97 protein-coding genes (2 of these 97 cut by a window edge) are annotated in these 115,343 nt (G+C 72.7%); 50 read left to right on the top strand and 47 right to left on the bottom strand.

All coding sequences use genetic code 11. The annotated features are described in order from the left end of the window. A protein-coding gene (locus tag HGA03_RS02280) for a LacI family DNA-binding transcriptional regulator (protein ID WP_168628569.1) crosses the window boundary here: on the bottom strand, positions 1-118 show its start. It extends 905 nt beyond the left edge of the window; only the first 118 of its 1,023 coding nucleotides appear in the window; it begins with the start codon at positions 116-118; its stop codon lies off the left edge, out of view. A gap of 187 nt (positions 119-305) precedes the next feature. Between HGA03_RS02280 and HGA03_RS02275 the strand changes: the two genes are divergently transcribed. From HGA03_RS02275 to HGA03_RS02250, 6 genes are all read left to right on the top strand, one after another. Continuing rightward, on the top strand, positions 306-1,610 hold the full coding sequence (locus tag HGA03_RS02275; protein ID WP_168628568.1) for an ABC transporter substrate-binding protein: 1,305 nt from the start codon (positions 306-308) through the stop codon (positions 1,608-1,610). Positions 1,611-1,645: 35 nt separating this feature from the next. Beyond that, on the top strand, positions 1,646-2,491 hold the full coding sequence (locus tag HGA03_RS02270) for a carbohydrate ABC transporter permease (RefSeq protein WP_168628894.1): 846 nt from the start codon (positions 1,646-1,648) through the stop codon (positions 2,489-2,491). Beyond that, positions 2,491-3,324, top strand: a complete 834-nt coding sequence (locus tag HGA03_RS02265; RefSeq protein WP_168628567.1) for a carbohydrate ABC transporter permease — start codon at positions 2,491-2,493, stop codon at positions 3,322-3,324. Before HGA03_RS02270 ends, HGA03_RS02265 begins: the two co-directional genes overlap by 1 nt. A gap of 29 nt (positions 3,325-3,353) precedes the next feature. Further along, complete coding sequence (locus HGA03_RS02260) at positions 3,354-5,315, top strand: right-handed parallel beta-helix repeat-containing protein (RefSeq protein WP_239073740.1); 1,962 nt, start codon at positions 3,354-3,356, stop codon at positions 5,313-5,315. A 4-nt stretch (positions 5,316-5,319) separates the two neighbouring features. Continuing rightward, positions 5,320-6,717, top strand: a complete 1,398-nt coding sequence (locus HGA03_RS02255) for a mannitol dehydrogenase family protein (RefSeq protein WP_168628565.1) — start codon at positions 5,320-5,322, stop codon at positions 6,715-6,717. A gap of 79 nt (positions 6,718-6,796) precedes the next feature. Continuing rightward, positions 6,797-7,600 carry an LLM class flavin-dependent oxidoreductase gene (locus HGA03_RS02250; protein WP_168628893.1) on the top strand — a complete coding sequence of 268 codons (804 nt, stop codon included), beginning with the start codon at positions 6,797-6,799 and terminating at the stop codon, positions 7,598-7,600. 12 nt (positions 7,601-7,612) lie between these two features. On the opposite strand, the gene HGA03_RS02245 is transcribed toward HGA03_RS02250, so the two are convergent. The 6 genes from HGA03_RS02245 to HGA03_RS02220 all read right to left on the bottom strand — a co-directional run bounded on the left by HGA03_RS02245 (position 7,613) and on the right by HGA03_RS02220 (position 13,616). Beyond that, positions 7,613-8,332 carry a head GIN domain-containing protein gene (locus tag HGA03_RS02245; RefSeq protein WP_168628564.1) on the bottom strand — a complete coding sequence of 240 codons (720 nt, stop codon included), beginning with the start codon at positions 8,330-8,332 and terminating at the stop codon, positions 7,613-7,615. Between the two features lie 187 nt (positions 8,333-8,519). Next, positions 8,520-9,158 carry a DUF6308 family protein gene (locus HGA03_RS02240; RefSeq protein ID WP_168628563.1) on the bottom strand — a complete coding sequence of 213 codons (639 nt, stop codon included), beginning with the start codon at positions 9,156-9,158 and terminating at the stop codon, positions 8,520-8,522. A gap of 76 nt (positions 9,159-9,234) precedes the next feature. Next, positions 9,235-10,476: a family 1 glycosylhydrolase gene (locus tag HGA03_RS02235; RefSeq protein WP_168628562.1), complete on the bottom strand. Its 1,242-nt coding sequence runs from the start codon at positions 10,474-10,476 to the stop codon at positions 9,235-9,237. A gap of 7 nt (positions 10,477-10,483) precedes the next feature. Then, positions 10,484-11,368, bottom strand: coding sequence for a carbohydrate ABC transporter permease (locus tag HGA03_RS02230; protein WP_168628561.1), 885 nt, complete (start codon positions 11,366-11,368; stop codon positions 10,484-10,486). Further along, positions 11,368-12,294, bottom strand: a complete 927-nt coding sequence (locus tag HGA03_RS02225; RefSeq protein WP_168628560.1) for a carbohydrate ABC transporter permease — start codon at positions 12,292-12,294, stop codon at positions 11,368-11,370. Before HGA03_RS02225 ends, HGA03_RS02230 begins: the two co-directional genes overlap by 1 nt. 2 nt (positions 12,295-12,296) lie before the next feature. Beyond that, complete coding sequence (locus tag HGA03_RS02220; protein WP_168628559.1) at positions 12,297-13,616, bottom strand: ABC transporter substrate-binding protein; 1,320 nt, start codon at positions 13,614-13,616, stop codon at positions 12,297-12,299. Positions 13,617-13,726: 110 nt separating this feature from the next. Here HGA03_RS02220 and HGA03_RS02215 point away from each other — a divergent pair, with 110 nt between their 5' ends. Together HGA03_RS02215 and HGA03_RS02210 are read left to right on the top strand one after the other, a co-directional pair. Beyond that, positions 13,727-14,749, top strand: coding sequence for a LacI family DNA-binding transcriptional regulator (locus tag HGA03_RS02215; protein ID WP_168628558.1), 1,023 nt, complete (start codon positions 13,727-13,729; stop codon positions 14,747-14,749). Between the two features lie 86 nt (positions 14,750-14,835). Beyond that, a complete protein-coding gene (locus HGA03_RS02210; protein ID WP_168628557.1) occupies positions 14,836-16,650 on the top strand; it encodes a glycoside hydrolase family 2 protein in 1,815 nt (604 codons plus the stop codon). 17 nt (positions 16,651-16,667) lie between these two features. On the opposite strand, the gene HGA03_RS02205 is transcribed toward HGA03_RS02210, so the two are convergent. The 6 genes from HGA03_RS02205 to HGA03_RS02180 form a co-directional block, all read right to left on the bottom strand. Beyond that, complete coding sequence (locus HGA03_RS02205; protein WP_168628556.1) at positions 16,668-17,714, bottom strand: DUF2776 family protein; 1,047 nt, start codon at positions 17,712-17,714, stop codon at positions 16,668-16,670. Between the two features lie 72 nt (positions 17,715-17,786). Then, positions 17,787-19,469 carry a glutamate/gamma-aminobutyrate antiporter GadC gene (gene gadC / locus HGA03_RS02200; RefSeq protein WP_168628555.1) on the bottom strand — a complete coding sequence of 561 codons (1,683 nt, stop codon included), beginning with the start codon at positions 19,467-19,469 and terminating at the stop codon, positions 17,787-17,789. Positions 19,470-19,478: 9 nt separating this feature from the next. Beyond that, on the bottom strand, positions 19,479-20,885 hold the full coding sequence (gene gad / locus HGA03_RS02195) for a glutamate decarboxylase (RefSeq protein ID WP_203767707.1): 1,407 nt from the start codon (positions 20,883-20,885) through the stop codon (positions 19,479-19,481). Positions 20,886-21,057: 172 nt separating this feature from the next. Beyond that, positions 21,058-22,062, bottom strand: a complete 1,005-nt coding sequence (locus HGA03_RS02190; RefSeq protein WP_168628554.1) for a WxL protein peptidoglycan domain-containing protein — start codon at positions 22,060-22,062, stop codon at positions 21,058-21,060. Between the two features lie 61 nt (positions 22,063-22,123). Beyond that, entirely contained in the window at positions 22,124-24,118 is a 1,995-nt protein-coding gene (locus HGA03_RS02185; protein WP_168628553.1) for a purple acid phosphatase family protein, read from the bottom strand. A 165-nt stretch (positions 24,119-24,283) separates the two neighbouring features. Next, a complete protein-coding gene (locus HGA03_RS02180; RefSeq protein WP_168628552.1) occupies positions 24,284-25,480 on the bottom strand; it encodes a HupE/UreJ family protein in 1,197 nt (398 codons plus the stop codon). A gap of 139 nt (positions 25,481-25,619) precedes the next feature. On the opposite strand from HGA03_RS02180, the gene HGA03_RS02175 reads away from it, so the two are divergent. Further along, a complete protein-coding gene (locus HGA03_RS02175; RefSeq protein WP_239073806.1) occupies positions 25,620-26,279 on the top strand; it encodes a type 1 periplasmic-binding domain-containing protein in 660 nt (219 codons plus the stop codon). A 13-nt stretch (positions 26,280-26,292) separates the two neighbouring features. On the opposite strand, the gene HGA03_RS02170 is transcribed toward HGA03_RS02175, so the two are convergent. After that, positions 26,293-26,724, bottom strand: a complete 432-nt coding sequence (locus HGA03_RS02170) for a phage holin family protein (protein WP_168628551.1) — start codon at positions 26,722-26,724, stop codon at positions 26,293-26,295. Positions 26,725-26,900: 176 nt separating this feature from the next. Next, positions 26,901-27,404: an FBP domain-containing protein gene (locus HGA03_RS02165; RefSeq protein WP_168628550.1), complete on the bottom strand. Its 504-nt coding sequence runs from the start codon at positions 27,402-27,404 to the stop codon at positions 26,901-26,903. Between the two features lie 439 nt (positions 27,405-27,843). Between HGA03_RS02165 and HGA03_RS02160 the strand changes: the two genes are divergently transcribed. Further along, a complete protein-coding gene (locus HGA03_RS02160) occupies positions 27,844-29,637 on the top strand; it encodes an HNH endonuclease signature motif containing protein (protein ID WP_168628549.1) in 1,794 nt (597 codons plus the stop codon). Positions 29,638-29,854: 217 nt separating this feature from the next. On the opposite strand, the gene HGA03_RS02155 is transcribed toward HGA03_RS02160, so the two are convergent. The 8 genes from HGA03_RS02155 to HGA03_RS02120 form a co-directional block, all read right to left on the bottom strand. Then, positions 29,855-30,616, bottom strand: a complete 762-nt coding sequence (locus tag HGA03_RS02155) for an iron ABC transporter ATP-binding protein (protein WP_168628548.1) — start codon at positions 30,614-30,616, stop codon at positions 29,855-29,857. Continuing rightward, complete coding sequence (locus HGA03_RS02150; RefSeq protein WP_168628547.1) at positions 30,613-31,581, bottom strand: iron chelate uptake ABC transporter family permease subunit; 969 nt, start codon at positions 31,579-31,581, stop codon at positions 30,613-30,615. Before HGA03_RS02150 ends, HGA03_RS02155 begins: the two co-directional genes overlap by 4 nt. Further along, complete coding sequence (locus HGA03_RS02145) at positions 31,574-32,569, bottom strand: ABC transporter permease (RefSeq protein ID WP_168628546.1); 996 nt, start codon at positions 32,567-32,569, stop codon at positions 31,574-31,576. The genes HGA03_RS02150 and HGA03_RS02145 overlap by 8 nt, the downstream gene beginning before the upstream one ends. Further along, positions 32,566-33,558, bottom strand: coding sequence for a siderophore ABC transporter substrate-binding protein (locus tag HGA03_RS02140; protein WP_168628545.1), 993 nt, complete (start codon positions 33,556-33,558; stop codon positions 32,566-32,568). Before HGA03_RS02140 ends, HGA03_RS02145 begins: the two co-directional genes overlap by 4 nt. A 119-nt stretch (positions 33,559-33,677) precedes the next feature. Further along, positions 33,678-33,872 (bottom strand): hypothetical protein, encoded by a 195-nt coding sequence (locus tag HGA03_RS02135; protein ID WP_168628544.1) that lies wholly within the window; start codon positions 33,870-33,872, stop codon positions 33,678-33,680. After that, positions 33,853-34,608 carry a S24/S26 family peptidase gene (locus tag HGA03_RS02130; protein WP_203767644.1) on the bottom strand — a complete coding sequence of 252 codons (756 nt, stop codon included), beginning with the start codon at positions 34,606-34,608 and terminating at the stop codon, positions 33,853-33,855. Before HGA03_RS02130 ends, HGA03_RS02135 begins: the two co-directional genes overlap by 20 nt. Positions 34,609-34,612: 4 nt before the next feature. After that, positions 34,613-35,230 (bottom strand): TasA family protein, encoded by a 618-nt coding sequence (locus HGA03_RS02125; protein WP_168628543.1) that lies wholly within the window; start codon positions 35,228-35,230, stop codon positions 34,613-34,615. A gap of 41 nt (positions 35,231-35,271) precedes the next feature. Next, positions 35,272-37,218, bottom strand: a complete 1,947-nt coding sequence (locus HGA03_RS02120) for a putative bifunctional diguanylate cyclase/phosphodiesterase (protein WP_239073707.1) — start codon at positions 37,216-37,218, stop codon at positions 35,272-35,274. Between the two features lie 287 nt (positions 37,219-37,505). On the opposite strand from HGA03_RS02120, the gene HGA03_RS02115 reads away from it, so the two are divergent. From HGA03_RS02115 to HGA03_RS02100, 4 genes are all read left to right on the top strand, one after another. Further along, the gene (locus HGA03_RS02115; RefSeq protein WP_168628542.1) at positions 37,506-38,156 is read left to right on the top strand and encodes a PilZ domain-containing protein; all 651 of its coding nucleotides are present in this window, start codon (positions 37,506-37,508) and stop codon (positions 38,154-38,156) included. Between the two features lie 58 nt (positions 38,157-38,214). Further along, positions 38,215-39,723 (top strand): DEAD/DEAH box helicase, encoded by a 1,509-nt coding sequence (locus HGA03_RS02110; RefSeq protein ID WP_168628541.1) that lies wholly within the window; start codon positions 38,215-38,217, stop codon positions 39,721-39,723. Positions 39,724-39,807: 84 nt separating this feature from the next. Next, positions 39,808-40,212 carry a peptide-methionine (R)-S-oxide reductase MsrB gene (gene msrB / locus HGA03_RS02105; RefSeq protein ID WP_168628540.1) on the top strand — a complete coding sequence of 135 codons (405 nt, stop codon included), beginning with the start codon at positions 39,808-39,810 and terminating at the stop codon, positions 40,210-40,212. Between the two features lie 42 nt (positions 40,213-40,254). Further along, complete coding sequence (locus HGA03_RS02100; RefSeq protein WP_168628539.1) at positions 40,255-41,112, top strand: NERD domain-containing protein; 858 nt, start codon at positions 40,255-40,257, stop codon at positions 41,110-41,112. A gap of 17 nt (positions 41,113-41,129) precedes the next feature. Here HGA03_RS02100 and HGA03_RS02095 read toward each other — a convergent pair whose 3' ends face one another. The 6 genes from HGA03_RS02095 to HGA03_RS02070 all read right to left on the bottom strand — a co-directional run bounded on the left by HGA03_RS02095 (position 41,130) and on the right by HGA03_RS02070 (position 48,116). Further along, entirely contained in the window at positions 41,130-41,588 is a 459-nt protein-coding gene (locus tag HGA03_RS02095) for a MarR family winged helix-turn-helix transcriptional regulator (protein ID WP_168628538.1), read from the bottom strand. Between the two features lie 83 nt (positions 41,589-41,671). Then, positions 41,672-43,249, bottom strand: coding sequence for an MFS transporter (locus HGA03_RS02090; RefSeq protein WP_168628537.1), 1,578 nt, complete (start codon positions 43,247-43,249; stop codon positions 41,672-41,674). Positions 43,250-43,337: 88 nt separating this feature from the next. After that, on the bottom strand, positions 43,338-43,832 hold the full coding sequence (locus tag HGA03_RS02085) for a MarR family winged helix-turn-helix transcriptional regulator (protein WP_168628536.1): 495 nt from the start codon (positions 43,830-43,832) through the stop codon (positions 43,338-43,340). A gap of 636 nt (positions 43,833-44,468) precedes the next feature. Further along, positions 44,469-46,259, bottom strand: a complete 1,791-nt coding sequence (locus HGA03_RS02080) for a gamma-glutamyltransferase family protein (protein WP_203767650.1) — start codon at positions 46,257-46,259, stop codon at positions 44,469-44,471. A 58-nt stretch (positions 46,260-46,317) separates the two neighbouring features. Beyond that, entirely contained in the window at positions 46,318-47,154 is an 837-nt protein-coding gene (locus HGA03_RS02075) for an ABC transporter permease (protein WP_168628534.1), read from the bottom strand. Next, positions 47,151-48,116, bottom strand: coding sequence for an ATP-binding cassette domain-containing protein (locus HGA03_RS02070; RefSeq protein WP_168628533.1), 966 nt, complete (start codon positions 48,114-48,116; stop codon positions 47,151-47,153). Before HGA03_RS02070 ends, HGA03_RS02075 begins: the two co-directional genes overlap by 4 nt. A 125-nt stretch (positions 48,117-48,241) precedes the next feature. Between HGA03_RS02070 and HGA03_RS02065 the strand changes: the two genes are divergently transcribed. Then, on the top strand, positions 48,242-48,817 hold the full coding sequence (locus HGA03_RS02065; RefSeq protein WP_168628532.1) for a PadR family transcriptional regulator: 576 nt from the start codon (positions 48,242-48,244) through the stop codon (positions 48,815-48,817). On the opposite strand, the gene HGA03_RS02060 is transcribed toward HGA03_RS02065, so the two are convergent. Continuing rightward, the gene (locus HGA03_RS02060; RefSeq protein ID WP_239073706.1) at positions 48,807-50,300 is read right to left on the bottom strand and encodes an APC family permease; all 1,494 of its coding nucleotides are present in this window, start codon (positions 50,298-50,300) and stop codon (positions 48,807-48,809) included. The genes HGA03_RS02065 and HGA03_RS02060 overlap by 11 nt on opposite strands. A gap of 120 nt (positions 50,301-50,420) precedes the next feature. Further along, positions 50,421-50,882, bottom strand: a complete 462-nt coding sequence (locus tag HGA03_RS02055; RefSeq protein ID WP_168628531.1) for a tRNA (cytidine(34)-2'-O)-methyltransferase — start codon at positions 50,880-50,882, stop codon at positions 50,421-50,423. Positions 50,883-50,973: 91 nt separating this feature from the next. Between HGA03_RS02055 and mgrA the strand changes: the two genes are divergently transcribed. Beyond that, positions 50,974-52,014 (top strand): L-glyceraldehyde 3-phosphate reductase, encoded by a 1,041-nt coding sequence (gene mgrA / locus HGA03_RS02050; protein WP_168628530.1) that lies wholly within the window; start codon positions 50,974-50,976, stop codon positions 52,012-52,014. Then, positions 52,011-52,769: an alpha/beta fold hydrolase gene (locus HGA03_RS02045; protein ID WP_168628529.1), complete on the top strand. Its 759-nt coding sequence runs from the start codon at positions 52,011-52,013 to the stop codon at positions 52,767-52,769. Before mgrA ends, HGA03_RS02045 begins: the two co-directional genes overlap by 4 nt. A gap of 3 nt (positions 52,770-52,772) precedes the next feature. Here HGA03_RS02045 and recQ read toward each other — a convergent pair whose 3' ends face one another. Next, positions 52,773-54,779 carry a DNA helicase RecQ gene (gene recQ / locus HGA03_RS02040; protein WP_239073705.1) on the bottom strand — a complete coding sequence of 669 codons (2,007 nt, stop codon included), beginning with the start codon at positions 54,777-54,779 and terminating at the stop codon, positions 52,773-52,775. A gap of 320 nt (positions 54,780-55,099) precedes the next feature. On the opposite strand from recQ, the gene HGA03_RS02035 reads away from it, so the two are divergent. The 5 genes from HGA03_RS02035 to HGA03_RS02015 all read left to right on the top strand — a co-directional run bounded on the left by HGA03_RS02035 (position 55,100) and on the right by HGA03_RS02015 (position 62,091). Continuing rightward, positions 55,100-57,157 carry an endo-1,4-beta-xylanase gene (locus HGA03_RS02035; protein ID WP_168628527.1) on the top strand — a complete coding sequence of 686 codons (2,058 nt, stop codon included), beginning with the start codon at positions 55,100-55,102 and terminating at the stop codon, positions 57,155-57,157. Between the two features lie 720 nt (positions 57,158-57,877). After that, positions 57,878-59,284, top strand: a complete 1,407-nt coding sequence (mgtE, locus tag HGA03_RS02030; protein WP_168628526.1) for a magnesium transporter — start codon at positions 57,878-57,880, stop codon at positions 59,282-59,284. A 35-nt stretch (positions 59,285-59,319) separates the two neighbouring features. Further along, entirely contained in the window at positions 59,320-60,129 is an 810-nt protein-coding gene (locus HGA03_RS02025; protein ID WP_239073704.1) for an IclR family transcriptional regulator, read from the top strand. Positions 60,130-60,242: 113 nt separating this feature from the next. Further along, the gene (gene eda / locus HGA03_RS02020) at positions 60,243-60,896 is read left to right on the top strand and encodes a bifunctional 4-hydroxy-2-oxoglutarate aldolase/2-dehydro-3-deoxy-phosphogluconate aldolase (RefSeq protein WP_239073703.1); all 654 of its coding nucleotides are present in this window, start codon (positions 60,243-60,245) and stop codon (positions 60,894-60,896) included. Positions 60,897-60,990: 94 nt separating this feature from the next. Beyond that, positions 60,991-62,091, top strand: a complete 1,101-nt coding sequence (locus HGA03_RS02015) for a sugar kinase (RefSeq protein ID WP_168628525.1) — start codon at positions 60,991-60,993, stop codon at positions 62,089-62,091. Positions 62,092-62,147: 56 nt separating this feature from the next. Here HGA03_RS02015 and glpK read toward each other — a convergent pair whose 3' ends face one another. The 3 genes from glpK to HGA03_RS02000 form a co-directional block, all read right to left on the bottom strand. Continuing rightward, positions 62,148-63,668, bottom strand: a complete 1,521-nt coding sequence (glpK, locus tag HGA03_RS02010; RefSeq protein ID WP_168628524.1) for a glycerol kinase GlpK — start codon at positions 63,666-63,668, stop codon at positions 62,148-62,150. A 120-nt stretch (positions 63,669-63,788) separates the two neighbouring features. Continuing rightward, positions 63,789-64,520 carry an MIP/aquaporin family protein gene (locus tag HGA03_RS02005; RefSeq protein ID WP_203767646.1) on the bottom strand — a complete coding sequence of 244 codons (732 nt, stop codon included), beginning with the start codon at positions 64,518-64,520 and terminating at the stop codon, positions 63,789-63,791. 118 nt (positions 64,521-64,638) lie between these two features. Continuing rightward, positions 64,639-66,459, bottom strand: coding sequence for a glycerol-3-phosphate dehydrogenase/oxidase (locus HGA03_RS02000; protein ID WP_168628523.1), 1,821 nt, complete (start codon positions 66,457-66,459; stop codon positions 64,639-64,641). A gap of 153 nt (positions 66,460-66,612) precedes the next feature. Between HGA03_RS02000 and HGA03_RS01995 the strand changes: the two genes are divergently transcribed. From HGA03_RS01995 to HGA03_RS01985, 3 genes are all read left to right on the top strand, one after another. Then, on the top strand, positions 66,613-67,563 hold the full coding sequence (locus HGA03_RS01995; protein ID WP_168628522.1) for a sugar-binding transcriptional regulator: 951 nt from the start codon (positions 66,613-66,615) through the stop codon (positions 67,561-67,563). 75 nt (positions 67,564-67,638) lie between these two features. Further along, positions 67,639-68,181, top strand: a complete 543-nt coding sequence (locus tag HGA03_RS01990) for an amino-acid N-acetyltransferase (protein WP_239073702.1) — start codon at positions 67,639-67,641, stop codon at positions 68,179-68,181. Positions 68,182-68,185: 4 nt separating this feature from the next. Then, a complete protein-coding gene (locus HGA03_RS01985; protein WP_168628521.1) occupies positions 68,186-68,695 on the top strand; it encodes a hypothetical protein in 510 nt (169 codons plus the stop codon). An 11-nt stretch (positions 68,696-68,706) separates the two neighbouring features. On the opposite strand, the gene HGA03_RS01980 is transcribed toward HGA03_RS01985, so the two are convergent. After that, on the bottom strand, positions 68,707-69,642 hold the full coding sequence (locus tag HGA03_RS01980) for an HhH-GPD family protein (RefSeq protein WP_203767642.1): 936 nt from the start codon (positions 69,640-69,642) through the stop codon (positions 68,707-68,709). Between the two features lie 87 nt (positions 69,643-69,729). Between HGA03_RS01980 and HGA03_RS01975 the strand changes: the two genes are divergently transcribed. After that, positions 69,730-70,314 carry a hypothetical protein gene (locus tag HGA03_RS01975; RefSeq protein WP_168628520.1) on the top strand — a complete coding sequence of 195 codons (585 nt, stop codon included), beginning with the start codon at positions 69,730-69,732 and terminating at the stop codon, positions 70,312-70,314. Positions 70,315-70,327: 13 nt separating this feature from the next. On the opposite strand, the gene HGA03_RS01970 is transcribed toward HGA03_RS01975, so the two are convergent. Then, positions 70,328-71,251, bottom strand: coding sequence for an NADP-dependent oxidoreductase (locus HGA03_RS01970; RefSeq protein WP_168628519.1), 924 nt, complete (start codon positions 71,249-71,251; stop codon positions 70,328-70,330). Positions 71,252-71,290: 39 nt separating this feature from the next. Continuing rightward, positions 71,291-72,394: a DNA integrity scanning diadenylate cyclase DisA gene (gene disA, locus HGA03_RS01965; RefSeq protein ID WP_168628518.1), complete on the bottom strand. Its 1,104-nt coding sequence runs from the start codon at positions 72,392-72,394 to the stop codon at positions 71,291-71,293. Between the two features lie 51 nt (positions 72,395-72,445). On the opposite strand from disA, the gene radA reads away from it, so the two are divergent. From radA to HGA03_RS01935, 6 genes are all read left to right on the top strand, one after another. Then, positions 72,446-73,858, top strand: coding sequence for a DNA repair protein RadA (radA, locus tag HGA03_RS01960; protein WP_168628517.1), 1,413 nt, complete (start codon positions 72,446-72,448; stop codon positions 73,856-73,858). 22 nt (positions 73,859-73,880) lie between these two features. Continuing rightward, positions 73,881-74,525 (top strand): TetR/AcrR family transcriptional regulator, encoded by a 645-nt coding sequence (locus tag HGA03_RS01955; RefSeq protein WP_168628516.1) that lies wholly within the window; start codon positions 73,881-73,883, stop codon positions 74,523-74,525. Further along, entirely contained in the window at positions 74,522-75,427 is a 906-nt protein-coding gene (locus HGA03_RS01950) for an ABC transporter ATP-binding protein (RefSeq protein WP_168628515.1), read from the top strand. Before HGA03_RS01955 ends, HGA03_RS01950 begins: the two co-directional genes overlap by 4 nt. Next, a complete protein-coding gene (locus tag HGA03_RS01945; protein ID WP_168628514.1) occupies positions 75,424-77,010 on the top strand; it encodes an ABC transporter permease in 1,587 nt (528 codons plus the stop codon). The genes HGA03_RS01950 and HGA03_RS01945 overlap by 4 nt, the downstream gene beginning before the upstream one ends. A gap of 1,547 nt (positions 77,011-78,557) precedes the next feature. Next, positions 78,558-79,262 carry a hypothetical protein gene (locus HGA03_RS01940; RefSeq protein ID WP_168628513.1) on the top strand — a complete coding sequence of 235 codons (705 nt, stop codon included), beginning with the start codon at positions 78,558-78,560 and terminating at the stop codon, positions 79,260-79,262. A gap of 92 nt (positions 79,263-79,354) precedes the next feature. Beyond that, a complete protein-coding gene (locus HGA03_RS01935; protein ID WP_168628512.1) occupies positions 79,355-80,281 on the top strand; it encodes an aldo/keto reductase in 927 nt (308 codons plus the stop codon). A 500-nt stretch (positions 80,282-80,781) separates the two neighbouring features. Here the strand turns inward: HGA03_RS01935 and HGA03_RS01930 are convergent, their stop codons facing one another. The 3 genes from HGA03_RS01930 to HGA03_RS01920 form a co-directional block, all read right to left on the bottom strand. Then, positions 80,782-82,305: a sensor histidine kinase gene (locus HGA03_RS01930; RefSeq protein ID WP_239073701.1), complete on the bottom strand. Its 1,524-nt coding sequence runs from the start codon at positions 82,303-82,305 to the stop codon at positions 80,782-80,784. Then, positions 82,302-83,036, bottom strand: coding sequence for a response regulator transcription factor (locus HGA03_RS01925; RefSeq protein WP_275407612.1), 735 nt, complete (start codon positions 83,034-83,036; stop codon positions 82,302-82,304). Before HGA03_RS01925 ends, HGA03_RS01930 begins: the two co-directional genes overlap by 4 nt. Before the next feature lie 62 nt (positions 83,037-83,098). Next, a complete protein-coding gene (locus HGA03_RS01920) occupies positions 83,099-83,479 on the bottom strand; it encodes a VOC family protein (protein ID WP_168628511.1) in 381 nt (126 codons plus the stop codon). A gap of 157 nt (positions 83,480-83,636) precedes the next feature. Here HGA03_RS01920 and HGA03_RS01915 point away from each other — a divergent pair, with 157 nt between their 5' ends. Genes HGA03_RS01915 through HGA03_RS01905 form a run of 3 tightly spaced genes read left to right on the top strand, consistent with a single transcriptional unit; the run spans position 83,637 to position 88,379 of the window. Then, positions 83,637-84,590, top strand: a complete 954-nt coding sequence (locus HGA03_RS01915; protein ID WP_239073700.1) for a phosphatase PAP2 family protein — start codon at positions 83,637-83,639, stop codon at positions 84,588-84,590. Between the two features lie 43 nt (positions 84,591-84,633). Further along, positions 84,634-87,354: a type I DNA topoisomerase gene (topA, locus tag HGA03_RS01910; RefSeq protein WP_168628510.1), complete on the top strand. Its 2,721-nt coding sequence runs from the start codon at positions 84,634-84,636 to the stop codon at positions 87,352-87,354. An 8-nt stretch (positions 87,355-87,362) separates the two neighbouring features. Next, a complete protein-coding gene (locus tag HGA03_RS01905; protein ID WP_168628509.1) occupies positions 87,363-88,379 on the top strand; it encodes a LacI family DNA-binding transcriptional regulator in 1,017 nt (338 codons plus the stop codon). A 36-nt stretch (positions 88,380-88,415) separates the two neighbouring features. Here the strand turns inward: HGA03_RS01905 and fucO are convergent, their stop codons facing one another. After that, positions 88,416-89,570, bottom strand: coding sequence for a lactaldehyde reductase (fucO, locus tag HGA03_RS01900; RefSeq protein ID WP_168628508.1), 1,155 nt, complete (start codon positions 89,568-89,570; stop codon positions 88,416-88,418). Positions 89,571-89,825: 255 nt separating this feature from the next. On the opposite strand from fucO, the gene HGA03_RS01895 reads away from it, so the two are divergent. The 10 genes from HGA03_RS01895 to HGA03_RS01850 all read left to right on the top strand — a co-directional run bounded on the left by HGA03_RS01895 (position 89,826) and on the right by HGA03_RS01850 (position 99,512). Then, entirely contained in the window at positions 89,826-91,202 is a 1,377-nt protein-coding gene (locus tag HGA03_RS01895; protein ID WP_239073699.1) for an MFS transporter, read from the top strand. Positions 91,203-91,265: 63 nt separating this feature from the next. After that, positions 91,266-91,619, top strand: coding sequence for an L-rhamnose mutarotase (locus HGA03_RS01890; protein ID WP_168628506.1), 354 nt, complete (start codon positions 91,266-91,268; stop codon positions 91,617-91,619). Between the two features lie 7 nt (positions 91,620-91,626). Beyond that, complete coding sequence (gene rhaI, locus HGA03_RS01885) at positions 91,627-92,820, top strand: L-rhamnose isomerase (RefSeq protein ID WP_168628880.1); 1,194 nt, start codon at positions 91,627-91,629, stop codon at positions 92,818-92,820. A gap of 4 nt (positions 92,821-92,824) precedes the next feature. After that, positions 92,825-94,312: a rhamnulokinase gene (locus HGA03_RS01880; protein WP_168628505.1), complete on the top strand. Its 1,488-nt coding sequence runs from the start codon at positions 92,825-92,827 to the stop codon at positions 94,310-94,312. 15 nt (positions 94,313-94,327) lie between these two features. Next, positions 94,328-95,149, top strand: a complete 822-nt coding sequence (locus tag HGA03_RS01875; protein WP_168628504.1) for a class II aldolase/adducin family protein — start codon at positions 94,328-94,330, stop codon at positions 95,147-95,149. A gap of 28 nt (positions 95,150-95,177) precedes the next feature. Then, positions 95,178-96,332: a beta-galactosidase BglB gene (gene bglB / locus HGA03_RS01870; protein WP_168628503.1), complete on the top strand. Its 1,155-nt coding sequence runs from the start codon at positions 95,178-95,180 to the stop codon at positions 96,330-96,332. A gap of 15 nt (positions 96,333-96,347) precedes the next feature. Continuing rightward, entirely contained in the window at positions 96,348-97,163 is an 816-nt protein-coding gene (locus HGA03_RS01865; protein WP_168628502.1) for a fumarylacetoacetate hydrolase family protein, read from the top strand. Continuing rightward, complete coding sequence (gene kduD, locus HGA03_RS01860; RefSeq protein ID WP_168628501.1) at positions 97,160-97,924, top strand: 2-dehydro-3-deoxy-D-gluconate 5-dehydrogenase KduD; 765 nt, start codon at positions 97,160-97,162, stop codon at positions 97,922-97,924. Before HGA03_RS01865 ends, kduD begins: the two co-directional genes overlap by 4 nt. Before the next feature lie 30 nt (positions 97,925-97,954). Continuing rightward, positions 97,955-98,776 (top strand): 5-dehydro-4-deoxy-D-glucuronate isomerase, encoded by an 822-nt coding sequence (kduI, locus tag HGA03_RS01855; protein WP_168628500.1) that lies wholly within the window; start codon positions 97,955-97,957, stop codon positions 98,774-98,776. 205 nt (positions 98,777-98,981) lie between these two features. Beyond that, a complete protein-coding gene (locus tag HGA03_RS01850) occupies positions 98,982-99,512 on the top strand; it encodes a DUF2798 domain-containing protein (RefSeq protein WP_203767716.1) in 531 nt (176 codons plus the stop codon). A 3-nt stretch (positions 99,513-99,515) separates the two neighbouring features. On the opposite strand, the gene HGA03_RS01845 is transcribed toward HGA03_RS01850, so the two are convergent. The 3 genes from HGA03_RS01845 to HGA03_RS01835 form a co-directional block, all read right to left on the bottom strand. Continuing rightward, positions 99,516-100,883: an alpha-amylase family glycosyl hydrolase gene (locus tag HGA03_RS01845; RefSeq protein ID WP_239073742.1), complete on the bottom strand. Its 1,368-nt coding sequence runs from the start codon at positions 100,881-100,883 to the stop codon at positions 99,516-99,518. A gap of 185 nt (positions 100,884-101,068) precedes the next feature. Continuing rightward, positions 101,069-105,964, bottom strand: a complete 4,896-nt coding sequence (locus tag HGA03_RS01840; protein WP_239073743.1) for an ExeM/NucH family extracellular endonuclease — start codon at positions 105,962-105,964, stop codon at positions 101,069-101,071. Between the two features lie 468 nt (positions 105,965-106,432). After that, positions 106,433-107,581 carry a glycerol dehydrogenase gene (locus HGA03_RS01835; RefSeq protein ID WP_168628499.1) on the bottom strand — a complete coding sequence of 383 codons (1,149 nt, stop codon included), beginning with the start codon at positions 107,579-107,581 and terminating at the stop codon, positions 106,433-106,435. 125 nt (positions 107,582-107,706) lie between these two features. On the opposite strand from HGA03_RS01835, the gene HGA03_RS01830 reads away from it, so the two are divergent. Beyond that, on the top strand, positions 107,707-108,711 hold the full coding sequence (locus tag HGA03_RS01830) for a Gfo/Idh/MocA family protein (RefSeq protein ID WP_168628498.1): 1,005 nt from the start codon (positions 107,707-107,709) through the stop codon (positions 108,709-108,711). Positions 108,712-108,776: 65 nt separating this feature from the next. After that, complete coding sequence (locus HGA03_RS01825; protein ID WP_168628497.1) at positions 108,777-109,955, top strand: alanine racemase; 1,179 nt, start codon at positions 108,777-108,779, stop codon at positions 109,953-109,955. A gap of 1 nt (position 109,956) precedes the next feature. On the opposite strand, the gene HGA03_RS01820 is transcribed toward HGA03_RS01825, so the two are convergent. Beyond that, complete coding sequence (locus tag HGA03_RS01820) at positions 109,957-111,591, bottom strand: beta-N-acetylhexosaminidase (RefSeq protein ID WP_168628496.1); 1,635 nt, start codon at positions 111,589-111,591, stop codon at positions 109,957-109,959. 1 nt (position 111,592) lies between these two features. Further along, positions 111,593-112,408 (bottom strand): IclR family transcriptional regulator, encoded by an 816-nt coding sequence (locus HGA03_RS01815; protein WP_168628495.1) that lies wholly within the window; start codon positions 112,406-112,408, stop codon positions 111,593-111,595. A 193-nt stretch (positions 112,409-112,601) separates the two neighbouring features. Between HGA03_RS01815 and tmk the strand changes: the two genes are divergently transcribed. The 3 genes in view from tmk to HGA03_RS01800 are tightly spaced (at most 43 nt apart) and all read left to right on the top strand, a layout consistent with a single transcriptional unit that may run on beyond the window. Continuing rightward, on the top strand, positions 112,602-113,261 hold the full coding sequence (gene tmk / locus HGA03_RS01810; protein ID WP_239073744.1) for a dTMP kinase: 660 nt from the start codon (positions 112,602-112,604) through the stop codon (positions 113,259-113,261). Then, complete coding sequence (locus tag HGA03_RS01805; RefSeq protein WP_168628493.1) at positions 113,258-114,397, top strand: DNA polymerase III subunit delta'; 1,140 nt, start codon at positions 113,258-113,260, stop codon at positions 114,395-114,397. Before tmk ends, HGA03_RS01805 begins: the two co-directional genes overlap by 4 nt. A 43-nt stretch (positions 114,398-114,440) precedes the next feature. Beyond that, positions 114,441-115,343 carry the 5' portion of an alpha/beta hydrolase gene (locus HGA03_RS01800; RefSeq protein ID WP_239073745.1) on the top strand. Its footprint extends 633 nt past the window's final position, so only the first 903 of its 1,536 coding nucleotides appear in the window; it begins with the start codon at positions 114,441-114,443; the stop codon falls past the right edge of the window.

Below are 115,343 nucleotides of genomic sequence, written 5' to 3'. Positions count from 1 at the left end.
CCCGGGCCCGGGTCGACTCGGCGATGTTGGGGCGGCGGTTGAGCACCTTGGAGGCGGTCGCCCGTGAGACGCCGGCGCGCTCGGCGACCTGCGCCAGGGTCGGGCGGGAATCGGGCACGTGAACCTCCTCGGATCGGCGCGAGCGTAGCACAGAAGGAAACAGTTTCAGCGTGACACGCCGGAAAACCGGCTATTCGAGCCTTGACACCACACAGCCAGTCTCAATAGCGTCCCACTGTTTCCGCTACGTACGGAAACAATTTCCGTCCGACATCGTGGTCGGTGACGAGAAGGAGTCAGGGGCAATGAGGCTGAAGAACGGACGACGGGTCGGTGCCGCCGCGGCGGTGTTGAGCGCTGCGGCACTGCTCGCCGCGTGCGGTGGGGGTGCGCAGCCCGGTGGTGGTGCCGGGGCCGGCGGGGCGAGCGCGTGGGGCATCTTCGGCGGCAGCGAGGACATGTTCCGCGCCACCTTCGAGCAGTGGAACACCGACAACCCGGACGAGCAGATCGCGGTCGAGTGGTTCGCCAACGACGCCTACAAGGAGAAGATCCGCACCTCGGTCGGGGCCGGCAATGCCCCGACGCTGATCTACTCCTGGGGTGGCGGCACCCTCGCGGACTATGTCGCGAATGACGCGGTGATCGACCTGACCGGCAAGACCGGGGATCTGACCGACCGGGTCATCCCGTCGGTGGCCGCCAGCGGCCAGGTGGACGGCACCACGTACGCGGTGCCCAACACCGAGACCCAGCCGCTGATCCTGTTCTACAACCAGCAGGTCCTGGACGATGCCGGCGTCGAGGTGCCGACCACCTACGACGAGCTGCTGGCCGCGGTCGCCCCGCTGGAGTCCGCGGGCGTGACGCCGATCGCGCTGGCCGGGCAGAGCGTGTGGCCCGAGCTGATGTGGATCGAGTACCTGACCGAGCGGATCGGCGGGCCCGAGGTGTTCCAGGCCGTGGTGGACGGTGAGCCCGGCGCCTGGTCGGACCCGGCGATCCTGGAGGCGACCACCAAGATCCGTGAGCTGGTCGATGCCGGGGCCTTCGGCGACTCCTTCGGTTCGGTGAACGCCGACCAGGCCGGGGACACCGCGCTGTTGCAGACCGGGCAGGCGGCATTCCTGCTCCAGGGCACCTGGGTGCAGCCGGGCTTCCTGAAGAGCGCGCCGGAGTTCGCCGCGTCCGGGGACCTCGGCTACACCACCTTCCCGGCGGTCGAGGGCGGCGTGGGCGACCCGGCGAACATCGTCGGCAACCCGTCCAACTTCTGGTCGATCTCCGCGGACGCCTCGGCCGAGGCGCAGGCGACGGCGAGCGACTTCCTGGCGAACCGGACGCTCGACGACGCGGCGGTGGACGAGCTGCTGGCGCTGAACCTGGTCCCGCCGGTGCTCGGCATCGAGGACACCATCGCCGAGCAGGACGACGCCGAGTACCTGTCCTTCGTGTACGAGATGGTCAGCGACGCCCCGAACTTCCAGCTGTCCTGGGACCAGGCGCTCCCGGCGGCCCAGGCGCAGGCACTGCTGGAGAACCTCAGCCAGCTGTTCCTCGGCCAGATCGACCCGGAGCAGTTCTCGGCCGCGATGGACGCCACGCTGTGACCGCCTCGACCCGCACGCCGGGACCGTCGCTGTGGATGGCGGCACCGGCGCTGGTGATCTTCGGCATCTTCGCCGCGATCCCGGTGGTCGGCGTCCTGGTGCTGTCATTCACGCACTGGGACGGGCTCGGCGCCGTGACGTGGGCGGGCCTGGACAACTGGGGCCGCACGCTGACCGACCCGGTCACCCTGAACGCACTGCGGCTGAGCCTGATCGTGACCGTGGTGTCCTGGGTGTTCCAGGCGCCGGTGTCGCTGCTGCTCGGTGTGTTCATGGCCGGTCGCCAGCGGTACCGGGCGGTGCTGTCGGTGCTGTACTTCCTGCCGCTGCTGTTCTCCTCCGCGGCGGTGGCGATCGTGTTCCGCTCCCTGCTCGACCCGAACTTCGGGCTGGGCAAGGCGCTCGGGATCGACTGGCTGTCGCAGGACTGGCTGGGCGACCCGCGACTGGCGCTGTGGGTGGTGCTGTTCGTGATCGGCTGGTGCTTCGTGCCGTTCCACTCCCTGCTCTACCAGGGCGGCGTGCGGCAGATCCCGGTGTCGATGTACGAGGCGGCGTTGCTGGACGGCGCGAACCGGCGGCAGCAGTTCTTCTCGATCACCCTGCCGCAGCTGAAGTACACGATCATCACCTCCTCGACGCTGATGATCGTGGGGTCGCTGACCTACTTCGACCTGATCTTCGTCCTGACCAACGGTGGCCCGGGCAACGCGACCCGGATCCTGCCGCTCGACATGTACCTGACCGGGTTCCGCAGCTACGACATGGGCAAGGCCAGCGTGATCGCCGTGATCCTGGTCGCCGTCGGGCTGGCGGTCTCCCTGGGACTCAACCGGCTGTCCGGGTCCAACCGGATGGACTCGCAGATGGAGGGCGTGTGATGGCGCGGCGCACCGCCGGGAGCCGGCCGAACATCCTCGGTGGCCTGGCCGGCTGGATCTGGCTGGCGATCGTGATCCTGCCGGTCTACGCGATCGTGGTCACCAGTCTGCGGCCGCAGTCCGACTACTACTCCGAGAACCCGCTGTCCTGGCCGTCGAACCCGAGCATCGACGCCTACACCCGGGTGCTGCAGAACGACTTCCTGCGCTACTTCGGCAACTCCGTGATCGTGACGGCGGCCTCGGTGGTGGTGATCCTCGCGGTGTCGCTGATGGCGTCCTACGTCGTGGTCCGCTCCCGGCGCCGGTCGACCGGGCGGCTGTTCCAGGTGTTCCTGCTCGGCATCGCGATCCCGATCCAGGCGACGATCATCCCGGTCTACTACCTGATCGTGAAGCTCGGGCTCTACGACACCCTGTGGGCCCTGATCCTGCCGTCGATCGCGTTCGCGATCCCGCTGTCGGTGCTGATCCTGACCAACTTCCTGCGGGACGTGCCCGGTGAGCTGTTCGAGTCGATGCGGATGGACGGCGCGGGGGAGTGGCGCACGCTGTGGGACCTGGCGATCCCGCTGACCCGGCCGGCGATCGTGACCGTCGGCGTCTACAACGCGCTCCAGGTCTGGAACGGCTTCCTGTTCCCGCTGGTGCTCACCCAGAGCTCCGAGACCCGGGTGCTCCCGCTGTCCCTGTGGTCCTTCCAGGGGGCGTTCTCGGTGGACATCCCCGCGGTGCTGGCCGCCGTGGTGCTGTCGGTGCTGCCGATCCTGGCGGCGTACATCCTCGGGCGCCGCCAGCTCGTGTCGGGCCTGACGGCCGGCTTCGGCAAGTGACCCACCCCTCGATGAAAGGCAGATCTCCCGTGAGCGTCATTCACGTCGCCGTGTCCGGATCCGACTCCGCGGACGGCACCGCACTCTCCCCCCTGCGCACGATCGGCCGGGCCGCCGCGCTCGCCCGGCCCGGCGACACCGTCCGGGTGCACGAGGGCGTCTACCGCGAGTGGGTCAAGCCCGCCCGCGGTGGCCTCAGCGACCAGCGCCGGATCACCTACGAGGCCGCCGAGGGCGAGCACGTGCTGATCACCGGTGCCGAGCCGGTCACCGACTGGACGCCCGAGGAGCCGGGGGTCTGGCGGGCCGAGGTGCCGAACGCGCTGTTCGGCGACTTCAACCCGTTCGCCGAGACCGTCGACGGCGACTGGATCGTCCCGCCGCCCACCGGCGAGCGCGCCCACCTCGGTGAGGTGTACCTGGACGGCCGGAGCTTCTACGAGGTGCACGACCGGGCGGCGGTGTCCGACCCGCCCGCGCGGACCTCGACCCGGGACGGCTGGACCGGCACCGCCGAGCCGCTGGACCCGGACGCCACCCGTCACGTGTGGTTCGCCGAGGTCGGGGACCGCACCACCACCATCTGGGCCAACTTCCAGGACGCCGACCCCCGGACCGCGCTGGTCGAGATCAACGTGCGGCGCAGCGTGTTCTACCCGGTCGAGCACCACCTGGACTGGATCACCGTGCGCGGCTTCGAACTCGCACAGGCGGCCACCCCGTGGACCCCGCCGACCGCCGACCAGCCCGGGTTGATCGGCCCGAACTGGGCGCGCGGCTGGATCATCGAGGACAACGTCATTCACGACGCCAAGTGCTCGGCGGTCTCGCTGGGCAAGGAGATCTCCACCGGCCACAACTTCGCCACGCTCCGCGGGGACAAGCCCGGTTACCAGTACCAGCTGGAATCGGTGTTCGCCGCCCGCCAGATCGGCTGGGATCGAGAGCACATCGGGTCGCACATCGTGCGCCGGAACACCATCTTCGACTGCGGGCAGAACGGCGTGGTCGGGCACCTCGGCGCGGTGTTCTCCACCATCGAGGACAACCACATCCACCACATCGCGACCAAGCGCGAGTTCTTCGGCCACGAGATCGCCGGGATCAAGCTGCACGCCGCGATCGACGTGCGGATCGAGCACAACCGGATCCACGACTCGACGCTCGGCATCTGGCTGGACTGGCAGACCCAGGGCACCCGGGTCACCCGGAACCTGATGTACGCCAACACCCGGGACCTGTTCGTCGAGGTCAGCCACGGCCCCTACGTGGTCGACCACAACGTGCTCGCCTCCCGGGTCTCGCTGGAGCTGTTCAGCCAGGGCGGGGCGTTCATCAACAACCTGGTCGGCGGGACCGTCGCGTTGCAGCAGGTGCTCGAACGCGCCACGCCGTACCACCGCCCGCACTCGACCCAGGTGGCCGGGTTCGCCGTGGTGCACGGCGGGGACGACCGCTACCTGGGCAACGTCTTCCTCGGCGGTGACGTGGAGCAGGCCTATGCGCCGGACAACCGCTGGCGGCCGGCGGCCCGGTACGGCACCCACGGGTACGACGGCTACCCGGCCTCGCTGGAGGAGTACGTGGCGGCGATCGACCAGGAGGACGGCGACCACGAGCGGTTCCACGGCCGGCTCCAGCCCGCCAGCGTGCACCTGAACGTGTATGCCGGTGGTGCCCGGCCGTACGCCCGTGAGGCCGACGCGCTGGTGCTCACCGAGGGCGCCACCGTGCGGGTGGTGGACCACGGGGACGCGGTGTACCTGGAGGCCGACCTGCCGGAGACCTTCGCGGTGGACCAGATCGCCCTGGTGACCGGCGCCGACCTGCCGCGGGTGCGGATCGTCGACGCCGACTTCGAGGAGCCCGACGGCACCCCGCTGGTGGCCGGGCTGGACCTGGTCGGCCGGGCGAAGGTGGCGGCGCGCGCCTACCCGGCCGGACCGCTGGCCGCCCTCGCACCGGGCAGTTCGCGGATCCGGGTCTGGTGAACCGGTGACCGCCACCGACATCACGGCACACCCGCCCCGCTACGACCGTGTCCGCCTCGGCGCCGGGTGGGTGCACCTGGGGCCGGGCAACTTCCACCGCGCGCACCAGGCCTGGTACCTGGACCGGCTCGCCGAGCTCGGCCAGGCGGACGGCTGGGGGGTCGTCGATGTCGGCCTGCGGCCGGCGGACGCGGAGGTGCGCGACCGGCTGGCCGCGCAGGACCTGCTGCACTCGGTGGTCGAGCGCCACCCCGACGGCCGGCTCACCCGCCGCACCGTCGGGGCGGTGACCGGCTTCCTGGTGCTGCCGGAGGACCTGGCCGCGGTGCGGTCCCGGCTCGCCGACCCGGCCACCCGGCTGGTGACTTTGACCGTGACCGAGGGCGGCTACCCGGTCGACCGGACCACCGGCGACTTCGTCCCCTCGCTCGCCGAGCCCGGCGGGACGTTCGACCTCCTGGTCGATGCGCTCGCGGACCGCCGGGCGGCGGGCCTGCTGCCGTTCACGCTGCTGTCCTGCGACAACATCCCGGCGAACGGCGTCGTGGCCCGCCGGTCCGTGCTCGGGGTGGCGGCCGGCCGGGATGCCGGGCTGGCCCGGTGGATCGAGCAGAACGTGGCCTTCCCGTCCTCGATGGTGGACCGGATCACCCCGGCGACCACCGACACCGAGCGGGAGCTGGTCCGCCGCGAGCTCGGGATCGAGGATCGCTGGCCGGTCACCTGCGAACCGTTCGCGCAGTGGATCGTCGAGGACCGGTTCCCCACCGGCCGGCCCGCGCTGGAGGCGGTCGGGGTCGAGTTCGTCGCAGACGTCGAACCCTACGAGGCGCACAAGCTGCGGCTGCTCAACGGCACCCACCAGGCGGTCGGCCACCTCGGGATGCTGCTCGGCCTGACCACGGTCGACGAGGCGGTGGCCCACCCCCGGGTGCGGGAGTTCCTGACCGGCTACGTCGCCGAGGCGGCCCCGACCCTGCCCGTCACCCCGGGGCTGGACACCCTCGGCTACGGCCGCTCCGCAATCGAGCGGTTCGCCAACCCGCAGGTCCGGGACACCGTGCGGCGCCTGGTGACCGACGCCTCCGACCGGGTGCCCCGGTTCGTGCTGGGCGCGGTCGCCGACAACCGCCGCGCCGGGCGACCGGTGCCCTTCGCCGCCGCGGTGCTCGCCTGCTGGGCGCAGCGCAGTCTCGGGGCGGACGTGGCGGACCCGTTCGCCGAGGTGCTGCGGGACGCCGCCCGCCGGGAGGACCAGCAGCCCGGGGCGTTCCTGCGGGTGCGGGAGGTCTTCGGCGACCTCGGGCAGGACGAGGGGGTGGTGGCCGAGTTCCGGCTGGCGCGGGAAGACCTGGTGGCGGGCGGCCCGGAGCGGCTGTTGGCGCGGCTCACGTCGGGCTGAGTGGCAACGGACCCGCCGTGGTCGGCGTCCCTGGTGTCCTCGGGCCCCGGTGTCGGAGGTCGCCGCTAGGTTCGTGACCATGGTCACACTCGGCATCGTCGCCAATCCGGAGATCGTCCCGCCCGCCCAGGTCCTCGCGCTGGCGCGCGCCGCGGACACGGCGGGCATCGAGGAGATGTGGCTCTGGGAGGACTGCTTCAAGGAGTCGGCGATCGCCTCGGCCGGGGCGATCCTCGGCGCGACCGAGCGGCTGCGGGTCGGGCTCGGCGTGCTGCCGGTGCCGCTGCGCAACGTGGCCCTCACTGCGATGGAGGTCGCGACCCTGGCCGGGATGTTCCCTGGACGTCTGGTGCCCGGGCTGGGGCACGGCGTCCAGGACTGGATGGGCCAGGTCGGTGCGCGGGTCGGCTCGCCGCTGACCCTGCTCCGGGAACAGGTCGAGGCGCTGCGGGCGCTGTTGCGCGGGGAACGGGTCACGGTCGACGGCCGGTACGTGCAGCTGGCGGACGTGGCGCTCGACTGGCCCCCGGCGTCCGCCCCGCCGGTGCTCGCGGCGGGGCAGGGGCCGAAGACGCTGCACCTGGTCGGGCAGGTCGCCGACGGTGTGGTGTTGGCGGGCACCCCGACCCCGGACGAGGTGCGCCGCGCGCTGGCGATCGTCGCGGAGGGCCGGGCGTCGGTGGGTCGCAGCGGGCCGGTCGCCGCGTGCGTCACCGTCGTCGTGCCCCCGCCGGTCCGCTCCCGTGGCGCCGAGGCGACCGCGGAGTACCTGCGCGCCTGGGTGGACGCGGGTGCGACGTCGATGCCGGTGCTCCAGATCGACGCCGACCCGTTGCCCGCGGTCGCCTGGCTCGGGACGGAGGTGCGGCCGCTGTTGGGATGACCCGGCGGCGGGTCAGCCCTGCCGCACGTCGCCCGACCCGGAGATGTCCTGGGTCAGGTCGGGGTTGCCGGAGTAGCGGACCGATCCCGACCCGCTGATCGAGACCGCCAACCGGTCCCGGGCGTCGACCTCGACCTCCCCGGAGCCCTCGATCGAGACATCCGCCTCGGCCACCGCCAGGTCGCCGAGGTCGACGCCGCCGGAGCCCTCGATGCTGACCCCGGCCCCGTCGGCCCGCCCGGACAGGTCGACCCCGCCCGATCCCTCGACGGACACCCACACATCAGCGGTGTCGATCTGGTCGATGTCGACGTCGCCCGAACCCTCGATCTGCACCTGCAACCCGTCGGCACCGACCACGTCGGACGCACTGACATCCCCGGAGCCCGCGACCACCAGGTCGCTGAGCTCGGTGACCACCAGCTCGTAGCTGATCGAACCGCCGATCCGGATGCCGAAGTCGCCGCGGGCGTCCAGGACCAGGACCCCGTTGCGCACCTCGCTGGTCAGCCGGTCCTGGGTGCGCTCGCCGGCGGTGATCGTGAGCGACGGGGTGTCGCCACGGCGGATGGTGAGGTCGCCGGAGGTGCGCAGGTCGATGGCGCTGACGTCCTCGATCTCGACGTTGCGGGTCTCGGTCGGCCCGGCGGACTCGACCACGCACCCGGTCAGGGCGAGGACGGCCAGGACCCCCGTCGCCGTCGCTGCTGCGGTGATCGTCCGGCGTGCCATCGTGTGTCTCCTCGGTCGTGGGGCATGTCCTGCGGCTGGCATCAGCCTGGCAGTGGCGCGGGTGCGGCCACATCGGGGAGGACCCCGATCGGACCCCGAACGGACCCCGGTCAGACCCAGATCGCGGCGGGCCACCCCTCGGGCGAATCGGGGAGCGCGGCATCGACCTCGCGGAAGTCTGCGGCCGTCACAGCGTGTCCGAGCCGGCCTGGCGGCCGACGGTCCAGGCCAGCACGTCGAACACCCGCAGCGCGGAGACCGACGGGGCAAGGCCCGCCTCGGCCCGGAGGTCCTCCAACCGCCGGTGCCCGGCTCGGTCGTCCGCGACCAGCCAGGCGTGCAGCGGCTGCCAATAGCGGCCCTTGACGATCCCGAGCTCGCGGCTGACCACGCTGTCCAGGATCGGCACCAGGTGGGGCCGTTTGCGGGCGAGGAGCTTGGTGGCCCTGGTCTCGCCGATGCCGGGGATGCCCAGCAGAGCGCGGTAGAGCGGCCGGACCGCCCACCCGTCGCCGACCTCGTCCTCGGTCAGGTCGGCGAGCGGGCGGTCCGGCCCGACCGCACGGAGCAGCGCGTTCAGTTCCGTGCGGCGGTTGTGCAGGAGCTCGATCGCGGCTCTGCCGGGGATCGACACCGAGAGCATCGAGACGGCGACCAGGTCGTCGGCGGTGAACTCGTCGGGGTCGCGCTCGATCCCGTGCTCGAAGTACGCACCGGTGAACCCACCCTCGGAGCGTGGCGCGAAGTACGTTCGCAGCAGTGCGGTCGCGTCCTCGGTGTGCTCGGGGGAGAGCAGCGTCGCCAGGCGTGGGCTGAGAGTGAGCATGTGCCCATCGTGGCGGGGACCGGCGCCGGATGGTGGCCGTTCGAGGAGCTTGTCTCCAGCACACCGGCGGCCCGGATCACGCCCGATGCGCGGAGGACCCTCCCGTGGTCGTCACCCGAGTGCGCCAGCGGTCATACGCCGCGTTCGGGACCCGTGCCAGCACGTTGTCCGGCCCCCGGACCAGATCGACCAGCCCGAACGGCATCAGGTACTCGTCGGCGGGCGCGGTGCCGTCCCGGTACGACCAGTCCACCAGGTCGAGCAGCGGGAACCAGAACACCGCGGTCACCGGGACGCCCTCGGCGCGGACCTGCGCGACGGTGTCCAGCAGGTCGTCCACCCACTGTGCCTTCGCGGCGACGTCCCGGGTGGCCCGCGACGTCTCGGTGATCGCCAGCGGCAGGTCGTACCGCCGGTGGTATACCCCGAGCAACTCGACCAGTCCCGCGGTGCCGGCCTCCACCGGGGACTCGGCGCCGTCGGCGGTCACCGCCTGGGTGGTGAACGCGGGGTAGTAGTTCACGCCGACCACGTCGGGCTGGACGGCGTCCCGGCGCAGAGCGGCCAGGTCCTCCTCCCGAGCACCGTGCTGCACCAAGTAGTCGTACAGCGGGTGATCGGGATCGACCCGGCCGGTGATCAGGTCGAGGGCGAGGAACCGCCACGACTCCCCGTCGGCGAGGCTCAGCCCGCCCGGACCGTTGCCCTCGAAGATGAACCCGGCGTCGACGTGCACGAACCGGAGGCCGGGCCGCACGGCGGCGACCGCCCGCTGGGTGGCGACCATGCCCCGGGCCAGCGGGATCAGCACGCTCACCAGGCCGTCGTCGCCGGTCAGGTACGGGGGCCATCTCCCGTCGCGGCCGCACCAGATCGCGTTCACCATCGGCTCGTTCAGCGGGGTGAGGTCGTCCACCACGCCGGGGTACCGCTCGGCGACCGCGGCGGCGTACCGGGCGACCAACTCGGGGTAGCGCGGATCGAGGAACGCGTTCGCGAGCCAGAGTGGGGTGCCGTAGTGCATGACGTCCAGGACGCAGTGCAGTCCCAGCGCTCGCATCTCGGCCATCACCTCGTCCAGCCACCGGAAGTCGAACCGGCCCTCCTCCGGCTCGACCAGATACCAGGGCGAGCCCCAGCGGATCAGGGTGGCTCCGGACTCCGCCGCCAACCGCAGATCCTCGCGCCAGTGGTGGTAGTGCTGGGTCAACTCGTACTCGTCGAGTTTGCGTTGCCCGACCCGCTCGGCCGGGATGAAGGTGTCCTCGATGCCGACGCCGTGATGCAGGCGTCCGTCGGTGTGCCAGGTGTCAGTCACGCAGACCTCACTTCATGCCGGTCGTCGCGATGCCCGCGACGAAGGAGCGTTGGATGAGCAGGAAGAAGACGACCACCGGCAGCAGCGCCAGGACCGATCCGGCCATCAGCAGGCCGTACTCCACGACGTGCTGGCCCATGAACATCGCCAGGCCGGCGGGCAGGGTCGCGGACTCCAGGTTGTCCGCCATGATCAGCGGCCACAGCAGATCGTTCCAGTTGTACTGGAAGTGGAACAGGCCGAGGGTGAGCAGGGCCGGCTTGGCCAGCGGTGCGATGACCTGGGCGAAGATCCGCAGCTCGGAGGCGCCATCGATCCGGGCGGCCTCCTCCAGGTCCCGGGGCAGCGACAGGAAGAACTGCCGCAGGAAGAAGATGCCGAAGGCGTTGGTCAGCCGTGGCACGATCATCCCGGGCAGGGTCCCGGCCAACCCGACGGCAGCGAGGGTGTCGTAGAGCGGGATGAGCGTGACCTGGTACGGCAGCATCAACAGCACCAGTACCAGCACGAACACCACGTTCTTGCCGCGGAACTCCAGCCGGGCCAGCGCGTAGGCGGCCATCGCGTCGAACAGCAGGGAGAACACCGTGACCGCCCCGGCGAACACGATGGTGTTGCCGTACAGCCTCGCGAACGGGATCTGGGACCAGATGTCCCCGAAGTGTTCGAGGGTGAGCTCCCGCGGCCAGAGGGTCGGCGGGTAGGCGACGATGTCGGACTCCGGCTTGAAGGCCGTGAGCACCATCCAGATGATCGGCAGCAGCATCGCCGCGGCGATGACCAGGCCGGAGATCCCGGTCAGCCAGCGCCACAACCGGTCCAGCCGGCGCACCTCGTGCTGCACCGGCGCGGCGTCCTCGGTCACCGGCCGCAGCAGCGTGTCCCCGGCCATCAGTAGGTCACCGCCCGCTTGCGGAAGTAGCCGAACTGGAGCATCGAGAGCACGAACACCCCGAGCAGCAGCACCCACGAGATCGCGGACCCGTAGCCCAGGCGCAGCTCCTCGAAGCCGACGCGGTACACGAGCATGACGAGCGTCTCCGTCTGGAAGTAGGGGCCGCCGTGCGTCATCACGTAGATCTGGTCGAAGGCCTGCAAAGTGGCGATCGCCGCCATGATCGAGATGAGCATGGTCTGGTTGGACAGCAGCGGCCAGGTCACGTTGCGGAACCGGGTCCACGGTCCGGCGCCGTCCAGCGAGGCCGCTTCGTAGAGCTCGGTCGGGATCGACTGCAGGCCGGCCAGGTACATGACCATGTAGAAGCCGACGGTCTTCCAGATGCCGACGATCATCACTGCGGGCATGGCGAGCTTCGGGTCCGACAGCCAGCCCTGCCGGGACACGATGCCGATGCCGTCGAGCCAGTGCGAAATCAGCCCGATGTTCGGGTCGAGCAGGAAGGCCCAGGCGATCGCGACGATGGCCAGCGAGACGATGAACGGCAGGAACACCGCGGTCCGGATCAGTCCCCTCGCGAAGATCGCCCGGTTGAGCATCAGCGCGAGGGCGAGCGCCAGTCCCACGGTCAGCGGGGTGACGACCACCGCGTAGACCAGTGTGTTGCCGAGGGCGTTGTGCACGGCCGGGTCGGTCAGCAGCTCGCGGTAGTTCGCCAGGCCGACCCACCGCGCGGGTTGGATGCGGTTGTAGTCCATGAAGGACAGGTAGGCCGACTGGATCATCGGCCAGAGCATGAACACCGCGATCGTCAGCAGGCTCGGCGCGAGGAAGAGCCAGGCAGTCCGCTCGCGGCGCCGGGCCCCCCGCCCGCGCCGGGTGACGGCGCGGGCGGGGGAGCGGGGTGCGGCAGTGGTCATGGTCAGCCCTGGTCGATCTGGGCCTGGATGTCCGTGTTCGCCTGCGTGAAGACCTCGGTGAGATCGCCGTCGCCGTTGAGGACGCGCTGGAGCGCCGGGTAGAAGATCGAGTCGGTGATCGTGCCCGAGTTCGGGACACCGGCGAGGTAGACCTGGGCGCTGCCCAGCAGCTCCGGGTCACCGAACACCGCGGAGTAGGGATTGGACAGGTCCGAGGCCGGGATGTCGGTGCGGGTGGGCGGGAAGCCGGAGCCGTCGGCCCAGGTGGTCTGGGACTCGACGGAGTTCCAGTAGGCGAAGAACGTCTTGGCGGCCTCCTGCTCGGCATCGGTGGCCTTGGCGTTCACCGTGAAGGTCACCACGTCGCCGAGCGTGACCTGGGCCTCCGGGCCGGCCGGCGGTGCGGCGAGCCCGTAGTTCAGCCCAGCGTCGTCGAAGCCGGTGGTCATCCAGGGCCCGACGATCTCCATCGCAGCCTTGCCGGTCTGGAACAGCTTGTCCGCGTCGGCGCCGGACAGGCCGATCGGGGAGACCTGCTTGTCCCGGACCTGCTCGACCCAGAACTCCAGCGCCTCCAGCGTCTCGGGGGAGTCCACGATCGCGGTCGTCGCGTCGTCTGAGACCACGCCGCCACCGGTGCCCCAGAGCAGCATCTGCCAGATCGGGACCGTGGTGTGGTCGGCCAGCGCCAGGGCGTACTGCTCGGGCTTGCCGTCGCCGTTGTCGTCGATGGTGAGCTTCTCCGCCATCGAGGCGAACTCGTCCCAGGTGGTCGGCGGCTGCTCGGGATCGAGGCCGGCGGCGCTGAACAGGTCCTTGTTCCAGTAGAGCATCATCGGCGCGATGTTCAGCGGCACGCCGTAATTCGTCCCGTCGAACACTGCGGCGTTCTTCGCGGCGTCCGGCAGCACCGACGTGTCCATGAAGGCGTCATCGGCGTAGAAGTCGTCCACCGGGGCGAGCGCGCCCTTGGAGGCGTACTGGGGCACGTTCGAGGCGCTCATCGCGACCACCTGGGGCCCGCTGTTGGACGACAGCGAGGTGAGCACCTTCTGGTACAGCACATCCCACGGCATCACGTTCGGTTCGACGACGATCTGGTCCTGCGAGGCATTGAAGTCGTCGATGATCTGCTGGACGGCCGGTCCGTCGGGACCGGTCATGCCGTGCCAGAGCGTGAGCGTGGTGGGACCGTCGTCCCCGGCGGCGCCGGTGTCGTTCCCACCCGAGCCCTGGCCGGCACAGGCTGCCAGGCCGAGCGCGAGACCTGCGGCCAGCGCGATCCCCCGCCTGGTGTTCCGTCGTCGGTGCATGTCCGGCATGTCCGCCTCCTTGCGGTTCCGAGCAGCCGTGGCTCCGTCACCACGGCATTGCAACGTGGCAAACGTAGCGTGTGAGATTGCCACGTGGCAAACAGGCTAGGGTCGCGGGCATGACGGGCAGGGGTGCGGTGACGCTGCAGGAGGTCGCTCGGGTCGCCGGGGTCTCACCGCGGACGGTGTCCAACGTGGTGAACGGGTACGAGCACGTCGCACCGCGGACGCGCGAGCAGGTGCAGGCGGTGATCGACGCTCTCGGCTACCGGGCCAACGCCGCAGCGCGGTCATTGCGGACCGGCCGGACCGGTCTGCTGGGCCTGGTGGTGCCCGCGCTCGATCAGCCCTACTTCGCCGAGCTCGCCCGGGCGGTGGTGCGCGAAGCCACCGGCGCGGGGTTCACCGTGGTGGTCGACCAGACCGACGGCGACCCGGCCCGGGAGCGCGAGTTGCTGTTGCGCGGCCCGCGCGGGGCGATGTTCGACGGGCTGGTGCTCAGTCCGCTGGCACTGTCCGCCGGTGATCTGCTCGCCGCGGACCCGGCGCGACCGGTAGTGCTGCTGGGCGAACGGACCGTGGACACGGCGTTCGACCATGTGCACATCGACAACGTCGCCGCGGCCCGGGCCGCCACGGATCACCTGATCGGCACGGGGCGGCGCCGGATCGCGGCGATCGGCCTGCAGACCGAGGCGAACACCGGCCGGCAACGGGCCGAAGGCTTCATGCTGGCACTGGCCGAGGCGGGACTGCCTGCCCATCCGCGCCTGTTGCGCTATGTCGAGAGCTTCGACCGCGCCTCGGGCTTCGCGGCCATGTCCGCGATGCTCGACGACGAGTTGCGGCCGGATGCGGTGTTCTGCTTCAACGACATGTTGGCCATCGGCGCGCTGCGGGCCTGTCTGACCCGAGGGCTCCAGGTGCCCGGCGATGTCGCGGTGATGGGCTTCGACGACGTCGAGGAGGTCCAGTACGCCACTCCCTCGCTGAGCACCGTCCGCCCGGATCGCGACGCCATTGCCCGGGTGGCGGTGGCACGGCTGCTGGCACGGGTGGAGCGTCGATCTGCCGCCGGCCCGGCTGAGGACATCACCGTGCCGCACCGGATCGTGCTGCGGGAGTCGACCGGTCCGGCGTGACGCGGACGTTTGCAACGTGGCAATATGGCGACCGGGCACCCCGCAACACCGTGCCCCGACCCAAGGACCGCGACCGAAGGACCGCCATGACGACGACGTCAGCCCTCCGCGGGGCACACCCCCGCCCCCAGCTCGTCCGCCCCGACCGCTGGTGGTCGCTCGACGGCACCTGGGCGTTCACCTTCGACGACGACCAGGCCGGACTGCGCGAGCGGTGGCACGCCCCGGCGGAGGCAGACCGGTTCGGCGCGGAGATCCGGGTGCCGTTCCCGCCGGAGTCGATTGCCTCCGGCATCGCCGACCACGGCGACCATGCCGCGCTCTGGTACCGGCGGACGCTGCCCGCCCTCGCTGACCTGACCGACCTGGGCTCCGACCGGCTGCTGCTGCACCTCGGCGCGGTGGACCACGAGTGTGACGTGTGGGTCGACGGTGCTCACGCGGTCCGGCACGAGGGTGGCCAGACGCCGTTCACCGCCGACATCACCGACCTGCTCGACCCCGCGCTGCCCGCCGGCGCACATGTCGTGGTGGTGCGTGCCACCGACGACCGGACCGACGTCGAGCAGCCGCGCGGCAAGCAGGACTGGCAGCCGGAGCAGCACGCGATCTGGTACGACCGCACCTCCGGGATCTGGCGCACGGTGTGGCTGGAGCGGGTGCCGGCGGTGGCGGTGGACTCCCTGGTCTGGCGGGCCGACGTGCCCGGGGCGCGGATGGCGGTCCAGGTCCGGCTGCGGGCCGTGGCGCCACAGGGTGTCCGGGTCCGGGTGCGGCTCAGCCACGACGGCATTGAGGTCGGCACGGCCGAGGTACCGGTCGCCGGGTCGGTGGCGGACGTCGTCGTCCCGCTGCCGCAGCAGCACAACGGGCAGGCCTACGAACGCTTGCTGTGGTCGCCGGACTCGCCGGTGCTCCTCGACGCGGAAGTCGTGCTGTCCGACGCCGCGGGGGCGGTGCTCGACCGGGTGGACTCGTACTGCGGCCTGCGCTCGGTGGCGGTGGCGGGGGACACCCTGCTGCTCAACGACCGGCCGTTCACGGTGCGGGCCGTGCTGGAGCAGGGCTACTGGCCTGACTCGCACCTGACCCCGCCCGGCCCGGACGCGCTGCGCGAGGAGGTGCAGCTCGCGCTCGACCTGGGCTTCAACACGGTGCGGGTGCACCAGAAGGTCGAGGACCCGCGGTACCTGTACTGGTGCGACGTCCTCGGGTTGGCGGTGTGGGCCGAGACCGCCGGGGCCTACCGGTTCTCCGACGAGGCGGTCGCCCAGCTCACCCGGGAGTGGCTGGACATCGTGCGGCGGGACGTGTCGCACCCCTGCATCATCGCCTGGGTGCCGTTCAACGAGTCTTGGGGGGTGCAGCACCTCGCGCACGACCCGGCGCAGCAGGCCTACAGCCGCGCCCTGACCGAGCTGACCCGGGCGCTGGACCCGACCCGGCCGGTGATCTCGAACGACGGCTGGGAGCACACCGCCTCCGACCTGTTAACCGTGCACGACTACGCCGACACCGGTGCGGTGCTGCGGGAGCGGTACGGCGACCGGGCGGCGGTCGCCCGGACGCTGGACGGCATCGGGCCGGCCGGGCGGCGGATGTGGGTCGGCGGGCCGGCGCCCGAGCCGGGGTCGATCCCGGTGCTGCTGTCCGAGTTCGGCGGGGTGTCGTTCGCGCCCGGGGCGCCGGAGGGTGCGTGGGGGTACTCCGAGGCCCGCACCCCCGAGGACCTGGAGGCGCGGCTGACCGACCTGCTCGGCGCGGTCCGTTCCTCGACGGCGCTGAGCGGGTTCTGCTACACCCAGCTCACCGACACCGGGCTGGAGACCAACGGCCTGTGCACGGCGGACCGCAAGCCCAAGCTGCCGGTGGAGGCGCTGCGCCGGATCATCGCCGGCTGACCCAGAGCGCCGGGGCGTCACCCCTGCGACGTCCCGGCCTCCAGGATCGACACGATCGAGAACAGCGTGAAGCACACCGCCCCCAGCCCGACCAGCACGTGCGCCCCGACGAAGTAGCCGGCCTGCCGGGTGGTCGCCTCGAACAGGAACGCGGCGAAGAACAGGCAGGCCAGCGCCGTGGTGACCGGGATGATCGGGATCCGGTTCGCCAGTGCGAACTCCCGCCGCCAGACCAGGGCGAGCAGCACGACCTTGGACAGGATGCTGAAGCAGATCAGCCCGAGCCCGATCAGCACCGTGCCGGGGGCGAGGAAGGCCGGGTCGTCGGAAGTGGCGAGCACGACCACACCGAGCACGACGTTGGCGCTGCCCATCAGCACCACCCACCAGCTCCAGCGGAACCGCTCCGCCTCGCCGAACTCGTTGCGCACCTGCCGCACGATGCTGGCGACCAGTGCGATCAGGGCGGAGCAGATCAGTGACAGCCCGAGCAGCACGTGCCCGGCGACCTGCTGCGGGGTGCCGTCCCGGGCGAGCAGGGTGCCGGCCAGCACCAGCCCGGTCACCGCGAGCACGGCGGGGATGGCGATCAACACCGCGCCGACGCCGCGCGAGTACGCCCCGGGAGGCGGTCCGCTGCCCGGCGCCCGGGCCGCACTGGCTCGGATCAGCACGAACCGGGTGGAGGCGGTGGCGACCGTGCTGACGCAGGCGGCGATGAAGCCGATGCCGAGCAGCACGTGCCCGGCCACCACGTCCGGTGGCTGGTCGCCGCGCCGGATCAGGCTCACGCCCCACCCGATCGCGGCGAGGGCGGCGGCGTAGCCCAGCGCGGGCAGGACGATCCGCCAGACCGGGCCGTACCGGTGCACCAGCTGGCGGATGATCGTGGCCGCGGTGGTGAACAGGGCCACGCAGATCGCGGTCAGCCCGACGTTGACGTGCCCGGCGACCTGGTGTGCCGCGTCGTCGCCGCCGGACAGCACGTACCAGCCGAACGCGAGGCACACCGCGCCCATGGCCAGCGGGATCGCGCGGAACAGGATGCTGATCGAACGGTTCATGCTGGCTCCCCCTGGATGACCGGGTCGCGGCGGTGGCGGGGTGCCGATCGGCCCCCGCCACCGCCACCGGTGTCAGGCCCGGTGTCCCGGCGGACGCTGCCCGCCCTCCAGCGGGCCGTCGCCGTCCGGGGTGGCCGGACCGGCGCCCGGCTGCGGTCCGGCCGCGGTGGCCGGCGGGTTCACCAGCACGTTCTCCGCGGTGCCGCGCTCGTCGGCGGTGCGCTGGTCCCAGGTCGGCTTGCGCATCGCGTAGAACAACAGCGGCGGCCCGCCGAGCACCACGACCACCAACAGCACCACCACCGGGTACAGCCCCTCGCTCAGCCCGGTGAAGCCGTCGGGCCGGACGAACGCCAGGATGAACGCGGCGGCGCAGGCGACGAAGCCCACCCCGGCGACGAACTTCAGCGCCGGGGTGCGGTAGGTCCGCACCACCTGCGGCTGGGTCCGCCGGAGCCGGATCGCGGCGGCGAACATCAGCATGTACATCAGCAGGTAGAGCGCGGCGGCCATGTCGACCAGGGCGACGAAGGCGGTGTTGCCGTTCGGGATCAGGACGAACAGCAGCGCCAGCAGGGTGACGATCGCCCCCTGGGCCATCAGGATGCCGACCTGGACCCCGGCCTTGTTCCGGCGCTGGAGTGCGGGCGGCAGCAGCCCGGTGCGGGCGGCGGCGAGCAGACCGCGGGACGGGCCGGCGATCCAGGTGACCACCGAGGCGAAGGCGCCCAGCGCGATCAGCAGCGAGATCACCGGGGTGGCCCAGCCCAGTCCCCAGTGGTCGAAGAAGTGCTGGAACGCCAGGTTGATCCCGTTGGTCAGCCCGAGCGACGCCCGGGGGACGGCGACCGCGATCGCGATGGTCGGCAGGATGAACACCGCCAGAATCAGGCCGGTGGCGATCGCGATCGACTTCGGGAAGCCACGACCGGGGTTGCGCAGGTCGTTGGCGTGCACCGCGTTCACCTCCATCCCCGCGAAGGCCAGCACGTTCGACACCACCAGCACGATCGAGGCGATGCCGGTCCACGGCGGGACGACGGCGGAGACGGCCAACTCGGTCTCGGAGCGCTGACCGGTGGCCAGCCATGCGATGCCGAGCACGATCAGCAGCGCGGCGGGGAACAGGGTGCCGACGATCCCGCTCCAGGATCCGACCTTGGCGAACAGGTTGCCGCCGGCCAGCGTGATCAGCGTCGATCCCCAGTACAGGACCAGGATCACCACGGCGGTGTACACCCCGTTGCTGGCGATCCCCTGGTCGTTGATCACGAAGGACAGGCTGGCGGCGATGAAGGCGATCTGGGTGGGGTACCAGACCACGTTCTGGATCCACTGCAACCAGATCGCGACGAAGCCGAGCCGGCCGCCGAACGCCTCACGCACCCAGGTGTAGACCCCGCCCTTCCACCCGGTGGCGAGTTCGGCGGCGACCAGCGCGGTCGGCACCAGGAACAGGATCGCCGGGATGATGAACAGCGTGATCGACCCGAGGCCGTAGAGCGACATCGCCGGCAGTGACCGCAGCGAGGCGACCACCACGACGGTGAGCATGGCCAGCTGGATCACCGACATGAACGCGGTGGGACCGGTGGCCGGTGCCCCGATCGCCGGGCCGGTGTGGTCCGGCGGGGTGCGCTTGTCCGGAGTGCCGAACGGATGCGGCTTGACGTGCTCCGGGGTGGGTGCGGCGGTGCCGTCGGCACGGGCCGGACCGGTGGGCGCGGTGGTACCCGGGATGTCCTGGGAATCCATGACGACCCCTCAGTGGTGGAACCCGGGTTGGGCGCCCTCGGCGGGCATCGGACCGGTCAGGGCGTCCAGGTAGGCCACCTGCTCACGCAGCTCGGCCAGGAAAGCCTCGGCCAGGTCATGGCTGAAGCCGTTGCGGACCACCACCCGCTGCACCGTGACGTCGGGCAGGTCGTCCGGCATCGGGTACGCCGGGACCAGCCAGCCCTTCATCCGCAGCCGGTCGGACAGGTCGTACAGGCTCCAGTTGCTGGTGTGGCCCTCGCGCAGCCGCCAGGCGAACACCGGGATGTCCGAGCCGTCGTTCCACAGCTCGAAGGCCGGGAGCTTGGCGATCTCCCCGGACAGGTACAGCGCCACGTCGTGCGAGGCCTGCTGGACCCGGGCGTACCCGTCGAAGCCCAGGCGCAGGAACATGTAGTACTGCAGCAGCACCTGGGCGCCCGGCCGGGAGAAGTTCAGCGCGAAGGTCGGCATCTCCCCGCCGAGGTAGCTGACCTTGAACACCAGGTCGTCGGGCAGTGCGTCCGCGGTCCGCCACACCACCCAGCCGACGCCGGGGTAGACCAGGCCGTACTTGTGCCCGGAGGTGCTGATCGACGCCACCCGGTCGATCTGGAAGTCCCAGCGCAGGTCCGGCTGGATGAACGGCGCGATCATCGCCCCGGAGGCGCCGTCCACGTGGATCGGGATGTCCAGCCCGGTGGACTGCTGGATCCGGTCCAGCGCCTCCGAGATCTGCTGCACCGGCTCGTACATCCCGGTGTAGGTGACGCCGAGGATGGCGACCACGCCGATGGTGTTCTCGTCGACGTAGTCCGCCAGCCCGGTGCCGTCCAGCACCTTGTGCTCCCAGGAGATCGGCACGTAGCGCGGCTCGACGTCGAAGTAGTTGCAGAACTTCTCCCAGCACACCTGGACCGCGCTGGACATCACCAGGTTCGGTCGCTCGGTGGACTTGCCGGCGGCCCGTCGGGCGTGCTGCCAGCGGCGCTTGAGCGCCAGGCCGCCGAGCATGCACGCCTCGGAGGAGCCGATGGTCGAGGTGCCGATGGTGTGCGCCGGGTCGGGCGCGTGCCACAGGTCGGCCAGCATCGTCCAGCACCGGGTCTCCACCGCGGCGGTCTGCGGGTACTCGTCCTTGTCGATCATGTTCTTGTCGGCCGCCTCCAGGTACAGGCGGTCGGCGTGCTCGTCCATCCAGGTGCCGACGAAGGTCGCCAGGTTCAGGCGGGCGTTGCCGTCGAGCATCGCCTCGTCGTGCACGATCTGGTAGGCCGTCTCCGGTAGTGACTCACCGTCCGGCAGCCGGAACTTCGGCAGTTCGGTCGCTTCTCCGGGTCGCGCGAACAACGGGTTCAGCGCGACGGAGTCGGGTTCTTGTGCGTGGCGCTCGACGCGCCGGGTGGTAGTGACCACGGCATTGCCCCCTGAAGCAGAGATCCAGCGGCGCGACGCAGCAGGAACGCTTCCTTCCGGGAAGTGCCACGCGGCGTGTGACCGGGTCTGCTCCCAGTCCGCGCCGGAGTGTGACTGATGTCACGTACTCGACGGTAACCCTGACCGGTGGGGCCGGCGACCGGGGCCGGGCTCAGTCCGCGACCCCGGCCAGCGCGGCCCGCACCCGATCCGCCACCCGTTCGTCCTCGCGCCGGGCCCGCAGCCGCCGGTGCCGGATCCGCCACCACACCAGCCCCGCCACCGCGACCAGCAGCACCAGGCTCGACCACGGCACCGCCCAGGTCCCGGCGCTCGCGGGCACGGCGGCCAGGGCGGAGGTCGATCCGGCGGCATCGGTGACCACCGGCACGACCCGGACCGCGGCGCCGATCCGGAACGACGGCACCACCCCGGACACCGGCACGCTGACGTCCCAGCTCTCCCCGGGCAGCAGCTCCGGCGCGGGCGGCAGGTCCGTGGCATCCACGGTGAACCACCCGAACGGGCCGGAGACCTCGACCTCCTGCTGGGCCGAGATCACGGTGTTGCCCGTGTTGTGCAGGGTGTAGCTGACCGTGCCGTCGCCGGTGCCGGCCGGATTGATCGTGTCGTGGTAGCCGAGTTGGACGTCGGTGACGGTCAGGGCGGGGGCGAGCTCGCCGCCGACCCGCAGGTCGATCCGGATGCCGAGTCGCCGGTCGACGGTGATCCCCGGCTCGTCGCCGGGCTGGGCGAGCGAGGTGACCAGCGCACCGACGTAGTCGCCGGGTGTGGCGTTCTCCGGCACGGTGAGGGTGAAGGGCACGTCGGCGGTGGCACCCGGTTCGACGGTGATCGACTCCCCGGTGGTCAGCCAGCTGCCCAGGTGGGCGGAGTCGGCGTCGCCGGTGAGGACGTCGAACTGCCCCGCATCGGTGGTGTACCCGTCGGCGGCGTAGACCCCGAGGGTGAGCGGCTCGTCGCCGCGGTTGGCGACCACCAGGGCGTCCTGGACGCTGCCGCCGGGGTCCAGGTGGTAGTCGAAGCCGGTGCGGTCGGACCCGAGGTCGTTGGCGGCGGTCCGCACGGTCCAGGTGACGTCGCTGTCGGCGGCCTGGGCGGCGGGGGTGGTCAGGGCGCCGAGCAGGAGCACGGCGGCGGCGATGCGGAGGAACATGGCGACCTCGGGAATGACGGGGCGGGGCGGGCGCTCGCACGCCCGCCCCGCCAGTCGGATGTCAGCTGCTCAGTGCGGTGATGGTGAGGGTGGCGCGGTAGGTGCCCTTGTCGACGCTGCCCGGGATCTTCAGCTCCAGGTCGGCGCCGAGGGTGGCCTCGCCGGTGTCGTGGCCCTGGTCGGCGGCACCGAGGGCCCGGGACACCGACAGGCCGGCCCCGCCGTCGTAGCCGGAGGCCACCGCGGTGCCTGCACGGGCTCCCGCACCGGCCCGGACGATCTTCGGCGTCCAGCCCAGGGCGGAACCGGCGAAGGTCTTCCCGGCGTCGTGGAACTCGCCGACCGAGGCGGAGATCGACCACGGCGAGGCGGCCCGGCGGGTGTCGGTGACCGTGATCGGGTTGATCTCACCGCTCGCCTGGTAGAACTGCCCGCCGTTGTCCACCGCGGTGCCCAGGTCGACCAGGCCGTTGTAGCCGTCGATGGTCCAGCCGAACTCGCCGGGGGCGGCATCCGGCACGGCGACCTGGATCTCCTGGCCCTCGCCCTGGTATGGGTGCACGGTCACCGAGTCGACCACCGAGCCGACCGGCTGATCGGCGCTCGCCCCGCTGTCCGGCCCGCACCAGGAGACTTTGCCGAGCTCGACCGCCGAGTTGGGCGCGTCGCAGGTGCCGGAGCGGATGTTCTCCACCACCAGCTTGTCGCTGCGCACCTGGACCTTGACGTAGGTGCGCACGTGCTCCTGATTCTGCACCGAGTTGAACCAGTAGCTGTCCGGGTTCAGCGGGTCGGCGCCGGTGCCCGCACCGGAGGTCGCGCCACCGGCGGTCGGGGTGGTGATGTCGTAGTACTTCGACCCGGAGGCGGAGTTCGCGGTCACGTAGAGCACCCCGCCCGGTCCGGCGAAGACGTCCGCCTGGCCGGGCTGCTCGTCCGGGTCGGCCTTCTGCCCGCTGTTGATCAGGTAGGAGCGGGTGTACACGTGGTCGTGGCCCTGCAGCACCAGGTCGACGCCCAGCTCGGAGAACGCGGCCGGGAAGTCGGTGCGGCGCACGGCGTTGTCGGCGTCCTGGGCGTGCGCGGCGGCCGAGTAGATCGAGTGGTGGTAGACGAGCACGGTGTACTTGGCGTCCGCCCCGTGCTTGTCGATCACGTCGGTGACGTAGGCCAGGTGCGCCTCGTCCCCGCCGCCGCCCTGCGAGGTCTGGTACGAGTTGCTGTTCAGGTCGATGAACAGCACGTCCTTGTACAGGTACCAGTAGTCGCCGCCGGAGGTGTTCGAGGCCGGCTGACCGTTCGAGTAGTAGGCGGCGGAGCGGTCGGTGTTCGGCGTGGCCAGGTGCTGCTCGTAGGCCTTGCCGCCGACGTCGTGGTTGCCGATGGTGGCGGCCCACGGGATCTCCTTGAGCTGCTGCGGGGCCAGGAAGGCGTCCCACTGCGACTCGGTGTTGGCGGTCTCCACCTGGTCGCCGCCGGAGACCAGGATCTCGGCATCCGGGTTCGCTGCGGTGGCGACGCCGACGGTGTCCACCCAGCCCGCCTGGTCCTTCGCCACGTTCCCGGAGGAGCCGATCTGCGGGTCGCCGAAGAACAGGAAGTCGTAGTCGCCCTCGAAGGACCGGGTCCGGAAGGTGTTCACCTCGGACCAGGCGTCGGCGGATCCGACCCGGTAGCTGTAGCTGGTGTCCTCGGCCAGGCCGGTCAGGGTGGCGTGCCGGTTGAAGCCGCCGGAGGTGGCGATGTTGGCCGAGCCGGTGGCGCCGAAGCTCACCGCCCCGGTGGCCGGGAACTGGCCGTCGACCAGGGCGGAGGTGGGGACCACCTGCACGACCTGATCGGTGTCGGCGGAGGTGTACCAGGTGACCATCCGCTGGGTCTCATCGGCGCCGACGCCGAGGATGATCCCGGTGTAGCTGGTGTCCGCGGCCTGGGCGATGCCCGGGGTGGCCACGGTGATGCTGCCGAAGGCGACGACGGCGCCCACGGTCAGGGCGGTCAGCCGGAGGGGAATCCGGTCCGTCCACCCGCGCAGTGCGGTCGGGCTGAGGGACATGAGTCGTCCGTTCTCTGCGATCGTGGAAAAGGGGAGGAATCGGTACAACCGGTCGAGCGGCACCACGGTTCACCCGGTGGGTGGCCGCCGGTTGAACGGTGCAGGGCGGCGCGATGGCCTCACCCGGAACTCCTGGTCAGTGCAGGTAACCGGCACAGTGCGGGCTCAGGCCCCGAGCAGTCGCTGGGCGAACCAGACCGTGCCCATCAGCCCGACCCCGGCGGCGACCGCTCCGGTCACCCAGGTCTCCACCACCGGCCAGCGCCGGCGCAGCAGTGCGAGCACCGGGAAGACCACCGCGATGATCCCGAGCTGCACCGCCTCGATCCCGACGTTGAACACCAGCAGCGACCACAGCAGGGTCCAGGACCACGGCTCGTCGATCCCCAGCGCACCGGCGAAGCCGAGGCCGTGCACCAGGCCGAAGACCAGCACCACGCCGATCCGCGCCCAGCCCGCCCGGTCCAGCCCGAACGGTCCGGTCGCCGGCCCCAGGTCGACCGCACCGGCGCCGCGCTCGCGGATCCGCCACAGGTGCCACCCGGCGACCACGGCGATCGACAACGCGATCACCGGCTCGACCACCGCGGCCGGCACGTGCACCAGACCGGTGGCGGCCAGGATGAACGTGATCGAGTGCGCCACGGTGAACGCGGTGGCGGTCAGCACGATCTCCCGCAGCCGGCGCGACCCGACGATCACGGCCAGCAGGAACAGGATGTGGTCCAGCCCGAACAGCAGGTGCTCCGCGCCGAGCCGGAAGAACTCGGCGAACCGCTCGGTCCAGGGCTGGGCGGTGGAGAACGACGGGCGATCGGCGTCCAGCGCGGCGCTGCCGGTGCCGGCGTCCAGCGTGTAGGTGACCACCGTGGTGGTGCCGGTGACGTAGTCCTCGTCATCCGGGAACAGGGTGCTGGTGATCCGGTGCGCGCCGGCCTGCTCCCCGCAGGTGTGGTCGACGTCGATCACCGCGTAGGGCACGCCCTCGCGCTGCTCGATCCGGGCGCTGCCGTCCCAGCTCGGGGTGCAGTCCTGCCCGCCGGCGGCCACGGTGAACCGGTCGGCGACATAGGCCAGCACCGACTCCCGGTGCTCGGCCAGCGCGGCCGCCATCGCGTCGTCGTCCCTGGCCTCCCACGCCGGGGTGCCGGCCCGGAACAGCGGGTCGTCCTGCTCGGCGTCCGCGACCGACACCACCAGCAGGTCGTACTCCAGACCGAGTTCGGCCCGCACCACACCGGGCCCGGGGGCGGTGAGATCGGCGAACACCACCGAACTGAATCCGTGCGCGGTGGCGGGCCCCGCGGTGGCGACCAGGGACGCGGCCAGCAGGATGAGCGCGGCGAGGTGACGGCGGGTCATGGGTCAGGGGCTCCTTGAGGGTGGGCGCAGGCAATCTGTCGCCCCCGGGTGAACCACCGGGACATTCCGGACGAACTCCCGCCGAACTTCGCCCTGCCGGTCGTGACGCGCTCCGGCCCGCCGGGTGAGGATCTGGCCCGTGCCCCGTCGACTGTTGCCCGCCGCCCTGACCGCCGTGCTGTTGCTGCTGACGGGCTGCTCCGGCGCCGACTGGTCCGTCCCGCACGACGGCCCGCTGGCCGAGGGGGCGCTCGCGGACGGCTTCCTGGAGCCGGGTCACACGCCGACCCCCGAGGCGACCGTGCTGCCCGAGCCGGGGAGCTGGGACGCGATCACCCCGGTGCCCGGCTACCGGGTGGTCCTGCTGACTCGCGGCGACGACCCGGCGACCAGCACCCTCGCCGAGGCGGTCCGGGACTGGGCCCGCGACGAGCAGGTCGACCTGCGCACCGTCGAGCCCGAGACGCCCGCCGACCTGGTGCCCGGAATCGCCGAGGCGGTGGGAATGGGCGCGGACCTGATCGTGTCGGTCGGTGACGACCTGGTCGATCCCCTGGCCGTGGTCAGCCCCAACCACCTGGACCAGCAGTTCCTGGTGGTCGGCGCCGAGATCGCCGAGCCCACCGCCAACGTCACCGCGGTCGACTGGACCGGCGCGGCCTACCGAGGCGAGGGCCTGGGGGCAGCCTCCGACCACGACCCGGCGACGTTCACCCCCGAGCGGTCCGCGCGGGCGATCCGGGCCGGGGTGGGCGCGGTGCTCGGCGGGCTGACCGGCATCGTGGTGTGGATCGACTAGGGCAGCCGGAGGCTCACTGCGCCGGACGCCGGCGCCGGTCGGCCTTGTGCAGCTCGTCGGCCTGGCGTTCCTGCAGCCGGCGGCGCAGGAAGACGAACGGCAGCAGCCAGGTGGCGATCGCCGTGACCAGCCACACCAGCACCACCGCCGCGATCCAGGTGCCCACGCCGCCGGTGATCTCCAGACCGCCGGTGAACGCGGTCGCCACCAGCAGCGCGATGAAGGTCGACACCAGCCCGACCCCACCGAGGAACGCGCTGGCGTACCGCTTGGCGATCGAGGCGATGAACGGCGCCAGCACCGACTGGACCACGGTGAACACGATGACGGCGGCGACGAACCCGGACACGCTCAGGTCGAAGCCGTCCAGCACCAGGGAGGTCACCCACAGCCCGAGGGCCGAGGAACCGAGGAAGATCGCGAGCCGGATCAAGAAGATGACCATGTCTTCACCTCGTGGCGGGCGTGATGATCGGGAAGTCAGGATCGGGCACATCCAGCACTGCCAGCAACCGGGAGAGCGTGCTCCCTGCTGGTGGGACCGCCCAGGCCCGGACGGTCCCACCAGCCTCCGGAGGTCGCCGCCGCGGGGGCATCACTCGGCGGGGATGAACCAGGGATTCAGCGCGTCCGCGCCACCTCGCGCAGGAACTTCTCCGACCGCTCCCGCAGCCCCGCGATCCGCAACTCGACGATCATCGCCCGCTCCTCCTCGGAGGCGTTCCCGGCCTCGGAGCGGGTGGGCGTGCGGCGCACGTTCTGCGAGCACCGGAAGTCGGAACAGATCAGGGTGCCGATGGTGTCGCCCTTGCGGCCGGCCGCCCCGCCGCGACGGGCGACGTACAGGCCGACGTCGTCGGTGGCCACCACGTCCTCGCACCAGGCGCAGACGGCCTTGCGGCGCTTGCCGGTGCGCTCGGCGGCGCGGAGCAGGACGGCGACCGGTTCGCCGTCGACCTCGGCGACGACATAGGAGGACAGGGGTGCCTTGCGGTCCTGCCAGCCGAGGTAGTCGAGGCGGTCCCAGTCCAGGCTCGCCAGGTCGGGGAGGGTGGCCTGGGCGGCTTCGCGGCGGGAGGCGTTGACGAAGGCGGAGCGGATCTGCTGCTCGGTGAGCGCGCGCATGAGGGGTCCTTGGGGGTGACGGGGTGTGCGGGGTCGCTGACGTCCCGCGCCGCCGTGGACCTGGTGGTCAGGCGACGCCGGGGCAGGTGCGCGCGAAGCAGGCCATGACGGCCACCCCGCATCCCGCGATGCCCAGCATCGGTGCTCCTCGTTCGTTCCGGCTCGGACCGACGTCGACGGTACGCCTGTGGCGGCGGTGGAGTCGAGCCGTTAGTCCTTCGGGGGCCGGAGACCAAGGCGCCTGCTGGGCCAACGGCTGCGGGGTGGACCGGCCGAGGAGGGAGGGCCGGACGTGCGCCCGACACCATCGCGGATCCCGTGTCCGCGAACCGTGCCGGGCTGGCGGTGCGTGGGTCGGGTACGAAAGGGCTGGGGCCTGTCAGGATCGTCGCGGGACTGCTCCGGTTGGGGTGTCGGTGGTGGCGGGTAGTGTCGTCTTATGGCACTTGACCTGCGCGAACACGACCTCCGGGAGCTCCCGGTGCGGTCGGGTGCGCGGGTGTTCACCGACCCGTGGGACGTCGGCGGTGACCTGTGGTGGCTCGAAGACGGCGGTCTGCCCGAGCCGGTGGAGGATGTGCCGCCGCGGTGGGTCGAGGACCCGGTGTTGGCCGCCCGGGTCGCGGCCGAACAGACGGCAGCCGACCCGACCCTGGACCCGCGCGCCCAGGTCGAGGAGATGCTCGCGGAGAACGGTCCGGTGTTGGCCCGGATGCTGGCCAACCTCGACCCGGTCGCTGTGGACTTGTTGGACCTGCCCGCGGTCGCTGAGGCCGCGGCGCGGTTGGAGTCCTGGGCGCACGCGGTTTCCGCCAGGGTGGCCGCGGAACTGGCGATGCGGCCGCAGACGAACCCGGTCTGGCCCGAGTACGCCGGGAACGTGCACCGCCCGAACACTGCGGCGGATGAGTTGGCGATCTACCTGAACATCGGCCGCCGCTCCGCCCAGACCCTGGTCGATGAAGGGTTGGCGTATGAGCGGTACTTAGCGGGTACCGGTCAGGCGTTGCGCACCGGGCGGATCGATACCGCGCGGGCCCGGGTGATGGTGCGCCGCCTTGCCGGGGTGGACCTGTTCACCGCCGAAGAGGTCGAAACCGCGGTGTTGCCGGGTGCGTCGGAGCGGACCGCGGCGCAGCTGTCCCGTGACATCGACCGGGCGCTACTACGCGTGGACCCCGATGGTGGGGCGTTGCGGCGCCGGCGCGGGCGCGCAGACCGGCACGTTGCCCGCCCCAAGCCGTTGGGGGACGGGATGGCCGGGGTGTGGGCGTTCCTGCCCGCCCAGGACGCCGCCCGGTTGGACCAGGCACTGGACGCCTCCGCCCACGCGCTACGCCAGGGCGGGGACGAGCGGACCCTGGCGCAGCTACGCGCGGACGCGCTGCTGGACGCGGCGCTGGTCGGACCCGCGTGGGCGCCACTGCTACCCGGACACGGCCAGGACAACGACCACGGCGCCGACGGGGACCATCACGAGGGATCAGCCCACCGTGCGCCGTCGGTGACCCGGCCCCGAGTCGAGGTCCGGGTCACCGTGCCCCTGTCCACCCTGATCGGCACCGACCAGGAACCCGCCGAGATGGATGGGCACGGGCCGATCGACGCGGCCACCGCCCGGGCCCTGGCCGCAGGAGGTGTCTGGCGGCGCCTGGTCACCGACCCGCTGTCCGGGGCGGTCCTGGACGTCGGGAGAACCCGATACCGGCCACCACAAGAACTCGCCGACCACGTCATCGCCCGCGACCGCACCTGCGCCAGACCCGGCTGCACCGTGCCCGCAGTCGCCTGCGACCTGGACCACACCATCCCGTTCGGGGACGGCGGCCCCACCGCCGCCACCAACCTCGCACCCCTGTGCCGCCGCGACCACCTGCTACGCACCCACGCCGGACACCGGATCGAACAGACCGCCGCGGGAGAAATCGTCTGGACCAGCCTCACCCGCCGCTACGTATCGATTCCCGGACGCGACGGCCACCACCACATGCTCCGCCAACGACCAGGCGACCCACCCGACACCAGAACCGGCCAACGAGCGCACCTGACAACGGTGACCGATCAACCCGCGCCCCCGACCACGGCGACCGATGAACGAGCGCACCTGACAACGGTGACCGATCAACCCGCGCGCCCGACGACGGCGACCGGTGCACGCATGCTCCTGACCGCGGGGATCCACCCGCCCGCACACCCGAGCGCAGACGCGGACGACGAGATCATCCCGTTCTGACCGGTGGCCCACCTCGCTGACTGACGGACCCGCTGCCCAGAACGGATGACGGTGCGCGCCCGGACGTCACGACCGCACCCCGCGCTCGCCCGGCGCATGGCATGACCCAAACCCGTTCTGACCGCGGACCGGCGCTCCACCTCGCGGCCGGACCCGCTGTCCCCGAGCACACCCGGCCGACCACCATCCCTGCCACCGCGGCACCGCCGCCCCGCGGTCAGCGGTAGTACACCGCCAGCGGATACCCGGCCTCGCCGTCGATCACCTGGACCGGCGTGCCGAAGACCTCCTCCAGCACGCCGGGCCGCATGACCTCGGCCGGCGTCCCGGTGTGCAGCACCTGCCCGTCGCGGAGCGCGACGATGTGGTCGGCGTAGGCGGAGGCGAAGTTGATGTCGTGCAGCACCATGACGATGGTGGAGCCGAGCAGGTCGCAGGCGCGGCGGAGCTGGTGCATCATCTCGACCGCGTGCCGCATGTCCAGGTTGTTCAGCGGTTCGTCCAGCAGCACGTAGCGGGTGTCCTGGGCGAGCACCATCGCCACGTAGGCGCGCTGGCGCTGGCCGCCGGAGAGCTGGTCGAGGTACCGGCCCGCCAGGTGGGTCAGGTCGAGCAGTTCCAGGGCGGTGTCCACTCGCTCGCGGTCGGTGGCGGTGAGCCGGCCCTGGGAGTGCGGGAACCGGCCGTACTCGACCAGCTGGCGCACGGTGAGCCGGGTGACGAAGTGGTTCTCCTGGCGCAGCACCGACAGCACGGTGGCCAGTTCGCGGCTGGGGGTGCGGGCCACGTCCCGGCCGTCGACGGTGGCCTGCCCGGCACTGGCGTCCAGCAGCCGGCCGATGATGGTCAGCATGGTGGACTTGCCGGCCCCGTTCGCGCCGACCAGGGCGGTGATGCCGCCGGCCGGGATCTCCAGGTCGACCGGCCCGAGCACCGTGGTGCCCTGGTAGTCCTTGGTGACGTCGGTCAGCCGGATCATCGCAGTCCCTTGCGCAGCAGGAGGATCAGGAAAGTCAGTCCGCCGGCGAACTCGATGATCACCGAGAGCATGCCGGCGGCGTAGAAGACGTGTTTGAGCACCGCGTACCCGGTGAGCAGCGTGCCGGTGCCGAGCAGGACGGCCATCGGCAGCACCCGGGCGTGCTGGGGGCCGGGGGTGAGCGAATAGGCGAGGGTGGCGACCAGGAAGCCGAGGAAGGTCATCGGCCCGACCAGGGTGGTGGAGATCGACACCAGCACGGCGACCACGATCAGGATGCCGGTGACCTCGCGCCGGTAGTGCAGGCCGAGGTTGGTGGCGGTCTCCCGGCCGAGGGCGAGCACGTCCAGCCGGTGCCGCCGCCGCCACACCAGTACCGCGACCCCGGCGCAGATCAGCGCGGCCCAGGGCAGGTACTGCGGGTTGGAGTTCGACAGGTTGCCGAACAGCCGGGCGGACAGGATGTCGAACTCGCTCGGCGTCAGCAGCCGCTGCATCACGGTGGACAGCGATCCGAAGCCGAGTCCGAGCACGACGCCGACCAGCAGCATCAGGTGCAGGTTCGACCGTTTGCCGGAGAACAGCCAGCCGTAGAGCACGGTGGCGAAGCCGACCATCAGCGCACTCTGGATCACCACCTTCGGCAACCCGTCGGTGGCGTTCAGCGACGCGGCGCCGAAGACGAAGACCAGTGCGGTCTGCATCACGGTGTACAGCGCGTCGAAGCCCATGATCGACGGGGTGAGGATGCGGTTGCCGGTGACGGTGTGGAACAGCACGGTGGCCACGCCCTGGCAGAACGCGACCACCAGGACGGTGCCGACGCTGGTCAGCCGCATCCGCACCACCAGGTCGAAGGCCCGGCTGCCGGGGTCGGCGCTGATTCCGTAGGTGAGCACCACGGCGGCGGCGACCAGGGTGAGCGCGCCGAGCAGGGCGTACCGGGGCCAGACCCGTTCAGCCACGGCGCCACTGCCGGGTGATCAGGGCCAGGAACACCGCCGCGCCGACCACGCCCAGCACCATGGACACCGGGACCTCGAACGGCATCCGGACCACCCGGCCGACGATGTCGCAGACGGTGATCAGGGCGACCCCGCCCAGGCAGACCCAGGGGATGGACGAGCGCAGGTCGTCGCCGCGCAGCATGGACACGATGTTCGGCACCACCAGGCCGAGGAAGGGCAGGAAGCCGACCACCACCGTGGTGACCCCGGTGGACACGGCGACCAGCACGGTGCCGAGCAGCACCAGCCGGTCGTAGTGCAGCCCGAGCCCGGTGGCGACGTCCTTGCCCAGCCCGGCGACGGTCAGCCGGTCGGCGAGCAGCCAGACCGCCACCGCCACCGCCGCGACCACCCACAGCACCTCGTACCGGCCGCGGACCACCTGGGTGAACGAGCCCATGAACCAGGTGCCGAGCATCTGCAGCCGGTCGGTGGAGACCGCGAGGTAGGTGGTGAAGGACGACACGACGGCGCCGAGCATGATGCCGACCAGGGGCACGACGAGCGAGGACCGGAAGGCGATCCGGCGCAGCACCGTCATGAAGATCAGCGTCCCGACCAGGGCGGCGGCGCTGGCGACCAGCATCTGCACGGTGAGCCCGGCCCGCGGGGCGAGCAGGGTGACGACCAGCAGGCCGAGGGCGGCCCACTCGGTGGAGCCGGTGGTGGTGGGTTCGACGAACTTGTTCTGGGTGAGCAGCTGCATCACCAGGCCGGAGGTGCTCATCGCGATCCCGGCCAGCACCAGCGCCAGGGTCCGGGGCACCCGGGAGGCCCAGAACATCTGCGCCCCACCCTCGGCGGACAGGTCGTAGACCCCGACGAACAGCGAGGTGACCACCAGGCCGGCGACCACCAGCACGGCGAGGGGCAGGGCGAGCCGCCGCAGCGGCCGGCGCGGGGTGGCGACGGCCGCTGCGGGTGCCCGGTCGAGCGTGCGCGTCACGCCGCGTCGGTGAAGGCGTCCCGGATCTGCTCGAACAGTGCCGTGTACGCCTGGATGTCCTCGGTCAGGTAGAAGTCCGGGTCCAGGTAGATGATCTGGCCCTCCTGCACCGCGGTGACGCCGGCCAGCAGCTCGGAGCCGCCGATCAGCTCGGTGGCGGCGACGTAGCCCTCGGTGTCCAGCGCGCCGTCCCGGTCGAGCACGATCAGCCAGTCCGGGTTGGCCTGGGCGACCGCCTCCAGGGAGATGTCGTCGCCGTGGGTGGAGTCCTCGGCCTCGGTCTCGATGGCGGGCACCAGGTCGAGGGCGGTGAACACCGGGCCGACCGCGCGACCGGTGCCGGGGGCGGCGTAGGAGATCTCGCCACCGGAGGTGATCAGGCCGAGCACGGTGCTCTGGCCGTCGTAGGCGTCGGCGGCCTCGGCGGTGGCGGTCTCCAGCGCGTCGGCGAGCTGCTGGGCCTCGTCCTGCTTGCCGAAGATCTCGCCGAGGGTGGTCACCTGCCGGATCAGGCCGTCGGTGATCAGCTCGTCGTCGCGCGGTTCGGTCTCGATGGTGGTGGCGATGCCGGACAGGTCGTCGTAGTAGTCGCCGAACCGCGAGCCGCCGATGATCAGGTCCGGCTCGGCGGCGATGACCTGCTCCAGGTCGGGCTCGCGGTGGGTGCCGACGTCCAGGATCGCGTCGTCGTCCTGGTACTCCGGCCAGATGCCGGTGCCCATCAGGCCCTTGGCGGCGGCGACCAGCTCGATGTCCCAGTCGCTGAGGGTCTGCAGGACGTGGTTGTCCAGGGCGACCACCCGCTCGGGCTGGTAGGGCACCTCGATCTCGCCGTGGTTGTCGGTGATGGTGACGGTGCCCGGGTCAGTGGACTCCGCAGCCGCGGAGCTGGAGCCGGCGCCCGGTTCGGCGCTGGAACAGCCGGTGAGGGCCAGGAGCCCGGCCGCGAGGGTGGCGGCGACGACGGTGGAACGGCGTGGTGCGGTCACGTGGAACTCTCCGTGGTTGGCGATGGCCGGACGGGAGCGGCTGAGATCCCGCCGGTCGGTCGCGGTCACCTTAGCCTTTCCTAACTAAGGATTAGCTAACTTGATCGGATCGTGACCTGTCAGGGGGTGGTGGAGGGGGTCGGCGCCGGGCTGGTGGGCGCGATCGAGATCGTGATCGTGACCTGGGCGTCGGCGCCGAAACCCGCCCGGGCCAGACCGGCGGCGGGCAGTCCGAGGGCGAGGGTCGCCAGGACGATGCCGAGCACCACGCGCTGGGTGCGGCTCAGGCCCCGGTCAGGTGAGGAGGAGGTCATCGTCCGCCTCCCGCCGCGGGGTCGGAGCGGCGGACCGGCGGGCCCGGCGCTCGCGGAGCAGGGCGAGCAGTTCCAGGGTCGCCAGCGCGGCCAGCGGCGGGCCGAGCAGCACCAGGCGGCCGATCGGCGACCCCGCCCAGGCCAGCACCCAGCCCCACTTGGGGTGCACGTCCAGCACGATGCCCCGGACCTGGGACAGCGGGGTGGCGTCCGGGTCGGGCGCGGCGTTGGCGTCGCCCTTGGTGAAGATGTACGGCCGCATCAGCGGTTCGCCGGTGTCCGGATCCAGGGTCGGCACCATCCGGCCGGTGTCGGTGTCCTGCTGCATCACCGGCAGTGACTGCAGGGCCACGATCCGGTGCGTGACCAGCTGGTCCGACCCGACCGGCCAGAACGAGGCGACCTGCCCGACCCGCAGCTCCGAGGGGTCGCTGATCTGCCGCAGCACCACGGCGTCCCCGGCGTCGAACGCCCCCTCCGCCGATCCGGACATCGACCCGGAGGTGACGATCATCAGCCGCTGGTCGTTGAGCGTGAACCACAGCGGCACCGCCACCGACGCCGCATACGCCAGCCCGAACACCACGACGATCGTCCACAGCGCCGCGGTCACCGCCCGCCGGCCCGGGGTGACGGGCATCGAGCGGTGCCGGGGGGTCGCGGGCGCACGACGGTCGTACACCGGCTGCGTGGCGTGCACGCTCGCCCGGCGTCCGAAGGCGGCGGGTGCGGTCATCGGCTCACTGGTGCGGGTTCTCGGGGTCCTGTTGCGCGACGAACGTCAGGGTGAGGTCGGTCCGGGAGTCCTGGTAGTCGTTGCCGATGTCCGGCACGTTGACCCGGACGCACAGCTCCTCCGACGCGCGGGCGATCAGGCCACGGTCGGCGGTGGTCAGTGCGGTCGCCGACCGGGCGAGTCCGGGACCGACCGTGCCGATCGGGGTCAGGCCGGCCACACCGTCGGCGGAGCAGGTGCCGGTGGCGAACAGCTCCATCGTGAGCACGTCGGCCAGGCCCTTGTTGTCGTCGTTGCTCGCCGCGTACTGCACGCCGTAGGTCAGCGCGAGTGAGCCCGCGTTGTTGACCGTGACCGGGCTGTAGATCGAGTCGCCGGGGGCCAGGTTGCCCGGCGGCAGGGTGAAGGCGACGTCCTCGCCCGCCTCGATGTCCACCGTGCCGGTGACGATGCCGGTCCGGCCGCTGTCGTCGTTGTCGGTGAAGATCGCGGAGGTGACCAGGGTGGTCAGCCCGAGCCCGGCCATGCCGAGGATCGCCGCGGTCCCGATCAGGCGCCGTCGCCGGGCCGGGTCCCGGCGCGGTGCCGGCGGGGTGATCATGTCCTGGAGCAGGTCGTCCATCAGTGGTCCTCACGAGTGAGCGGATGAGGGCTGTTCGGGTGTTATCGGTTGGTGTTACGGGTGACTTGAGGCGATGTGTCGGGTTTTTCTTCACCCAGTCGGGGCAGGTGGGCGGCGGCGAGCCGCTCCGCCGGGACGGCCGGGGAGTACAGGTAGCCCTGGGCCTGGTCGACGGTGAGGCGGCGCAGGGCATCGGCGGTGTTCTCGTCCTCGACGCCCTCGGCGACCACCTGCAGTCCGAAGGAGTGCGCCAGGTCGACCATCGCCTTGACCACCACCTCCGAACCGCGCTTGCCGGTGCTGGCCAGGTCGGCGACGAACAGCCGGTCGATCTTCAGCCCGTGCACCGGCAGGTCGCGCAGCTGGGAGATCGAGGTGTTGCCGATCCCGAAGTCGTCGATCGACACCCGGACCCCGATCTCGCCCAGCCGGTGCAGCACCGGCACCACCCGGGAAGGGTCGGAGACCAGGGCGGTCTCGGTGATCTCGACCTCCAGCAGCTCCGCGGGCACCTGGTGCAGGGTGAGCAGGTCCTCGATCACCTCCACCACGTCCTGGGCGGTGACGTCGTGGGCGGACAGGTTCACCGCCACCGGCACCGGCGCCCGGTCCACCGACCACTGCGCGAGCTGGGCCACGCAGGCACGCAGCGCGTACCGGGTCAGGTCGTGGATCAGGCCGGACTGCTCGGCCAGCGGAATGAACAGGTCGGGCGGCAGCATCCCGCGGGTGGGGTGCCGCCAGCGCATCAGCGCCTCCAGGCCGATCGACCGGCCGGTGCCCAGGTCGATCTTCGGCTGGTAGTGCATCTCGAGCTCGTCCTCGACGCTGAGCGCCCGGTGCAGGTCGCCGAGCAGCACCAGCCGGGCGGGGGAGGAGTCGTCCTCCTCCGGGGAGTACACCGAGACGCCGAGCCGGTGGGTCTTGGCGGTGTACATCGCGACATCGGCCATCCGCATCAGCGAGGAGGCGTCCAGCGCGTGGTCCGGCAGGCAGGCGACGCCGATCGAGGTGTCCACGTGCAGCGCCAGGTCGCCGAGCGGGAACGGCGGGGCGAACAGCTGGCGGACCCGGCGGGCGGCGGCCTCGGCGTCGGCGACCGAGCGGATGTCCGGCAGCAGGATCGCGAACTCGTCGCCACCGAGCCGGGCGACCACGTCGTCGGAGCGCATCGCGTCCCGCAGCCGGGTGGCGACCTGTTGCAGCAGTTCGTCCCCGCGGTCGTGGCCCAGGGAGTCGTTGATGTCCTTGAACCGGTCCACGTCCAGCAGGGCCAGCCCCACCGTGGTGCCAGACGCCCGGTGCCCGGCGATCGCCCGCTCCAGCCGGTCGCCGAGCATCCGGCGGTTCGGCAGGCCGGTCAGGGCGTCGATCAGCGCGAGCCGGGCGTTCTCCAGCGCGGAGGTGTGCAACCGGTGCGAGGCATTGCGCACGGTGCGGAACAGCAGCAGCCAGAGCAGCAGCAGCCCGCCGGCGACCACCGCGGTGACCGTGCGTACGGCGCGGGTCAGGGCGGTCTGGGTCTGCGAGTAGTCCAGCATCACCTCGGCGGCGCCGACCACCGTCCCGTCGTGCTCGATCGGCACGTAGACGTCGAGCTGGGTGGATTCGGTGCCGCCGAACTGCTGGCCGCGCACCTCGGTCACCACCTGAGCGTCCGGTTCCTGCTGCCGGGTCGCGGCGTCCAGCCGGTCGCCGTCCGGGAAGCCGGTGGAGTCCTGCTGGGAGTCGAAGAGCAGCACCCCGTCGACCGACCACAGCCGCAGCCGGGTCAGGTGCTCGAAGCCGGCGACCTGCTCGGCGATCCGGTCGGAGGTCTCCGGGTCCAGAACGCCGACGGTGTAGGCGTCCTCCGGGACCGCGGAGGTGGCGTAGGACTCGATGCTCTGCGCCATCGCGATCCCGTCCCGGCGGGCCTGCGCGCTCATCACGTTGGCGGTCACCCAGACCAGCGCGACGCCCAGCGCGAGCATGGCCAGCACGCTCACGACGGCGAAGTACCGGGTCAGGGACCAGCGGCGTCGGGCGGTAGCCAGCAGAACCTCGCGGAGGGACGCAGGAAGGCCGCCCGCGGGCACGGGCGACTCGGGGCGAGACTAGGGGTGTGTGGGGGAATAAGCGAGGGTGGCGGCTTTGGGCGTTTCGGATGAATCGGACGTCCGTGAGTGGCAATTCACCCGGCTATCAGGGTGAAACCCCCCGCCGTCGCCGCGCGGCCAGGGGTCGGCCTGAGTAGCGTGACCGCGCCCCGACCGCCGACCCGAGGATGGCCCCGATGCACGAGCTCGCCGTCTGCACCGTCGAGGTCGACGGGGTGATCCGGCTGGACGGCTACGTCCGGGCGTTCGAGGACGGTGTGATGTGGGTCGGATCGGAGAGCCTGGTCCGCGGCTTCACCGAGGGTGAACGGGTCGTGCTCCGGGTGCTGGACGACCAGCGCGGCGAGTGCGTCTACGGCGGGACCGTCGGTCGGTCCTCCGCCGATCTGCTCGGCTGCTCCGAGGTCGAACTGCTGTCCACCCTGCAGAAACGCGCGGTGGCCCGGGTGCAGGTCCGGGTCGAGTGCGAGGGCTGGGTCACCTTCCCCGAGGGCCTGGAACCCGGCGACGACGAGCCCGCCGACCGCGACCCCGCCACCGGCGAACGCCGCTGCCGGTTCGTCGCCCTCGATGTGTCCGCGCACGGGATGCGTATGATGTGTATGACCGACCTCCCGATCGGGAGCACGGTCCGGTTCGTCTTCCCCGAGCTCCCCGAGGCGTTCTGGCTGCACGCGGACATCGTGCGCGCCCAACCATCCAGGAGCGGCACCCACTACGGCTGCCGGTTCCGGGATGCCAGTCCCCGGGAGCTCGACGAACTGTTCAGCTATGTCCTGCGCACGCAGGGCGCCCTGCGCCGCCAGCAGATGCTCAGCCGAGACTGAGCCGGGCCGCGCAGCCGAGCGCCGGTGATCGCGCGGGCCCGACCGCCCGAAAGGCGACATGACCTTCATCGACCTCGGCGTTCCTGCCGTGCTGGCCCGCTCCCTCGCGGACCGCGGCATCGACGCGCCGTTCCCCATCCAGTCCGCCACTCTGCCGGACACCCTCGCGGGCACCGACGTGCTCGGCCGCGGCCGCACCGGCTCCGGCAAGACCCTGGCGTTCAGCCTGCCGGTGGTGACCCGGCTGGCCGCCTCCGGCAAGCCCCGCACCTCCGGCCGCCCGCGGTCGCTGATCCTGGCGCCCACCCGCGAGCTCGCCTCCCAGATCCACGCCACCGTCGCGCCGCTGGCCGACGCCCTCGGCCTGACCAGCACCACCGTCTTCGGCGGCGTCGGCCAGGGCCCGCAGGTCGCGGCGCTGAAGAAGGGCATCGACGTCCTGGTCGCCTGCCCCGGGCGCCTGGAGGACCTGATCAAGCAGGGGCTGTGCTCCCTGGACGCGATCGAGATCACCGTGCTGGACGAGGCCGACCACATGGCCGACCTCGGCTTCCTGCCGGTGGTCCGCCGCCTGCTCGACCGCACCCCGGCCAAGGGCCAGCGGATGCTGTTCTCCGCCACCCTGGACAACGGCGTGGACACCCTGGTCAAGCGCTACCTGCACCAGCCGGTCACCCACTCCGTCGACCCGGCCGTGGCCCCGGTGTCGACCATGACCCACCACGTCTTCGCGCTCGCCGACGCGGACGCCAAGAAGCAGGTGCTGCGCGAGCTCGCCTCCGGCACCGGCCGCCGGGTGCTGTTCACCCGCACCAAGCACCAGGCCAAGAAGCTCGCCAAGCAGCTGACCGCGGACGGCATCCCCGCCGTGGACCTGCAGGGCAACCTCGGCCAGGGCGCCCGCGAGCGGAACCTCGCCGCCTTCACCTCCGGCGAGGTCCGGGTGCTGGTCGCCACCGACATCGCCGCCCGTGGCATCCACGTCGACGACGTCGAGCTGGTCGTGCACGTCGACCCGCCGGCCGAGCACAAGGCGTACCTGCACCGCTCCGGCCGCACCGCCCGGGCCGGCTCCGGTGGCGTGGTCGTCACCCTGCAGCTGCCCGAGCAGGCCGGCGACGTCCGCGACCTGACCCGCAAGGCGAAGATCACCGTCACCCCGCAGCAGGTCGGTCCCGGCTCCGCCGCGGTCGCCGCCCTGGTCGGGGAGGTCGCCCCGCGGGTGCAGCCCGCCCCGGCCGCCGCGCCGGTGCAGGGCACCTCGACCGGGCGCAACGCGACCGCGAAGCGGGCCCGGCGGTCCGGCGGCGGGGCTGCGGTGCCGGCGACGGCCGAGCAGTCCTCCGGTGGCGGTCGCCGTCGCCGTGGGCGTGGCCGGGGTGCCGGGAACCCGGCGGCTCCGGCTGCGGGCGGGAACCGGGCCGGTGGCAGCACCAGCGGCCGTCAGGGCGCGGGATCTCCTGCCGCCCAGCCGGCCGGCGCCGGTGGGCAGCCGCGGCGCAACCGCAACCGCCGGGCCGGTCGCGCCCAGGGTCCGGCCCAGACGGGCGCTCGCGCGGCGGGCTGAGGCCGGCTGCGGAACACTCGGGTGTGATCCCGGGTTGCACCGCTGCGGCCCTTCAGCCGGAAGGGTGCGCGAGAGGAGGACACCGTGACGTACGAGGTCACCAAGAACGAGTCCGAGTGGCGGGCCGTGCTGAACCCCGCCGAGTTCCAGGTGCTCCGCCTGGCCGGCACCGAGCGCCCGTGGACCGGTGAGCTGCTGGACGAGAAGCGCGAGGGCGTCTACCGCTGTCGCGCCTGTGGCAACGAGCTGTTCCGCTCGGAGACCAAGTTCGACTCGCACTGCGGCTGGCCGAGCTTCTACTCGCCGCTGGCCGGCGACCGGGTGGAGCTGATCGAGGACCGCAGCCTGGGCATGGTGCGCACCGAGGTCCGCTGCGCCAAGTGCGGCTCGCACCTGGGGCACGTCTTCGACGACGCGCCGCAGACCCCCACCGGCGACCGGTTCTGCATGAACTCGGTCAGCCTGACCTTCGAGCCGGTCGGGGAGTAGCCGGGGGTTCAGGTCGGGCACCCGGCTGCCGATAGTCCTGACATGGAACCGGCCCTGATCGTGCACCGGTGGCGCCGCTACGGCGCCGACCGGTTGTACGTGCGGGCCGGGACCGGCGCGCCGCTGGGCAGCATCGACCTGGTCACCGGGGCGGTGGACCTGGCGCGGGGCGCGGAGTGGGCCGACGGTGCGGTGCGGACCGCCGCCCAGGCGTTCCTGCGCCGGGACCTGCCCGAGCTGGTGCTGCCGCTGTCCGAGGTGCTGGACGCGACCGGTCCGCGTGGCCGGCGTGCCGCACCCGGTCCGGCCGATCACCAGGCGGGCGAGATCGCGGTCACCCCGGCACCGTTGCCGGGCTTCGCAACCCTGACCGGTCCGGCGCTGCCCGCTGCGCGTGGGCGGCACCGGGCCGAGGACGCTGCTGGCGACGACTCGCTGCGGGAGCGGCTGGACCGGCTGGTGCTCTCCGGCTGGTCGGTGCTGCACGACGTCCCGGTGGGCCGCCAGGGGACCGTGCTGGACGATCTGCTGATCGGCCCGGGCGGGGCGTTCGCGGTGGCCGACGCCACCCGGATCACCGCCCAGGGCTTCGTGCTGGACGGCCGCCGGCTGTCCGCCGACGGCGAGGCGGTGGCCCAACTGCGGGACGTCCGGCTGGCGGCGGCCCGGGCCAGTGCGCTGCTGCGGGCCGCGGTCGGGACCCCGGTGGGGGTGCGCGGCGTGCTGGTGGTGGGTGCCCCGGTGCAGCGGGTGGCGGCCGCGGATGCCTGGGCAGTGGAGCTGGACGCGGTGCCGGAGTGCTTCGAGCGGCTGCCGCGGCGCTGGGACGCCGGGCGGGTGGCGGCGCTGACCCAGGTGGCCCGGCGGCCGAGCACCTGGTCGCTGACCTGGGCGCACTGAACTGCTGCCGGTGGGGGTCAGGCGTCGTCGGCGGGCCGGTGGATCGCCAGGTCCTGGTTCAGCCGGGCGAGCTGGTCGGCCAGCACCCCGCGGTCGTCGTCGCCCCACTCGGTGAGCGCCGCGGCCAGGTACTCGCGCCGGGCCTGTCGCGCCCGGGCCATCTGCTCCTCGCCGACGGCGGTCAACCGGAGCAGCTGGCCGCGGGAGTCGTGCGGGTCCGCCTCGCGCTCGATCAGGCCGAGTTGTTCGATCCGGGCCAGCTGGCGGGACATCGTGCCGCGGCCGACCCCGATCAGCCGGGCGAGCTCCCCGGCGCGGATGCCGGGCGACTGCGCGATCCGGACCAGCAGCAGGTAGGCGGACGGCTCCAACTCGGGGTGCACCTGCCGGGCCAGGCGCTCGGACTGGGACCGGGCCCGGCGCAGCAGCAGGCCGAGCTCGGCCTCGATCCGGGCCAGCGGGTCCAGGGCGTCCATGTCGTCATTCTTCCCCACCGGCGGACATGGCACTGCCCCCGCCCGGGTGTCCGGACGGGGGCAGTGACGGCGCCGGTGAGCGGTCAGGCCTCGACCGACTCCAGTTCGTCCATCACCGCGGCGCGCTGCTCCAGGCCGGAGCGGTTCCCCAGCGGGACCTCCTTGAGGAAGATCACCGCGATCAGGGCGACCACACCCAGCGGCGCGGCGACCAGGAACAGCTCGGCGATCGCGTCACCGTAGGAGGACTCCACGATCGTCTTGATCGGCTCCTGCATGGTGGACACGTCCGGGACGGAGCTGCTGCCGCCGCCCAGGGCGCTCGGGTCGATGCCGATGGCGCTCAGGCCGTCCATGATCAGCGTGGTGATCCGCGAGGACAGCACCGCACCCAGCGCGCTGACGCCGATCGCACCACCGAGGGTCCGGAAGAACGCCACGGTCGCGGTGCCGGAGCCGATCTCGTCCACTGCCAGGGTGTTCTGCACCGCCAGCACCAGGTTCTGCATCAGCATGCCGACGCCGGAGCCCAGGATGAACATGTACAGGCTGACCAGCACGAAGCTGGTGTCGTAGTGGATCGTGCCCATCAGCACCAGGCCGACGGTGAGCACCGCGGCACCGGCGATCATGAACTTCTTGTAGTGCCCGGTCTTGGTGATCCGGCGACCGCTCAGGGTCGAGGACAGGAACACACCCAGGATCATCGGGATGGTCAGCAGACCGGACTGGGTCGGGGTCTTGCCGCGGGCGACCTGCATGTACTGGCTCAGGAACACCGAGGTGCCGAACATCGCGACGCCGACCGCCACCGAGGCGACCACGGAGAGCACCAGCGTGCGGTTCTTGAACAGGTTCAGCGGGATGATCGGGTCGGCGGCCCGGGACTCCACCCACACCGCCAGGGCCAGCAGCACCAGGGAGCCACCGGTCATGGCCCAGGTCTGCCAGGACAGCCACTCGAAGCTGCTGCCGGCGAAGGTGACCCAGAGCAGCAGGCAGGCGATGCCGGCGCTGATCAGCACGGCGCCCAGGTAGTCGATCTTGACCACCTTGCGGACCATCGCGGGCAGCTTCAGCGTGATCTGCAGGACGATGATCGCGGCCACCGCGAACGGCAGCCCGACGAAGAAGTTGTACCGCCAGCCCAGGCTGTCGGTGATCACACCGCCGAGCAGCGGGCCACCGACCATGCCGATGCCCATGATGCCGCCCATCAGGCCCATGTACTTGCCGCGCTCGCGGGGGCTGAGGATGTCGGACATCAGGATGGTCGCCAGCGCGGTCAGACCACCGGCGCCGATGCCCTGGAACGCGCGGGCGCCGATCAGGAAGCCGACGGTGTGCGCGAACCCGGCGGCGGCGGAGGACACCACGGAGATGATCAGCGCGATCTGGATCAGCAGCTTGCGATCCATCAGGTCGGCGAGCTTGCCCCAGATCGGGGTGGTGATCGTGGTGGTCAGCAGGGTGGCGGTGACCACCCAGGTGTAGGAGTGCTGCGAGCCGTTCAGGTCGCTGACGATCTTGGGCAGCGAGCTGGAGACCACGCTCGTGGCCAGCACGGACACGAACATGCCGAGCAGGATGCCGGAGAGTGACTCCAGCACCTGCCGGTGCGTCATGGGGGCGGGCGAGGCCGCCATCGGGGTGTCGGTCATGCGTCTCGGCTTTCGGTTCGTGAGGGTGGAACCCGGCGCCGTCGTCGGGAAGGGGAGGGGGCGGTGCGGTCCGCCTGTTCAGTGACGGTCAGGCGGTGGCCAGCGCGGGGAGCGGGGTGTCCGGCTCCGGCGCGGCATGCTCGGTGATCGCGCCGACGGCGTCGGCGATCTGGTTGATCTGGGCGGCGGCGGCGCGGATCTGCTCGGCCGTCCAGCCGGCGAAGGTCTCGGCCAGCAGTGCGTCCAGCCGGACCCGGGTCTGGGCGGTGAACACCCGGCCCTGCTCGCTCAGCCGCACCGTGCGCACCCGGTGGTCGGTGCCCGGGGCGCTGGGCCGGGTGCGTTCGGCGTAGCCGGCCTCGACCAGCGCGGTGGTCTGGCGGCTGGCGACCGAGATGTCCACCCGCAGGTGGGTGGCCAGGTCGCCGATGGTCAGTTCGCCACGCTTCTCCAGCAGCCAGAGCACGCCGAGTCCGGCGCGGGGGCAGTCGAGTTCCCGTGCCAGCTTCTCCCCGACCTCGCGCTGGACGCGGGACAGGCGGCTGATCGAGTCGATCAGGACGCGGGCGGAATCGGTGGTCACGGGCTGCCTTCTCTCTTGGTTGCAGCAGGCAACTTACGTCGCATGGTTGCAGAAGGCAACTGTCGAGGGTGTGACGTGCGCCGCACCCCCGCCCCGCGCGGCCTGGCGACCCGCCCGATCCTCGCCCCCGCGCGGCACGGTCCCCGGCCCGGCGACCCGCCCGCGTTGCTCCACCCCGAGTGCGGTGCATCGGTCGCGAGTGCGGTGTCGAGGCGGGAGTGCCGAACTCGTGGCCTACGGGCAGCGTTGCACCCGAGTGCCGGTCGTCGGTCGTGGGCGCGGTGGCGTCACCGCCGGTGTCGGATCGGGAGTGCCGAGCTCGGGCGCCCGGGGTGGTGCTGCACCCGAGTGCGGGGCGTCGGTCGTGAGTGCGGTGGCGCGGCTGACGATGTCGAGGCGGGAGTGCCGAACTCGCGATCTCCGGGGTGGCGCTGCACCCGAGTGCGGTGCGTCGGTCGTGAGTGCGGTAGCGCGGCTGACGACGTCGGAGCGGGAGTGACGAACTCGCGACCCCCGGGCGGCGCTGCACCCGAGTGCGGTGCATCGGTCGCGAGTGCGGTGGCGCGGTTGACGATGTCGAGGCGGGAGTGACGAACTCGGGCCCCTGGGTCGCCGCGGGGCGGCCCGGTCCGCGGCTCAGCGGCCGGCGGCGTAGCCCTGCATCCCGCGCGGGTTCGCCGCGGCGTGCAGCAGGCCGTCGGCCCGCACGCCGGCGGCGCTGACTCGGCCGAGCGTCCAGTCCCCGGCGTCCCGCACCGCGTGTCCCCGCTCGCGCAGCCCGTCGAGCACCGCCGCGCCCAGCCGGCTCTCCGCCTCGACGCCCAGGCGCTCGCTGACTCGGGGGTGGAAGGACGACGGCACGTGGGTGGAGTGCCAGTTCGGTGCGTCGATCGCCGCCTGCAGGTCCGCACCCCAGAGCAGGTGGTGCAGCAGGAACGGGATCGTCCACTGGTCCTGCTGGTCGCCGCCGGGGGTGCCGAAGGCGAAGCCGCTGCCGTCCTCGCGGAGCACCATCGCCGGGCTGAGCGTGGTGCGCGGACGGCGACCGGGCGCCAGGGAGGCGGGCAGCCCGGGTTCCAGCCAGAACATCTGCGCCCGAGTCGGCAGGCCGAAGCCCAGTCCGGGCACGACGGGGGAGGACTGCAACCAGCCGCCGGAGGGGGTGGCGGAGACCCGGTTGCCCCAGCGGTCCACCACGTCCACGTGGCAGGTGTCGCCGCGGGTCTCGCCGGTGGTCTCGATCCGCATCGCCTCCGGGCCGCTGGGCCCCCGGGTCGGCTCGCCGCCGCCGGCCACTCCGGCCTCACCCTGGAACCGGCCGGGCCAGATCCCGTCCACCGGGCTGCCGAACACCCCGGCCAGTCGCGGGGTGCGGCCACCGGGGGAGCCGGGTCGCAGGCCGTCGGCGGCGGTGTGCCCGACCAGGGTCGCCCGGGCGGCGGCATAGGCCGGGTCGAGCAGGTCGTCCAGCGGGGTGCTGCCGTCGTCGCCGTACCAGGCCTCCCGGTCGGCGAAGGCGAGCTTGGCCACCTCGATCGCGGTGTGCACCAGCTCCACCGAGCCGGGTTCGGCATCGGCGACGTTCAGGGCGGCCAGCATCTGCAGCTGCTGCAACAGCACCGGGCCCTGGCCCCAGGCGGCGGTCTTGTGCACCCGCACCCCGGCGAAGTCGACCGCGGCGGTCGGCTCCTCGGTGGGCCGCCAGCCGGCCAGGTCGTCGGCGGTGAGCAGCCCGGTGTGGTCCGCTCCGGAGGAGTCCCGCACCGGGGTCCGCACGAAGTCCGCCATCGCCTCGGCGACGAACCCGGCGTAGAACGCCCGGTGGGCGGCCTCGATCTGCGCCAGCCGGTCCGGCCCGGCGGCGGTCGCCTCCGCCAGCAGCCGGCGGTAGGTCGCGGCCAGTGCCGGGTTGCGGAACCGGGCGCCGGGCTCGGGCAGCTCGCCGTGCGGCAGGTAGACCTCGGCGGAGGTCGGCCAGTGCTCGGTGAACAGCTGCCTGACCGTGCCGATGGTGCGCACGGCGGCGGGCACCAGCGGGTAGCCGTCCTCGGCGTAGCCGATCGCCGGGCTCAGCACGTCGGCCAGCGGCAGGGTGCCGTACCGGGCCAGCAGGTCCAGCCAGGCCCCGACCGCGCCGGGCACCACGGCGGCCAGGTGCCCGGTGCCGGGGATCTCGGTCAGCCCGAGGGCGGTGTAGGCCTCGATGGTGGCGGCGGCCGGTGCCGGTCCCTGGCCACACAGCACGAAGGTGTGATCGTCGGCGGCTCGGTGCCCGATCAGCGGGGCGTCGCCGCCGGGCCCGTTCAGGTGTGGTTCGACCACCTGCAACGTGAACCCGGCGGCCACCGCCGCGTCGAAGGCGTTGCCGCCCTGTTCCAGGATCCGCATGCCGGCCGCACTGGCCAGCCAGTGGGTCGAACCGACCATGCCGTGGGTGCCGACGAGTTCCGGGCGCGTGGTGAACACCCGGCCACCGTAGTCGTGGTCAGCGGGCGTACCGGCGCATGGTGAGTGGGCCGAACACCGCGATCAGCCCGGCGCTCCACGCCAGAACGGACAGCACCTCGTTGCCCACCGGCACATCGTTCATCAGCCCGCGCACCGCCGTGACCAGGTCGGACACCGGGTTGACGTTGACGAAGGCCTGCAACCAGCCGGGCATGGTCGAGGGGTCGACAAAGATGTTCGAGCCGAAGGTCACCGGCGTGATCACCATCATGCTCACCCCCATCACCGAGTTCGGCGTGCGCAGGATGAGTGCCAGGAAGGTCCAGATCCAGCCGAAGGCGAAGGCGAACAGCAGCAGCAGTCCGACCCCGGCGGGCACCCCGAGCCAGTTCTCCGGGCGGAAGCCGATCGCCAGCCCGAGCAGCAGGACCACGGTGCAGGAGATGGTGAACCGCACCGCGTCGCCGAGCAGCATCCCGACCAGGGCGGACGGCCGCCAGATCGGCAACGAGCGGAACCGGTCGAAGACGCCCTTCTGGATGTCGGTGTTCAGCGTGACGCCGGTGTACATCGTGATCATGATGACGCCCTGCACCAGGATCCCCGGCAGCAGGAACTGGATGTAGTCGTCCACGCTGCCGGCGATCGCACCGCCGAACAGGTAGGTGAACAGCAGCGTCATCATCACCGGGAACGCGGTGACGTCGAACAGCTGCTCCGGCACGTGCTTGATCTTGAGCAGCGCCCGCCAACCGAAGGTCAGCGAGGTGCGCAGCCCGGATGGCCGGGCCGGTCGCGATCCGGTGCCCAGCGCGGCACGGACCGCGGCGACGGTGGTGTCCCGGTCCGCGACGGTGGTCTCCTCGACGCTCATGCCACCGCCTCCTCGTCCGGGGTCTCCTCGGCCGGGCTGCCGGTCAGGGCGAGGAAGACCTCGTCCAGGGTCGGCTGGCCGAGCGAGAACTGCGCGATCGGCACATCGGTCTGCTCCAGCGCGGCGATCGCCCGCATCGCCGGGGCGGAGGAGTCGACCGCGGCCGACAGCGCGGCGGGGTCGGCCTCGTCGGTGATCGCCTCGCCCAGCAGCGGGCGCAGCACCTCGCGGGCCCGGGGGCGGTCGTCCGGATTGAGCAGCCGGATGTGCAGGGCGCTGGCACCGACCGAGGCCTTGAGCTGGCCCGGGGTGCCCTCGGCGATCACCCGGCCGGCGTCGATCACGCTGATCCGGTCGGCGAGCTGGTCCGCCTCGTCCAGGTACTGGGTGGTCAGCAGCACGGTGGTCCCGGCCTGCACCATCGCCCGGACGATGTCCCAGACCTGGTTGCGGCTGCGCGGGTCCAGACCGGTGGTCGGCTCGTCCAGGAAGATCAGCTCCGGGGTGAGCACGATGCTGGCGGCGATGTCGATCCGGCGCCGCATCCCGCCGGAGTACTTCTTCACCTGCCGGTCGGCGGCGTCGGTCAGGCCGAAGGCGGCCAGCAGTTCCTCCGCGCGGGCCCGGGCGCCCGGACGGCTGTAGCCGTACAGCCGGGAGATCAGGATCAGGTTCTCGATCCCGGTCAGGTCCTCGTCCACCGAGGCGAACTGCCCGGTCAGGGCGACCTTGCTCCGCACCTGGTCTGCCTCGGCCACCACGTCGTGGCCGAGCACCCGGGCGGAGCCGGCGTCCGGCCGCAGCAGGGTGGCCAGCATCCGGATGGTGGTGGTCTTCCCGGCGCCGTTCGGGCCGAGGAAGCCGTGCACGCCGCCGGCGGCGACCGTGAGGTCGATGCCGTCCACGGCGCGGGTGGTGCCGAAGAGCTTGACCAGCCCCTCGGTCTCGATCGCGATGGTCATGGGTCCTCCAGGGTGGTGCGACACGGCTGGAGCTCGGCGCCGGCGAGGGGCGCGAGGACTGGGGGACGCTCCCCCCGCGGCTGCTATTCCTAGTAGGAATACGACGATCAGCGTAGGTTGGCGCCGTGACGTCGGCAAGGGATTTCGCGGAACCGCTCAACCCGACCGCGTACGCCCTGCTCGGCCTGCTGATGTTCGCCGGCCGGACCGACACCGCGGTGACCGCCTACGAACTCAAACAGCGCGCCGATCGCACCCTGCGCTACTACTGGGTCGCCCCGGCGATGAGCCAGGTGTACTCCGAGGTGGAACGACTGGTCGGCGCCGGGTACGTCCGCGCCGTCGAGGAGGCCGGCAGCCGCGGCACCCGCTACGTGATCACCGACACCGGCGAGCAGGTGCTGCGCCGCTGGCTGGCCGAGACGCCCGCCGACTTCCCGGTGCTCAAACACCCGGTCGCGCTCCGGCTGCTGATGGGGCACCTCAGCGACCCGGCGACCGTGCGCGGGATGCTCGACGACTACGTCGCCGCGCTGGCCGACCGGCGCCGGGACCTGGAGCAGGTCCGGGCGATGCTCGGCGACCGGGAGGAGGTCCGCTACCCGGCGATGGTCGCCGACTGGGGGCTGGCCTACTACGACGCCGAGGAGCGGATCGTCGCCGACCTGCGCCGCCGGGTGGACGACGACCTCACTCCGTGACCGCCTCGGCCGGCGCCCGGTGCAGCCGGGAGTGCCGGTAGGAGTACAGCGCGTAGATCGCGATCCCGACCGCCAGCCAGGCCAGGAACCGCAGCCAGGTGGTCACGGTCAGGTTGCTCATCAGCCACAGGCAGGCCAGGCCGGAGATGATCGGCAGCACCGGCGACCACGGCACCCGGAAGCCGCGGGCCAGGTCCGGCCGGGTGCGGCGCAGGATCGGGATGCCGAAGCTGACCAGGACGAAGGCCGACAGCGTGCCGATGTTGATCATCTCCTCCAGCAGCTCGACCTTGGCCAGCCCGGCGATCAGCGCCACCGCGATGCCGCAGATGATCTGCAACCGGGCCGGGGTGCGGAACCGGGGCGAGGTACGCGAGACCGCGCGCGGCAGCAGGCCGTCCCGGCTCATCGAGAACACGATCCGGGTCAGGCCGAGCAGCAGCACCATGATCACCGAGGTCAGGCCGACCAGGATGCCGACCGAGATCACCTTGCCCGCCCAGTCCGCGCCGACCAGCGCGAAGGCCGTGGTCAGCGACGGGCTCTCCGACTCCGCCAGCGCGGTGTACGGCACCATCCCGGTCACCACGATCGTGACCAGCACGTACAACACGGTGACGATCGCCAGACCGCCGAGGATGCCGCGCGGCAGCGCCTTCTGCGGATTCTTGGTCTCCTCCGCGGTGGTGGCGACCACGTCGAAGCCGATGAAGGCGAAGAACACCAGCGCCGCACCGGACAGGATGCCGACGATGCCGTATGTCGACGGCTCCAGCCCGGACAGGAACGCGAACAGCGACTGGTGCAGGCTGGAGTCCGAGGCGGCCGGCTCCGACGGCGGGATGAACGGGCTGTAGTTCTCCGCCTTCACGTAGAAGAACCCGGCGACGATCACGAACAGCGTGATGCCGACCTTGAGGATGGTGAAGATGCTGTTCACCCGGGTGCTGAGCTTGGTGCCCACCGCCAGCAGGGTGGTGAACACCCCGACCACCAGCACCGGCCCCCACTCCAGGTCCACCGGCCCCAGGTGCAGCGTGGTCGGCACGTTCACGCCGAACAGCCCGAAGGCGTCCGACAGGTACACGCCCCAGAACTTCGCGATCACCGCCGCGGCCAGCAGCATCTCCAGGATCAGGTCCCAGCCGATGATCCAGGCCACGAACTCGCCCATCGTGGCGTAGCTGAAGGTGTAGGCCGACCCGGCGACCGGCAGCGTGGAGGCGAACTCGGCGTAACACATGATCGCCAGCGCACAGACGACCGAGGCGATGATGAACGAGAGGATCACGCCCGGTCCGGCGTAGTTCGCCGCCGCCGTCGCCCCCACCGAGAAGATGCCCGCGCCGACCGCCACCGCGACCCCGAGCACCGCCAGGTCCCAGGCGGTCAGGTCACGGCGCAGTGAGCGTTCCGGGTCCTCGGAGGTCGCGACGGTCTCCTCGACGGACTTACGGCGCAGGATGCTGCGGTTGATGGCCACGGTGGGACCCCTTTGGTCGGCAACGGCGACCGAGCATTCCGTCCCTGAGGGGTCGGCGCATCCCGATGTCCGCGATGTGAGCGGTCATGAGGTGGTGAACCGGCCGGTATTGAGTGGTGGTCAGACCCCATCCGGGAAGCCGAGCTGCCGCCAGGCCTCGTACAACGCGATCGAGGCGGAGTTCGTGAGGTTCAGTGAGCGGCGGCCGGGCAGCATCGGGATCCGCAGCAGACCGGTCACCCGCGGGTGCGCCAGGACCTCCGGCGGCAGGCCGGTCGGCTCCGGCCCGAACAGCAGCGCGTCCCCGTCCTGGTAGTCCACCCCGGTGTAGCCCTGGTCGGTGTGCGTGGTGAAGGCGAACACCCGGCCGGGCAGCGCGGCGAGGGCATGCTCCAGATCCGGGTGCACGACGGTGTTCGCCAGGTCGTGGTAGTCCAGCCCGGCCCGCTTCAGGCGCGGCTCGTCCATCACGAAGCCCAGCGGCTCCACCAGGTGCAGGGTCGCCCCGGTGGCCGCGGCCAGCCGGATCGCGTTGCCGGTGTTGCCGGGGATCCGGGGTTCGAAGAAGACGACGTGCAGCACGCGAGGAGTCTGCCACCCGGTGCCCGCGCTAGGTGCCGGGTGAAAGGTGGGATCATCGAGCTGCACCCACCCCGTCCGAGGAAGGCCGACGATGCCCGTTCTCCCCCCGTACCGTGCCGCCGACGACCGGTACGAGTCGATGCCCTACCGCCGCACCGGCCGCTCCGGCCTGGATCTGCCGGCCCTGTCGCTCGGCCTGTGGCACAACTTCGGCGACGTGAACCCGATGGAGACCCAGCGCGCCGTGCTGCGCCGGGCGTTCGACCTCGGGATCACGCACTTCGACCTGGCGAACAACTACGGCCCGCCCTACGGCTCGGCGGAGACCAACTTCGGCCGGCACCTGGCGCAGGACTTCCGGCCGTACCGCGACGAGCTGGTGATCTCCTCCAAGGCGGGCTACGACATGTGGCCCGGTCCCTACGGGGATGGTGGGTCGCGCAAGTACCTGCTGGCCAGCCTGGACCAGTCGCTGGCCCGCACTGGGCTGGACTACGTGGACATCTTCTACTCCCACCGCCCGGACCTCAGCGTGCCGCTGGCGGAGACGATGGGCGCGCTGCACACCGCCGTCACCAGCGGCAAGGCGCTGTACGCGGGCATCTCCAACTACAGCCCGTCCGCCACCCGCGAGGCGGCGCGCATCCTGGCCGACCTGGGCACCCCGCTGCTGATCCACCAGCCGTCGTACTCGATGTTCAACCGGCACGTGGAGCAGGTCGCCGAGGGCGAGACCGAGGCGCTGCTGGACACCGTCGGCGAGCTGGGCGTCGGGATGATCGTGTTCTCCCCGCTGTCCCAGGGGCTGCTGACCGGCCGTTACCTGTCCGGCGAGGTGCCGGCCGGGTCCCGCGCCGCCCAGGGCCGGTTCCTCACCGCGGACGCGATCAGCGACACCTACCTGGAGCGGGCCCGCGGGCTGAACGCGATCGCCGAGGGCCGGGGGCAGACGCTGGCCCAGCTCGCGCTGACCTGGGTGCTGCGTGACCAGCGGGTGACCTCCGCGATCATCGGGGCGTCCTCGGTGGAGCAGCTGGAGGACAACGTCCGGGCGCTGACCGCCGATCCGCTCACCGACGAGGAGCTCGCCGCCATCGAGCCGCTGGCCGTGGACGGGACCGGGCGCCGGTGACCGCCGGTGTCACCCCACTGCCCCTGGTGCTGTTGCACGGCCTGACCGACTCGGCTGCCTGCTGGCCGAGCGTGGTCGAGGCGGTCGGCGACAGCCGCCCGGTGATCGCCCTGAACGCCCGCGGCCACGGCGGGATGCCGCTGCCGGACGAGCCGTTCACCGTCACCGCGCTGGCCGCCGACGCCGCGCGGGAGCTGCGGGCCCGTGGCATCGGCCCGGCGATCGTGCTCGGGCACTCGATGGGCGGGGTGACCGCCGAGGTGCTGGCGCTGCACGCACCGGACCTGGTCGCCGCGCTGATCCTGGAGGACCCGGCCTGGCCCGGCGGCGGCGACGACGGTGGGGCGCCGGCCTGGCTCGGCGACACCGTCCGCCGCCTGGCCGGCCGCCCCCGCGACGAGCTGACCGCGATCGCGGCGACCGACTGCGCCGGCTGGCCCGCCGCGGAGACCGACGGCTGGATCACCGCCAAGCAGGGGCTCGACCGCCGGCTCGCCGACGTGCCGCACCAGTGGCAGGAGCGGGACTGGGTCGCGGCGACCGCCGAGCTGCGGGTCCCGGTCACCCTGATCACCGGCGAGACCGCCCGCGGCTCGATCGTGACCCCGGCACAGGTCGAGGTGGCCCGGGCGGCGCTGGGCGACCGGCTGACCCACGTGCCAGTGCCCGGGGTGGGGCACAACATCCGCCGCGAGGCGCCCGGAGCGTTCCTGGCCGCGGTCCGGGACGCCCTGCACCGGGCGGACCGGGGCTGACGGCTACTCGTCTGCCCCGGCCGGCTCGCGGCCGGCGACCACGGCCAGCACGTCCTCGCCGTAGCGTTCCAGCTTGCTCGCGCCCACCCCGCTGATCGTGCCCAGGGTGGCGGTGTCCTCCGGTCGGGCGGCGGCGATCGCCCGCAGCGTCGCGTCGTGGAAGACGACGTAGGCGGGCAGGCCGTTCGCCTTCGCGGTGCGGGCCCGCCAGGCGCGCAGCCGCTCGAACAGGTCGGCATCCGCGTCGTCCAACGGGGTCTGGTCCGCGGTCGAGCGCCGGGAGCGGGCCGCACCGGCGGTGGACCGGGCCACCCGGGTGTCCTGGCGCAGCGGCACCTCGCGCTCGCCGCGCAGCACGACCGCGCTCGCCTCGGTCAGCCGCAGGGTGCCGTAGCCGTCGGTGTCCACGCCGAGGATGCCCTGGGCGAGCAGCTGGCGGATCACGCCGCGCCATTCGCCGTCGGACAGGTCCGCACCCAGGCCGAAGGTGCTCAGCTGGTCGTGGCCGAGCTGGTCGATCCGGGGGGTGCGCTTGCCACGCAGGATGTCGATCAGGTGCCCGGCGCCGTAGTGCCGCCGGTGCTCACGCTCCAGCCGGACGATGGTGGACAGCAGCTTCTGCGCGGGCACGGTGCCGTCCCAGGTGCTCGGCGGCGCCAGGCAGGTGTCACAGTTGCCGCACGGTTCGGATTCCTGGCCGAAGTAGGCGAGCAGTTGCTGACGGCGGCAGCTGACCGTCTCGCACAGTGCCAGCATCGCGTCCAGGTGCTGGGAGAGCCGGCGGCGGTGCTGCTCGTCGCCCTCGGAGCTGTCGATCATCTTGCGCTGCTGCACCACATCCGCCAGGCCGTAGGCCAGCCAGGCGGTGGACGGCAGGCCGTCGCGCCCGGCCCGCCCGGTCTCCTGGTAGTAGCCCTCGACGGACTTGGGCAGGTCGAGGTGCGCGACGAACCGGACGTCCGGCTTGTCGATCCCCATCCCGAACGCGATCGTGGCGACCATCACCAGACCGTCCTCGCGCAGGAACCGGCTCTGGTTGCGGGCCCGCAGCTCCCGGTCGAGCCCGGCGTGGTACGGCAGCGCCGGGATGCCCTGGGCGCTGAGGAACTCGGCGGTCTGCTCCACCGAGGCCCGGGACAGGCAGTAGACGATGCCCGCGTCCCCGGCGTGCTCGGTGCGCAGCAGGTCGAGCAACTGCTGGCGCGGGTTGTCCTTGGGCACGATCCGGTACTGGATGTTCGGCCGGTCGAAGCTGGCGACGAAGTGCCGGGCCCCGGTCAGCTCCAACCGCTCGGCGATCTCGGCCCGGGTCGCCGCGGTGGCGGTGGCGGTCAGCGCGATCCGGGGGACCTCCGGCCAGCGCTCGTGCAGCACCGACAGGCCCAGGTAGTCCGGGCGGAAGTCGTGGCCCCACTGGGAGACGCAGTGCGCCTCGTCGATGGCGAAGACGCTGATCGCGGCGCGGCCGAGCAGCTCCAGGGTGTCCGGGACGCGCAGCCGCTCCGGCGCCAGGTAGAGCAGGTCGAGCTCACCGGACAGCAGGGCCTGTTCCACCGCGCGCCGCTGGCCGAAGTCCTGGGTCGAGTTGAGGAACCCGGCGCGCACGCCGAGCGCGGACAGGGCATCGACCTGGTCCTGCATCAGGGCGATCAGCGGGGAGATCACCACGCCAGTGCCCGGCCGGACCAGGGCCGGGACCTGGTAGCACAGCGACTTGCCGCCGCCGGTGGGCATCAGGACCAGGGCGTCGCCGCCGCCGACCACGGTGTCCACGATGGCGGCCTGCTCGCCGCGGAAGTCGTCGTAGCCCCAGACCTCACGCAGCACGTCGATCGGGGAGCGGCCGGTGGTGGCGTCGTGGGCGGGGTGCGGCACCGGCCGGGGCGCGGCCGGGTCGCCGTGTGCCGCGGCCGAGCGCTGGGCGGGGCCCGGATCGTAGGGCGGTTCCTCGGCCGGGTCGTACGGCGGCTCGTCCGGCAGCGGCCACTCGTCGTCCCATGCCTGCGTCACGTCGTCCACCCTAGCGGCGGGCACCGACCCCCTCGGCGGTTGTCCACAGGCTCCGTTCTGGCATGTGGGACGGGTCTAGTAGCCCATGACTCAGAGTCGATACCGTTATCGACAACGATCTCCACCGGACATCGCAGTCCGGGAGCCGCAGCCGGGTCCGCCCGGCCGGGGACGTGCCCAGCGGCGCGGCACGCGGCCGCGCTGCCTGATCGCAATGGAGCGACATGCACCCCTCTGCCCGACACCTGCCCCATCGCCGCACGGGCGGCGCAGCACCACCCGGCCCGTCCGGCCGCACACCAGCGCGGCGGATGATCGCCGTGGCGGCCGCCCTCGTGGTCGCACTGACCGGGATCGGCATCGCCCCCGCCTGGGCCGACGACACCTATCAGGTGCACGTCGAGGTGGTCGGCGACGGCACCGCCGGCGTGGTCGGCGCGAGCACCACGTTCAGCGCCGGGGACACCGTGCAGCTGACGGCCACCCCGGACTCCGACGCCACCGTCTGGGGCGGCTGGACCTCCGATGAGCTCGACTGGATCGGCGCCCGGGTGGACGAGTTCACGATGCCGGCCGGGGACGTGCACCTCACGTCCTCGTTCCGGGACCGCGCGCCCGCCCTCGCCGACACCTACCAGGACCGGTTCGACGTGGGCGCGATCTGGGGGACGCAGACGTACACCGACCCGCAGAGTTCCGCGATCGTCGACCGGGACTACAGCGTGATGACGGCCGAGAACGCGATGAAGCCGGAGGCACTGCTGCCCAACGCCAACATCGCCGACAACGGGGACTTCACCTTCGAGTGGTCGACGGCGGACGCCTTCGTCGACGAGACCAACGCCCGTGGGATGCGGGTGCACGGGCACGTCCTGGTCTGGCACTCGCAGTCGCCGGCGCGGATCAACTCCGGCGCCACCGGCGGGACCCGCGCCCAGGCCCGGGACAACATGGAGCGCTACATCCGCGAGGTGCTCACCCACTACTCCGGCCAGATCCCGACCTGGGACGTGGTGAACGAGGCCTTCGTCGACGGGATCGGTTCGTTCGACCCGGAGACCGAGGACTGGCAGGACTACCTGCGCGGCGGCCCGAACGGCGGCAACTCCAACTGGTACCAGGTGTACGCCGACGGCGCCGACACCGCCGCCGGTGAGACCGCGGGCGACTTCATCTACGACGCCTTCGTCTTCGCCCGGCAGTACGGGCCCGAGGTCCAGCTGCAGTACAACGACTTCAACCTGTTCCAGTCCAGCGGCAAGGCCCGGGCCGCGGTCGCAATGGCCACCGAGCTCAACGCGCGCTACGCGGCGGAGCACCCCGAGGACGACCGGCTGCTGATCGAGGTCATGGGCATGCAGTCGCACGACTACATCAACCAGACGCCCGCCTTCGCCTGCACCGGGTCGCTGGCGCCGGAGCTGGTCGACGCCGCCGCCGAGGAGTGGCAGGCCGGTGCGTGCTCGGACACCGAGTCGCTGGAGGCCTCGATCCGGCTGTTCCGCGAGGCCGGCCTGGAGGTGGCGATCAGCGAGCTCGACCTGCAGGTGTTCGAGTCCTGGGACGGGATGCCGCAGGGGCCGAACAACAACGACCTGTCGGTGTACGCCGACCTGACCGACCCCGCGGCCAAGGACCTGTTCTACCGCGACGGGGCGACCTACTGGGTCGGCAAGATCACCAACCGGGCCGAGCTGGAGGAGATCCAGGCGCAGCGGTACGCGGAGTTCTTCAGCGTGTTCACCGCCTACGCCGACGGCATCGAGCGGGTCACGTTCTGGGGGCTGACCGACGCGCAGAGCTGGCGGCGCAACCACAACCCGCTCACCCGCAACCAGGACTACTCCGAGAAGCTCGCGGCCTGGGCGGTCGCGGACCCGGCGGGCTGGTACGCGCGGAATGACGGTGGCGACCCGGGCCCGGAGCCGGAGCCGGAGCCGGTGCAGTTCGCCGGGACGGTGTCCGCGACCCGGCTGGCCCCCGGCGACGAGTTCCAGGTCACCGGTATCGGAGCCTCCGCGGCCGGGGTGGTGCGGGTGGAGCTGCACTCGGTGGTGACGGTGCTCGCCAGCGTGGCCGCCGGGGCCGACGGCAGCTACGCGCTCACGGCGCGGGTCCCGGAGGCGACACCGGCCGGTGCGCACACCGTGGTGGTCGTGGACGAGGTGACCGGGGCGACCTGGACGATCCCGGTCACCGTGACCGCGGCGGTCGGGGACCCGGGAGTCGGCGGCGCAGTCGTGGGCGACACCACGACCGGTGGCGGACCGTCGCAGCTGGCGGTGACCGGTGCCTCGGTCGCGGCGGCGGCCGGGTTGGCGGCCGCGCTGCTCGCGGCCGGTGCGACCGTGCTGGTCCTCCGGCGGCGGCTGGTCTGACACTGGCGCGGTCAGGCGGTCCCGGGGCGCGCGGAGGGTGCGCCCCGGGATCGCCGGCTGTCCGGGGGACGGGCGTGCGATGGTGCGCCCCGGGGTCGCCGGTGGGTCCGGGGTGTGCCGGGGGTCACGGTCCCGGCGCCGGTCGGAGGGCTACACTCGGCGCGGGGCCGACCGGCCCGACCAGCACGACGGCGAGGAGGTGGACGCGATGGACGACACCGCGAGTAGTCGGCATCCGTCGACGCCCGTCGTGCTGCGCGTGCAGGCCTGAGCCGCCCCGAAGGGCCGCCCGGCCGGTGCGCAGAGCCCGGCCCGGCGTCGGCGGAGCACGGCGCCGCCCACCTGCGGCGCACCCGCGCCGCCCGCTGCGGCGCATCCCGATCCGTCACCGCCCCGCGCCGTGACGTCCCGCCCGTCCGGCGCCCCGACCGTCCGGCCCGCACTCCCGCGTGCCGCCCCCGGTCGCCGCGTCGCCGAGCATCCCGAGCCCACCGCGCCCGTCGTGGTCGCGATGGCCGGTCGTGCCGTGCCGCCCCGGCGTGTGCCGCCTCCGTGTGAGGTGTCCCGCGCCGCCGACGGTGCCGCGCCCCGGCCCCGTGACCGCCCGGTCCCGCCGGGTCGTGCGCCCTCCGGCGTGCGCCCCGGGACCTGAGCGCGCGGACCGTGCCCGGGGTGCGCCCGCGGGACGCCCGGCCGCGGCCGCCCCCGAAGGAGCGCGTCATGACCCGCCACACCCCCGCCCTCGCCCGCCGCCCGGCCGCGCAGCCGCCGACGCCGCTGGACCTGCACGACGTCGTCGCTATCGGCACCCGCCGCGCCGTCGAGGTCTGGCTGGAGCAGACCCCCGACCCCCGGCGCCGCGCCGACGATCTCGCCGACCTGTCCGACGCCCAGGTCCGCTCCCTGGTCGGCCTGCTCGACCCCGCGACCGCCGACGAGCTGCTCGGCACGCTGGACCCGCACGCCGCCGCCGAGGTGCTGCACGTGGTGTCCGTGCCGGTCGCGGCAGGGCTGGTTGACAGCCTGGACCCGGACGAGGCCGCCGAGCTGCTGCGCGCCCTGCCCGACGCCGAGCGCGCCGACGTGCTCGGTGCGATGCGGGTGGTGCGTTCCGCCGTGGTGCGCGGGCTGTTGGCCTGGCCGGACGACTCCGCCGCGGCCCGGATGAACCCCGAGGTCGCGACCGTCCGCCCGACCATGACGGTCCGCGAGGCCGTGGACGAGCTGCGCGCCCAGCCCGACCGGACCGCCGACGCCGGTGAGGTCTGGGTGACCAGCGACCCCGCGGCCGAGGGTGGCCCGGCACTGCTCGGCCTCGTCACGTTCCGCGACCTGGTGCTGGCGGCGCCCGAGCTGCTGGTCGCCGACCTGATGCGGGAGGACGTGGTCACCGTCGAGCCCACCGCCGACCAGGAGCGCGCCGCCCGGCTGCTGCAGGACCACCGCCTGGCCGCGCTCCCCGTGGTGGCCGACGGGCAGCTGCTCGGCGTGCTCACCGGCGACGACGTCGCGGACATCGTCGAGGAGGAGGCCACCGAGGACGCGGTGCGCCAGGGTGGTGCCGCGCCGATGGACGTGCCGTACCTGCGGGCCTCGCCGCTGCTGCTGTGGCGCAAGCGGATCGTCTGGCTGCTGGTGCTGTTCGTGACCGCGACCATCACCAGCAGCGTCCTGCAGTACTACGAGGACGAGCTGGAGACCGTGATCGCCCTGACCCTGTTCGTCCCGCTGCTGATCGGCGCGGGCGGCAACGCGGGCACCCAGATCACCGCCACCGTGATCCGGGCGATGGCCACCGGCAGCGTCCGGCTGCGCGATGCGGGCCGGGTGGTGCGCAAGGAGGTCACCACCGGGTTCCTGGTGTGCGTGACGATCGCGGCGGTCGGCTGGCTGCGTGCCTGGACGATGGGCGTCGGGGGAGAGGTCGCGCTGACCGTCGCCGTGGCGGCCGGGGCGATCATCCTGTGGGCGTCGATGATCGCGTCGCTGCTGCCGCTGCTGCTGCGCAAGGTGGGGCTGGACCCGGCGGTCGGGTCGGGGCCGCTGATCACGACGCTGGTCGACGGCACCGGGTTGATCATCTACTTCACCGTGGCCCGGTGGTTCATCACGGCGCTCGGGGGCTGAGCGCCGTCCGCCACGGCGCCCGTAGGGTGGGCGCCGTGGTGGAGCAGACGAGCGGCGGGGGTGCAGCGGGCACGGCGAGCGGACCGGTGGCGTCGCCGGTGGAGAGCGTCGACCGTGCGCTGCGCACCCTGGAGGCCGTCGCCGCCGCGGGGCCGGCCGGTGTGAGCCTGGCCGACCTGTCCGCCGCGCTCGGCGTGCACAAGACCACCGTGCACCGCTCGCTCGCCGCGCTCCGGCACCGCGACTACGTGGCGCAGGACCCGGCCACCGGGCGCTACGGCCTCGGCCCGGCCGCCGTGGGGCTCGCCGACCGGTACTTCGCCGAGGACGACCTGCCCGCGCGGCTGCACGGCGCCCTGGTCGCGCTGTGTGCCGCGACCGACGAGCTGGTGCACCTCGGTGTCCTGAGCGGCGCCCAGGTGGTGTACCTGGACAAGGTCGAACCCGAGCGGCCGGTGCGGGTGTGGTCCGCGGTCGGCCGGCGGAACTGGGCCGCCACTACCGCGCTCGGCCGGGCGATGCTCGCGTTCGGCGACACCCCGGCGGCGGCGCTGGACGGGTACGTCGGGGCGGTGCAGCCCGCCGGCCGGATCGACGTCGCGCACGTGGCGGAGGAGCTGGCCGCCGCCCGCCGTCGTGGCTACGCCGTCGAGGTCGAGGAGAACGAGCCCGGCATCGCCTGCCTCGGGGTGCCGCTGCTCCGCGGATCGCGCCCGGTCGCGGCGCTCAGCGTCACGGCCCCGGCCGACCGGATGACGGCGGAGCGCCGGGCCGAGGTGCACGCCCGGGTCTGCGCGGTCGTGCCCCCGCTGCTGCCGCCGGGCCTGGCGCTGCCCACGGCCTGATCTGGCGTACGCGCGCCACCAGCCCCGCCACCACCACCGTTGCCGCCGCACACCCTCCTGTGTCACCATCGGTGCGCAGAGCGCAGCGCGCGTTGCGCACAGCGAAACGTGAGATGAGGGAGTTCGACATGGCGGACGTGCTCGACCGGCTCGCGGCGCACCGGCTGGTGCCCGTGGTGGTCCTCGACGAGGCGCGCGACGCGGGTCCGCTCGCCGACGCGCTGGTCGCGGGCGGTCTGCCGGTCGCCGAGGTCACGTTCCGCACCGCGGCGGCGGCCGATGCCATCCGCGCGATCGCGGACCGCGGCGGCGACGTGCTGGTCGGCGCGGGCACCGTGATCACCCCCGCGCAGGTCGACGCCGCCGTGGCCGCGGGTGCGCAGTACCTCGTGTCGCCGGGGACCTCGCGCGCCGTGGTGGAGCGGGCGCAGGAGCACGGCGTGCCGGTGCTGCCCGGTGCGGTCACCGCGACCGAGGTCCAGGCCGCGCTCGAACTCGGCCTGGACACGGTGAAGTTCTTCCCGGCCGGCACGTCCGGCGGCAGCGCGGCGATCGCGGCGCTGGCGGCACCGTTCGGCGGGGTCCGGTTCGTGCCGACCGGCGGCGTGGGCCCGGGCAACCTCGACCAGTACCTCGCGCTGCCGTGCGTCGCCGCGGTCGGCGGCTCGTGGATGGTGCCCCGCGACCGGGTGCGGGCGGGCGACCTCGCCGGGGTGCGCACCCTGATCGCCGACGCGGTCGCGCTCGCCACCCGCCTGCGCCCTTGACCTGCCGCGCCACCCCGTCGCCCCTGCCTCGGACCTCCAGCCGCCCCCCGGCCTCACGCCACCCCGCCACCCCCGCCCCGAAGGAGCGCACCCCATGCCCCTGTCGATCCGTCCCGCAGCCGAGTGCCGGTACGACGCCGTCTCGCTCGGCGAGGTGATGCTCCGCCTCGACCCCGGTGAGGGCCGCATCCGCACCGCCCGGCAGTTCCGCGCCTGGGAGGGTGGCGGCGAGTACAACGTGGCCCGTGGCCTGCGCCGGGCATTCGGCCTGCGCACCGGCATCGTCACCGCACTGGCGGACAACGAGGTCGGCCGGCTGGTCGAGGACCTGATCCTGACCGGCGGCGTGGACACGTCCTTCCTGCGCTGGCTGCCCTATGACGGGATCGGTCGTCAGGTCCGCAACGGCCTGAACTTCACCGAGCGCGGCTTCGGGGTGCGCGGGGCGGTGGGGGTGAGCGATCGCGGGCACACCGCCGCCTCGCAGCTCGCGCCGGACGACGTCGACTGGGACCACCTGTTCGGCGACCTGGGCGTGCGGTGGCTGCACACCGGCGGCATCTACGCCGCGCTGTCCGCGACCGCCGCCGACACCGTGATCGCCGCGGTCACCGCCGCCAAGCGGCACGGCACGATCGTGTCCTACGACCTGAACTACCGGCCCAGTCTCTGGCGGGCGACCGGCGGCACCGCCCGGGCGCAGCAGGTCAACCGGGAGATCGCCCGGCACGTGGACGTGATGATCGGCAACGAGGAGGACTTCACCGCCGCGCTCGGCTTCGAGGTCGAGGGGGTGGATGCCGACCTGGCCGAGCTGGATGTGGCCGGCTTCGCCCGGATGATCGACCGGGTGGCGGCGGAGTACCCGAACTTCGGCGTGATCGCGACCACCCTGCGCACGGTCCGGACCGCCACCGTGAACGACTGGGGGGCGATCGCCTGGTCCGCGGACTCCGGGCTGGTGCGAGCCACCCACCGGGACGGGCTGGAGATCCTGGACCGGGTCGGCGGTGGCGACTCCTTCGCTTCCGGGCTGATCGCCGGGCTGCTGGACGGCGAGCCGCTGGCCACCGCGGTCGAGTGGGGGGCCGCGCACGGTGCGCTGGCGATGACCACGCCCGGCGACACCTCGATGGCGACCCGTGCAGAGGTGCTCAAGCTCGCCGGCGGTGGTGGCGCGCGCGTCGACCGCTGACCGGCACGCAGAAAGGCCCGGCGATCATCGCCGGGCCCTTCCGCGTCAGCGGTGGATCACTTCACGTCGTCGTCGACCCAGTCGAAGGTCTTGGTGACGGCCTTCTTCCACAGCCGGTACTGCCGGTCGCGCTCGGAGGCGTCGATCTTGGACTCCCAGCGCTTGTCCTCGGCCCAGTTGTCGATCACGTCCTGCTCGCCGTTCCAGTAGCCGACCGCGATGCCCGCGGCGTAGGCGGCACCCAGGGCGGTGGTCTCGGCGACCTTCGGCTTGATCACCGGCACGTCGAGGATGTCCGCCTGGAACTGCATCAGCAGGTCGTTGGCGGTCATGCCGCCGTCCACCTTGAGCTCGGTGAGCGCGACCCCGGAGTCGGCGTTCATCGCGTCCATCACCTCGCGGGTCTGGAACGCGGTGGCCTCCAGCGCCGCCCGGGCGATGTGGTTGCGGTTGACGAACCGGGTCAGGCCGACCAGCGCGCCGCGGGCGTCCGAGCGCCAGTACGGGGCGAACAGGCCGGAGAACGCCGGGACGAAGTACGCGCCACCGTTGTCGTCGACCTTGCTGGCCAGGTACTCGATGTCCGGGGCGTCCATGAACATGCCCAGGTTGTCGCGCAGCCACTGCACCAGGGAGCCGGTGACCGCGATCGAGCCCTCCAGCGCGTACACCTGCGGGGCGTCGCCGATCTTGTAGGCGACCGTGGTGAGCAGGCCGTTCTTGGAGGCGACCGGCTCGGTGCCGGTGTTCAGCAGCATGAAGTTGCCGGTGCCGTAGGTGTTCTTGGCGTTGCCGACCTCGAAGCAGGCCTGGCCGAAGGTGGCCGCCTGCTGGTCGCCCAGGATGCCGGCGATCGGGACGCCCGGCACCAGACCGCCCTTGCGGCCCTCGCCGTAGACCTCGGAGGAGGAGCGGATCTCCGGGAGCATCGACAGCGGGATGCCCATCTCGGCGGCGATCTCCTCGTTCCAGGTGAGCGAGTCGACGTTCATCAGCAGGGTGCGCGAGGCGTTGGTGACGTCGGTGACGTGGATGCCGCCCTCGACACCGCCGGTCATGTTCCACAGCACCCAGGAGTCGGTGTTGCCGAAGGCCAGCTCGCCGCGCTCGGCCTTCTCCCGGGCGCCCTCGACGTTGTCCAGGATCCAGCGGATCTTCGGGCCGGAGAAGTAGGTCGCCAGCGGCAGGCCGGTGCGCTCCTTGTACCGCTCGGCGCCGCCACCCAGCGCGGCCAGGTCGTCGCAGATCTTCTGGGTCCGGGTGTCCTGCCAGACGATCGCGTTGTAGACCGGCTGACCGGTGGTGCGGTCCCAGACCACCGCGGTCTCGCGCTGGTTGGTGATGCCGATCGCGGCCAGGTCGGTGTAGGTCTTGTTCGCGCGGGACAGCGCCAGGCCGACGACCTCGCGCACGTTGGTCCAGATCTCGTTCGGGTCGTGCTCGACCCACCCGGCACGGGGGAAGATCTGCTGGTGCTCGGTCTGGCCGACCGACACGATCTGGCCGGAGTGATCGAAGATGATCGCCCGGGACGAGGTGGTGCCCTGGTCGATGGCCATGACGAACTTGTCGGACATGTCACTTCCTTCGTTGAGGGTGCGGGGCAGCGCAGGGGGGCGCCGCCCGCTCAGGTGCGGGTCGGCACGTGGGCCGGGCGACCGGATCGGCGGCCCGGCCCACGCGCGAGGGAGAACGGGTCAGAACACCCAGCCGAGGGCCTGGGCGAGCAGACCGCCGAGCAGACCACCGACGGCGGGGCCGGCCACCGGCACCCAGGCGTAGGACCAGTCGGAGGAACCCTTGCCCTTGATCGGGAGCAGGGCGTGCGCGATGCGGGGACCGAGGTCACGGGCCGGGTTGATCGCGTAGCCGGTGGGACCACCGAGGCTGGCACCGATCGCGACCACGACCAGGGCCACACCGAGCGGGCCGATCTGCGCCGGGGTGTTGCCGCTGATCACGACCCAGAACACCAGCACGAAGGTCGCCAGGACCTCAGTGACGAAGTTCCAGCCGTAGGAGCGGACCGCCGGACCGGTGGAGAACACGGCCAGCTTGTCCGCCGGGTCCGCCTCCTCGTCGAAGTGCTTCTTGTAGGCCAGGTAGGCGAGGGCGGCACCGACCGCGGCACCGGCCATCTGGGCGGCGATATAGATGAAGCCGTTGGCGGCGCTCACCTCGACACCCGGGGCGAACTCGTCCTTGCCGGCCGCCCAGATACCCAGCGTGACCGCGGGGTTGAGGTGGGCGCCGGTCTTGAAGGCCACGTACACACCGGCGAAGACCGCGAGGCCCCAGCCGAAGTTGATCAGCAGCCAACCGCCGGCGTTGCCCTTGGTCTTGGGCAGCACCACGTTCGCCACCACACCGGCACCGAGGAGCAGCAGCACCGCGGTACCGAGGAACTCGGAGAGGAACACCTCTCCCATCGAGATGGACTCCACAGTCGACCTCTTTCTGGACGTCGTTGTCTCACAGGGGTTTCCGGGTCACGGGACCGGGTCCCGCGCTCCGGCACGGCCGGGCGACCGTGGTGGAACAGTCAGATCATGTCCCCGCCGGACCCGCTGCGGCAGGGGTGTCGGGGGTGGAACCGGGCTTGGTCCCGGCCTCCACCCGGTCGCCCCCGGGCAGCGGGAGCATCGGGGACAGGTCCTCCGCCTGGAGCCGGGCGACCTCCGCGGCCACGTCGTCCGGTGCCTCGGCGGCGGCGAACTCCGCCTCGGCCCGCGACCGGTAGGCCGCGATCTCCTTCTCCCGGGTGGCGGCGTCCCAGCCGAGTCGCGGACCGATCAGGTCGGCGATCTCCTCCAGGGCGCCCACACCCTTGTCCGCCTGCTCGTAGTTCAGGCGGGTGCGGTGCATCATCACGTCGTCCAGGTGCAGCACGCCCTCGTGGGTGGCGGCGTAGACGACCTCGGCCCCGATGTAGGCGGGGGCGTTCTTCAGCGGCTCGGCCAGCGCCGGCTCGGCCTCGATCAGGTCGATCAGCTCGTGGATCAGCGAACCGTAGCGGTGCAGCAGGTGGTCCATCCGGCCGCGGTCCCAGCCGTAGCGCTGCGCGGTGTCCCGGGACTGGCGCTGCACGACCTCCAGGCCCTCGGCGCCGATCAGCGGCACCCGGTCGGTGATCGACGGCAGGCTGGTCGCCCGGGACCCGATCGCGAAGTCGACCGCGTCCTTGGCCATCACCCGGTAGGTGGTGAGCTTGCCGCCGGCGATCACGGTCAGGCCCGGGGTCGGCGAGGCGACGGTGTGCTCGCGGGAGACCTTGGCCGAGGAGGTGCCCTCCTTGGTGCCCGGCTGCAGCAGCGGTCGCAGGCCGGCCCAGGTGCCGATCACGTCCTCGCGGGTCAGCGGCCGGGCGAGCACCGCATTCGCGTGGTCGATCACGTAGTCGATGTCGGCCGAGGTGGCCACCGGGTGGGTCAGCTCCTGCTCCCACGGGGTGTCGGTGGTGCCGATCACCCAGTACCGGGACCACGGGATCACGAACAGCACCGACTTCTCGGTCTGCAGGATCAGGCCGGTGTTCCCGGCGATCCGGTCCCGGGGGACGACGATGTGGATGCCCTTGGACGCCAGCACCCGCAGGCCGCCCTCGGTGCCGGCCAGCGACTCGGTCTGCTCGGTCCACACGCCGGTCGCGTTGATGACGTGCCGGGCCCGGACGGTGAACTGCTCGCCGGTCTCCAGGTCGACCAGCTCGGCGCCGGTGACCGCACCGCCGGAGGTGGTGGTCATCCCGAGCACCTGGGTCCGGGATGCCGCGTGGGCGCCGTAGCTGACCGCGGTGCGGATCAGGGTGGACACCAGGCGGGCGTCGTCGACGGCGGCGTCCCAGTACCGGACCGCGCCGACCGCCGCGTCGTGCCGCAGGTCGGGGAACAGCTTCTCCATGCCCTTGCGGGACAGGTGCCGGTGGATCGGCATCGCGCGCTCGCGGCCGGAGACGCTGGCCAGCGTGTCGTACAGCGCCACACCGGCACCGACGTAGGCCCGCTCCCAGACCCGGTGCTCCAGCGGGTAGAGGAAGGACACCGGCTTGACCAGGTGCGGGGCCAGGGTGTTGATCAGCAGGTCGCGCTCGGTCAGCGCCTCCCGGACCAGGTGGAAGTCCAGCATCTGCAGGTAGCGCAGGCCGCCGTGCACCAGCTTGCTGGATCGGCTGGAGGTGCCCGAGGCCCAGTCCTGGGCGTCGATCACCGCGGTGGACAGGCCACGGGTGACCGCGTCCAGCGCGATGCCGGCACCGGTGACGCCACCGCCGATGACCAGGACGTCGAGCTCGGGACCTCCCTCCGTGGTGGAGCGCAGGGTCGCCAGGGCGTCCTGCCGGAGCTGGGGGGTCAGTGCTGCCGTCCTCATGGGTGTCTCTCCGATGCGTCGCCGTCGGCCGCTCGTCCCGCCCGGTCGCGGCCGGTGCCGGGTGGGACTTCGGTCCTGCCTGCAGCTATCGTCGGGGCCAGCGAACAGACGCGCAACCGCTGTGCACGAACGTGCAGACACCAAGGAGGGTGAATGGCCGACCGCGACCAGGACGTACTGCGGGCAGCGTCGATGTACTACCTCCAGGACGTGAAGATGGAGGTCATCGCCCGGCACCTCGGCACCTCCCGCTCCACGGTGTCCCGATTGCTGAAGCAGGCGCGCGAGAGCGGGCTGGTCGAGATCACGCTGCGACCGTCCAGTACCCGCGCCCCCGGACTCGGGCGCACCATCTCCGCCGCCTTCGGCATCGAGACCTATGTGGTGCCGGTGCCGGACTCCGCCGAGGAGATCGACCGGCTCGACCAGGTCGCCCGCACCGCCGCCCGGCTGCTCGCCAGCTGGTTCGACTCGGACATGATCCTCGGCGTCGCCTGGGGCACCACGCTGGCCGCGATCTCCCGCCGCCTGCAGCCCAAACCCACCCGTGGGTCGGTGGTGGTGCAGCTCAACGGGGCAGCGAACACCCGGACCTCCGGCATCGAGTACGCCAGCGACCTGATCGCCTCCTTCGGCGCCGCCTACGGGGCCGCGGTGCACCACTTCCCGGTGCCGGCCTTCTTCGACTACCCGGAGAGCAAGCAGGCGATGTGGCGGGAACGTTCGGTGCGCCGGGTGCTGGACGAGCAGGCCCGGGCCGACATCGCGCTGTTCTCGGTCGGCTCGGTCTCCGGCACCCTGCCCTCACACGTGTACTCCGCCGGGTACCTGGACGCCGACGACGTCGACCTGCTGCACGACCAGGGCGTGGTCGGCGACGTGTGCACGGTGTTCCTGCGCGCCGACGGCACCTGGCAGGACGTGCCGCTCAACGCCCGCGCCACCGGCCCGACCCCCGAACAGCTGCGCCGGATCCCGCGCCGGCTGTGCGCGGTGGCCGGCGACACCAAGGCGGTCCCGCTGCTCGCCGCGCTGCGGGCCGGCACGGTGACGGACCTGGTGGTGGACGAACGGACCGCGGCCCGGCTGCTGGAGCTGGTGTAGCGGGTCGGGGGCGGAGCAGTCTCGGTGGGCGGTCCGGGCGGGGCGGGGTGCGGGGTGGAGTCGTAGGTTGACCGGGTGACCTCTCGCGATGAGCTGCCGATCCGGATCCGGCCCGCCCTGCCCGCCGACGTCCGGGCGATCGGCGGCTTGGTCCAGCCCTATGCCGACGAGCGGATCCTGCTCGCCAAGGAGTGGGTGGGCTACTACGAGGCGGTGCAGGAGTTCCTGGTCGCCGAGGCCCCGGACGGCAGCCTGATCGGGTGCGGGGCGCTGCACGTGATGTGGGAGGACCTGGCCGAGATCCGCACGCTGGCGGTGGCCCGGGACTGGCGCAAGCGCGGAGTGGGGCACCTGCTGCTGGACGCGCTGACCGAGCGGGCGCGCGGGCTGGGACTGCGGCGGCTGTTCTGCCTGACGTTCGAGGTGGACTTCTTCGCCGGGCACGGCTGGTCGGAGATCGACGGCACCCCGGTCGACCAACAGGTCTACGCCGAACTGCTCCGCTCACCGGACGACGGGGTGGCCGAGTTCCTGGACCTGGCGCGGGTGAAGCCGAACACGCTGGGCAACACCCGGATGCTGATCGAGTTGTCCGGCGGGGAACCGTTCGTACGCTGACCAGATGACGACCGCGCCCGCACCGGATCCGGAGGAACTCGATCGCCGGGCCGAGCGCCTGAAGGAACGGGTCTACGTCACCTTCGCGGCGCTCGCGGTGGTGCTGGCCATGCGCGGGCACGTCGACTCCGCGGGGGTGGCGGCCCGGACGCTGGCGATCACGGTGGGCGGCACGCTGCTGGCGGTGCTGGTCGCCGACCTGGTCTCGCACATCGTGGTGCACCAGGAGCTGCCGGACCGGTCGGAGTTGCGGCACTTCCTCCGGGTCACCCGCAGTGGGCTGGGGCCGGCGATCGTGCCGCTGATCCTGCTCGGGGTCTCCGCCGCCGGGCGGTGGTCGGTGGACTCGGCGCTCCGGGCGTCCTCGGCGGCGCTGCTGGCCAACCTGGTCGTGATCGGCTGGTGGGCGGCGCGGCGGCTGAAGCTGACCGTGGTGCAGCGGGTGGTGGTGCTCGGCGCCGAGCTCGCCCTGGGCGCCGCGGTGGTCGGGCTGGAGCTGGCCGCGCACCACTGAACGCCGGGGTGTCAGCCGGGCAACCGGTAGCGCGGGTCCTCGGCGGGGCCGATCTGTTCCACCAGGTGGTCGGCGAGCAGGGAGGCCAGGCACCGGTCGCGCTGACCGGCGTCCGGCCAGACCGCGGCGACCGCGTGGGCGGGCACCGGTTCCAGGGCCTCGCGCAGCAACGCCATGATCCGGCCGCGCACCTGGCGGTCGGTGCCGGCCCAGGCCTGGGTCCGTCGGCGTCCGGCATGCGCGTCGGCCGGGAAACCGGCCGCCCGCCAGGCGCACAGGGCGCGCACCGGGCAGTCGTCGCAGCGCGGGGCACGGGCGGTGCAGACCAGGGCGCCCAGTTCCATCGACCCGGCGGCCCAGCGTGCGGCGGACCGGTCGTCGTCGGGGACGAATGCCTGGGCCAGCCGGCGCTCGGCGACGGTCAGCGCGGGGGCGGGCAGCGCGATCCCCTCCGCGACCCGGGCGATCACCCGGCGGACGTTGGTGTCCAGCACGGTGGAGCGCAGCCCGAAGGCGAACGCCCGGATCGCGGCGGCGGTGTACTCGCCGATCCCGGGCAGTGCGCGCAGGGCAGCCTCGTCGGTGGGCAACTCACCGTCGTGCCGCTCGACCACCGCTCGGGCGCACTCACGCAGCCGCAGCGCCCGGCGCGGGTAGCCGAGCCGGTCCCAGGCGCGCAGCACGTCGGCGGGTGCCGCGGTGGCCAGGTCGGCGGGGGTGGGCCAGCGGGTCATCCAGGCGCGCCAGGCCGGTTCGACCCGGACCACCGGGGTCTGCTGCAGCATCACCTCGCTGACCAGCACGCCGTAGGGGGTGCGGTCGGGTGAACGCCAGGGCAGATCGCGTGCGTGGCTGGCGAACCAGTCGTCGACCAGCTGCCGGACCTCCGCGGTCTCCTCGGCGGGCACCGGAGTGGTGGGGGTGGGGACGGCGGGCACGGGGGACATACTCACACGCAGGTCGAGTGGCTTGCCGCAGCGGCCTGAGGGTGCGGCACACTACCGTGATCGCGAGTCGAACAGAGAGGATCGGCCATGAGCGTGCTGCGTCCGGTCGGGCCCGAACCGGCCGCCGTCTACTGGCGGCGGCGCCTGGTCGTGCTGGTGGGGCTGCTGGTCGTGGTCGTGCTGGTGGTCGTGCTGATCCGGCTGTTCACCGGCGGCGGCGACGACGGGCCGGTGTCGGCCCCGTCACCGAGTACCTCCACCCAGACGGAGGAACAGAGCTCGGGCGCGGTCGCCTGCGAGCCGGCCGACCTGAGCCTGCAGCTCGCCGCGGACGCGACCGACTACCCGGAGGGCGCGCAGCCGCTGTTCACCGTCACCATGACCAACGCCGGCACCGCCCCGTGCCTGCTGGACGCCGGCGACGCGCAGCGCGAGATCGTGGTGACCTCGGGCAGCGACCGGATCTGGGCCAGCACCGACTGCGGCGAGGGTGAGCCCTTGCAACTGCTGCTGGCGCCGGAGCAGTCCGACCAGCGGCAGACCCAGTGGGACCGCAGCCGGTCGGACGAGGCGTGCTCCACCGGCCTGCCGGCGCCGCAGCCGGGGACCTACCAGGCGGTGCTCACCCTGAACGGCGTGAGCACCGACCCGGTGGTCTTCACCCTGGGCTGAACCCGGGCTGACCTCAGGGCTTGACGACGATCTTGCCGCGGGTGTGCCCGGCAGCCAGCTCCTCGTAGGCCTCGGCGGCACGGTCCAGCGGGTAAGCGGCCGACACCTCGATCCGCAGCTCGCCGTCCGCGGCCAGGTGCGCCAGGCCGGCCAGATCGGCGGAGTCCGGGCGGACCCAGACGTAGTGCCCGCCGAATTCGGTCCGGGCCCGCGGGTCCGCGATCGACACCACGGTGCCCCCGTCCCGCCGGAGCTGGTCCGTGACATCCATCGCCGCACCCCCGACGTAGTCGAGGATCACGTCCACCCCCTCCGGCGCCAGGGCCCGCACCGCCTCGACCAGACCGTCGCCGTAGCTGACCGGTTCGGCGCCCAGCTCGCGCAGGTAGTCGTGGTTGCGCTCGGACGCGGTCCCGATCACCCGGGCGCCCTCGCGGACCGCGAGCTGCACCGCGATCGACCCGACCCCACCGGCGGCGGCGTGCACCAGCACGGTGTCGCCCTGGCGCAGCCCGGACCGGCGCACGCTCTGCAACGCGGTCAGCCCGGCGAGCGGGAGGGCGGCGGCCCGGTCGAAGTCCAGCCCGGCCGGCTTGCGGGCGGCGGTGCGGACCGGCACCTGCACGTACTCGGCCAGGGTGCCGTCCTGCACGGTGTCCTTGCGGGCGTACGCCAGGATCTCGTCGCCCTCGGCGAACTCGGGGGTGTCCAGCCCGGCCTTCACCACCACGCCGGCGACGTCCCAGGCCGGGATCGCGGGGAAGCGGGTGTCGATCAGGCCCTGCAGGTACCCCTCGCGGACCTTGTAGTCGACCGGGTTGATCCCGGCGGCCACCACCTTCACCAGCACGGAGTCCGGGCCGATGTGCGGCTCGGGCTGGTCGGTGACCTGCATGACCTCGGCGCCGCCGAAGCGGTCGTACGTGACTGCCTTCATGCCTCGGCCAACGACCTGCCGCCCGTGGTCATTCCGCGATCAGACGTACCGCTCCAGGATGCTGGACTCGGCCAGCCGGGACAGGCCCTCGCGCACGGCCCGGGCCCGCTGCTCGCCGACGCCGTCCACCGCCATCAGATCGTCGATGCTGGCCGCGAGCAGCTTCTGCAGCCCGCTGAAGTGGCCGACCAGCCGGTCGACGATCGCGGCGGGCAGCCGGGGGACCTTGGACAGCAGGCGGTAACCGCGCGGGGCGACCGCGGAGTCCAGCACCTCGACCGCACTGGGCAGGCCGAGCACCCGGGCCATCGCGGACAGGTCCAGCAGCTCGGTGGAGTCCAGGGCGGCCAGCGCGGTCTGCACCTGCTCCTGGGTGCGGCGGGCGGTGTCCACGTAGTCGCGCACCACCAGGTCGGAGTCGGCGCCGATCCCGCCGGTCAGCTCGTCCAGCTGTAGGGACAGCAGGCGCCCGTCGGTGCCGAGCTCGACCACGTAGCCGGCGATCTCGTCGAAGATCCGCCGGACCATCTCCAGCCGCTGCACCACGACGCAGACGTCCCGGACCGTGACCAGGTCCTCGATCTCCAGTGCGGACAGGGTGCCGGAGACCTCGTCCAGCCGGGCCTTGTACCGCTCCAGGGTGGCCAGCGCCTGATTCGCCCGGCCGAGGATCGCGTCCGGGTCTTCCAGCACGTGCCGCTGCCCGGCGACGTAGAGCGCGATGATCCGCATCGAGGCGGACACCGAGATCACCGGCAGGCCGGTCTGCTTGGCGGCGCGCTCGGCGGTGCGGTGCCGGGTGCCGGACTCCGAGGTGCTGATCGAGGCGTCCGGCAGCAACTGGACCGCGGCGCGCAGGATCCGGCCCCGGTCGGGGTCCATCACGATCGCGCCGTCCATCTTGGCCAGCTCGCGCAGCCGGGTGGCGGAGAACTCGACGTCCAGCTCGAACCCGCCGGAGCAGATGCCCTCCACCGTCTCGTCGTAGCCGAGGACGATCAGCGCGCCGGTGCGCCCACGCAGGATGCGCTCGAGTCCGTCGCGCAGTTCGGTGCCGGGCGCGACGGCGGCCAGGGTGGAGCGGAGCGTCTCGTCCGCCTGGGAGGTGGGCACGGTCGTGATCCTACGGGTCGGCACCGTCATCGCGCGGGGTGTGACACGGGGTGTGGGTGGGCGCGGCTAGCGTGACCGCCCGTGAGCACCAGTCCCTCCCGCACCGCCCGTGCCGCCCGCAGCACCCGGGCCGGCTTCCGCTGCTCGGAGTGCGGCTGGACCACCAGCAAGTGGGTCGGCCGGTGCGGAGAGTGCCAGACCTGGGGCAGCGTCGGCGAGGAGGGCGGTGCCGGCGGTGCGGCGCCCCGGACGGTCGCAAGCACCCCGCCGCGCGGTGCCGCCCGGCCGATCGCCCAGATCGACGTGGAGACCAGCCGGTCGCGGCCGACCGGGGTGGACGAGCTGGACCGGGTGCTCGGCGGCGGACTCGTGCCCGGCGCGGTGGTGCTGCTGGCCGGTGAGCCGGGGGTGGGCAAGTCGACCCTGCTGCTGGACGTCGCCAGCCGGGTGGCCGAGACCGCGGATCGCACCGTGCTGTACGTGACCGGCGAGGAGTCGGCGGGGCAGGTCCGGCTGCGCGCGGAACGGATCGGGGCGCTGGCCGACCGGTTGCTGCTGACCGCCGAGACCGACCTGGCGACCATCCTGGGCCACATCGAGCAGTCCGCGCCCGACCTGCTGGTGCTGGACTCGGTGCAGACCGTGGCCTCCGCGGAGGTCGAGGGGTCGCCGGGTGGGGTGGCGCAGGTGCGTGAGGTCGCCGGTGCGCTGATCGCCGCGGCCAAGCAGCGCAACCTGCCGGTGGTGCTGGTCGGGCACGTGACCAAGGACGGCTCGGTGGCCGGCCCGCGCACGCTGGAACACCTGGTCGACGTGGTCTGCCAGTTCGAGGGCGACCGGCACTCCCGGCTGCGGCTGCTGCGGGCGACCAAGAACCGGTTCGGGCCCACCGACGAGGTCGGCTGCTTCGACCTGAACGAGACCGGCATCGTGGGGCTCGCCGACCCGTCCGGGCTGTTCGTGTCCACCGAGCGGAACCAGGTCCCGGGCACCTGCGTCACGGTCACGCTGGAGGGCCGGCGGCCGCTGGCCACCGAGGTGCAGTCGCTGGTGGCGCCGAGCATGCTGTCCAACCCGCGGCGCACCACCAGTGGCATCGACGGTTCCCGGCTGGCGATGGTGCTGGCCGTGCTGCAGCGCCGGGCCGGGCTCAAGGTCGCCGATCAGGACGTGTACGTCTCCAGCGTGGGCGGTGCCCGGGTGGTGGAGCCGGCGGCGGATCTGGCGCTGGCGCTGGCGACGGTGAGCTCGCGGGAGAACGTGGCGCTGCCGCCGCGGCTGGTCGCGATCGGCGAGGTCGGGCTGGCGGGGGAGATCCGGCCGGTGACCGGGACGCTGCGCCGGCTGTCCGAGGCGGCGCGGCTCGGGTTCACGCACGCGGTGGTGCCGGCCGGGTCGATCGAGCCGGGTCAGGCACCGGCCGGGATGGCGGTCGCCCAGGCCGCCGACCTGATGGAGGCGGTCCGGGCGACCAAGGGGCTGGCGCCGGGCTGAACAACTGTTTAGTCTGCTGTACATGCGTTCAGCCGACGACCTCACCGCCCGGGCCCGGATCCGCGATGCCGCGATGCTCCGGTTCGCCCGGGACGGGTTCGGCGTCGGCCTGCGCGCGATCGCCGAGGACGCCGGGGTCAGCCCCGCGCTGGTGATCCACCACTTCGGGTCCAAGGACGGACTGCGCGCCGCCTGCGACGACGAGGTGCTGGCCAGGATCCGGCACCGCAAGGAGCAGTCGCTGACCGTGGACAGCCCGCGGGAGGTGATGGCCGAGCTCGGCGACCTGACCCAGTACGGCCCGGTGTTCGGCTACGTGGTGCGCAGCCTGGCCACCGGCGGGCCGGTCGCGGCCGGGTTCGTCGACCACATGACCGAGGCCACCCGCGAGTACCTGGCTGCCGGGGAACGGGCCGGCACCGTGCGGCCCTCCCGCGACCCCGAGCTGCGCGCCCGGTATGCCGTCGCCCAGTCGGTCGGGCTGCTGCAGCTGACCCTGATCGAGGCGGAGGCGGGCCGGGCGCCGTCACCCACGCTGGAACCGGCCGCCGCCTTCGCGCACCTGGCGCAATGGGCGGTGCTGCCGGCCCTGGAGCTCTACACCGAGGCGATGCTCACCGATCCCGGCATGTTGCACGCCTACCTCGCCCAGCAGGAGGAGTCATGAGCCACAGCATCGAGCTGTCCGGCGTGGTCAAGCGGTTCGGCCGCCGCACCGCGCTGGACGGACTGGACCTGGCGGTCGCCACCGGTGAGGTGCACGGCTTCCTGGGCCCGAACGGCGCGGGCAAGTCCACCACCATCCGGATCCTGCTCGGCCAGATCCGGGCGGACGAGGGCCGGTCCATGCTGCTCGGTGGCGACCCGTGGCGCGACGCCGTCGACCTGCACCGGCGACTGGCCTACGTCCCCGGTGAGGTCGCGCTCTGGCCCAACCTCACCGGCGGGGAGGCGATCGACCTGCTCGGCCGGCTGCGCGGCGGCATCGACCCGGGCCGCCGCCAGGAGCTGATCGAGCGCTTCGAACTGGACCCGACCGTGCGGATGCGCGCCTACTCCAAGGGCAACCGGCAGAAGGTCGCACTCGTGGCGGCACTGGCCGCGGACACCGAGCTGCTGCTGCTGGACGAGCCGACCAGTGGGCTGGACCCGCTGATGGAGGCGGTGTTCCAGGAGACGATCCGCCAGGTCGCCGCCCAGGGCCGCACCGTGCTGCTGTCCAGCCACATCCTGGCCGAGGTGGAGGCGCTGTGTGACCGGGTGACGATCATCCGGTCCGGCCGGCGGGTGCGCACCGGCACCCTGGACGAGCTGCGCGGCCGCACCCGGACCACCGTGCAGCTCCAGCTCGCCGACGACCAGGCAGCGACCGGGCTGATCACCGCCCTGACCGGCGACGACGGGGTGCACGACCTCGACCGGGACGGCGCGCGGCTGCGGTTCCAGGTGGACGGCGAGCGGCTGCCCGCCCTACTCGACACCCTGGGCCGGCACCAGGTGCACGCGCTCACCGCCCACCCGCCGACCCTGGAGGACCTGTTCCTGCGCGAATACGGCGGCGTGCGATGACCGGCGCCGGGCAGCTGATCCGGATCGGCCTGCGCGCCGACCGGATCCGGCTGCTGATCTGGGCGGTCGCGATCTGGCTGATCACGGCCGGGTCGGTGCGCTCCGAGGCGCAGGTCTTCGACAACCCCGGGGCCCAGGCCGCGCGCGCCGAGTTGATCGCCTCACCCGCCGCCACCGCCCTCGCCGGACCCGGGTATGGGCTCGACGACTACACCCTCGGCGCGATGGTCGCCAACGAGCTGCTCGGTTGGGTCGCCCTGCCGGTCGCGCTGATGTCCGCGTTCCTGGCAGTCCGGCAACTGCGCGCCGCCGAGGAGTCCGGGTCGATGGAGCTGGTCCGGGCCGCCCCGGTCGGCCGCACCGCCGCGGTCCCGGCCGCGATGACCGTGGTGCTGATCGCCGACCTGGTGATCGGCGCCGGGCTGGTCGTCGTCCTGGTCGCCGCCGGCCTGGCCCTGCCCGGCGCGATCGCCTTCGGTGCCGGGGTCGCCGGGCTGGGGCTGGTCTTCGGGGCGGCCGGTGCCTGCGCCGCCCAGCTCGCCGCGCGGGCCCGCACCGCCTCCGCCGTGGCCGCCACCCTGGTCGGGGTGGGCTACCTGCTGCGGGCGGTCGGCGACGTGCAGGCCCGCGAGTCCGGCAGCGTGTGGAGCTGGCTCAGCCCGTTCGGCTGGGCGCAGGCCACCCGGGCGTGGGTGGACGAACGGTGGTGGCCGCTGCTGCTGCTCCCGGTCGCCGCCGTCCTGCTCACCGCGGGCGCGGGCCTGGTCGCCGCCCGGCGCGACCTCGGTTCGGCGCTGCTGCCCGACCGGTCCGGGCGCGCCACCGCCTCGCCCCGGCTGCGCGGGCTGGCCGCCGTCACGCTCCGCCGCCAGGGCAGCACCCTGCTCGCCTGGGCACTCGGCTCGGCCGCCCTGTGCGCGCTGGTCGGTGTGCTGGCCCGGCAGGTGCTCGACTTCATCGCCGAGGAACCCGAGCTCGCCCAGTTGTTGTCCGGTGGAGCGTCCGGATCGGCCACCGACCCGGTGTTCGCCCGCTACCTGGTGCTGGCCACCTGCCTGGCCGCCGCTGCCGGGGTGTCCGGCGTCGCCGCCCTGCACACCGAGGAGACCAGTGGCCGCGCCGGGCACGTCCTGGCCGGACCGGTCGGCCGCACCCGGTGGATGCTCGCCCAGGTCGTCGTCCCGTTCGCCGGCTCCGCACTGGTCCTGGTGATCGGCGGTCTCGCGATGGGGCTGGCCGCCGCCGGCACCCTGGACGACCCCGGCCAGATCCCGCACCTGACCGCCGCCTCCCTGGTCACCCTGCCCGTGGTGTGGTCGCTGACCGGGCTCACAGCGTTGCTGATCGGCTGGCTACCCCGGCTGTTGATCGTCGGGTGGGCGTACCTCGGTTACGTCGCGCTCGCCGGAATGCTCGCCGGTCTGCTGCCGGAGGGCACCGACCGGTTGTCCGTCCTGCGCCTGGTGCCCGCGCTGCCCGGCGACGCCATGGACTGGGCGCCCACCCTCGGACTCGGCGCCGCCGCCCTCGTGCTGTTCGCCGCCGGGGTGGCCGGATTCCGGCGGCGCGACCTGCTCGCCTGAGCCGCCGCGCCGGCCGACACGACGGCCGCGATGTGCCCCGTGACCGCGCGACACGCCCATTAGGCTGCCCGGGACCATGCGGGGAGACATCCATGACTGAGCACCAGACCCGGCCCGGCGCGACCGGCGCCACCGGCGGACCGCCCACCGGCCCGGACGCCGCGGACCCCGCGCCCGGCGTGCCCGCGGTGCCGTCCGCCTTCGGCAGCGCGCCCGGCGGGGGGCCCTCCGCCGGCGCGGAGGCCAACCCGGGGACGGGCGCCGAGCCCGGGACGCCGACCGGGGCGTTGGCGGTGCCGGTGGTGCCGAGCCGCCGGTCCCTGCGGGGCAAGCCCCCGGTGAGCACCGCGGCGATCCCCGTGGTGCCGCGGCTCGGGGCGGTGCCGGACGAGCGCTCGCTCGGCCCGGGTGTCTCTGGACTGGCGTCGTCTGGCCCCGCTGCTTCCGGACTGGGTTCGTCCGGCGCGGCTGCTTCCGGACCGGGCTTGTCCGGCGCGGCCTCTGGACCGACTGCTTCCGGACTGGGTTCGTCTGGCCCGGTCTCGTCTGGCCCGGTCTCGTCCGGCTCGGCTGAGCCTTCGGGCGCCGGATCGGCCGGGGCCTCCGCTGTGGCTTCGGCGGCGACGCCTGGGTTCGCCCCCGCGGTCGCGAACGGAGGCGACCCCGCGCCGAGTGCGGCGAACGGGACTGCCCCGGTGTCGGCTTCCGACCTGGGCGCTGGCGGCTCGGCTTCCGACCTGGGCGCTGGCGGCTCGGCTTCCGGCCCGGGTGCTGCCGGCTCGGCTTCCGGCGCTGCTGCGTTCGCTGCCTCGTCGCTGCCGGCGGGTGCGGCGGCCGCGCCCGGCGCGGGTGCCCAGCCGGTTCCTCACGCCTGGCACCCGGTCACCGATCCGACCCCAGTGGTCGGCGCAGGTACGCGCCCCCGGTGGCAGCCGGTGACCGGTGAGCTGCCGGTCGTTCCGGGCGGTGCGCCCGCGAACGGTGCTGGTGTCCCTGCGGGTGGTCCCGTGGCGGGTGCGCCGGCTGCTGCCGCGTCCTCCGCGGCGGGGTCGTTCTCGGCCGCGGCCGGGTCTGGTGCGGTCGCTGCCGCCGGTGCGGGCGTGCAGCCTGTGGCGGGGGCTGCTGCGCTCCCGGTGGCCGGGGCCGGGGCGGGTGCGCTCTCCGCGACCGGGGTACCTGGGGCCGGAACCGGCGCGTCCCCTCCGACCGGGGTACCTGGGGCCGGGACCGGCGCGTCCCATCCGACCGGGGCGCCTGGGAACGGGGCGGCCACCGCCGCTACCTGGCCGGGTACTGCTGCCGCGGTCGGCTCCGGCGCCTCTCCGGCGGCCTCCACGACCGGGACCGGGCACGCCGGGTCTCCGGTGAGCGGGACCGCTGCTGCCCTCGGGCACGCCGGGTTCCCGGTAGCCGGGACGACGGGTGCCGCTGGGTCCGCGGGGTTCCCGGTGGGCGGGAACGCTGGCACCGCTGGGTTTCCGGTGGGTGGGACGACGGGTGCCGCTGGGTTCCCGGCGACCGGCGCGACTCCCTCCGCGCCTGCACGCTTGTCGGCGACCCTGTCTGCCGGGGCCGCCCACCCGGCGACCGGCGACGACGGGGCGTCCACCGGTGCGCTGGCGGCCAGTGCCGACCCCTCCGAGACCGGGGATCCGGCGGGTGAGCCGGTCGACTCGTCGGCGCCCGGTCGCAGCCGCCGTGCGCTGTGGATCACCCTGATCGTGGTGGGTGTGCTGGTGCTGGTCGGTGGCGGGTTCGGGGCCTGGTACCTGATGAACCGCGACCAGCCGGCCGCCCAGCCGGAGGTGGTGGTCGCGCCGTCGCCGACCGCCGATCTTCCCGCCGTCGACCGCACCGCGAGCTCGGCCTTCGCCGCGAATCTGCCGGCCACCGTGCTGCAGTACGCCCTGGCGTCGTCGGAGGACGACCCGGAGTGGGTCGCGGCCGGGGCGCTGGAGGCGTACCTCGACGTGTACGCCGACAGTGCGGGCGAGCAGGTGACGGTGCGCTCGGGGCAGTGGGCCACCGCGGAGGAGGCGACCGCACAGCAGGCGGCGCTCGCGGAGGGCCTGACCGGTGAGGTGCTGGAGTCCGGGCCGGTGTCGGTGGCAGGGGAGCAGACCGGGGCGGTGACGATCGTCGACCGCGGTGACGGCACCGGCACGGCGGTGTGGAGCAATGGCACCGGTGTCTTCCAGCTGACCGCGCTGATCGCGGACGTGCGGAACGCGTACGCGGCCTTCCCGGTCTGAGCCGGCCGGGAGAGGATCGCAGGGACGGTCCGGTCACTCGGGGCGGACCGCGACCGCAGTCCGCCGGCTCCTCGCCGGCGGGGAGGAGGACCATGACCCGCATCGGCTCGACCGACCTGGACGTGCTGCCGCTCAACCTCGGTGGCAACGTCTTCGGCTGGACCGCGGACCGGGAGCAGTCGTTCGCCGTGCTCGACGGCTTCGCGGCCGCCGGGGGCAGCTTCATCGACACCGCCGACGTCTACTCCCAGTGGGTGCCGGGCAACTCCGGCGGGGAGTCGGAGACGATCATCGGGGAGTGGATGACCGCCCGGCGCAACCGCGACGACGTGGTGATCGCGACCAAGGTCGGTCAGGCGGCCGCACAGCCCGGGACGTCCCGCGCCGCGGTCCGGGCGGCCATCGACGGGTCGCTGCGGCGGCTGGGCACCGACCACGTCGACCTGTACTACGCCCACATCGACGACCAGGACACCCCGCTGGAGGAGACGGTCGCCGCGCTCGGCGAGGTGGTCGCCCAGGGCAAGGCCCGCTACGTCGCCGCGTCCAACTTCACTGCCGACCGGCTGGCCAAGGCGTTGGCGATCGCGGACGAACTCGGGGTGGCGCGGTTCGTGGCGCTGCAGCCGCACTACAACCTGGTGCACCGGGACGAGTACGAGGGCGAACTGCAGGACCTGGCCGTGGCGGAGGACCTGGCGGTGCTGCCGTACTGGTCGCTGGCCAGCGGGTTCCTCACCGGCAAGTACCGGGACGGCACGACCGTGGACTCCCAGCGTGCGGGTGGGGCCGCGCGCTACCTGGACGACCGCGGCCGCGCGGTGCTGTCGGCCCTGGACGCGGTCGCCGCGGAGACCGGCGCCTCGGTCACCTCGGTGGCGCTCGCCTGGCTGCGCGCCCAGCCCGGGATCGCCGCCCCGATCGCCAGCGCCCGCACCCCGGAGCAGCTCCCCGACCTGATCGCCGGCGCGACCCTGGAGCTGACCCCCGACCAGGTCCGCACCCTCAGCGAGGCCTGACCACTCGCCCGGCCGGGCCCTCCGAACCGGCCGGGCCCGCAAGAACTGGCCAGGCCCGACCTCGCCGTGCCCGAACCGCCTGCCGCGCCCGAACCGGCCGGGCCTGACCTTGCCGCGCCCGAACCGACCAGGCCTGACCTCGCCGCGCCCGCTCCTGCCACGCCCAACTCGCCCGAATCCTCCACACCGGCCCCGCCGCCCGTCCCCGTCTCGCCGAGAGTGCACGAATGCACGCCTCTCGGCCCCGGAGGCGTGCATTCGTGCACTCTCGAGGGGGAAGAAGGCCCGGGGAAGGCTCGCGGGCGGTGGAGCAGAGAGCAGGGGCTCGGCAGGTGGGTCGCGCTCGGCAGGTGGATCGGGCGGGTCGGGCTCGGCAGGCGGGTCGGGCGGGTCCGGCTCGGCGGGCGGGTCGGGCGGGTCCGGCTCGGCGGGCGGGTCGGGGGCTCGGCAGGCGGGTCCGGCTCGGCGGGAGGTCGGGCTCGGCGGGCGGGTCGGCAGCGTCAGGCGGCGCGGGGGAGGCGGACCGTGAACGTCGTCGCCCCCGGCGTGCCGTCGACCTCGATCGTCCCGTCGTGGGCGGTGACCACCGCGTGCACGATCGCGAGGCCGAGCCCGGTGGACCCGGCGGCACGGTTGCGGGACTCGTCGCCGCGGGCGAACCGCTCGAACAGCCGGGAGCGCAGCGGCTCCGGGATGCCGGGCCCGTCGTCGCGGACCCGGAGCACCACCTGGTCGCCCTCCTCGCGAACCGAGACGGTGACCCGGGTGCCGGGCGGGGTGTGCACCCGGGCGTTGGACAGCAGGTTGAGCAGGACCTGGCGCAGCCGGTGTTCGTCGCCGATCACGGGTGCGGGGGGTTCGTCGCCCTCGGTGCCGAGGTCCAGGTGCCAGTCGTGGTCCGGTCCGGCGACGTGGGCGTCGGCGACCGCGTCCACGGCGAGGGCGGTCAGGTCGACCTCGGTCAGGTCGAGGTCCCGGCCGGCGTCCAGGCGGGCGAGCAGCAGCATGTCCTCGACCAGTCCGGTCATCCGCTTGGCCTCGGACTCGACCCGGCCCATGGCGCGCACCGCGTCCTCGGGCAGGTCGCCGGGCCGGCGCTGGACGAGTTCGGCATACCCCCGGATCGAGGCGAGCGGGGTGCGCAGCTCGTGCGAGGCGTCGGCGACGAACCGGCGGACCTGGGTCTCGGACTCGTGCCGGGCGGTGAGCGCGGACTCCACGTGGCCGAGCATCTGGTTCAGGGCGGCACCGACCTGGCCGACCTCGGTCGCGGGGTCGGTGTCCTGCTCCGGCACCCGCTCGGCGATCTCCACCTCGCCGCGGGCCAGCGGCATCCGGGCGACCCGGCCGGCGGTGGCCGCCACCCGGTCCAGCGGGCGCAGTTCACGCCGGACCAGGACGGTGGCGAGGGTGGCGCCGGCGAGCAGGCCGATCACCGCGACCGCGAGTTCCACGGCCAGGAACCGGTCCACGGTGCTGGTGGTGCCGGCCAGGGGCAGGGCGGTCACCGACAGGTCGCCGTCGTCGTTGGTGACCGCGACCACCCGGTAGCTGCCGAGGTCGGGCAGGTCGACGGTGACCGGGGTGCCGTCGGGGGTCAGGCCGAGCAGCACGTCGAGCTGGGCGTCGGTGAGCTGCTGGCTCTCGCCGTCGTCGTCGAGGTACCCGGACTGGGTGATGCCGTCTCGCTGGTAGACGTTCACGGTGCCGACGTCCTGGCCGGGCAGCCCGAGCGCCGGCGGCACGTCGCTGGCCGGCGGGTCGGGCACGGCGTCCTCGTCCTCCAGCGGCGGGAAGTCGTCCCGGTACCGCTCGGGCGCGGTCTGCGCGCGCTCGCTGGCCGCCGCGAGCCGGGCGTCGATCTGCCCGATCAGCGAGCTGCGCAGCGCCAGGGTGGACACCACGCCCATCGCCGCCGCGACCGTGGCCAGCAGGACCACGACCACCGCGACCAGGCGGCGGCGCAGGGTCCAGCGGGGATGTCGGATCGAGGGACGGCGGGTGCGCGGTGCCGGGGCGCTCACGCCGCGGGCTTGAGCACGTAGCCCACGCCGCGCAGGGTGTGCAGCATCGGCTCGCGGCCCTTGTCGATCTTGCGCCGCAGGTAGGACACGTAGAGCTCGACGATGTTCGCCTGCCCGCCGAAGTCGTACTGCCAGACCCGGTCCAGGATCTGCGCCTTGGACAGCACCCGCTTGGGGTTGCGCATGAAGTAGCGCAGCAGCTCGAACTCGGTGGCGGTCAGCCGGATGTCCTCGCCGCCGCGGGTGACCTCGTGCGAGTCCTCGTCCATCACCAGGTCGCCGACGGTGAGCACCGCCTCCTCGCGCTGGTTGACCGCACCGGTGCGGCGGAGCAGGGCGCGCAGCCGGGCCACGACCTCCTCCAGGCTGAACGGCTTGGTGACGTAGTCGTCGCCACCGGCGGTCAGCCCGGCGATCCGGTCCTCGACCGCGTCCTTGGCGGTGAGGAACAGCACCGGCACGGTCGGGTGGGTGGACCGGATCCGGCGCAGCACCTCCAACCCGGACAGGTCGGGCAGCATGACGTCGAGCAGGATCACGTCCGGGTCGAGGCTCTTGGCCTGCTTGATGGCGGATTGGCCGGTCAGTGCGTGCTCGACCTGCCAACCCTCGTAGCGCAGGGCGGTGGACAGCAGCTCGGCCAGGGTGGCCTCGTCGTCGACGACGAGGGCTCGGACGGGCTGGCCGTCCGGACGGGTCAGTGCTTCACGGGTCAGGGTGGAGGCGCTCATGCGCCCACTGTGCGCGAGCTGGCTGAGGCGGCCCTGACGTGAGCCTGTGAGAACCCTGAGTGTCAGTCGTCGGCGACGATGGACAGCACGTTGCCGGCCGGGTCGGTGAACCAGGCGATCAGCGGGCCACCGCCGCGGAACACACCGTCGTCGTCGGTCTGCACCGGGGTACCCCGGTAGTGCTCGAACTCGACGCCACGGTCGCGCAGCTCGGCCACCGTGCCGGGCACATCGGCCACCCGGAAGTTCAGCACGGTGAACTCCGCGGGCCGGTGCGCGTCGCCCTTCGGGTAGAGCAGGACCTCGGCGCCGGTGCCCAGGTGCAGCCAGAGCATCCCGTTCACCTGGCGGGTCTCCAGCCCGAGCACCTCGCCGTAGAACCGGGCCGCCGCATCGACGTCGTCCACCGAGTACCCACTGAACGGGTTGCTGAGATCGGCCATGATCGGGACCCTCCGAGAGGTGGCCACCACGATGTGACCGGACCGGTCCAGGATGCCGCGCGCCCGTGCTGTGCGCACCCCACGGGTTCCGTGCACGTTCGGTGTGCACGCCCTGGGCGAATCGGCTCCGGGTGGCCGGTTCGCCTACCGTGACGCCATGGCTTCCCTGCACTCCCCGCTGCCGTCCGCCGCTGCGCGGGACACCGGCGCGCGCCGGGCCGGTGCGGTCGCCTGGACCCTGCTGGTCACGCTGGTCTCCGCACTCGGGACGATGGCGTGCTGGCGGTTGTTCGTGGACACCGAGCACGGGCAGTCGGTGGACCAGGCCGCGCTGGAGGGCGCCCACATCGGGCAGACCCGGCTGTGGCAGGTGGCCGAGCCGGTGCTGGACGTGGTGTCGGTCGGCTTCATCGTGACCGCGGTGCTGGCCTGCGGGGTGATCGCGCTGCTCCGGCGCCGGTGGTCGCTGGCAGTCGCGGCGACCGTGGTGCTGGGCGGGGCGAATATCACCACCCAGGTGCTGAAGAAGCTGGTCTGGGACCGGCCGGAGTGGGGGCACGGCCCGGACTTCAACACCCTGCCCAGCGGGCACACCACTGCCGCCGCCTCGGTGGCCGCGGCCGTGCTGCTGGTGGTGCCGCCGCGCGGCCGGGCCTGGGCCGCGGTGCTCGGTGCCGGGTACGCCGCGGCGACCGGGATCTCCACCCTGGTCGGGCAGTGGCACCGGCCGTCCGACGTGATCGCCGCGCTGCTGGTGGTGCTGGCCTGGGGGGCGCTGGCCTGCCTGGTGCCGGCGGTCGGCATCCGGGAGTCCCGGGTGGCGCCCACCGCCGCGGTCCCGCTGGCCACCACCCGGTCGGCCGGGCGCACCGGTGACCGGGTCGCGGTGCTGCTGTTGCTGCTGGTCGCCTTGGCCGCCGGGGTGACCGGCGGGCTGGGGCTGATCAGCACCTGGCGCTCGGCGGATCCGCTCGCGGACCGGGCCTCGTTGCTGACCGCCTACGGTGGTGGCGCGCTGGGCATCGTCGCGGTGGCGGCGCTGTGCTTCGCGGTACTCACGCTGTTGCGGCGGTCCGCGGTCGCGTCCGGGTTGCGGGACGGTCCGTCGTAGAGTGCCCCCAGTCGTGTCGTTGTCCCGAGGAAGCAGGAAGTCCATGTCCGCAGGTCGCAAGCTGGTCATCGTGGAGTCGCCCGCCAAGGCGCGCACGATCGCCGGGTACCTCGGCGACGACTACGACGTCGAGGCCAGCGTCGGTCACATCCGTGACCTGCCGCAGCCCTCCGAGCTGCCCGCGGAGATGAAGAAGGGCCCGTTCGGCAAGTTCGCCGTCGATGTCGACAACGGCTTCGAGCCGTACTACGTCGTGGACGCGGACAAGAAGAAGAAGGTCGCCGAGCTCAAGCGCAAGCTCAAGGACTCCGACGAGCTCTACCTCGCCACCGATGAGGACCGCGAGGGCGAGGCGATCGCCTGGCACCTGCTGCAGGAGCTCAAGCCCAAGGTGCCGGTCAAGCGGATGGTCTTCCACGAGATCACCCGGGAGGCGATCACCCGGGCGCTGCAGAACACCCGCGAGCTGGACGAGCGGCTGGTGGACGCTCAGGAGACCCGGCGCATCCTGGACCGGCTGTACGGCTACGAGGTCAGCCCGGTGCTGTGGCGCAAGGTCCGCCAGGGTCTGTCCGCCGGGCGCGTGCAGTCGGTCGCCACCCGGTTGGTGGTGGAGCGCGAGCGGGAGCGGATGGCCTTCGTGCCCGCCGACTACTGGGACCTGACCGGCACGTTCGCGGTGAAGTCGGCGGACGAGCCCGCCTTCGAGGCGCGGCTGACCCGGATCGGCGACCAGCGGGTGGCCACCGGGCGGGACTTCGGCGACGACGGGACGCTGAAGGCGTCCGCGGGCACAGTAATCCACCTGGACGAGGCCGCTGCGACCGGGTGGGTGTCCGCGCTGGACGGCGCCGACTTCGCGGTCCGGTCGCTGGAGTCCAAGCCGAGCACCCGCCGCCCGGCCGCGCCGTTCACCACCTCGACCCTGCAGCAGGAGGCGTCCCGCAAGCTGCGGATGGCGTCCCGGCAGACCATGCGCACCGCGCAGAGCCTGTACGAGAACGGCTACATCACCTACATGCGGACCGACTCGCCGGTGCTGAGCACGCAGGCGATCGACGCCGCCCGCCGCCAGGCCGCCGAGCTGTACGGCGCGGATCATGTGGCGGACAAGCCGCGGGTGTACGCCGCCAAGTCCAAGGGCGCCCAGGAGGCGCACGAGGCGATCCGGCCCGCCGGTGACAACTTCCGCACCCCGGCGCAGGTGGCGCGCGAGCTGTCCGGCGACCAGTTCCGGCTGTACGAGCTGATCTGGAAGCGCACGGTCGCCTCGCAGATGGCCGACGCCAAGGTGCAGACCACCACGGTCCGGCTGGGCGCCACCGTCCCGGCCCCCGGCACCGGCACGCCCACCGAGGCCCAGTTCTCCGCCTCCGGCACCGTGATCACCTTCCGGGGCTTCCTGGCCGCCTACGAGGAGGGCCGGGACGTCGAGCGCTACGAGGGCAAGGACGAGGCCCGGCTGCCGCGGATGTCCGAGGGCGACCCGCTGTCGGCCAGCGACCTGACCGCCGACGGCCACCGGACCTCCCCGCCGCCGCGTTACACCGAGGCCAGCCTGGTCAAGGCCCTGGAGGAGCGGGGGATCGGCCGCCCGTCGACCTATGCCGCGACCATCTCGGTGATCCAGGACCGCGGGTACGTGACCAACCGGGGCCAGGCGCTGGTGCCGACCTGGCTGGCGTTCGCGGTGACCCGGCTGCTGGAGGAGAACTTCGACCGGCTGGTGGACTACGACTTCACCGCCGGGATGGAGCAGGACCTGGACGCCATCGCCGCGGGCACCGAGGACCGGGTGGACTGGCTGACGCGGTTCTACTTCGGCAACCAGGCCGCGGACGGGCCGGATGGTGACGGCTTGCGCGAGCTGGTCGCGAACCTGGGCGAGATCGACGCCCGCGAGGTGAACTCGATCGACCTGGGCGACGGCCTGACCCTGCGGGTCGGTCGCTACGGCCCGTACATCGAGGACGCCCAGGGCGAGCCCGGCCCGGACGGCAACCCCAAGCGCGCTTCGGTGCCCGAGGACATGGCGCCGGACGAGCTGACCGCCGCCAAGGCCCGCGAGCTGCTGGAGGCCGAGCCGGAGGGCGACCTGGTGCTGGGCACCGACCCGGCCACCGGCACCACCATCGTGGCGAAGAACGGCCGGTTCGGCCCGTACGTGACCGAGCTGCTGCCCGAGCCGGAGCTGGACCCGGGGCTGTCCGCCGCCGCCCGGAAGAAGGCCTTGGCCGCTCAGCCGAAGCCGCGCACCGCCTCGCTGCTGAAGTCGATGTCGCTGACCACGGTCACGCTGGACGACGCGCTCAAGCTGCTCAGCCTGCCCCGGGTGGTCGGCACCGACCCGGAGACCGGCACCGAGATCACCGCCCAGAACGGTCGCTACGGGCCGTACCTGAAGAAGGGCACCGACTCGCGCACCCTGCCGTCGGAGGAGGCGATCTTCACCACGACGCTGGAGGAGGCGCTGGCGATCTACGCCCAGCCGAAGCGTGGCCGGGGCGCCACCGCCACGCCGCCGCTGCGTGAGCTGGGCGACGACCCGACCTCGGAGAAGCCGATCGTGGTCAAGGACGGCCGGTTCGGGGCGTATGTCACCGACGGCACCACCAACCGCACCCTGCCCCGGGACGTCACCCCGGAGACGATCACCCGGGAGCAGGCGATCGAGCTGCTGGCGGAGAAGCGCGCGCAGGGGCCGAAGAAGAAGGCGCCGGCGCGCAAGACGACCACGCGCAAGGCACCGGCCAAGAAGAAGTAGGCCCCACCGTGCCCACCCGACGCAGCTCGATCGGGGATGTCGCACGCCTGGCCGGGGTCTCGGTCGGCACGGTGTCCAATGTGCTGAACCGCCCGGACCGGGTGGCCCCGGCGACCCGGGAGCGGGTGCAGGACGCGATCCGGCAGCTGTCCTTCGTGCCCAATGCGTCGGCTCGGCAGCTGCGGGCCGGGACGATCACCACGGTGGGCGCGATCGTGCTGGACATCCGCAACCCGTTCTTCACCGACGTGGCCCGGGGGATCGAGGACCGGCTCGGGATGTCCGACCACACCCTGATGCTGGCCAGCTCGGACGACGACCCGGAGCGGGAGGCCCGCTACCTGCGGCTGTTCGTGGAGCACGGGGTGTCCGGGTTGCTGGTGGTGCCCACCGGCGACGACCTGGGGCCGCTGCTCACGCTGGCCGCCCGCGGGATGAACACCGTGCTGCTGGACATGACCTCGCCGACGGCGGCGCTGTCCTCGGTGGCGGTGGACGACGTGGAGGGTGGCCGGCTGGCGGGGGAGCACCTGCTGGACCTGGGGCACCGGGAGATCCTGATGATGAACGGGCCGCACTCGATCCGGCCGTGCCGGGACCGGTTGACCGGCCTGCAGCGGGCGGTGGAGCGGCGCGGCCTGGACCCGGCGGCGGTGATCCGTGAGGTGCCGATCGAGACCCTGGACGCCGGGGGCGCGGCGGTGGCGATCGCCCCGCTGCTGGAGTCGGGACGGTTGCCCCGGGCGGTGTTCTGCATGAACGACCTGGTGGCGATCGGGGTGCAGCGGGAGATCCGCCGCCGGCGCCCGGAGCTGATCGGCAGCGTGGCGATCGTGGGCTACGACGACATCGAGCTGGCCGCCGAGCTGGCCACCCCGTTGACCTCGGTCCGCCAGCCCGCGCACCGGCTCGGCTACCGGGCGGCCGACATCCTGCTGGCCCGGACCGAGAGCGGTGAGCCGGTGCGCGAGCGCGAGGTCTTCCGGCCGGAGCTGATCGTCCGGGACACCAGCGTCCCGGCCTGACAGCGGGGCTGCGCCGCCGGGCCGGGACCGCCGGGGTCAGAGCAGGGAGCGGTAGAGCTCCTCGATCTCGGCGACGGTGGCGGGGCGCGGATTGCCGCCGGCGCACACGTCGTCGAAGGCGGCCTGGGCCAGTGCCGGGAGGTCGGCCTCGGTGGCGCCGACCGCGGTGATCGTGGTCGGGTTGCCCAGGTCCCGGGTGAGGGTGGCGACCGCGTCCACCGCGGCGGCGCGGGCCTCGTCCAGCGGCATGGTGGCGGCGCCCTGCACCCCGAAGGCCGCGGCGATGTCGCGCAGCTTCTCCCCGGTGGCGGCGGCGTTGAAGGCCATCACCGGCGCGAGCAGGATGCCGTTCGCCACCCCGTGCGGCGCGGAGTAGAACGCGCCGAGCGGGTGGGCCATCGCGTGCACCAGGCCGAGCCCGACATTGGAGTAGCCCATCCCGGCCACGTACTGGGCCAGCGCCATCCGCTCCATCGCGGCCGGGTCGCCGTCCGCCGCCGCCCGCAGCGAGTCGGCGATGGTCTGGATCGCCTTCAGGTGGAACAGGTCGGACAGCTCCCAGGCACCCGCGGTGGTGTAGCCCTCGATGGCGTGGGTGAGCGCGTCCAGACCGGTGGCGACCTTGAGTGCCCGCGGGGCGGTGGCCATCATCTCCGGGTCGACCACGGCCAGCACCGGGATGTCGTGCGGGTCCACGCAGACGAACTTGCGCTGCCGCTCGGTGTCGGTGATGACGTAGTTGATCGTGGTCTCCGAGGCGGTGCCCGCCGTGGTCGGCACCGCGATGATCGGCACGCTCGGCCGGGTGGTGGGTGCCACGCCCTCCAGGGAGCGGACGTCCTCGAACTCGGGGTTGGCGACGATGATGCCGATCGCCTTGCAGGTGTCCTGCGGGGAGCCGCCACCGACCGCGATCAGCACGTCGGCGCCGGAGGCCCGGAACGCGGCGACGCCGGCCTGGACGTTCTCGATCGGCGGGTTGGGCTGGACGTCGCTGTACACGTCGTAGCCGATCCCGGCGGCGTCGAGCAGGCCGGTGACCCGGCCGGTGACCCCGGAGTCGACCAGCACGGCGTCGGAGACCACGAACGCGCGGGTGAAGCCGCGCCGGGTGAGCTCGCCGGGGATCACCTCCACTGCTCCGGCACCGAAGTACGCGGTCTGGTTCCAGATCATCCGCTGGACGGGCATGGCGGTTCCTTCGCTGGTCGGGGCGTGATGAAACGTTCTATCGAGTCCAGCACCGGCGCCCCGGCCGCGGTAGGGGCGAAGGTCCCTCCGCCACCGGTCTCAGCCGGGTCCGACCAAGGTCCTAGTGACGTCGTTGAATCGTTCCATTACTGTTCCTCCCGTGGTGGGGTGATCAGCCGCCCCGGCGTGCACCACGCAGCACATTTCGGAGGGGCCACCGTCGGCCCCTCGTCACCGTTGACGAAAGAGATGAGCATGAGCAGCACGGCAAACCCCGGGGTCTCCGGTGCCCCGGCGAGCGGCAAGCAGGATCCCAAGCGCGCCGCACTGAGCGGCTGGATCGGCAGTGCCCTGGAGTACTACGACTTCGCCCTCTACTCCCAGGCGGCGGCCCTGGTCTTCCCGACCATCTTCTTCGCCAAGGACAACCCGGCGGTGGCGATCATCGCCTCGCTCGCCACCTACGCGGTCGGCTACGTCGCCCGGCCGGTCGGCGCGGTCGTGCTGGGCGCCTGGGGCGACCGCCGCGGCCGCAAGGACGTCCTGGTCTTCGCGATGCTGCTGATGGGCGTGTCCACCTTCGCGGTCGGCCTGCTGCCGACCTACGCCCAGGTCGGCGTGCTGTCCCCGGCGCTGCTGGTGCTGCTGCGCCTGGTGCAGGGCTTCGCGGTGGCCGGTGAGCTGGGCGGCGCGAGCGCGATGATCGTCGAGCACGCCCCCGACGCCAAGCGCGGATTCTTCGCCTCGTTCAGCCTGCAGGGCACCCAGGTCGGCTCCATCCTGGCCACCGGCGTGATGCTGCCGCTGTCGATCATCCTGGACGACCAGCACTTCGAGAGCTGGGGCTGGCGGGTGCCGTTCCTGCTCAGCGCGGTGGTCATCCTGGCCGGCTGGATCATCCGGCGCCGGGTCGAGGAGCCGCCGGTGTTCCAGGCCCAGGCCACGTCGGCCAAGCGCCGGTTCCCGCTGGCCGAGCTGCTGGGCTCCTACCCGGGCGTGACCCTCCGGTGCATCCTGATGACCTTCACCAACGTGATCGGCATGGCCACCCTGGTCTTCGGTGTCTCGTACGCCACCCAGGAGGGCTACGGCATCGGCTTCACCACCAGTGAGTTCCTCTGGGTCACCCTGGTGGCCAACCTGACCGCGGTGGGCACGATCCCGGTGTTCGGGGCACTGTCCGACCGGTTCGGCCGCCGGATGTTCATGGTGGTCGGCGGGCTGGCCGGCGGTGCGCTGTCCGGGGTCTACCTGCTGATGATCGAGCGCGGGAACCTGGTGATGGTCTTCGTGCTGGTGGTCATCGTCCAGGGCATCTTCTTCCAGATGTGGAACGCCACCTTCGCCACCTTCTTCCAGGAGCAGTTCCCGATGCGGATCCGGGTCACCGGCTTCGCGGTGTCGCAGAACATCGGCCTGATGCTGGCGGCGTTCTTCCCGACCATCTTCACCGCGATCGCCCCGCCCGGGGCGGACAACGTGCCGCTGGTGATCGGTGCGGCGACCTTCGGGATCACCCTGGTCGCCTCGATCGCGGCGCTGCTGACCCGGGAGACCAGGGGCACCTCGCTCGCGGACCTGGAATCGCCGGCCGGCGCTGCGGCCCCCGCGGCCGAGCCCGCCCGGGTGTGAGACCCCCTGCCCGGCGGCCGGACCAACTCCGGCCGCCGGGCCCGTTCGGAACGAGAGAGCCCGATGCCCCGCTACTGCTTCACCTCCCAGGTCGACCCCCGGCACCTGGACCGCTACCGCGAGCGGCACGCCGCGGTGTGGCCGGGACTGCTGATCGCCCTGCGGGACGCGGGCTGGCGGCACTACTCGCTGTTCCTACGCCCCGACGGCCTGCTGGTCGGGTTCTTCGAGGCCGACGACCGCGACCTGGCGCAGGCCCGGATCGCCGCCACCGAGGTGAATGCGCGCTGGCAGCGGGAGATGGCCGGGCTGTTCGCCAGGGACGGCGACCCGGACCGGGGCTTTGAGTACCTGCCCGAGGTGTTCTGCCTGGCGGACCAGCTCCGGGCGGCCGGCCTGCCCACGGAGGGGTGCTGACGTGGCCATGAACCAGTTCAACGATCAGGAGTCCGGCGTGTTCGACGACGCACTGCTCACCACCCTCGGCCGCCAGGCGATCGAGCTGCCGTCCTGGGCCTTCGGCAATGCCGGGACCCGGTTCAAGGTCTACGGCACCCCCGGCACCCCGCGGACCATCCAGGAGAAGATCGCCGACGCCGCGCAGGTGCACCGGCTGACCGGCCTGGCGCCCAGCGTCGCGCTGCACATCCCGTGGGACCTGGTCGACGACTTCGGGAAGCTCGCGGCCTTCGCCGACGACCAGGGGGTGCGGCTGGGGACGATCAACTCCAACACCTTCCAGGACGACGACTACAAATTCGGTTCGCTGACCCACGTCGACCCGGCGATCCGGCGCAAGGCGGTCGACCACCACCTGCGCTGCATCGAGGTGATGGACGCCACCGGCTCGCGGGACCTGAAGATCTGGCTGCCGGACGGCACCAACTACCCGGGCCAGGGCGACCTCCGCGGCCGCCAGGACCGGCTGGCCGAGTCCCTGCGCACCATCTACGACCGGCTCGGCCCGGACCAGCGGCTGGTGCTGGAGTACAAGATCTTCGAGCCGTTCTTCTACACGATGGACGTCCCGGACTGGGGCACCGCCTTCGCGCACGTCACCGCGCTCGGCGAGCGGGCGCTGGTCTGCCTGGACACCGGCCACCACGCCCCGAGCACCAACATCGAGTTCATCGTGGCCCAGTTGCTGCGGCTCGGGAAGCTCGGCTCCTTCGACTTCAACTCCCGGTTCTACGCCGACGACGACCTGATCGTGGGCGCCGCCGACCCGTTCCAGCTGTTCCGGATCCTGGCCGAGGTGGTGCGGGGCGGCGGTCTGGACGACGGCAGCCCGGTCGCCTTCATGCTCGACCAGTGCCACAACATCGAGGACAAGATCCCGGGCCAGATCCGCTCGGTGCTCAACGTCCAGGAGATGACCGCCCGGGCCCTGCTGATCGACACCGAGTCGCTGCGGGCGGCCCAGGACGCCGGGGACGTGCTGGCCGCGAACGCGGTGTACATGGACGCCTTCTACACCGACGTGCGCCCGGCGCTGGGCGACTGGCGCGAGTCCCGCGGACTGCCCCGGGACCCGATGGCCGCCTACGCCACCTCCGGCTACGCCGAGCTGATCGCCGCCGAGCGGGCCGGTGGCGTGCAGGCCGGCTGGGGGGCCTGAGCCGATGTCCACCCTGGTCGCGGTCGACCTCGGCGCCTCCAGCGGGCGCGTGATCGCCGGCCGCCTGGACGGCGGGCGCCTGGTCACCCACGAGGCCGCCCGGTTCCCGAACCGCCCGGTCCGCACCCCGGAGCGCAGCGCCGAGCGGCTGCACTGGGACGTGCTGGGTCTGTGGGCCGGGGTGCGGGACGGGCTGCGGGTGGCGGCGCGTGCGCACGGCCCGGTGGCCTCGGTCGGCGTCGACACCTGGGCGGTGGACTTCGGGCTGCTGGACCGGGACCGCGTGCTGCTGGGCAATCCCGTGCACTACCGGGACGGGCGCACCGCCGGGGCCGCCGAGCGCTTCGCCGGACTGCTGGACCCGGCCGCGCACTACGCCGCCACCGGCAGCCAGGCACAGCCGTTCACCACGGTGCTCCAACTGCTGGCCGCCGCCGGGACCACCGCCCTGCGCGCGGCGGACCGGCTGCTGCTGATCCCGGACCTGCTCGGCTACTGGCTGTCCGGCGCGGAGGTCACCGAGGTCACCAACGCCTCCACCACCGGCATGCTCGACCCGGTCACCCGGCAGTGGAGCCCGCAGGTGCTCGATGCCCTGGCCCGCTCGGCGACCGGTGAGGTGCGCGGTCTGCTCGCCCCGCTGGCCGAACCCGGCACCGTGCTCGGCGAGCTGCGGCCGGAGCTGGGACTGCCCGGTGCCCGGCACGTCGCGGTCGGATCGCACGACACCGCCTCCGCGGTGGCCGCGGTCCCGCTGGACGACCAGCCCGCGGCGTGGATCTCCTCCGGCACCTGGTCGCTGGTCGGGATCGAACTGCCCACCCCGGTGCTGACCGGCGCGAGCCGGGCCGCGAACGCCGCCAACGAGCTCGGCGTGGACGGCACCGTGCGGTACCTGCGCAACGTCGCCGGGCTGTGGCTGGTGCAGGAGTGCCTGCGCACCTGGGCCGAGGCCGGCGACCCGCAGGACCTGGACGCCCTGTGCGCGGCCGCCGTGCACGTGCCCGGCCTGCGCACCGTGGTGGACGTCGACGACCCCGCCTTCGTCCCGCCCGGTGACATGCCCGCCAGGATCCGGGCCGCCGCCCGCCGGACCGGGCAACCCGAACCGGCCGGCCCCGCCGAGGTGCTGCGCTGCGTGCTGGACTCCCTGGCGCTCGGGTACCGCCGGGCGATCCACCGGCTGTCCGGGCTCACCGGCCGGCCGGTGCAGGTGGTGCACGTGGTCGGCGGCGGCGCCCGCAACGACCTGCTGTGCCGGCTGACCGCATCCGCCACCGGGCTGCCGGTGGTCGCCGGCCCGGCCGAGGCCACCGCGATCGGCAACCTGCTCACCCAGGCGCTCGCCCTCGGTCTGCTGGACGGCGGACTGCCCGCCGTCCGGGCCGTGGTCCGCGCCTCCACCCACCCGGCCACCTACCACCCCGACTCGCCCGACCAGCCCTGGCAGCGGGCCGAGGACCGCCTGCGGGACCTGCTGCCCGCCCTCTGACGAAGGAAGATCACGATGTCCGACACCCCCCGTCCGTCCCTGGACGACCTGCTACGCGCCATGGGCGAGGCCGGCGCCCGGATCTGCGAGCTCGACGCCGCCGAGGCCGGCGCCGGGAACATCTCGGTCTACCTCGGCTGGGACGTCGACCCGGCGGAGCGGTTCCCGATCGCCGAGCAGATCACCCTGCCGCTCCCCGCCCCCGCGCTGGCCGGGCGGACGCTGCTGGCCACCGGCTCCGGTCGCCGGCTGCGCCAGATCGCCGCCGACCCGGAGGCCGCGGTCGGGGCGATCCGGGTACACGAGGGCGGCAGCACCGCGACCCTGTTCAGCTCGCCGCGGCGGCAGTTCGAGCGGCTGACCTCCGAGTTCAACTCCCACTTGGCGGTGCACCAGGACCAGGTCGCCCGGCGCGGGATCGGCTTCCAGGCCGTGGTGCACGCCCAGCCGCCGCACCTGACCTATCTGTCGCACATCCCGGCCTACCGGGACACCAAAGCGATGAACGCGGCGATCCTGCGCTGGGAGCCGGAGTCCATCGTCGCGGTGTCCCAGGGCATCGAGGTGCTCGATTTCATGATCCCCGGCTCGGACGGGATGCAGGCCGCCAATGTCGCGGGGCTGCGGGAGGCGGAGATCGTGCTGTGGTCGAAGCACGGCACCATGTCCCGCTCCGATGTGTCGGTGTTGCGGGCGGTGGACCGGATGGAGTACGCCGAGACCGGCGCGAAGTACGAGTACATGGACCTGGTCGCCGGCCGGGCTGCCGAGGGCCTGACCCGCGCGGAGATCTCCGGCGTCGCCCACGCATTCGACATCGACTCGCCGTGGGTATGACCGCTCACCGGACAGAATGGGGAAGGCCATGACGCGAACCCAGGACCAGCCGGTGTGGCCGGTCAAGCACAGCCCGTTGCTGCGGGCGCCGGAGCGGTTCATCGACCGCGCCGGGATCCAGGAGCTGGTCTGCCGGCTGACCGAGAACCTGGTGCACATCACCGATGAGACCGGCGAGTTCCTGCTCCGGCTGGATGACGGCCGGGTGATCGACACCAAGGGCTGGGCCGGCTGGGAGTGGACGCACGGCATCGGTCTGTACGGGATCTGGCAGTACTACGACCAGACCGCCGACCGCCGGATGCGCGACATCGTGGACGAGTGGTTCGCCGCCCGGTTGGCGGAGGGCACCACCAAGAACGTCAACACGATGGCGCCGTTCCTCACCCTGGCCAACCTGTACGAGAAGGAGCGCGACTGCACCTTCCTGCCCTGGCTGGACTCCTGGGCCGAGTGGGCGATGCGGGAGATGCCGCGCACGCCGCACGGCGGGATGCAGCACCTGACCCTGGCGGAGGAGAACCACCACCAGCTCTGGGACGACACCCTGATGATGACGGTGCTCCCGCTGACCAAGATCGGCCTGCTGCTGGACCGCCCGCAGTACGTCCGGGAGGCGACCTTCCAGTTCCTGACCCACGTGGCGTACCTGATGGACCGGGAGACCGGGCTGTGGTTCCACGGCTGGAGCTTCGACGGGAACCACAACTTCGCCCGGGCACGCTGGGCGCGGGGGAACTCCTGGCTGACCATGGTGATCCCGGACTTCCTGGAACTGGTCGACCTGCCCGCCGACGACCCGACCCGGCGGTTCCTGCTGGAGGTGCTGGACGCCCAGGTCGCGGCGCTGGCCCGGCTGCAGGACGAGTCGGGGCTCTGGCACACCCTGCTGGACGACCCGGAGTCCTACCTGGAGGCCTCGGCCACCGCCGGGATCGCGTACGGCGTGCTCAAGGCGGTGCGCAAGGGCTACCTGGACCCCGCCTACACCGACGTCGCCGAGCGGGCGGTGCGGGCGATCATCGCCAACATCTCCGGCGACGGCGAGCTGCAGCAGGTGTCCTTCGGCACCGGGATGGGCTCCGACCTGGACTTCTACCGGGCGATCCCGCGCACCTCGATGCCGTACGGCCAGGCGATGGCAATCCTGTGCCTGGCCGAGTACCTGCGGACCTACTACTGAGCGAAGGACGGACCGATGCGACTGGTGACGATCAGGACCGACCGGGGCGAGCGCCCGGGGGTGGTGCTGCGCGCGCCCGACGGGACCGACCGGGTGCTGGCCCTGGACCCGGGCGAGGACCGGGAGCGTGCGGTGGCCGCCACCGACCCCGCCACCCTGCCCGCGCTGGACTCGGTGCGCCTCGGCCCGCCGGTCCGGCCGGGCACGATCTGGTGCGTCGGTTACAACTACCGCGGCCACCTGGAGACCCCGGACCCGGAGTTCCCGAACATCTTCGTCAAGACCGCCAACGTGCTGGCCGGCCCCCAGGATCCGGTGGTGCTGTGGCCGGCGACCACCCAGGTCGACTACGAGGGCGAGATCGCCGTGGTGATCGGCCGCCGGGCGCACCGGGTGTCCGAGGCCGAGGCGCTGGACCACGTGGCCGGCTACACCCTGTTCAACGACGTCTCGGACCGGGACTGGCAGAGCCGGACCAACCAGTGGGCGCTGGGCAAGAGCATCGACGGCTTCGGGCCGCTGGGGCCCTGGCTGGTCACTCCGGACGAGTTCGGCGACCTGGCCGGGCGGTCGGTCGAGGTGGAGCGCAACGGGGAGGTCACCGTGCGGTCGTCCACCGACGCGATGGTCTTCGGCGTGGCGTTCCTCATCCACTACCTGTCGCAGGTGATCACCCTCGAACCCGGCGACGTCATCTCCACCGGCACCCCGGCCCGCTCCGACGCGGCGCAGGCCGTGCACACCCCGCTGGCCCCCGGGGACATGGTGACCGTCCGGGTCGCCGGGCTCGGGGCCCTGACCACCACCTTCATCTCCGAGGAGAACCGATGATTCTCGACAGCTTCCGACTGGACGGCAAGGTCGCCCTGGTGACCGGGTCCTCGCGCGGGCTGGGCCAGGGCGCGGCGCTCGCGCTCGCCGAGGCCGGTGCCGACGTGGCGCTGCTGGACCGGGCCCCGGCCACCGAGACCGCCGCGGCGATCGAGGCGCTGGGCCGGCGGGCCTCCACCCAGGAGCTGGACCTGATCGCGGCCACCCCCGAGCAGCTGGACCAGGCGATCGAGCAGGTGGTCGCCGCGCTGGGCCGGATCGACATCCTGGTGAACAACGCCGGGATCATCCGGCGGGCCCCGCTGCTGGAGCACCCGGCGCGGGACTGGGACGAGGTGCTGGCGATCAACCTGGACGCGGTCTTCCACCTGTCGCAGTCGGCCGCGCGGCGCTATGTCGCCCAGGGCGGCGGCAAGATCATCAACATCGCGTCGATGCTGTCCTTCCAGGGCGGTGTGCTGGTGCCGGGGTACGCGGCCTCCAAGCACGCGGTGGCCGGGATCACCAAGTCCTTCGCCAATGAGCTGGCCGCGCACGGCATCAACGTCAACGCGGTCGCGCCGGGCTACATGGCGACCGAGAACACCGCGCCGATCCGGGCCGATCAGGAGCGGTCGGCGTCGATCCTGGACCGGATCCCGGCCGGTCGCTGGGGCACCCCGGCGGACCTGCAGGGCACCTTCGTCTTCCTGGCCTCGGCTGCTTCGGACTATGTCAACGGCGCGATCGTCCCGGTCGACGGCGGCTGGCTGGTGCGCTGAACGACCCCCTCGACCCGAAAGGACCCACCCATGGACCAGCGTTACGCCACCAGCCCCGAGCAGATCCCCGGCGCGGACACCGCCCGGCTGCGCGACCGGTTCCTGATCGAGGAGCTGTTCGTCCCCGGCCAGGTCACGGCCACCTACACCCACCACGACCGGATCGTGCTCGGCGGCGCCACCCCCGCGGGCGGTGCCGCCCTGCCGCTGCCGACCTTCGACGAGCTGCGCGCCGAGTACTTCCTGGCCAACCGGGAGCTGGGCATCGTCAACGTCGGCGCCGCGGGCACGGTCACCGTGGACGGCACGGAGTACGCACTGCCGAACGGTGCCTGCCTCTACCTCGGCCGGGGCACCCGCGACGTGGTGTTCGCCGGCGACGGCGCGCAGTTCTACCTGTTCTCCGCCCCGGCGCACACCACGTACCCGAACCAGCTCGTGCTCAAGGGCGAGGGCACGGTCCGCGAGCTCGGCGACCAGCTCACCAGCAACCGGCGCTCGCTGAACCAGTACATCCACGCCGACGGCATCCGGTCCTGCCAGATCGTGATGGGCGTGACCGAGCTGCACCCGGGCTCGATGTGGAACACCATGCCGGCGCACACCCATGACCGGCGCACCGAGTGCTACCTGTACTTCGACCTGCCCGAGGAGGCTCGGATCATCCACCTGCTCGGCACTCCGGCCGAGACCCGGCACCTGGTGGTCGCCGACCGGCAGGCGATCATCTCCCCGTCCTGGTCGATCCACTCCGGCGTCGGCACCTCGGCCTACTCCTTCGTCTGGGCGATGGCGGGCGAGAACCAGTCCTTCGACGACATGGACCCGGCGCCGGTCACCGACCTGCGCTGACCCGGCCGCCCCGGCCCCGCCCCGCCACCGAGCACGCCCTCGGGTGGTGGTGGCGGGGCCGGTGGCTCCCCTGCTCGGGTACGCTGTCCCGGTTCTTCCCGGCGCGTACAAGTACCTGATCCAGCGCCCATTCCCGCGACCCCCGAGGTCGGGAGTGGGCGCTTTTTCGTGCGTCCGGGCACTGCTGATCGAGGAGTCCGTCGTCGTGAGCGACCACCATCTGTTCCACGCCCGCCTGCCGCGCAACCCCCGGGAGTTCGCCTTCTTCCTGCTGGTGATCTCGCTGATCTCCGTCAACGTGATCCCGGTGCTGATCTCCGGGCTCACCGCCGGGTTCAGCTGGCACACCTGGGGCGGCGTGCTCCGGGTGCAGCCGGTGCTGTGGGTGACCGTGGTGGCCGCGGTGCTGGCGACCCGCAAGCCCGCGCAACTGCTGGCGGCCCGGATGGTGCGGCCCGGCGACTCGTTCCGGGCGCACGTGCTGGCCGACACGCTCTGCTCGGTGTTCCTGATGTCGCTGGTGCTCACCGTGGCCGGGACCTGGATCGGCACCTGGTCGATCAGCACCGAGCCGCTGACCGGGTTCGCCCACCTGTGGCCGCGCAACTTCGCGATCGCGCTGGTGGTGGAGGCGCTGCTGGCCCAGCCGGTCGCCCGGGAGCTGATGCACCGCTACCACCGGTGGGCGGACGCCCGGGCGCAGCGGGTGCAGGTCCGGGTCTGGGCCGCGGGCTGAGGGTCAGCCGGGCAGCGCGATCAGCCAGCCACGTCCGGGCACCACGGCCCGGCCGTCCCGCCAGTCGACCGCGGCCGGGTCGCCGTGCCCGGGCCGGTCACCGGGGGCGGACACCGCCAGCACCTCGGTCAGCGGAGCCTCGACCGGTGCCGGGTCGCCCAGGTTCAGCGCCACCACCAGGGCCTCGCCGCCGCGGCCGTGCTGGCGCAGGACCAGCAGGTCGCCGGTCACGCTCAGCACCTCGGACCGGGCGTCGGCCAGCCAGGGATGCCGCTGCCGCAGCCCGAACAGTGCCTGGTGCAGGCGGCGCAGCTCGGCGCCGCCGGGTGCCAGGCCGTCCGCCGGGATCGCGTCCGGGGTGGCCGGGTACTCCGGCCGGATCGCGTCGTCGCCGCCGGCCCGGTCCTCCTTGAGACCGGGCAGCGCCTGCTCGTCGCCGTAGTACACCGCCGGGGTGCCGGACAGGGTGGCCAGCAGGACCAGGGCATGCCCGGCGGTGCGCGCGTCCCCGACCTGGGTGACGATCCGGGTCACGTCGTGGTTGCCGATGAACGTCCACGGCCGGAAGCTCGCGGCGAACTCGTCGTGCCGGCCCAGCGTCCAGACCAGCTCGTGCCAGTTGCGGTCGACGATCGAGCTCCAGACCGCCTTCCACAGTTCGTACTGGGTGACCGCGTCGATCCCGGACTCGCGCACGAAGCCCACGTAGTCGCCGTGGATCACCTCACCGAGCAGGTACGCCTCCGGGTGCCGGGCACGCACCCGCTCGGTCACCCGGGACCAGAACGAGGTCGGCACGGCGTAGGCCGCATCCAGCCGCCAGCCGTCCGCTCCGGCGTCCAGCCAGTGCGTCATCACGTCGGCGACCCAGTCGACCACCCGGTCGCTGTCGTGGTTGAGGGTGACCAGGTGCCGGTGGCCCTCGAAGCAGTCCCAGACCGGCTCGGCCCCGGACCAGTCGATCCGGAACAGCTCGTTGTCCGGGTGCTCCGGCCCGCCCGCCAGCACTGCCTGGAACGCCGGGTGCTGCTCGCCGACGTGGTTGAAGACGCCGTCCAGCAGCACCCGGATCCCGCGGTCGTGGGCGGCGGCGACCAGCTGATCGAAGTCGCCCCGGTCACCGAGCCGAGGGTCGATCCGCAGATGGTCGGTGGTGTCGTAGCCGTGGCTGGTAGAGGCGAACACCGGGCCCAGGGCCAGGCCGTTCAGCCCGGTGCCGGCCAGGTAGTCCAGCCATGCGGTGATCCGGGGCAGCCGGTGCTCGACGGTGGGGGCGGGGGCGGGGGCGGATGCGGATGCGGCGCCGGTGAACCCCAGCGGGTACACCTGCCACCAGAGGGCGTCGGCGGGCCGGACCAGTTCGGTGTTCACCTTCCTCACCGTAGGCCCGGGCGCCGACAGTGCACGAATGCAGGTCTCCCGGCCCGTGAGGCGTGCATTCGTGCACTCTCGGCGCGGGCGCGGGCGCGGGCAGGGCGCGAGTGCGGCGCGGGGGCGGGCGCGCGACGGGGGCAGGCCGGCACGTGGCCGACCTGCCCCCGGGGTGACGCTCTGGGTCAGACCCGGTGCCGCTTGCGGTAGGCGACGACACCGACGCCGGAACCGACCGCGACCAGCGCGACCAGCAGCGGCAGCAGCAGCCCGAGGCCGGTCAGGGCCAGCGGGCCGCCCGGGGTCACGGTGGTCGCTCCGCCACCCGCACCGCCGCCCGCACCGCCGCCGGACCCGGGACCGCCGCCCGCACCCGGAGCCGCGGTGACGGTCAGCGCCGCGGACACGTCGATGCCGCCACCGACCACCTGGACGGTGTGCGCCCCGGCGGCCGTGGTCGCCGGGATGGTCGCCGTGACCGAGCCGGCACCCGTGCCGTCGAACGCGAGCGTGCCGAGCTGCACCGGGGTGGAGTGCAGGATCACCTCGGCGGACCCGTTCGCCGGCGCGCCGGTCACCGTGAGGGTGATCGGGTCGCCCGCCTGCACGGTCCCGGCGCTCAGCGTGAGCACCGGTCCCTGCGGGGCGGCCGGCGTGATGGTGACCGGGATCTGGACCGTGGTGCCGGACGGGTCGGCGGCCAGCGTGAGCAGCTGGTCACCGGCCAGGTCGGCGGGCACGGCCAGGGTCAGGGCGGCGGAGGAGTCCACCAGCGGCGCCCGCCCGACCTCCCGGCCGCCGATCGTCGCCACCACCTCGGTGTTCTGCGGGGCACCCAGGCTGGGCACGTCGACCCGGGACACCGTGACCCCGGCGCTCTGGCCGGCGGTCAGGGTGCTCGGCAGCCCGGCCACCTGGACCCCGGCCCGGGCGTAGGTCGGCGACACCGGCGACTGTTCGGTCAGGTAGTTCATCCAGCCCTCGTAGTCGAGCAGGCCGGTGTTGACCGTGCGGACCGCGTCGTTGAACACCCGGAAGTTGTCGCCACCGGCGGCCAGGAAGGAGAACGTCCCCACCGTGTACTCCGCCGCCGGGTCGATCGGCACGCCGTCGATCGACACCGAACCGATCACCCCGATGGTGGCGGTGTCCGGCGCGGCCGGGTCCGGGATCTCCTGGTAGGTGTAGCTCAGGTTGTCCGAGAAGCCGAGCTGCAGGTACGACCGGGACGGCACCGCACCGCCCTCGTCCCGCTGCCACTGCTGCTCCAGCAGGGTGACGATCTGCTCGCCGGTCAGGACCGCGATGGACAGCTCGTTGTTGAACGGCAGCACCGCGCGGGCGTCGGCGACGGTGATGTCGCCGTCCGTGCCGTACAGCAGCTCGGCTCGCAGGCCACCGGGGTTGACCACCCCGATGTCCGGCGCGTCCGGCAGGTCGGACAGGGTGTCACGCAGCGCGTTGCCGACCAGAGTGGCCAGCGACGACGCCTCCGCCCGGTCGTCCCGGGTGCCACCGGTCCACACGCCGTTGACGTAGGAACCCTGGGCGTGGGCGGTGGTGATGTCGTCGGTGACCGAGCCGATCACCACGCTGCCCTCCTGGTCCGCCCGGTCCAGGGCGTCGGCCACGATGTCCGCGACCTGGGCGACCCGGGGGTAGGTGTCGATCAGGTCCTGGTCGGGCACCGTGGTCCGGGTGACGTTCCGGGCCTGGTAGGCCAGCACGTCGCCAGTCCAGGAGTCGATGGTCAGCTCGACCTGGGCGATCCGCTCACCGTAGGAGCCGGTCTGCACGATCGGCCGGGTGGACCCGTCCGTCGCCCCGGGCACCGGCGCGTCCCACACGTACTCCTTGTGGGTGTGCCCGGTCAGCAGGACGTCGACCTCCGGGGAGGTGGACTGCACGATCTGCGCGAAGGTGCCGCCGGCGGCGATCTCCTGCTCCAGGGTGGCACCGTCCGGCGTCCCGGCCCCGGCGCCCTCGTGGTACGCCGCGATCAGCACGTCGGCCTCGCCGTTGGCCGGGTTCCCGTCCGTGAGCTGGGCCGCGACCCGGTTCACCGCCTCGACCGGGTCGCCGAACTCCAGGTCGGACACCCCGGCCGGGGAGACCAGGGTCGGGGTCTCCTGGGTCACCGCGCCGATCACCGCGACGGACAGCCCGTCGTAGTCGAACAGCTCGTACTCCGGCAGTGCCGGGGTGGTGGTGCCGGCCAGGTAGACGTTCGCGCCCAGGTACGGGGCGTCCATCGCACTGGTCACCCGGCCGGACAGGTCGCCCCAGCCGCGGTCGAACTCGTGGTTGCCCACCGTGGCGGCCTGCAGCTCCAGGGTGTTCAGCACGTCGATGGTCGGCTGGTCGGCCGCCAGCGAGGAGGCGAACAGCGAGGCACCGATGTTGTCCCCGGCGGAGACGAACAGGGTGTTGTCCTCACCCGCGTCGGCCCGGAGCTGTTCGACCGTCCCGGCGAAGGCGACGGTGTTCTCGTCGATCCGGCCGTGGAAGTCGTTGATCCCCAGGATGTTCAGCTCCTGGGTGCCGCTGCGGGCCTCGGCGGTCACCCCGACGATCACCGGGTCGTGGTCCGAGGACCGGTAGGCGTCCGCCGTGTAGAACTCACCGGCGGTGGCGTGGTACCGGCTGTACTCCAGTGCGATCGACTCCGGGGAGTTGATCCCCCACACGTCCGAGCCGGTGACCCGGGCCCGGGCGGTGGTGTTGGCCAGCACGTGGTCCAGCGAGCCGCTCAGCCCGTCGTAGGAGTAGGAGTAGCCGCTCCGGTTGAGGTCGGTGTACCCGGCGTCGGCCAGCGCGAGGATCGGGTCCTCCTGGGAGTAGGCGTTGAAGTCGCCGAGCAGGAAGACGTCGTTGACGGTGGTCCCGGACTCGGACGCCACCGCCGGCAACGCGGTGTCCTCGACCCAGGTGGCCAGCGCGGTGGCCTGCCGGGTGCGCAGCGCGTTCCAGGCGCCCTGGCCCTGATCGGTCTCCGCGCCGGAGGCGGACCCGGCGGACTTCGACTTGAAGTGGTTCACCGCGACGAAGAACGGCTCACCGCCATCGACCGGGGCGAAGGCCTGGCCGATCGGCTCCCGTGCGCTGGCGAAGGCGCCGGACCCGGAGCTCTGGTCACCCAGCGCCCGGGCGGTGCCGACCAGGTCCACCGCCGAGGTGCGATAGATCAGTGCGCTGGTGATCACGTCCTGGTCGCCCACCGGCGGCAGGTCGGTGGAGGACGGCACGTAGGCCCAGGTGTTCGCGCCCTCGACGGCGTTCAGCGCGGCGACCAGGGTGGCGGTCGCCTCGTCCGGGGTCTCGCCCAGCGCGGCGGAGTTCTCGATCTCCAGCAGGCCGATCACGTCGGCGTCCATGCCGGTGATCGCCGCGACGATCTTGTCCTGCTGCCGGGCCAGGTTCGCCGCGTCGTAGGCGCCGCGGGGCCCGTTGCCGGAGCAGGTGTTGACCGTGGTCGGCAGGCCGTCCCGGTCCGTGTAGTACGAACACCCGCCCGGCCAGGAGTCGCCGGTGGTGGTGAAGTAGTTCAGCACGTTGAACGAGGCCACGGTCAGGTCGGCATTGCCGATTGCCGCGGCATCCGGAGCAGGCGTGCGGGAGTTCTCGATTGTGACCGGGACGGTGGCGCCGTTGCTCAGGTCGCCGGTCGGGTTCAGCTTCCAGGTGTCGTTGCGGTAGTCCAGGATCACCGGCTCGGTGAAACTGACCGCCGCGCCCACCCGCACGCCGCCGTCCGCGGTGAGGTACGGCGGGACGACGGACAGGTTCGCGGCGCTGGTGAAGTTCCGGCTGGAGCCGTCGTCCAGCACCACACCGCGGGCGGCGTTGTCGGCGGCGATCGCGTCGTGCGCCGCACTGCCGGACGGGGCTGCGTCGGTGGGCTGGATCAGCGGGGACGTCCCGGTGGCCAGACCGACCTCGCCGTACTGGTGCGTGGTGTAGGTGTTGGTCACGGTGAAGTCGCCGGTCGGCAGGATCAGCATCGACTCCATCGCCTCACGGGCGGCGTCGGTGCTCGGCCACGGGCAGGCGGCGGGCTCCACGGTCTCAGAGGCCGGGTCGGCCGGGGCGGTGGAGACCGTGTCCGCGGTGATCTGGGTCAGGCCGTAGTACTCGGAGACGGTGCCGACGACCTCCGCCCATGCGCCCAGCATCGTGGCGCCCAGGGGCGAGCCGTAGACGAAGATCGCGTCCGAGGCGCCCTCGGTCCGGCAGGTGCCGGTGTCCGGGGTCTGGATCACGAAGCCGTTCAGGCCGCCGGTGTCGTACACGGCGGTCACGATGCCGCTGGTCTGCACCGACTGGCCGACCAGCGGGCTGGCGTCCCCGGTGCCCTGGATCTCGGCGATGGTGCGCGGGGTGGCCGGGCCGGGCGGCTCGGGCGGTTCGACGCCGGTGCCGCTGGAGTTCTCCGGGGTCGGCGTGCCGGCGACGAAGTCCGCAGCATTGTCGGCGGTGTTGCCGACCCGCCCGGCGGAGGTGGTGTTGCTCAGCTGTGGGGCCGGCCCGCTGCCGGCGTAGTCGGTCGCGGTGCCGTAGCCGACCAGGTCGATCACGGCCGGGTCGGCGGTGCAGGCCGCGCCGCAGCCCAGGGCGGTGGTGCCCTGGACCAGGGCGACCTTGCCGTTGGTGCCGGACAGGTTGATCGAGCCGGTGGCGTCCGGGGTGGGCAGCGCGGTGCCGACGTTGCCGCCGCTCGCGCCCTGCACCAGGTACGTGCCGCCGGCCGGGATGCTGCCGGTCAGCGGGGTCAGGTTGTTCCAGGTGGTGCCGGCGGCGGAGGCGTACTGCACCGACCAGCCGTCCAGGGTGACCGCGGTGTCGCCGGGGTTGGTCAGCTCGATGAAGTCGTGGGTGTGGGCGGCGCCGCTGTTGCCGCCGCCGCCGTAGACCTCATTGATCAGGACGGGGGCGTCGGTGCTCACGGCCGCGGTGGCAGGGGAGGCGACCAGTCCGGCGGCGATCATCGTCCCGCCGGTGAGGGCGGCGGCGAACCGGCGGGCGGTCCGGCGCCGTGGGGAGGGGAGGGGTGTCGAGGACAGCACTGTCACGAGTCCTTTCATCTGGGGACTCGTGGAGGCTATTGACCGCCTTTTTCCGGCAAATCGCCAAAACAGCGTCGGGTGGGAGCCGTGTGCACCCTGTGGACACCCGGTGGACGGTCGATCCGGTGGGAATCGGGACAAACAGCCACACCTGCGGCGGAAACGTCACCGAATCGTCATCATGGCTCTCTTGACTGACAAATGACCGGATCGGGACATCACGCCATTTCCGGGCAGGCGACCCGGCGCGCACCCCGCGAGGTCGGCACTCCCGCGCCGAGTGCGGGAGCGCGGTCGCCGCACTCGGTGCCGATGTGCCGAACTCGGCGTCGGGGCCCGGGCAGGACGCAGGCCCCCGGCCGGAGGGGAGGGACGCCGGGGGCCTGCGGGTCGGTGGGACCAGAGCGGTGGGACCGGAGCGGTCGAACCAGAGCGGACGGACCGGAGCGGTCGGACCGGAGCGGTGGGGCTCAGAGCGGGTGGGGCTCAGTGCGCGCGGTGCGGCACCGGCTCCGGCAGCCCGGCGTCGGCGCGGACCTGGCGGGCGAAGCCTTCGATCGAGCGCAGCGCGTCCACCAGCTCCGGCACCCGCACCGTGAACGGCATCGCGTGGATGGTCTCGCCCTCGGCGGTGGCCGCCTCGGCGACCCGGGTCAGGTCGTCCACGTCGTCGGTGGTCAGGCCGATCTCGGTCAGCGTGTTCGGCAGGCCGACCCGGGTGGTGAACTCGATGAAGTCCCGCACCTCCTGGGTCGGGGCGCCCTCCAGCACCAGCTGGGTGACCGACCCGATGTTCACCTTCTGCCCGTGGGTCAGGCCGTGGGTCTGCGGGGCGGCGGTCAGCCCGTTGTGGATCGCGTGCGCCGCGGCCAGACCACCGGACTCGAAGCCCAGCCCGGACAGCAGGGTGTTCGCCTCGATCACCTTCTCCACCGCCGGGGTGACCAGGTGCTCGCGCACCGCGGCGATCGCCGGCAGCGCGTTCTCCCACAGCGCGTCCCAGGACAGCCGCGCCAGGGCGGTACCGGTCATCGTCGGCAGCCCACCGGCCATCGTGGTGGCATCGGTCGTCGCCACCGCACGGGCCTCGATCCAGGTCGCCAGCGCGTCGCCGACCCCGGCCACCAGGAACTTCACCGGGGCATTGGCGACCAGCTGGCTGTCCACCAGCACCAGGTCCGGGTTGTGCGGGAAGAACCGGTACTCCTCGAACGCCCCCTCCTCGGAGTAGATCACCGACAGCGCCGAGCAGGGCGCATCGGTGGAGGCGACCGTCGGCACCGACACCCAGCGGATCCCGGCCAGGTGTCCGGCCGCCTTCACCGCGTCGATCACCGACCCCCCACCGACGCCCACCACCACGTCGGCACCGACCTCGGCGATCCGGGCGGCGATCGTCTCGACGGCCTTCGCGGTGGCGTACACCCCGAACCCGTCCCGGGTCAGCGGCAGGTCCGCGTCGGCGAAGGAGGCCGTGACCTGGTCGCCGACCAGACCCCACACCACGTCGTCGGCCACCACCAGGGGCTTGCTGCCGATGGGCTTGGTCAGTTCGCCCAGCCGGGACAGGGCGCCGCGGCCCTGGGCGTAGCGGCCGGGGGAGATGACGGTACGGATCGGGTGGCTCGTGGACACGGGTGGCCTCCTTCGATGGCGCCGGCAGCGCTCCCCACTCGTTCCGCGGGGATCGTTCACCGCCGACACCCCCACCCTAAGGAGGAGTGGGCGTCGGTGCCGTCCGGCCGCACTACTGTCGTGCCATGACGCTGATCGCAGAGCCGCGCACCGCGCCCGCCCTCCGCTGGGGGATCCTCGGGGCCGGGAACATCGCCGGCAGTTTCACCGACGCCCTGCACGCCGAGACCGCCTCCCGCGCGGTGGCCGTCGGCTCGCGCAACCCGGAGCGTGGTGCCCGGTGGGCCGCCCAGCACGGGGTAGAGACCGTGCACGACAGCTACGAGGCGCTGGTGGGCGACCCGCAGGTCGACGTGGTCTACGTGGCCACCCCGCACTCCGAGCACCGCGAGCACGCCCTGCTGGCCATCGCGGCCGGTAAGCACGTGCTGGTGGAGAAGGCCTTCACCCGGAACGTCGCCGAGGCCCGCGAGGTGCTGGACGCCGCCCAGGCCGCCGGGGTGTTCGTGATGGAGGCGATGTGGACCCGGTTCCTGCCGCACGTCCAGGCGCTGCACCAGGTGATCGACTCCGGGGAGATCGGTGAGGTGGTCGCGCTGTTCGCCGACCACGGCCAGGCGTTCCCGCTGGACCCGAGCAGCCGGCTGTTCGCCCCGGAGCTGGCCGGTGGCGCGCTGCTCGACCTGGGCGTCTACCCGGTCAGCTTCGCGCACGACCTGCTGGGCGTGCCGCGCTCGGTGACCGCGGTCGGCCAGCTGACCAGCACCGGCGTCGACGGGCAGATCGGCATGGTGCTCGACTACGGCGAGCGCACCCAGGCCACCCTGTCCACCACCCTGTGGGCGCGCACCCCGACCACCGCGGCGATCACCGGCACCGACGGCGCGATCACCGTCGAGGGCGCGTTCTACGCCCCGTCCTCGTTCAGCGTGCACCGCCGGGACGGCCGGGTCTGGACCTTCGAGCGGCCGACCCCGCGCGGCCTGCAGTTCGAGGCCGCCGAGGTGGCCCGCCGGATCGCCGAGGGCGCCACCGAGAGCCCGCGGATGACCTGGCAGCAGACCCTGGACGTGCTGGCCACCATGGACGCCGTCCGCGAGCAGATCGGCGTGCGCTACCCCGGCGAGTGAGTGCCCCGCACGTCCCCGGCCGCCGGACCGGTGCTGCACCGGCCCGGCGGTCCTAGGGTCGGCGCATGGAGACGATCGGCCCCTGGACCAAGGGTTTCTGGCAGACCGACCCGGTGCCGGCCGCGCAGTGGCTGGCCGGTGACCACCACCTGTTCGACGGCTCGCTGAGCTGGCCGGTGCTCACCGTGGACGGCGCTGCGGTCGACCACAATGTCGCCACGATGGCCGCCTTCGCCGCCGGACACGGGCTGCGGCTGGCCCCGCACGGCAAGACGTCGATGGCACCGGCGCTGTTCCGGCGGCAGCTGGCCGCGGGTGCCTGGGGGATCACCCTGGCCACCGCCAACCAGGCGCTGGCCGCCCACGCCGCCGGGATCGCGCCGATCCTGATCGCGAACGAGGTGCTGGACCCCTCGGCGCTGCGCTGGATCGCCGCGGTCGCCCCGGATGTCACGCTGCAGGTCGACTCGGCGGCCGGGATCGCGGCGCTCGCGGCGGTGGCCGATCCCGAGCACCCGGTGCCGGTGCTGGTCGAACTCGGTCACCCGGAGGGCCGGACCGGGGCCCGCGACCTGCCCGCGCTGCTCGACCTGGCCCGGCGGGTGCACGACACGCCGGGGCTGCGGCTGGCCGGGGTGACCGCCTACGAGGGCGGACTGCCGGGCGCGCCGCAGGTCCGCGAGTTCCTCGGCCTGCTGCGCGAGGCCGGTGCCGCGGTCGCCGAGCTGACCGGCGGGGAGGTGATCGTCTCGGCCGGCGGGTCGGCGTGGTTCGACCTGGTCGCCGAGGTGCTGGGCGGGATGCCGGGCGCCACCGTGCTGCTGCGCAGCGGGTCGACGATCACCCACGACCACGGCATCTACGCCCAACGCACCCCGTTCACCCGGATCGCGGGTGAGCTGCGGCCGGCCCTGCGGGTCTGGGCCCAGGTGACCTCCCGGCCGGAGCCCGGCCTGGCGATCCTGGGTGCCGGCAAGCGCGATCTGCCCTACGACGAGGGCCTGCCGCTGCCGCTGCGGGTGCACCGGGACGGTGTCGCCGCCGAGCTGACCGGCTGGACCCTGACCCGCACCAACGACCAGCACGCCTACCTGGAGGCCGGTCCCGGGGCGACCGCGCTGGCGGTGGGCGACGTGGTCGAACTCGGGCTGTCCCACCCGTGCACCAGCTTCGACAAGTGGCGGGTCGTGCCGGTGCTGGACGGCGATCAGCGGGTGACCGAGCTGCTGTTCACCCTGTTCTGACTCAGCCCGCGCCGTCCTCGGCGTGCACCAGCCGGCCCAGCTCGTCGAAGCGCAACGGCCAGCCGGGCACCCCGGGACGGCGCTGCCACGGGTGCGGTCCGTCCAGCGGGCGGTACTCCACCCCGGCCGCGTCCAGCCGGGACAGGTGCGACTCCCGCAGCCGGCGGTGGAAGCCGGGCCAGTCCCGGGCCTCCCGCGGCGACCAGACCACCTCGGCGAAGGCGGCCAGCCGGGGGAAGGCGGCGTAGTCCATCCGGCGCGGGGAGTCCAGCTGCTCGCTCCACAGCTGCGCCTGGGCGCCCAGCACCCGGCCGGCACCCGGCTCGGAGGCGGCCTCCGCCACCTGGTCGGTCACCGGCTCGAACCGGTACACGTCCTCCAGGGTGTGCACGGTGCCCACCGGAACCGGTTCGTCCAGCCCCGGGGCCGCGCGGTGGTCCAGGTAGACCTCGTGCTCGGGGCAGACCACCACGTCGTGCCCGTCCCGCAGTGCGTCGATGCCGCCGCGGTAGCCGCGCCAGGAGTTGATCGCCACATCCACCGGCAGCCGGGAGCCGCCCACCTCGTCCCAGGCGGTGGCCCGGCGGCCACGGCTGCGCAGGTGGTCGGCGAGCTCGCCGATGAACCAGGGCAGCAGCTCCTCCACCCCGGTCATGCCCAGCTCGTCCGCCCGGCGCACGCTGTCCGGGTCCTCGGTCCACTCGTCCACCGGCACCTCGTCGCCGCCCAGGCAGATCAGCGGGGAGTCGAACATGTCCAGGATCTCGTCCAGCACGGTGCGGTAGAAGTCCAGCACCCGGTCCGAGGTGCCCAGCACGTGCGGGTTCAGGCCCCACCGGGTCCACACCGGCCAGGACGCCGCCTGCTCCGGCAGCGCTGCCAGCTCCGGGTAGGCCGCCATCGCCGCCTGGGAGTGCCCGGGCATGTCGATCTCCGGCACCACCGTCACGCCCCGGGTCCGGGCGAAGGCCACGATCTCCCGCAGGTCGTCCTGGGTGTAGAACCCGCCGTGCGGGGTGCCGTCGTACAACGAGGACCGCGAGGAGCCGAGCTGCGACTCGGTGCGCCAGCCGCCGACCTCGGTCAGCCGCGGGTAGGCCCGGATCTGGATCCGCCAGCCCTGATCGTCGGTCAGGTGCAGGTGCAGCACGTTGAGCTTGTGCGCGGCGATCAGCTCGATGAACCGCAGCACCCCGTCCTTGGGCATGAAGTGCCGGGCGACGTCCAGCAGCACCCCGCGGTGGCCGAACCGCGGGCCGTCGTCGACCTCCACCCCGGGCAGCTCGACCGGGTCGTCCGTCACCGGCACCGCCCGGAACGCCCGGGGACCGATCAGCTGCTGCACCGTGCGCAGGGCGTGCCGGGCCCCGTCGGCGCCGTTCGACTCGATCGTCAGGCCGCTGTCGATCCGCAGCCGGTAGTGCTCGGCGGGCAACTCCGGGTCGTGCCGCAGGATCACCCCGCCATCGCCCGGGACCACCTCCCGGCCGAGCCGGATCGCGAACAGGTCGGTAAGCAGCGGCAGCGCGCCGGCCAGTTCCGAATCGGCGGCCACGGCGACCCGGGGCGGCACCGTCCAGCCGCGGCCGGTCGTCCGCAGTGCGGCGGGTGCGGGGACGAGGTCGGGTGCGGTCATGTCAGGCCTCCCGGGAGGTGGGGCGGGGCGGGCGGGACCAGCCCATGGCGGCGGACAGCGAGCGGGCCAGCTCGGCGGTGGCACGGGCGTTCTCCCGCAACACCACCGGCGGCATCCGGTGGTGGTCCAGGGCGACGCCGACGGCCGCCACCACCATCCCGGTGTGGCTGAGCACCGGGGCGGCGACCGCGCGCAGGTGCGGGTCGTGCTCCCGGTCGTCCAGGGCGAAGCCGCGCTGCCGGGTGCGGTCCAGCTCGCCGCGCAGCTCGGTGGGGTCGGTGATGGTGCGCGGGGTCAGCGGTTGCAGGCCGGTGGCGATCGCCCGGTCGATCCAGGCCGCCGGGGCCACCGACAGCACGGCCTTGCCCCAGGCGGTGCAGTAGCTCGGCACCAGGGAGCCGGTGGCCAGTGAGCCCCGGCCGCGCCCGGTGGTCAGCTGCACCCGGATCCGGTCCTGCTCCGGGACACCCAGCACGCAGATACCGCCGGTGCGCTCGGCCAGCCGGCGCAGCTCCGGTTCGGCCAGGGCGGGCAGATCCAGCGAGCCGAGGTAGGCCTGGCCCAGTCGCAGCGCACCGGGTCCGAGCCGGTAGCGGCCGGCCGCGTCCCGGACCAGCAGGCCCTCGTCGATCAGCGGGGCCAGTAGCCGGGCGGCGGTGGATCGGTGCACCCCGATCGCGTCGGCCAGCTCCAGCACCGGCACGCCGCGTCCGGCGTCGGCGTGGGCGCGCACGTGGTCCAGCAGGTGCAGGCAGCGCCGGACCGAGAGGGACTCGTTGCGCCCGGAGAGCTCGGGTGCGGGGGGCGACGGTGCCACGGGGCGCTCCTCAGGGGTGGGGATGACCCTGACGCTAGCAACCGGGACGGGTCGGGTGGGCGGTCCGGTCGTGGAATGCGCGCACGATGCGCCCGCGAATCGGGTTCGTCCTCGCGAAAGGCACCCGTGCGCTCTCAGAACGTGTGCAGTGCACAACACCGTAACTGTCCGTCCCGCTCGTTACCCTGGGCCCGTGACCACCACCCCCGCCACCGTCCCCGGCGGCCTGTTCATCTCCCTCGAGGGCGGCGACGGCGTCGGCAAGTCCACCCAGTCCCGGCTGCTCGGCGAGTGGCTGACCGGGCTCGGACTGCCGGTGGTGCTCACCCGGGAGCCCGGCGGCACCGACCTGGGCCGGGTGCTGCGCGAGGCGGTGCTGCACGGCGATCACATGGACCCGCGCACCGAGGCGCTGCTGTACGCCGCCGACCGCGCGCACCATGTCGCCTCGCTGGTCCGCCCGGCCCTGGACGCCGGTGGCGTGGTGATCACCGACCGCTACCTGGACTCCTCGGTCGCCTACCAGGGCACCGGCCGCGACCTCGGCGCCCAGGAGGTCGAGGACCTGTCGCTGTGGGCGACCGCCGGCCTGCTGCCCGCCCTGACCGTGCTGCTGGACCTGGACCCGGAGATCGGGCTGTCCCGGCTGTCGGACCGGGACCGCGGGCCGGACCGGCTGGAGAGCGCCGGCGACGACTTCCACCGCCGCACCCGCGAGGCGTTCCTGGCCCGCGCCGCCGCCGACCCCGGACGCTGGCTGGTGCTGGATGCCGCCCGGTCGCCGGAGCAGGTCGCCGCGGACATCCGGGCCCGGGTCGCCGCCCTGCTCACCGCCCGCGGGGTCGCCGCGTGACCACGGTCTGGGACGACGTCGTCGGGCAGGAACCCGCGGTGGAGGTGCTACGCGCCGCCGCCGAGGACCCGGCCCGGATGACCCACGCCTGGCTGCTCACCGGCCCGCCGGGATCCGGCCGGTCCAACGCCGCCCGGGCATTCGCCGCCGCCCTGCAGGACCCCAGCGGCGACCCGCGCAGCCCCGGTTGCGCCCAGGTGCTGGCCGGCACCCACCCGGATGTCACCTTCGTCGCCACCGAGGGGGTGGTGATCCGGGCCGACACCGTGCGCCCCCTGGTCGAGCTCGCTCAGCGCAGCCCGGCGCAGGGCCGTTGGCGGGTGATCGTGATCGAGGACGCCGACCGGCTGAACGAGACCTCCGGCAATGTGCTGCTCAAGGCGATCGAGGAACCGCCGCCGCGCACCGTCTGGCTGCTGTGCGCCCCGAGTCCGCAGGACGTGCTGGTCACCATCCGGTCCCGGTCCCGCGCGGTGGCGCTGCGGGTGCCGCCGGTGCAGGCGGTCGCCGACCTGCTGGTCCGCCGGGACGGCATCGACCCCGCGACCGCCCTGGTCGCCGCCCAGGCCGCGCAGAGCCACGTCGGCGTCGCCCGGCGGCTGGCCCGCGACCCGGAGGCACGGGCCCGGCGCGACCAGGTGCTGCGGCTGGCCTCCCGGGTCCGTGGGGTCGGCGACGCCGTGCTGGCCGCCGCCGATCTGGTGGAGACCGCCCAGGCCGACGCCAAGGCCGCCACCGAGGAGCGGGACGCCGCCGAGCGCACCGCCCTGCTGCGTTCGCTCGGCGCCGAGGGCCTGACCGCCATCCCGCCCGCCCTGCGCGGACAGCTCCGCCAACTGGAGGAGGAGCAGAAGCGCCGGGCCACCCGCGCCCAGCGGGACGTGCTGGACCGGGCGATGGTCGACCTGCTCTCGCTGTACCGGGACGTGCTGGTGATCCAGCTCGGCGCCGGGGTGGACCTGATCAACGGCCGCCAGGAGGAGGCGGTGCGCGACCTGGCCCGCAGCAGCACCCCCGAACAGAGCCTGCACCGGATGGACGCGGTCAGCGAGACCCGCGAGCGGCTGGCCGGGAACGTCGCCCCGCTGCTGGCCGTCGAGGCGATGATGATCGGACTGCGTCCCCAGCAGGTCTGAGCGCCGCCGTGGGTGGCGCCGGTGGACCGGATACGGTGAACCGGTGACCTCCGTGCGAACCCAGGCCTTCCGGACCCTCGCGGTCGCCGCCGTCGCCGCCCTGGCGCTGACGGCCTGCACCGCCGACCCCGACCCGAAACCGGTGCACCGCCCGACCAGCACGGCGGCCTCCGACGCGCCCGAGGGTGCCGAGGAGATCTACGGCCAGCAGGTCGACTGGTCCGCCTGCGGCGACCTGGAGTGCGCGACCATCACCGTCCCGCTCGACTGGTCCGACCCGGGCGGCGACACCATCGGGATCAAGATCAACCGCGCGGCCGCCACCGGCGACAAGATCGGGTCCCTGCTGATCAACCCCGGTGGCCCCGGCGGCTCCGGCATCGACGCCCTGGAGTCCATCGCCCTGGACCGGTTCGGCGACGAGGTGGTCGAGCGCTACGACCTGATCGGCTTCGACCCGCGCGGCGTCGGCCAGTCCACCCCGCCGATTGCCTGCGTCTCCGACAGCGAGATGGACACCCTGGTCGCCGCCGACTACGACTTCGGCACCGACCAGGGCATCGCCGACGCCGAGGCCGCCTACGGTGCGCTCGGCGAGGGCTGTCTGGAGAACACCGGCCCGCTGCTGGAACACGTGGACACCGTCAGCGCCGCCAAGGACATGGATGTGATCCGTGCCGTCCTGGGCGACGACACCCTGACCTACGTCGGCTACTCCTACGGCACCCAGCTCGGCGCCACCTACGCCGCCCTGTTCCCCACGAAGGTCGGCCGCCTGGTGCTGGACGGCGCCGTCGACCCGACCCTGAGCTCCCAGGAATTGTCCCTGGGCCAGGCGGTCGGCTTCGAGAGCGCCCTGCGCGCCTACGTCACCGACTGCCAGGCCGGCACCGACTGCCCGCTCACCGGCAGCGTGGACGACGGCATGGCCCAGATCCGCGCCCTG

This window comes from Cellulomonas denverensis (assembly GCF_012396125.1).
Taxonomy (GTDB): domain Bacteria; phylum Actinomycetota; class Actinomycetes; order Actinomycetales; family Cellulomonadaceae; genus Cellulomonas; species Cellulomonas denverensis.
The sequence above is the reverse complement of the archived record's forward strand: the minus strand, read 5'-3'. Positions and strand labels throughout refer to the sequence as shown.

Excerpts from the sequence above, each read along its gene's own strand:
- HGA03_RS02205 (WP_168628556.1), bottom strand. The coding sequence starts at position 17,714 with ATGAACCGTTCGATCAGCATCCTGTTCCGCGCGATCCCGCTGGCCATG.
- HGA03_RS02210 (WP_168628557.1), top strand. The coding sequence starts at position 14,836 with ATGACGACGACGTCAGCCCTCCGCGGGGCACACCCCCGCCCCCAGCTC.
- fucO (WP_168628508.1), bottom strand. The coding sequence starts at position 89,570 with ATGCCCGTCCAGCGGATGATCTGGAACCAGACCGCGTACTTCGGTGCC.
- HGA03_RS02225 (WP_168628560.1), bottom strand. The coding sequence starts at position 12,294 with ATGACCACTGCCGCACCCCGCTCCCCCGCCCGCGCCGTCACCCGGCGC.
- HGA03_RS02015 (WP_168628525.1), top strand. The coding sequence starts at position 60,991 with ATGCCCCTGTCGATCCGTCCCGCAGCCGAGTGCCGGTACGACGCCGTC.
- HGA03_RS02115 (WP_168628542.1), top strand. The coding sequence starts at position 37,506 with ATGCACGAGCTCGCCGTCTGCACCGTCGAGGTCGACGGGGTGATCCGG.
- HGA03_RS02125 (WP_168628543.1), bottom strand. The coding sequence starts at position 35,230 with ATGGACGACCTGCTCCAGGACATGATCACCCCGCCGGCACCGCGCCGG.
- HGA03_RS02095 (WP_168628538.1), bottom strand. The coding sequence starts at position 41,588 with ATGGACGCCCTGGACCCGCTGGCCCGGATCGAGGCCGAGCTCGGCCTG.
- HGA03_RS02100 (WP_168628539.1), top strand. The coding sequence starts at position 40,255 with ATGGAACCGGCCCTGATCGTGCACCGGTGGCGCCGCTACGGCGCCGAC.
- HGA03_RS02170 (WP_168628551.1), bottom strand. The coding sequence starts at position 26,724 with ATGGTCATCTTCTTGATCCGGCTCGCGATCTTCCTCGGTTCCTCGGCC.
- HGA03_RS01865 (WP_168628502.1), top strand. The coding sequence starts at position 96,348 with ATGCGACTGGTGACGATCAGGACCGACCGGGGCGAGCGCCCGGGGGTG.
- HGA03_RS01995 (WP_168628522.1), top strand. The coding sequence starts at position 66,613 with ATGGCCGACCGCGACCAGGACGTACTGCGGGCAGCGTCGATGTACTAC.
- HGA03_RS01970 (WP_168628519.1), bottom strand. The coding sequence starts at position 71,251 with ATGAAGGCAGTCACGTACGACCGCTTCGGCGGCGCCGAGGTCATGCAG.
- HGA03_RS02180 (WP_168628552.1), bottom strand. The coding sequence starts at position 25,480 with ATGACCCGCCGTCACCTCGCCGCGCTCATCCTGCTGGCCGCGTCCCTG.
- HGA03_RS02165 (WP_168628550.1), bottom strand. The coding sequence starts at position 27,404 with ATGCGCGCGCTCACCGAGCAGCAGATCCGCTCCGCCTTCGTCAACGCC.
- HGA03_RS02160 (WP_168628549.1), top strand. The coding sequence starts at position 27,844 with ATGGCACTTGACCTGCGCGAACACGACCTCCGGGAGCTCCCGGTGCGG.
- HGA03_RS01950 (WP_168628515.1), top strand. The coding sequence starts at position 74,522 with ATGAGCCACAGCATCGAGCTGTCCGGCGTGGTCAAGCGGTTCGGCCGC.
- HGA03_RS02245 (WP_168628564.1), bottom strand. The coding sequence starts at position 8,332 with ATGGCACGCCGGACGATCACCGCAGCAGCGACGGCGACGGGGGTCCTG.
- HGA03_RS01945 (WP_168628514.1), top strand. The coding sequence starts at position 75,424 with ATGACCGGCGCCGGGCAGCTGATCCGGATCGGCCTGCGCGCCGACCGG.
- HGA03_RS02155 (WP_168628548.1), bottom strand. The coding sequence starts at position 30,616 with ATGATCCGGCTGACCGACGTCACCAAGGACTACCAGGGCACCACGGTG.
- kduD (WP_168628501.1), top strand. The coding sequence starts at position 97,160 with ATGATTCTCGACAGCTTCCGACTGGACGGCAAGGTCGCCCTGGTGACC.
- HGA03_RS01925 (WP_275407612.1), bottom strand. The coding sequence starts at position 83,036 with ATGAGCGCCTCCACCCTGACCCGTGAAGCACTGACCCGTCCGGACGGC.
- HGA03_RS02000 (WP_168628523.1), bottom strand. The coding sequence starts at position 66,459 with ATGAGGACGGCAGCACTGACCCCCCAGCTCCGGCAGGACGCCCTGGCG.
- HGA03_RS01880 (WP_168628505.1), top strand. The coding sequence starts at position 92,825 with ATGTCCACCCTGGTCGCGGTCGACCTCGGCGCCTCCAGCGGGCGCGTG.
- HGA03_RS01875 (WP_168628504.1), top strand. The coding sequence starts at position 94,328 with ATGTCCGACACCCCCCGTCCGTCCCTGGACGACCTGCTACGCGCCATG.
- HGA03_RS02185 (WP_168628553.1), bottom strand. The coding sequence starts at position 24,118 with ATGTCCCTCAGCCCGACCGCACTGCGCGGGTGGACGGACCGGATTCCC.
- HGA03_RS02265 (WP_168628567.1), top strand. The coding sequence starts at position 2,491 with ATGGCGCGGCGCACCGCCGGGAGCCGGCCGAACATCCTCGGTGGCCTG.
- HGA03_RS02005 (WP_203767646.1), bottom strand. The coding sequence starts at position 64,520 with ATGGGAGAGGTGTTCCTCTCCGAGTTCCTCGGTACCGCGGTGCTGCTG.
- kduI (WP_168628500.1), top strand. The coding sequence starts at position 97,955 with ATGGACCAGCGTTACGCCACCAGCCCCGAGCAGATCCCCGGCGCGGAC.
- HGA03_RS02070 (WP_168628533.1), bottom strand. The coding sequence starts at position 48,116 with ATGACCATCGCGATCGAGACCGAGGGGCTGGTCAAGCTCTTCGGCACC.
- HGA03_RS02275 (WP_168628568.1), top strand. The coding sequence starts at position 306 with ATGAGGCTGAAGAACGGACGACGGGTCGGTGCCGCCGCGGCGGTGTTG.
- mgrA (WP_168628530.1), top strand. The coding sequence starts at position 50,974 with ATGCCCGTTCTCCCCCCGTACCGTGCCGCCGACGACCGGTACGAGTCG.
- HGA03_RS01935 (WP_168628512.1), top strand. The coding sequence starts at position 79,355 with ATGACCCGCATCGGCTCGACCGACCTGGACGTGCTGCCGCTCAACCTC.
- HGA03_RS02230 (WP_168628561.1), bottom strand. The coding sequence starts at position 11,368 with ATGGCCGGGGACACGCTGCTGCGGCCGGTGACCGAGGACGCCGCGCCG.
- HGA03_RS01825 (WP_168628497.1), top strand. The coding sequence starts at position 108,777 with ATGGAGACGATCGGCCCCTGGACCAAGGGTTTCTGGCAGACCGACCCG.
- HGA03_RS02240 (WP_168628563.1), bottom strand. The coding sequence starts at position 9,158 with ATGCTCACTCTCAGCCCACGCCTGGCGACGCTGCTCTCCCCCGAGCAC.
- HGA03_RS01955 (WP_168628516.1), top strand. The coding sequence starts at position 73,881 with ATGCGTTCAGCCGACGACCTCACCGCCCGGGCCCGGATCCGCGATGCC.
- topA (WP_168628510.1), top strand. The coding sequence starts at position 84,634 with ATGTCCGCAGGTCGCAAGCTGGTCATCGTGGAGTCGCCCGCCAAGGCG.
- HGA03_RS01820 (WP_168628496.1), bottom strand. The coding sequence starts at position 111,591 with ATGACCGCACCCGACCTCGTCCCCGCACCCGCCGCACTGCGGACGACC.
- HGA03_RS02130 (WP_203767644.1), bottom strand. The coding sequence starts at position 34,608 with ATGACCGCACCCGCCGCCTTCGGACGCCGGGCGAGCGTGCACGCCACG.
- HGA03_RS02190 (WP_168628554.1), bottom strand. The coding sequence starts at position 22,062 with ATGTTCCTCCGCATCGCCGCCGCCGTGCTCCTGCTCGGCGCCCTGACC.
- HGA03_RS01895 (WP_239073699.1), top strand. The coding sequence starts at position 89,826 with ATGAGCAGCACGGCAAACCCCGGGGTCTCCGGTGCCCCGGCGAGCGGC.
- HGA03_RS02270 (WP_168628894.1), top strand. The coding sequence starts at position 1,646 with ATGGCGGCACCGGCGCTGGTGATCTTCGGCATCTTCGCCGCGATCCCG.
- mgtE (WP_168628526.1), top strand. The coding sequence starts at position 57,878 with ATGACCCGCCACACCCCCGCCCTCGCCCGCCGCCCGGCCGCGCAGCCG.
- HGA03_RS01975 (WP_168628520.1), top strand. The coding sequence starts at position 69,730 with ATGAGCGTGCTGCGTCCGGTCGGGCCCGAACCGGCCGCCGTCTACTGG.
- HGA03_RS01915 (WP_239073700.1), top strand. The coding sequence starts at position 83,637 with ATGGCTTCCCTGCACTCCCCGCTGCCGTCCGCCGCTGCGCGGGACACC.
- HGA03_RS02215 (WP_168628558.1), top strand. The coding sequence starts at position 13,727 with ATGACGGGCAGGGGTGCGGTGACGCTGCAGGAGGTCGCTCGGGTCGCC.
- gadC (WP_168628555.1), bottom strand. The coding sequence starts at position 19,469 with ATGGATTCCCAGGACATCCCGGGTACCACCGCGCCCACCGGTCCGGCC.
- HGA03_RS01920 (WP_168628511.1), bottom strand. The coding sequence starts at position 83,479 with ATGGCCGATCTCAGCAACCCGTTCAGTGGGTACTCGGTGGACGACGTC.
- HGA03_RS02135 (WP_168628544.1), bottom strand. The coding sequence starts at position 33,872 with ATGACCTCCTCCTCACCTGACCGGGGCCTGAGCCGCACCCAGCGCGTG.
- glpK (WP_168628524.1), bottom strand. The coding sequence starts at position 63,668 with ATGTCCGACAAGTTCGTCATGGCCATCGACCAGGGCACCACCTCGTCC.
- HGA03_RS02080 (WP_203767650.1), bottom strand. The coding sequence starts at position 46,259 with ATGGTCGGTTCGACCCACTGGCTGGCCAGTGCGGCCGGCATGCGGATC.
- HGA03_RS02075 (WP_168628534.1), bottom strand. The coding sequence starts at position 47,154 with ATGAGCGTCGAGGAGACCACCGTCGCGGACCGGGACACCACCGTCGCC.
- HGA03_RS01840 (WP_239073743.1), bottom strand. The coding sequence starts at position 105,964 with ATGAAAGGACTCGTGACAGTGCTGTCCTCGACACCCCTCCCCTCCCCA.
- HGA03_RS02110 (WP_168628541.1), top strand. The coding sequence starts at position 38,215 with ATGACCTTCATCGACCTCGGCGTTCCTGCCGTGCTGGCCCGCTCCCTC.
- HGA03_RS02090 (WP_168628537.1), bottom strand. The coding sequence starts at position 43,249 with ATGACCGACACCCCGATGGCGGCCTCGCCCGCCCCCATGACGCACCGG.
- HGA03_RS01830 (WP_168628498.1), top strand. The coding sequence starts at position 107,707 with ATGACGCTGATCGCAGAGCCGCGCACCGCGCCCGCCCTCCGCTGGGGG.
- HGA03_RS02250 (WP_168628893.1), top strand. The coding sequence starts at position 6,797 with ATGGTCACACTCGGCATCGTCGCCAATCCGGAGATCGTCCCGCCCGCC.
- HGA03_RS01980 (WP_203767642.1), bottom strand. The coding sequence starts at position 69,642 with ATGTCCCCCGTGCCCGCCGTCCCCACCCCCACCACTCCGGTGCCCGCC.
- bglB (WP_168628503.1), top strand. The coding sequence starts at position 95,178 with ATGACGCGAACCCAGGACCAGCCGGTGTGGCCGGTCAAGCACAGCCCG.
- HGA03_RS02220 (WP_168628559.1), bottom strand. The coding sequence starts at position 13,616 with ATGCCGGACATGCACCGACGACGGAACACCAGGCGGGGGATCGCGCTG.
- HGA03_RS01890 (WP_168628506.1), top strand. The coding sequence starts at position 91,266 with ATGCCCCGCTACTGCTTCACCTCCCAGGTCGACCCCCGGCACCTGGAC.
- eda (WP_239073703.1), top strand. The coding sequence starts at position 60,243 with ATGAGGGAGTTCGACATGGCGGACGTGCTCGACCGGCTCGCGGCGCAC.
- rhaI (WP_168628880.1), top strand. The coding sequence starts at position 91,627 with ATGAACCAGTTCAACGATCAGGAGTCCGGCGTGTTCGACGACGCACTG.
- disA (WP_168628518.1), bottom strand. The coding sequence starts at position 72,394 with ATGACGGTGCCGACCCGTAGGATCACGACCGTGCCCACCTCCCAGGCG.
- HGA03_RS01985 (WP_168628521.1), top strand. The coding sequence starts at position 68,186 with ATGACGACCGCGCCCGCACCGGATCCGGAGGAACTCGATCGCCGGGCC.